Source organism: Roseibium sp. HPY-6, from assembly GCF_040530035.1.
In the GTDB taxonomy this organism is placed as follows: Bacteria; Pseudomonadota; Alphaproteobacteria; order Rhizobiales; family Stappiaceae; genus Roseibium.
On the sequence record NZ_JBEWCD010000001.1, the window covers coordinates 1,479,361 to 1,594,703 of the forward strand.

General features: G+C 55.1%; 104 protein-coding genes, 1 tRNA gene and 2 pseudogenes (2 of these 107 only partly in view). 56 read left to right on the plus strand and 51 right to left on the minus strand.

Annotated elements, in window-relative coordinates; translation table 11 throughout:
- The 5 genes from fliG to ABVF61_RS07055 all read right to left on the minus strand — a co-directional run.
- Positions 1-106 carry the 5' end (the start) of a flagellar motor switch protein FliG gene (fliG, locus tag ABVF61_RS07035; protein ID WP_353992804.1) on the minus strand. Its footprint begins 944 nt before the window's first position, so the window shows 106 of its 1,050 coding nt (coding positions 1-106); its start codon is at positions 104-106; its stop codon lies off the left edge, out of view.
- Positions 106-1,719 carry a flagellar basal-body MS-ring/collar protein FliF gene (gene fliF / locus ABVF61_RS07040; RefSeq protein WP_353992805.1) on the minus strand — a complete coding sequence of 538 codons (1,614 nt, stop codon included), beginning with the start codon at positions 1,717-1,719 and terminating at the stop codon, positions 106-108. The genes fliG and fliF overlap by 1 nt, the downstream gene beginning before the upstream one ends.
- A 306-nt stretch (positions 1,720-2,025) precedes the next feature.
- A complete protein-coding gene (gene sciP / locus ABVF61_RS07045) occupies positions 2,026-2,301 on the minus strand; it encodes a CtrA inhibitor SciP (RefSeq protein ID WP_029065927.1) in 276 nt (91 codons plus the stop codon).
- Between the two features lie 369 nt (positions 2,302-2,670).
- Positions 2,671-3,330, minus strand: a complete 660-nt coding sequence (locus ABVF61_RS07050) for a flagellar hook assembly protein FlgD (protein ID WP_353992806.1) — start codon at positions 3,328-3,330, stop codon at positions 2,671-2,673.
- Between the two features lie 34 nt (positions 3,331-3,364).
- Positions 3,365-5,410, minus strand: a complete 2,046-nt coding sequence (locus tag ABVF61_RS07055) for a flagellar hook-length control protein FliK (RefSeq protein WP_353992807.1) — start codon at positions 5,408-5,410, stop codon at positions 3,365-3,367.
- A 303-nt stretch (positions 5,411-5,713) separates the two neighbouring features.
- On the opposite strand from ABVF61_RS07055, the gene mnmA reads away from it, so the two are divergent.
- Both mnmA and ABVF61_RS07065 read left to right on the plus strand, forming a co-directional pair.
- Complete coding sequence (gene mnmA, locus ABVF61_RS07060; RefSeq protein ID WP_353992808.1) at positions 5,714-6,892, plus strand: tRNA 2-thiouridine(34) synthase MnmA; 1,179 nt, start codon at positions 5,714-5,716, stop codon at positions 6,890-6,892.
- A gap of 113 nt (positions 6,893-7,005) precedes the next feature.
- Positions 7,006-7,082: transfer RNA gene (locus ABVF61_RS07065), tRNA-Met, on the plus strand.
- A 350-nt stretch (positions 7,083-7,432) separates the two neighbouring features.
- Here the strand turns inward: ABVF61_RS07065 and ABVF61_RS07070 are convergent.
- On the minus strand, positions 7,433-8,146 hold the full coding sequence (locus ABVF61_RS07070; protein WP_353992809.1) for a response regulator: 714 nt from the start codon (positions 8,144-8,146) through the stop codon (positions 7,433-7,435).
- A 117-nt stretch (positions 8,147-8,263) separates the two neighbouring features.
- Here ABVF61_RS07070 and torC point away from each other — a divergent pair, with 117 nt between their 5' ends.
- The 5 genes from torC to ABVF61_RS07095 all read left to right on the plus strand — a co-directional run bounded on the left by torC (position 8,264) and on the right by ABVF61_RS07095 (position 15,794).
- Positions 8,264-9,445, plus strand: coding sequence for a pentaheme c-type cytochrome TorC (torC, locus tag ABVF61_RS07075; protein WP_353992810.1), 1,182 nt, complete (start codon positions 8,264-8,266; stop codon positions 9,443-9,445).
- A complete protein-coding gene (locus tag ABVF61_RS07080; RefSeq protein WP_353992811.1) occupies positions 9,438-10,067 on the plus strand; it encodes a TorD/DmsD family molecular chaperone in 630 nt (209 codons plus the stop codon). The genes torC and ABVF61_RS07080 overlap by 8 nt, the downstream gene beginning before the upstream one ends.
- A 140-nt stretch (positions 10,068-10,207) precedes the next feature.
- Entirely contained in the window at positions 10,208-12,667 is a 2,460-nt protein-coding gene (gene torA, locus ABVF61_RS07085) for a trimethylamine-N-oxide reductase TorA (protein ID WP_353992812.1), read from the plus strand.
- Between the two features lie 215 nt (positions 12,668-12,882).
- Positions 12,883-13,437, plus strand: a complete 555-nt coding sequence (locus ABVF61_RS07090; RefSeq protein ID WP_353992813.1) for a DUF2478 domain-containing protein — start codon at positions 12,883-12,885, stop codon at positions 13,435-13,437.
- 17 nt (positions 13,438-13,454) lie between these two features.
- A complete protein-coding gene (locus ABVF61_RS07095; RefSeq protein ID WP_353992814.1) occupies positions 13,455-15,794 on the plus strand; it encodes a hybrid sensor histidine kinase/response regulator in 2,340 nt (779 codons plus the stop codon).
- Between the two features lie 85 nt (positions 15,795-15,879).
- Here the strand turns inward: ABVF61_RS07095 and ABVF61_RS07100 are convergent, their stop codons facing one another.
- The 10 genes from ABVF61_RS07100 to ABVF61_RS07145 form a co-directional block, all read right to left on the minus strand.
- A complete protein-coding gene (locus ABVF61_RS07100; protein ID WP_353992815.1) occupies positions 15,880-15,984 on the minus strand; it encodes a winged helix-turn-helix transcriptional regulator in 105 nt (34 codons plus the stop codon).
- A 96-nt stretch (positions 15,985-16,080) separates the two neighbouring features.
- Positions 16,081-17,451: a M20/M25/M40 family metallo-hydrolase gene (locus tag ABVF61_RS07105; protein ID WP_353992816.1), complete on the minus strand. Its 1,371-nt coding sequence runs from the start codon at positions 17,449-17,451 to the stop codon at positions 16,081-16,083.
- On the minus strand, positions 17,448-19,493 hold the full coding sequence (locus tag ABVF61_RS07110) for a hydantoinase/oxoprolinase family protein (protein ID WP_353992817.1): 2,046 nt from the start codon (positions 19,491-19,493) through the stop codon (positions 17,448-17,450). Before ABVF61_RS07110 ends, ABVF61_RS07105 begins: the two co-directional genes overlap by 4 nt.
- Positions 19,480-21,291, minus strand: a complete 1,812-nt coding sequence (locus ABVF61_RS07115) for a hydantoinase B/oxoprolinase family protein (RefSeq protein WP_353992818.1) — start codon at positions 21,289-21,291, stop codon at positions 19,480-19,482. The genes ABVF61_RS07110 and ABVF61_RS07115 overlap by 14 nt, the downstream gene beginning before the upstream one ends.
- On the minus strand, positions 21,284-22,309 hold the full coding sequence (locus ABVF61_RS07120; RefSeq protein ID WP_502949933.1) for an NADPH:quinone reductase: 1,026 nt from the start codon (positions 22,307-22,309) through the stop codon (positions 21,284-21,286). Before ABVF61_RS07120 ends, ABVF61_RS07115 begins: the two co-directional genes overlap by 8 nt.
- Positions 22,306-23,283, minus strand: coding sequence for an ABC transporter ATP-binding protein (locus ABVF61_RS07125; RefSeq protein WP_353992820.1), 978 nt, complete (start codon positions 23,281-23,283; stop codon positions 22,306-22,308). Before ABVF61_RS07125 ends, ABVF61_RS07120 begins: the two co-directional genes overlap by 4 nt.
- A complete protein-coding gene (locus ABVF61_RS07130) occupies positions 23,280-24,299 on the minus strand; it encodes an ABC transporter ATP-binding protein (protein WP_353992821.1) in 1,020 nt (339 codons plus the stop codon). Before ABVF61_RS07130 ends, ABVF61_RS07125 begins: the two co-directional genes overlap by 4 nt.
- A gap of 1 nt (position 24,300) precedes the next feature.
- Positions 24,301-25,200 (minus strand): ABC transporter permease, encoded by a 900-nt coding sequence (locus tag ABVF61_RS07135; RefSeq protein WP_353992822.1) that lies wholly within the window; start codon positions 25,198-25,200, stop codon positions 24,301-24,303.
- Positions 25,193-26,170 carry an ABC transporter permease gene (locus ABVF61_RS07140; protein WP_299472004.1) on the minus strand — a complete coding sequence of 326 codons (978 nt, stop codon included), beginning with the start codon at positions 26,168-26,170 and terminating at the stop codon, positions 25,193-25,195. The genes ABVF61_RS07135 and ABVF61_RS07140 overlap by 8 nt, the downstream gene beginning before the upstream one ends.
- Positions 26,171-26,275: 105 nt before the next feature.
- Positions 26,276-27,931 carry an ABC transporter substrate-binding protein gene (locus ABVF61_RS07145; RefSeq protein ID WP_353992823.1) on the minus strand — a complete coding sequence of 552 codons (1,656 nt, stop codon included), beginning with the start codon at positions 27,929-27,931 and terminating at the stop codon, positions 26,276-26,278.
- A 243-nt stretch (positions 27,932-28,174) separates the two neighbouring features.
- Here ABVF61_RS07145 and ABVF61_RS07150 point away from each other — a divergent pair, with 243 nt between their 5' ends.
- The 5 genes from ABVF61_RS07150 (at position 28,175) to ABVF61_RS07170 (ending at position 33,295) form a co-directional block, all read left to right on the plus strand.
- The gene (locus tag ABVF61_RS07150; RefSeq protein WP_353992824.1) at positions 28,175-28,963 is read left to right on the plus strand and encodes an IclR family transcriptional regulator; all 789 of its coding nucleotides are present in this window, start codon (positions 28,175-28,177) and stop codon (positions 28,961-28,963) included.
- 145 nt (positions 28,964-29,108) lie between these two features.
- Positions 29,109-30,830, plus strand: a complete 1,722-nt coding sequence (locus ABVF61_RS07155) for a M28 family peptidase (RefSeq protein ID WP_353992825.1) — start codon at positions 29,109-29,111, stop codon at positions 30,828-30,830.
- Between the two features lie 123 nt (positions 30,831-30,953).
- Positions 30,954-31,886 (plus strand): LysR family transcriptional regulator, encoded by a 933-nt coding sequence (locus tag ABVF61_RS07160; RefSeq protein ID WP_353992826.1) that lies wholly within the window; start codon positions 30,954-30,956, stop codon positions 31,884-31,886.
- A gap of 141 nt (positions 31,887-32,027) precedes the next feature.
- Entirely contained in the window at positions 32,028-32,330 is a 303-nt protein-coding gene (locus ABVF61_RS07165) for a VOC family protein (protein ID WP_353992827.1), read from the plus strand.
- Between the two features lie 86 nt (positions 32,331-32,416).
- Complete coding sequence (locus tag ABVF61_RS07170; RefSeq protein ID WP_353992828.1) at positions 32,417-33,295, plus strand: DMT family transporter; 879 nt, start codon at positions 32,417-32,419, stop codon at positions 33,293-33,295.
- A gap of 50 nt (positions 33,296-33,345) precedes the next feature.
- Here ABVF61_RS07170 and ABVF61_RS07175 read toward each other — a convergent pair whose 3' ends face one another.
- The 5 genes from ABVF61_RS07175 to ABVF61_RS07195 form a co-directional block, all read right to left on the minus strand.
- Positions 33,346-33,999: a LysE family translocator gene (locus ABVF61_RS07175; RefSeq protein ID WP_353992829.1), complete on the minus strand. Its 654-nt coding sequence runs from the start codon at positions 33,997-33,999 to the stop codon at positions 33,346-33,348.
- Positions 34,000-34,002: 3 nt separating this feature from the next.
- Positions 34,003-34,893 (minus strand): DMT family transporter, encoded by an 891-nt coding sequence (locus ABVF61_RS07180; RefSeq protein WP_353992830.1) that lies wholly within the window; start codon positions 34,891-34,893, stop codon positions 34,003-34,005.
- A 95-nt stretch (positions 34,894-34,988) separates the two neighbouring features.
- Positions 34,989-35,345: an antibiotic biosynthesis monooxygenase family protein gene (locus ABVF61_RS07185; protein ID WP_353992831.1), complete on the minus strand. Its 357-nt coding sequence runs from the start codon at positions 35,343-35,345 to the stop codon at positions 34,989-34,991.
- Between the two features lie 98 nt (positions 35,346-35,443).
- A complete protein-coding gene (locus ABVF61_RS07190; protein WP_353992832.1) occupies positions 35,444-35,863 on the minus strand; it encodes a DUF1330 domain-containing protein in 420 nt (139 codons plus the stop codon).
- A gap of 2 nt (positions 35,864-35,865) precedes the next feature.
- Positions 35,866-36,657, minus strand: coding sequence for a crotonase/enoyl-CoA hydratase family protein (locus ABVF61_RS07195; protein ID WP_353993683.1), 792 nt, complete (start codon positions 36,655-36,657; stop codon positions 35,866-35,868).
- Between the two features lie 78 nt (positions 36,658-36,735).
- On the opposite strand from ABVF61_RS07195, the gene ABVF61_RS07200 reads away from it, so the two are divergent.
- Complete coding sequence (locus ABVF61_RS07200) at positions 36,736-37,335, plus strand: TetR/AcrR family transcriptional regulator (RefSeq protein WP_353992833.1); 600 nt, start codon at positions 36,736-36,738, stop codon at positions 37,333-37,335.
- A gap of 89 nt (positions 37,336-37,424) precedes the next feature.
- Positions 37,425-37,937 carry a DinB family protein gene (locus ABVF61_RS07205; RefSeq protein ID WP_353992834.1) on the plus strand — a complete coding sequence of 171 codons (513 nt, stop codon included), beginning with the start codon at positions 37,425-37,427 and terminating at the stop codon, positions 37,935-37,937.
- A gap of 125 nt (positions 37,938-38,062) precedes the next feature.
- On the opposite strand, the gene ABVF61_RS07210 is transcribed toward ABVF61_RS07205, so the two are convergent.
- Positions 38,063-38,974 (minus strand): DMT family transporter, encoded by a 912-nt coding sequence (locus ABVF61_RS07210; RefSeq protein WP_353992835.1) that lies wholly within the window; start codon positions 38,972-38,974, stop codon positions 38,063-38,065.
- A gap of 89 nt (positions 38,975-39,063) precedes the next feature.
- Here ABVF61_RS07210 and ABVF61_RS07215 point away from each other — a divergent pair, with 89 nt between their 5' ends.
- The 3 genes from ABVF61_RS07215 (at position 39,064) to ABVF61_RS07225 (ending at position 40,552) form a co-directional block, all read left to right on the plus strand.
- A complete protein-coding gene (locus ABVF61_RS07215; protein WP_353992836.1) occupies positions 39,064-39,966 on the plus strand; it encodes a LysR substrate-binding domain-containing protein in 903 nt (300 codons plus the stop codon).
- A gap of 7 nt (positions 39,967-39,973) precedes the next feature.
- A complete protein-coding gene (locus tag ABVF61_RS07220; protein WP_353992837.1) occupies positions 39,974-40,147 on the plus strand; it encodes a hypothetical protein in 174 nt (57 codons plus the stop codon).
- Positions 40,148-40,234: 87 nt separating this feature from the next.
- Positions 40,235-40,552 (plus strand): hypothetical protein, encoded by a 318-nt coding sequence (locus ABVF61_RS07225; RefSeq protein WP_353992838.1) that lies wholly within the window; start codon positions 40,235-40,237, stop codon positions 40,550-40,552.
- Between the two features lie 8 nt (positions 40,553-40,560).
- On the opposite strand, the gene ABVF61_RS07230 is transcribed toward ABVF61_RS07225, so the two are convergent.
- Genes ABVF61_RS07230 through ABVF61_RS07270 form a run of 9 tightly spaced genes read right to left on the minus strand, consistent with a single transcriptional unit; the run spans position 40,561 to position 49,708 of the window.
- Positions 40,561-41,529 (minus strand): ABC transporter ATP-binding protein, encoded by a 969-nt coding sequence (locus ABVF61_RS07230; RefSeq protein WP_353992839.1) that lies wholly within the window; start codon positions 41,527-41,529, stop codon positions 40,561-40,563.
- Positions 41,529-42,479 carry an ABC transporter ATP-binding protein gene (locus tag ABVF61_RS07235; RefSeq protein ID WP_353992840.1) on the minus strand — a complete coding sequence of 317 codons (951 nt, stop codon included), beginning with the start codon at positions 42,477-42,479 and terminating at the stop codon, positions 41,529-41,531. The genes ABVF61_RS07230 and ABVF61_RS07235 overlap by 1 nt, the downstream gene beginning before the upstream one ends.
- Positions 42,476-44,071, minus strand: a complete 1,596-nt coding sequence (locus ABVF61_RS07240; protein WP_353992841.1) for a gamma-glutamyltransferase — start codon at positions 44,069-44,071, stop codon at positions 42,476-42,478. Before ABVF61_RS07240 ends, ABVF61_RS07235 begins: the two co-directional genes overlap by 4 nt.
- A complete protein-coding gene (locus ABVF61_RS07245; RefSeq protein WP_353992842.1) occupies positions 44,068-44,931 on the minus strand; it encodes a polysaccharide deacetylase family protein in 864 nt (287 codons plus the stop codon). Before ABVF61_RS07245 ends, ABVF61_RS07240 begins: the two co-directional genes overlap by 4 nt.
- Positions 44,928-45,686, minus strand: coding sequence for an SDR family NAD(P)-dependent oxidoreductase (locus ABVF61_RS07250; protein ID WP_353992843.1), 759 nt, complete (start codon positions 45,684-45,686; stop codon positions 44,928-44,930). Before ABVF61_RS07250 ends, ABVF61_RS07245 begins: the two co-directional genes overlap by 4 nt.
- Positions 45,687-46,520, minus strand: a complete 834-nt coding sequence (locus ABVF61_RS07255; RefSeq protein ID WP_353992844.1) for an ABC transporter permease — start codon at positions 46,518-46,520, stop codon at positions 45,687-45,689. It abuts the gene before it with no gap.
- On the minus strand, positions 46,517-47,443 hold the full coding sequence (locus ABVF61_RS07260; RefSeq protein ID WP_353992845.1) for an ABC transporter permease: 927 nt from the start codon (positions 47,441-47,443) through the stop codon (positions 46,517-46,519). The genes ABVF61_RS07255 and ABVF61_RS07260 overlap by 4 nt, the downstream gene beginning before the upstream one ends.
- Before the next feature lies 1 nt (position 47,444).
- The gene (locus ABVF61_RS07265; protein ID WP_353992846.1) at positions 47,445-48,935 is read right to left on the minus strand and encodes an ABC transporter substrate-binding protein; all 1,491 of its coding nucleotides are present in this window, start codon (positions 48,933-48,935) and stop codon (positions 47,445-47,447) included.
- Positions 48,932-49,708, minus strand: a complete 777-nt coding sequence (locus ABVF61_RS07270) for a GntR family transcriptional regulator (protein ID WP_353992847.1) — start codon at positions 49,706-49,708, stop codon at positions 48,932-48,934. Before ABVF61_RS07270 ends, ABVF61_RS07265 begins: the two co-directional genes overlap by 4 nt.
- An 85-nt stretch (positions 49,709-49,793) precedes the next feature.
- Here ABVF61_RS07270 and ABVF61_RS07275 point away from each other — a divergent pair, with 85 nt between their 5' ends.
- The 5 genes and pseudogenes from ABVF61_RS07275 to ABVF61_RS32125 all read left to right on the plus strand — a co-directional run bounded on the left by ABVF61_RS07275 (position 49,794) and on the right by ABVF61_RS32125 (position 53,174).
- Positions 49,794-50,708, plus strand: coding sequence for a hypothetical protein (locus ABVF61_RS07275; RefSeq protein ID WP_353992848.1), 915 nt, complete (start codon positions 49,794-49,796; stop codon positions 50,706-50,708).
- Positions 50,709-51,166: 458 nt separating this feature from the next.
- Positions 51,167-51,532, plus strand: coding sequence for a hypothetical protein (locus ABVF61_RS07280; protein WP_353992849.1), 366 nt, complete (start codon positions 51,167-51,169; stop codon positions 51,530-51,532).
- Positions 51,533-51,623: 91 nt separating this feature from the next.
- Positions 51,624-52,340, plus strand: a complete 717-nt coding sequence (locus tag ABVF61_RS07285) for a metallophosphoesterase family protein (protein ID WP_353992850.1) — start codon at positions 51,624-51,626, stop codon at positions 52,338-52,340.
- Positions 52,341-52,618: 278 nt separating this feature from the next.
- Positions 52,619-52,711, plus strand: a pseudogene (locus ABVF61_RS32120) (IS66 family transposase); the annotation flags it as partial.
- A gap of 4 nt (positions 52,712-52,715) precedes the next feature.
- Positions 52,716-53,174 (plus strand): transposase domain-containing protein, encoded by a 459-nt coding sequence (locus tag ABVF61_RS32125; protein WP_502949950.1) that lies wholly within the window; start codon positions 52,716-52,718, stop codon positions 53,172-53,174.
- 106 nt (positions 53,175-53,280) lie between these two features.
- Here the strand turns inward: ABVF61_RS32125 and ABVF61_RS07305 are convergent, their stop codons facing one another.
- Positions 53,281-54,291, minus strand: a complete 1,011-nt coding sequence (locus tag ABVF61_RS07305; protein WP_353992851.1) for a hypothetical protein — start codon at positions 54,289-54,291, stop codon at positions 53,281-53,283.
- Positions 54,292-55,214: 923 nt separating this feature from the next.
- Between ABVF61_RS07305 and ABVF61_RS07310 the strand changes: the two genes are divergently transcribed.
- From ABVF61_RS07310 to ABVF61_RS07325, 4 genes are all read left to right on the plus strand, one after another.
- Positions 55,215-55,748: a hypothetical protein gene (locus tag ABVF61_RS07310; RefSeq protein WP_353992852.1), complete on the plus strand. Its 534-nt coding sequence runs from the start codon at positions 55,215-55,217 to the stop codon at positions 55,746-55,748.
- 217 nt (positions 55,749-55,965) lie between these two features.
- Entirely contained in the window at positions 55,966-57,795 is a 1,830-nt protein-coding gene (locus ABVF61_RS07315; RefSeq protein ID WP_353992853.1) for a PLP-dependent aminotransferase family protein, read from the plus strand.
- A gap of 407 nt (positions 57,796-58,202) precedes the next feature.
- Positions 58,203-58,928: an NAD(P)H-dependent oxidoreductase gene (locus ABVF61_RS07320; protein WP_353992854.1), complete on the plus strand. Its 726-nt coding sequence runs from the start codon at positions 58,203-58,205 to the stop codon at positions 58,926-58,928.
- Between the two features lie 81 nt (positions 58,929-59,009).
- Positions 59,010-59,300, plus strand: coding sequence for a hypothetical protein (locus tag ABVF61_RS07325; protein WP_353992855.1), 291 nt, complete (start codon positions 59,010-59,012; stop codon positions 59,298-59,300).
- A gap of 740 nt (positions 59,301-60,040) precedes the next feature.
- On the opposite strand, the gene ABVF61_RS07330 is transcribed toward ABVF61_RS07325, so the two are convergent.
- From ABVF61_RS07330 to ABVF61_RS07340, 3 genes are all read right to left on the minus strand, one after another.
- On the minus strand, positions 60,041-61,108 hold the full coding sequence (locus tag ABVF61_RS07330) for a metal-dependent hydrolase (RefSeq protein WP_353992856.1): 1,068 nt from the start codon (positions 61,106-61,108) through the stop codon (positions 60,041-60,043).
- Positions 61,109-61,351: 243 nt separating this feature from the next.
- Positions 61,352-62,689 carry an adenylate/guanylate cyclase domain-containing protein gene (locus ABVF61_RS07335; protein ID WP_353992857.1) on the minus strand — a complete coding sequence of 446 codons (1,338 nt, stop codon included), beginning with the start codon at positions 62,687-62,689 and terminating at the stop codon, positions 61,352-61,354.
- 138 nt (positions 62,690-62,827) lie between these two features.
- On the minus strand, positions 62,828-63,703 hold the full coding sequence (locus tag ABVF61_RS07340) for a DUF4437 domain-containing protein (protein WP_353992858.1): 876 nt from the start codon (positions 63,701-63,703) through the stop codon (positions 62,828-62,830).
- 120 nt (positions 63,704-63,823) lie between these two features.
- On the opposite strand from ABVF61_RS07340, the gene ABVF61_RS07345 reads away from it, so the two are divergent.
- The gene (locus ABVF61_RS07345) at positions 63,824-64,729 is read left to right on the plus strand and encodes a LysR family transcriptional regulator (protein WP_353992859.1); all 906 of its coding nucleotides are present in this window, start codon (positions 63,824-63,826) and stop codon (positions 64,727-64,729) included.
- Between the two features lie 641 nt (positions 64,730-65,370).
- Entirely contained in the window at positions 65,371-66,102 is a 732-nt protein-coding gene (locus tag ABVF61_RS07350) for a glycine betaine ABC transporter substrate-binding protein (RefSeq protein ID WP_353992860.1), read from the plus strand.
- Between the two features lie 145 nt (positions 66,103-66,247).
- Here ABVF61_RS07350 and ABVF61_RS07355 read toward each other — a convergent pair whose 3' ends face one another.
- On the minus strand, positions 66,248-67,204 hold the full coding sequence (locus ABVF61_RS07355; protein WP_353992861.1) for a helix-turn-helix transcriptional regulator: 957 nt from the start codon (positions 67,202-67,204) through the stop codon (positions 66,248-66,250).
- A gap of 447 nt (positions 67,205-67,651) precedes the next feature.
- Between ABVF61_RS07355 and ABVF61_RS07360 the strand changes: the two genes are divergently transcribed.
- From ABVF61_RS07360 to ABVF61_RS07375, 4 genes are all read left to right on the plus strand, one after another.
- Positions 67,652-67,942 carry a putative quinol monooxygenase gene (locus ABVF61_RS07360; protein ID WP_353992862.1) on the plus strand — a complete coding sequence of 97 codons (291 nt, stop codon included), beginning with the start codon at positions 67,652-67,654 and terminating at the stop codon, positions 67,940-67,942.
- 183 nt (positions 67,943-68,125) lie between these two features.
- The gene (locus tag ABVF61_RS07365; protein ID WP_353992863.1) at positions 68,126-68,995 is read left to right on the plus strand and encodes an SMP-30/gluconolactonase/LRE family protein; all 870 of its coding nucleotides are present in this window, start codon (positions 68,126-68,128) and stop codon (positions 68,993-68,995) included.
- A gap of 566 nt (positions 68,996-69,561) precedes the next feature.
- Positions 69,562-73,428 (plus strand): calcium-binding protein, encoded by a 3,867-nt coding sequence (locus ABVF61_RS07370; RefSeq protein ID WP_353992864.1) that lies wholly within the window; start codon positions 69,562-69,564, stop codon positions 73,426-73,428.
- A 51-nt stretch (positions 73,429-73,479) separates the two neighbouring features.
- Positions 73,480-77,154, plus strand: coding sequence for a G8 domain-containing protein (locus tag ABVF61_RS07375; RefSeq protein ID WP_353992865.1), 3,675 nt, complete (start codon positions 73,480-73,482; stop codon positions 77,152-77,154).
- Between the two features lie 145 nt (positions 77,155-77,299).
- Here ABVF61_RS07375 and ABVF61_RS07380 read toward each other — a convergent pair whose 3' ends face one another.
- Genes ABVF61_RS07380 through ABVF61_RS07390 form a run of 3 tightly spaced genes read right to left on the minus strand, consistent with a single transcriptional unit; the run spans position 77,300 to position 79,870 of the window.
- On the minus strand, positions 77,300-78,094 hold the full coding sequence (locus ABVF61_RS07380) for an SDR family NAD(P)-dependent oxidoreductase (protein ID WP_353992866.1): 795 nt from the start codon (positions 78,092-78,094) through the stop codon (positions 77,300-77,302).
- On the minus strand, positions 78,091-79,074 hold the full coding sequence (locus tag ABVF61_RS07385) for an LLM class oxidoreductase (protein ID WP_353992867.1): 984 nt from the start codon (positions 79,072-79,074) through the stop codon (positions 78,091-78,093). Before ABVF61_RS07385 ends, ABVF61_RS07380 begins: the two co-directional genes overlap by 4 nt.
- Positions 79,075-79,090: 16 nt before the next feature.
- Positions 79,091-79,870 carry a CmcJ/NvfI family oxidoreductase gene (locus tag ABVF61_RS07390; RefSeq protein WP_353992868.1) on the minus strand — a complete coding sequence of 260 codons (780 nt, stop codon included), beginning with the start codon at positions 79,868-79,870 and terminating at the stop codon, positions 79,091-79,093.
- A gap of 118 nt (positions 79,871-79,988) precedes the next feature.
- Between ABVF61_RS07390 and ABVF61_RS07395 the strand changes: the two genes are divergently transcribed.
- The gene (locus tag ABVF61_RS07395; RefSeq protein WP_353992869.1) at positions 79,989-80,909 is read left to right on the plus strand and encodes a LysR family transcriptional regulator; all 921 of its coding nucleotides are present in this window, start codon (positions 79,989-79,991) and stop codon (positions 80,907-80,909) included.
- 59 nt (positions 80,910-80,968) lie between these two features.
- Here ABVF61_RS07395 and ABVF61_RS07400 read toward each other — a convergent pair whose 3' ends face one another.
- Positions 80,969-81,130, minus strand: a complete 162-nt coding sequence (locus ABVF61_RS07400) for a hypothetical protein (RefSeq protein WP_353992870.1) — start codon at positions 81,128-81,130, stop codon at positions 80,969-80,971.
- A 235-nt stretch (positions 81,131-81,365) separates the two neighbouring features.
- Between ABVF61_RS07400 and ABVF61_RS07405 the strand changes: the two genes are divergently transcribed.
- On the plus strand, positions 81,366-81,710 hold the full coding sequence (locus ABVF61_RS07405) for a hypothetical protein (RefSeq protein WP_353992871.1): 345 nt from the start codon (positions 81,366-81,368) through the stop codon (positions 81,708-81,710).
- A 159-nt stretch (positions 81,711-81,869) separates the two neighbouring features.
- Positions 81,870-82,451 (plus strand): alpha-ketoglutarate-dependent dioxygenase AlkB family protein, encoded by a 582-nt coding sequence (locus ABVF61_RS07410; RefSeq protein ID WP_353992872.1) that lies wholly within the window; start codon positions 81,870-81,872, stop codon positions 82,449-82,451.
- Positions 82,452-82,466: 15 nt separating this feature from the next.
- On the opposite strand, the gene ABVF61_RS07415 is transcribed toward ABVF61_RS07410, so the two are convergent.
- Positions 82,467-83,309 (minus strand): CE1 family esterase, encoded by an 843-nt coding sequence (locus tag ABVF61_RS07415; protein WP_353992873.1) that lies wholly within the window; start codon positions 83,307-83,309, stop codon positions 82,467-82,469.
- Positions 83,310-83,456: 147 nt separating this feature from the next.
- Positions 83,457-84,302 (minus strand): enoyl-CoA hydratase/isomerase family protein, encoded by an 846-nt coding sequence (locus ABVF61_RS07420; protein ID WP_353992874.1) that lies wholly within the window; start codon positions 84,300-84,302, stop codon positions 83,457-83,459.
- Between the two features lie 164 nt (positions 84,303-84,466).
- Between ABVF61_RS07420 and ABVF61_RS07425 the strand changes: the two genes are divergently transcribed.
- Positions 84,467-85,414 (plus strand): LysR family transcriptional regulator, encoded by a 948-nt coding sequence (locus tag ABVF61_RS07425; RefSeq protein WP_353992875.1) that lies wholly within the window; start codon positions 84,467-84,469, stop codon positions 85,412-85,414.
- 153 nt (positions 85,415-85,567) lie between these two features.
- On the opposite strand, the gene ABVF61_RS07430 is transcribed toward ABVF61_RS07425, so the two are convergent.
- The 4 genes from ABVF61_RS07430 to ABVF61_RS07445 all read right to left on the minus strand — a co-directional run bounded on the left by ABVF61_RS07430 (position 85,568) and on the right by ABVF61_RS07445 (position 90,394).
- Complete coding sequence (locus ABVF61_RS07430) at positions 85,568-86,479, minus strand: 2OG-Fe(II) oxygenase family protein (RefSeq protein WP_353992876.1); 912 nt, start codon at positions 86,477-86,479, stop codon at positions 85,568-85,570.
- 200 nt (positions 86,480-86,679) lie between these two features.
- On the minus strand, positions 86,680-88,665 hold the full coding sequence (locus tag ABVF61_RS07435) for a cation:proton antiporter domain-containing protein (RefSeq protein WP_353992877.1): 1,986 nt from the start codon (positions 88,663-88,665) through the stop codon (positions 86,680-86,682).
- 3 nt (positions 88,666-88,668) lie between these two features.
- Positions 88,669-89,277 carry an NAD(P)H-dependent oxidoreductase gene (locus ABVF61_RS07440; RefSeq protein WP_353992878.1) on the minus strand — a complete coding sequence of 203 codons (609 nt, stop codon included), beginning with the start codon at positions 89,275-89,277 and terminating at the stop codon, positions 88,669-88,671.
- A gap of 130 nt (positions 89,278-89,407) precedes the next feature.
- Positions 89,408-90,394 carry a zinc-dependent alcohol dehydrogenase family protein gene (locus ABVF61_RS07445; RefSeq protein WP_353992879.1) on the minus strand — a complete coding sequence of 329 codons (987 nt, stop codon included), beginning with the start codon at positions 90,392-90,394 and terminating at the stop codon, positions 89,408-89,410.
- A 515-nt stretch (positions 90,395-90,909) separates the two neighbouring features.
- Here ABVF61_RS07445 and ABVF61_RS07450 point away from each other — a divergent pair.
- The 12 genes from ABVF61_RS07450 (at position 90,910) to lpdA (ending at position 101,860) form a co-directional block, all read left to right on the plus strand.
- Positions 90,910-91,896, plus strand: a complete 987-nt coding sequence (locus tag ABVF61_RS07450; RefSeq protein WP_353992880.1) for a thiamine pyrophosphate-dependent dehydrogenase E1 component subunit alpha — start codon at positions 90,910-90,912, stop codon at positions 91,894-91,896.
- Between the two features lie 16 nt (positions 91,897-91,912).
- The gene (locus tag ABVF61_RS07455; RefSeq protein ID WP_353992881.1) at positions 91,913-92,932 is read left to right on the plus strand and encodes an alpha-ketoacid dehydrogenase subunit beta; all 1,020 of its coding nucleotides are present in this window, start codon (positions 91,913-91,915) and stop codon (positions 92,930-92,932) included.
- A gap of 57 nt (positions 92,933-92,989) precedes the next feature.
- Positions 92,990-93,220 (plus strand): lipoyl domain-containing protein, encoded by a 231-nt coding sequence (locus ABVF61_RS07460; RefSeq protein WP_353992882.1) that lies wholly within the window; start codon positions 92,990-92,992, stop codon positions 93,218-93,220.
- Positions 93,217-93,897: a 2-oxo acid dehydrogenase subunit E2 gene (locus tag ABVF61_RS07465; protein WP_353992883.1), complete on the plus strand. Its 681-nt coding sequence runs from the start codon at positions 93,217-93,219 to the stop codon at positions 93,895-93,897. The genes ABVF61_RS07460 and ABVF61_RS07465 overlap by 4 nt, the downstream gene beginning before the upstream one ends.
- Entirely contained in the window at positions 93,894-94,586 is a 693-nt protein-coding gene (locus ABVF61_RS07470) for a lipoyl protein ligase domain-containing protein (RefSeq protein WP_353992884.1), read from the plus strand. Before ABVF61_RS07465 ends, ABVF61_RS07470 begins: the two co-directional genes overlap by 4 nt.
- 31 nt (positions 94,587-94,617) lie before the next feature.
- Complete coding sequence (locus ABVF61_RS07475; protein WP_353992885.1) at positions 94,618-94,980, plus strand: putative quinol monooxygenase; 363 nt, start codon at positions 94,618-94,620, stop codon at positions 94,978-94,980.
- 188 nt (positions 94,981-95,168) lie between these two features.
- Positions 95,169-95,762 carry a hypothetical protein gene (locus ABVF61_RS07480; RefSeq protein WP_353992886.1) on the plus strand — a complete coding sequence of 198 codons (594 nt, stop codon included), beginning with the start codon at positions 95,169-95,171 and terminating at the stop codon, positions 95,760-95,762.
- A gap of 12 nt (positions 95,763-95,774) precedes the next feature.
- A complete protein-coding gene (locus tag ABVF61_RS07485; protein WP_353992887.1) occupies positions 95,775-97,352 on the plus strand; it encodes a GMC family oxidoreductase in 1,578 nt (525 codons plus the stop codon).
- 85 nt (positions 97,353-97,437) lie between these two features.
- Positions 97,438-98,490, plus strand: a complete 1,053-nt coding sequence (locus tag ABVF61_RS07490) for a 2,3-butanediol dehydrogenase (protein ID WP_353992888.1) — start codon at positions 97,438-97,440, stop codon at positions 98,488-98,490.
- Positions 98,491-98,552: 62 nt separating this feature from the next.
- Complete coding sequence (locus ABVF61_RS07495; protein WP_353992889.1) at positions 98,553-99,143, plus strand: VOC family protein; 591 nt, start codon at positions 98,553-98,555, stop codon at positions 99,141-99,143.
- 115 nt (positions 99,144-99,258) lie between these two features.
- Positions 99,259-100,446, plus strand: coding sequence for a HupE/UreJ family protein (locus tag ABVF61_RS07500; RefSeq protein ID WP_353992890.1), 1,188 nt, complete (start codon positions 99,259-99,261; stop codon positions 100,444-100,446).
- A gap of 19 nt (positions 100,447-100,465) precedes the next feature.
- Positions 100,466-101,860 (plus strand): dihydrolipoyl dehydrogenase, encoded by a 1,395-nt coding sequence (gene lpdA, locus ABVF61_RS07505; RefSeq protein ID WP_353992891.1) that lies wholly within the window; start codon positions 100,466-100,468, stop codon positions 101,858-101,860.
- Positions 101,861-101,901: 41 nt separating this feature from the next.
- On the opposite strand, the gene ABVF61_RS07510 is transcribed toward lpdA, so the two are convergent.
- Together ABVF61_RS07510 and ABVF61_RS07515 are read right to left on the minus strand one after the other, a co-directional pair.
- Entirely contained in the window at positions 101,902-103,776 is a 1,875-nt protein-coding gene (locus ABVF61_RS07510; protein ID WP_353992892.1) for a sigma-54-dependent Fis family transcriptional regulator, read from the minus strand.
- 578 nt (positions 103,777-104,354) lie between these two features.
- Positions 104,355-105,035, minus strand: a complete 681-nt coding sequence (locus ABVF61_RS07515; protein ID WP_353992893.1) for a GntR family transcriptional regulator — start codon at positions 105,033-105,035, stop codon at positions 104,355-104,357.
- Positions 105,036-105,173: 138 nt separating this feature from the next.
- Between ABVF61_RS07515 and ABVF61_RS07520 the strand changes: the two genes are divergently transcribed.
- From ABVF61_RS07520 to ABVF61_RS07545, 6 genes are all read left to right on the plus strand, one after another.
- Positions 105,174-106,184 carry an ABC transporter substrate-binding protein gene (locus tag ABVF61_RS07520; RefSeq protein WP_353992894.1) on the plus strand — a complete coding sequence of 337 codons (1,011 nt, stop codon included), beginning with the start codon at positions 105,174-105,176 and terminating at the stop codon, positions 106,182-106,184.
- Positions 106,185-106,259: 75 nt separating this feature from the next.
- Complete coding sequence (locus tag ABVF61_RS07525) at positions 106,260-107,366, plus strand: quaternary amine ABC transporter ATP-binding protein (protein ID WP_353992895.1); 1,107 nt, start codon at positions 106,260-106,262, stop codon at positions 107,364-107,366.
- On the plus strand, positions 107,363-108,880 hold the full coding sequence (locus ABVF61_RS07530) for an ABC transporter permease (protein ID WP_353992896.1): 1,518 nt from the start codon (positions 107,363-107,365) through the stop codon (positions 108,878-108,880). The genes ABVF61_RS07525 and ABVF61_RS07530 overlap by 4 nt, the downstream gene beginning before the upstream one ends.
- Before the next feature lie 4 nt (positions 108,881-108,884).
- Positions 108,885-109,223, plus strand: coding sequence for a GYD domain-containing protein (locus ABVF61_RS07535; protein ID WP_353992897.1), 339 nt, complete (start codon positions 108,885-108,887; stop codon positions 109,221-109,223).
- Positions 109,220-110,839, plus strand: coding sequence for an amidohydrolase (locus ABVF61_RS07540; protein ID WP_353992898.1), 1,620 nt, complete (start codon positions 109,220-109,222; stop codon positions 110,837-110,839). Before ABVF61_RS07535 ends, ABVF61_RS07540 begins: the two co-directional genes overlap by 4 nt.
- Positions 110,829-111,779 (plus strand): CobW family GTP-binding protein, encoded by a 951-nt coding sequence (locus tag ABVF61_RS07545; protein ID WP_353992899.1) that lies wholly within the window; start codon positions 110,829-110,831, stop codon positions 111,777-111,779. The genes ABVF61_RS07540 and ABVF61_RS07545 overlap by 11 nt, the downstream gene beginning before the upstream one ends.
- A 66-nt stretch (positions 111,780-111,845) precedes the next feature.
- On the opposite strand, the pseudogene ABVF61_RS07550 reads toward ABVF61_RS07545, so the two are convergent.
- Positions 111,846-112,007, minus strand: a pseudogene (locus tag ABVF61_RS07550) (integrase core domain-containing protein); the annotation flags it as partial.
- Positions 112,008-112,343: 336 nt separating this feature from the next.
- Here ABVF61_RS07550 and ABVF61_RS07555 point away from each other — a divergent pair.
- Both ABVF61_RS07555 and ABVF61_RS07560 read left to right on the plus strand, forming a co-directional pair.
- Entirely contained in the window at positions 112,344-113,258 is a 915-nt protein-coding gene (locus tag ABVF61_RS07555) for an MBL fold metallo-hydrolase (protein WP_353992900.1), read from the plus strand.
- Entirely contained in the window at positions 113,258-114,205 is a 948-nt protein-coding gene (locus tag ABVF61_RS07560; protein WP_353992901.1) for an MBL fold metallo-hydrolase, read from the plus strand. The genes ABVF61_RS07555 and ABVF61_RS07560 overlap by 1 nt, the downstream gene beginning before the upstream one ends.
- Positions 114,206-114,296: 91 nt before the next feature.
- Here the strand turns inward: ABVF61_RS07560 and ABVF61_RS07565 are convergent, their stop codons facing one another.
- Both ABVF61_RS07565 and ABVF61_RS07570 read right to left on the minus strand, forming a co-directional pair.
- Entirely contained in the window at positions 114,297-114,731 is a 435-nt protein-coding gene (locus ABVF61_RS07565) for a DUF302 domain-containing protein (protein WP_353992902.1), read from the minus strand.
- Positions 114,732-114,821: 90 nt separating this feature from the next.
- On the minus strand, positions 114,822-115,343 hold the end of the coding sequence (locus ABVF61_RS07570; protein ID WP_353992903.1) for an FCSD flavin-binding domain-containing protein. The gene runs 738 nt beyond the window's last position; the window shows 522 of its 1,260 coding nt (coding positions 739-1,260); the start codon falls outside the window, past its right edge — the gene reads right to left on this strand; its stop codon occupies positions 114,822-114,824.

Sequence of the window (115,343 nt, forward strand, 5' to 3'; positions counted from 1 at the left end):
CTCCCAGTGCCAGCAACAGAACCGCTGCCCGTTCCGCGCCCTTTAGCTCACGGTCTTCCTCGTCTGCACTGATCGTGAGGTGCTGTTGAAGTTGGTCGCTCGCCATCAGGCCGCCTGCTCATCCAGCCAACCGCGAACGATTGTCACGGCTTCGGTCGGATGATCCTTGATCATGTCACCCACTTTTGCGATCGAACTTGCCTGCATGGCTCCTTCCTGACGTGCCTGCTCCAGCCATTCGATCACGAATTCATCTTCCTCTTTCTCGTCATTGGGGACGTCCGTGTCCGCCACAAGCGTGCCGTCAGGCCCGATCATGAGTTCCTGAGGCTGTTTTTCTTCCGGCGTAACGATCCGGCGGAGCAGCGGGCGAACCACGAAGAGCAAGAGGAGGATCGTGATCAGGAACAGGACACCGAGCTCTGCAAAGCGAATAATGTCGTCGCGCGTGAATTCGAACAGACCGTCCCCTTCGGCGAGAAGGTCGTCTGGCGGCGGCAGCGCAAATTGAAGATTGACGACTTCGACGAGATCGCCTCGGTTCTGGTCGAACCCGACGGCTGAGCGCACCAAAACCGCAATTCTGTCGAGCGTTTCCTGAGCACGCGGCGTGTAGACGGTGTTTCCGTTTCCGTCAGGTTCGTAGGTTCCATCCACGAGAACGGCAACGGAAAGGCGACGGACCTGCCCGGCCTCCACGACCTCGGTCCGCGTGGAGCGGGAGATTTCGTAGTTGACCACTTCTTCCGTCAGCGAGGCCGTGTCGCGTCCGTCCTGATCCTGCTGCGCCTGGGCGTTCGGAAGCTCGTTCGCGGCTGTAACCTGACCGTTCCGGCTTACAGAAGAAGTTGCCTCTTCCTTGGTCTGGGTTGAACGGACGACCTGCCCTTCCGGATCGAACGTTTCGGTCGTTTCCGTCAGTCGGTTGAAATCGACCTCCGCATTGACGCGCACACGGGCCCGGCCCGGCCCGACGATCGAATTGAGAATTTCCTCAATCTGATTGCGCAAGCGGCTTTCAATGGCGACTGTGCGCTCCTGAAGCGACGTTGAAACCATGTCCTCATCGCTGGCACCCGCGCCCGAAGCAAGAAGCCGACCGCTTTCATCGACGATTGACACGCGATCGGGCTCCAGCCCCTCCACGGCTGTTGCCACGAGGTGCTGAACCGCACGAATTTCGCCCGGGCCGAGCGCGCCCCTGACATTCAGGACAATTGATGCCGAAGGGGGACGCCGATCGCGCTGAAAAAGTTGCCGCTCGGGGATCACAAGGTGGACACGCGCAGCCCGGATACGATCAAGAGAGCCGATCGTGCGCGACAACTCGCCTTCCATGGCACGCAGATGATTTATGTTCTGGACAAAACTGGTCGCGCCAAGTGTATCGCTGCGATCAAATATCTCGTAACCGATCGATCCGCCGGTCGGCAGGCCTTCGGCGGCAAGCTGCATACGCAGGCGGGCAACCTGCTCTTTGGGCACCAGAATGGTCGCCCCCTGGCGCGAGAGCTGGAACTGGACCCCCTGGCTCTCGAGCTGGGTGACGATTGCTGCAGAGTCTTCAAGCGTAAGTTCGTTATAGAGCGTTGTCAGTTGCGGGGCGGTGACGCGCAGAATAATGAACGCAAACACGCCGACAAGGATCGCCGCAACAGCGCCCATGGCGGCAATTCGTGCCGCTCCAAGTGTCTTTATGAATTCAATTATGCCGCTCACGAATGCCCGCCCGCATCTGAAACATGTCTAAGCCGTTATTGTTGGAGTCGGCCTGACACGCCACACCCTCGATGGGCAAAATTTGCCGCCCGGACGGTTAACAACTGGTTAACACACCCGTTTAGATTTAGAGAGAATGGCCAGTTTCCGGGCTTTTTACGATTGCAAATCGCAACTGAAGTGGGGAAAAACTGCCTAGTTCATTAATTTTTGGATAAACCCGAATGGCAAATCATAAAATAAAAAGGCCGGCATAGCCGACCTTGTAGAGTGCGTTTCGCATTTATAAAGCGATGGCGTAAACGCTCAGCCTCTATATTGCTGAATGCGCGTGGCCCTGAGGCCGGCAAGCCCATGTTTTTCGATAGAACTCTGCCAGGAGAGAAACTCCTCCACTGTCAGGGTGTATCTCTGGCAGGCCTCTTCCAGCGACAATAGACCACCACGAACTGCGGCGACCACTTCTGCCTTGCGGCGGATCACCCACCGCTTCGTCGATGTCGGTGGCAGGTCTGCAATAGTAAGCGGACTACCATCCGGGCCGATGACATATTTTACACGCGAACGAATCTGTTCGGTCATTGTACTCTCACACTAACCATGACCAAGGTGAGTTGAGACTACAGGACGACGCTTAACAAACGCCTAAAGCAAAATTGTGTTTTTATTAACTATAAAATCCAAATTTAATGAATGATAATTAGGAAGTATCAAAGAATAACCATAAGAGTATTAACATTAATATATGGTCTTGTTAACCATAGTTACTCTCTCGCGCATTTTGCAACGCAATTCGGCGCAACAGCGGACAACACCGCTCGCGGCCGTAAGACATTTCGGAAGAAAATTTGCCTGCGAAGAAAGAGACACTGCCGCACACCATGCGGCAATTGCGGTCCGGCACGGTCAAGTGTTGCGCAGATGGCGGATGTAGCGAGGTTCTGGCTGCGCTCAGGCTGGAGCGGAAACAGATGTGACGCTGGACACCGGAAATTTCTGGCCGCCTACGTTCAGGATAACCTCGCTGCCCGACAGATCGACGCTGTCCACGAGGCCTTTCGTCTCTGTTCTGACAGTCTCACGGCTGCTCGACGCATCTTTCACGTCAAACGAAATCGTATAGAGACCGTCCGGCGCTTCCCCGCCGGCGGTCAGTTGGCCATTCCACGTGATCGTTCCGCTGCCGGCTTTCAGGTTGGCCTCGCCGGTATAAACAAGCGCGCCGCTGGAATTCCTGATTTCGTAGGTCCCTGTCGCGCTATCGCTCAATTCGTAGTTCCAGCTCGCCTGGCTACCGGAAAGCGTTGTCGTCGATGCGTCCGCGGTCACTTCATTGCCAATATAGCCGACATAGCTCATGCTCATGTTGCTGTTGAGCGACGCAATGATTTGTTCAAGGTTCTGGTTTTGCTGAATTGACTGCTCAACGTTGGAGTATTGAACCAGCTGATTGGTATATTCGGCAGAATCCATCGGATCGAGCGGATCCTGGTTCTGTATCTGGGTGGTCAAAATACTCAGAAACAGCTCGTAGTTCGCGATAAGCCCGGACTGGCTGGCCGAACTGCTGCTCTGTGCCGTCGCGCTCGTGCTCGAAGAAACAGTGTTCACGTCATACTCCCCGGATGGCTTTCCATCCCGCTTGTCATATCTTCAGATCCAAACCGCCGGCACGACCGGCAAGCGTCATCTGGACGGTGTTTTCCAAATCTGCAACGCTTTCATCCGGCTCTTCGCCATCCTGCGGCTGCCCCGCGTCGGCGGATTGCTCGGACTGGCCATCACCGGAGGCGAACTCACGACCGCCATCCTGCTTCAGCGAGAATTGCAGGTTCTCAGAATCCGCGCTCAGACCGGCCGCCTCAAGCGCACGCTCGAGCCCGCGCTGGTCACGCAGGAACATGTCCAGCGTTTCAGGTCTTTCCACGATCAGGTGGGCGTGAACGCCGCCGTCGGCACCAACGCGCATGTTTACGTCGACACGTCCGAGTTCAGGCGGATCGAAGCGCATCTGGAAGCGCGTCTGGCCGTTCTTGAGGTTGCGCACTATTTCGGCTGCGACCTGCATGGAGACCTGGCCGGATTGTGCCTGGCCGGGCACCTGAAGGCTCTCGGTTCTCATCGCACCCGAGATTTCACCGCCACGTATGGTCGCTGCAAATTCTCCCGACGCACCGCCGTCCAACGGTTGCTGAATCAGGGCGAGCTCTTCGGCACTGATTTGTGCGGCCAGGAATGCGTTCGCAGCGGGTGCGGGCTCAACCCCGGCCGCGGGCCTGATTTCCGGCGCAGCTGCAGCGCCAACACGTGCTGCGGCGTCGAGCTGTTTGGTTCCTGGTGCGCTGTCAGAGGTCTTTTCGCCCGCTCCGGCGGAAGGGGACGTCTTGACTGCCAGATCCTTCGTGCTCTGTGTCAAGGGCTCAGGACTGAAGGCATCCCCTTCGCTTGACACAACAGCTTCCGGTGCCAGCGGGGATGAGCCTCCCTCAAGCGGCAAACTGTTAGAAGACTGGGCTGCAGCCCGGACAACAACAGTTCCCGGGACTGTCTTGGCAGCCGCCTCGGCAACTTCCGGCTCAGCACCGACAGGCGCACTGGCCGGACCGCGCCCGGACACCAGATCACCTTGAGGCGGAACAGATGCCGCGACCGGCTTCGGCGCAGCTACACCTTGCTCATTTGCTTGTGGCGCTGCCTGCGGAACGGAAAGTGAAGCGTCAACTTGTGGCCCGGCAGGTAAAACTCCTGCCCCCTCAGGTGCGCCCTTGACGGACAATGCCACCGGGTCCGGTGATGGCAAAACCTGCCGGCTCACGTTTTGTACCGGCGCCCGCAAGGCCTCAGGCAATTCATTTTGCCATCTGCGCCCTGTACGCACCTCACTTTCCACGCCCGCTTCATTTTGGAACGGCGCTTTAGCTACTGGCTGCTCTTCCACACCTGCTGCGTCAGCCGACGGGGAAACCTCAGGTGTCGGCACTACATCAGGAGAAAGCGCTTTGGGCGCATCGGCCGCTATCGGTTGAACGACACCGGTCGCCGCCCGAGGCTGTAATGCGGTCGTATCCGGATTACCACCTTTCGCTGGCACCGGCTGGGATGAAGTCACCTCAACCGGACCCTTGGCTTGGTTACTCTGCTGGATGCCGGCGCCTGGCACAGTTCCGCTGGAGACTGAGGCTATGGGTACGTCAGGCGAATTCACATCCGCCGTACCCGATGCCGGCACAGACCCGCCGGCAAGAGGATCATTCGCTGCCTTTGGCTGGCTGGCAGTCGGAGCGACCGGCAAGGGCACACCCTCCGGTGCACTTCCTTGGCCGCCCGGAATGCCGGGCTGCGGCTCAATACCCTCTGCGGGCTCGGCCACTTGCGCTTCACCATTGCCGGCAAGAACCAACCCCGAAGCCATGGGGGATGCTACAATATCCGATGGGATCGAAAAGAGGCCCGCAGCTTCGTCCCCGCCCGGAGGATCAACCGTTTCGGCGCCCGAAAGCGTTTGCATAAGTTCGGTCAGTTCAGCCTCAAAACCGGCTGACGCACCTGAACCATTCGCAGGCCCACCTGCAGGCGCAGCCAGACCTTTCAGGCCACCAGTCCCGGCAGCCAGAGCACCAGCCGATACATCCGTCAAAAATCCAAATGGCAGCAAAATCGCCCCCGAGATCAAAGCCTGGTCATCAGGCACATTTCGTCGCGATGAGGAAAGCAAGCATCAGGCCAGTTTCAAAAACCAGAATAAGCATCTGTTTTTTATTCACTTTTGAAAGATATCACCGTCCAGGTCGGCACCTTGGGGCGGCAAGGATTGCCGGTCCGGCAAAGCATGCCTGCCACCCATGGATAGCAATTGGCATTAAGGGGACATATCTGTATAGTGCCGCAACTTTGAAAAGGCAGGGGATTGGCGCGCCGCGCTGAAAGCGGCGCAACCGGTTGATCGCATATGAGATCCGGCGCCGCCCTGCAGTGATTTCTGGAAGTGTTGAGAATGCGAAACAGTCTTGATCTGCCCGGTCGCCCGGAGGACACGCGCGTCGTCGTTGCCATGTCGGGTGGCGTCGACAGTTCTGTCGTCGCGGCCCTGATGAAGGCGGAAGGTTATGATGTCATCGGCGTAACGCTGCAGCTCTATGACCACGGTGCAGCTGTTGCGAAGGCGAAGTCCTGCTGCGCCGGCGTCGACATTCACGATGCCCGCCGCGCGGCCGAGAAAATCGGCATACCGCATTACGTACTGGACTACGAGAGCCGGTTCAAGGAACAGGTCATGGACCGGTTCGCGGACAGTTACATTGCAGGCGAAACGCCAATACCCTGCGTCTCCTGCAACCAGACAGTCAAGTTTACCGATCTTTTGAAGACCGCAAGGGATCTCGGCGCAGATGCGCTCGCCACCGGCCACTATGTGCGCTCCGCCCCAAGCGGCAACAAGCGGGCACTCTACCGCCCCGCGGACCTTGATCGGGATCAGAGCTATTTTCTCTTCGCCACCACGCAGGAACAGCTCGATTTCGTCCGCTTTCCCCTCGGTGGCATGCCCAAGGCGCAGGTCCGGGAACTTGCAGCCGAATTCGGCCTGTCCGTTGCAAACAAGCCGGACAGCCAGGACATCTGCTTTGTGCCCGACGGCGACTATGCGGCGGTGATCCGCAAACTGCGTCCGAACGCTGCGGAGTCTGGTGAGATCGTGCATATGGATGGCCGCGTCCTTGGCGAGCATGAAGGCATTATTCACTTTACGATCGGACAGCGCCGCGGCATCGGGGTTGCAACGGGAGAGCCGCTTTATGTCGTGCGCCTTGACGCCAACGAACGCCGCGTGATTGTCGGACCGCGCGAAGCTCTCGCGACGAGGACAATTCTGCTCCGTGAGATGAATTGGATCGGTGATCAGCCCCTCGATGAGGGCGATGAGGTCGAACTCTTTGCGAAGGTACGCTCGACGCGCCCGCCAGCGCCTGCGATGCTGCGCATCCTGAACGGCAAAGGCTTTGTGGATCTCGCAAGCGGTGAAACCGGTGTTGCACCGGGTCAGGCCTGCGTGTTCTTCGACAGTGACGACGAAAATGCGCGCGTACTGGGCGGCGGCTGGATCGACAAAACGGAAAGATCCGGAACGTGGCAGGTCGATTTTCCACACGTCCAGGTACCGGTTTCCGCGGCCTGATGGCCGGAAAAAGATATTGCGGGCAACAGGCAAAATCTGCGCTTGACGCCTGTCCACCGCCTCACTATAAGCAGCCCACGTCGCGCGGGCGTCCTAACGTTCTGCGCCTGGATGGCGGAGTAGCTCAGCTGGTTAGAGCAGCGGAATCATAATCCGCGTGTCGGGGGTTCAAGTCCCTCCTCCGCTACCAATTTTTCCGGCATGAATTCAAAAGTCTAGCAGAAAGCTTCGGTCGCTTTTGCGTAGTGTCTTGTTGCATGGCTTTGCGACAGAGCTCTGCTGAATTCCGCCAATTTCAAAATGAGCACGGCTACTCCATGCAACATGCATGTGACATGAAGCTCACAAAGTATGAACTCGCTTGTCGGGAGAAAGCTTGCAAAATCGATAGGTTCGTTTCCCTTGAATAACCAAGGCGGGCGGCAAGCGGACTGGTTGGTTATGTACTCTGATGTGCTCCCGCTAAATGCCCCCGATTTGGGTTAGAGTTTTCCGCGACGATTTTCCTGGCTGGGAAGGAGCGGAATTGATGAACGCAACTCAAGTGTCGGCATGTCCTGCAAACACATAGCCTACGCCATGCACAGTTATGATTTGTGTTGGCGATTTCGGATCTGCTTCTATCTTGCCGCGCAACCGTCCAATCAAGACATCAACCGTACGGTCATAGGGCTGCCAGTCTCGATCAGCGAGACAATCCAACAGTTGATCGCGCTGAAGAACGCGGCCAGGGCGATGGGCCAAAAAGCTCAGTAGTTCAAACTCGCCCCGCGTTAAGTGTACTTTTTCTCCCTTTGGAGAAACAAGACTGCGAGCCCCGCGATCCAATACCCAGCCGTTGAACTCCTGGATCTCCGATTTCTCGGCCAAGGGTGCTTGTTGTCTCGATGCCCGGCGCAGAATGTTTTTCGCGCGAACAAGCAACTCCCTTAGATTCACAGGCTTGTCCAGATAATCATCTGCACCAAATTCCAATGCGACAATGTGATCTACGTCTTCAGTGCGTGCGCTCACAACAATTACCGGGAGATCGGAACTGATCCTCAGTTCGCGCAAGAGGGTCAGACCATCTTTGCCTGGCAATCTGATGTCGAGCACAACAAGGTCGATAAGATGGCTCTTGAGTTCGCGCTCCATCCCAACGCTGTCTGTGGCGCGTAAGACGCGATAACCCTCAACTTCAAAATAGCCCGCCATTGCTTCGAGGCTGGTTGGATCATCTTCCACGACCAGGATTTTCTGTACACGTTTCATTGAATCGCTCGGCTTCGTTTACAAGCTGTTTACAAACTTTTACCAACGGTTCAAACACTAAGGGAACCCCATTTACAGCCGCCGTCTAACTTTTTCATAGCGACGGAGGCTTTCACGATGATCAAACGTGTTTGGAAACGGTTCTGGGGACCTGCCGGAGCTGTGTCCCTGGGTGCTCTTACAATAGGCAGCTTTACAGCCGGCATTATTTTCTGGGGCGGTTTCAACACCGCAATGGAATACACAAATGAGATGGAATTCTGCATCTCCTGCCACGAGATGCGCGTCAACGTTTATGAAGAATATAAACAGTCGCCTCACTTTGTGAATGCATCAGGTGTCGGTGCGACATGTGCTGACTGTCATGTACCGAAGGAATGGGTTCCTAAGGTTATCCGAAAGGTAAAGGCGACAAAGGAGCTCTACGGGCACTTTGTAACTCGCGTAATAGACACGCCGGAAAAATTCGAAGCGCACCGCGCCGAAATGGCTCAGCGGGTCTGGGCAACCATGGAAGCAAACGACTCGCTTGAGTGCCGCAATTGCCATGACGAATCACATATGGATTTTGCCTTGCAAAAACCAGAAGCGGCCAAACAAATGCAAGCGGGCTTTGAGCGCGGTGATACCTGCATCGATTGCCACAAAGGTATCGCACACAAGATGCCGGATCTGTCACAAGGTTACCGCAAAAAGTTCGAAGATCTTCAAGCATTTGCGTCTAAGCTCGATCAAGACGGTGATGCTCTTTATCCTTTGAAGACCGTCCCGCTCTATGCAGAAGCAGCGGACGCAACTTCCGGTGAGAATGCAATCGGTCAGGTGCTGGCTGCGACGCATATGAAAGTACTTGATCGGGACAACGGCGCTGCCAAAGTCTCAATCGAAGGTTGGCAACAGGATGGAGTTGCCCAGGTCGTCTACGCTTTGCGCGGACAGCGCATCTTTGAAGCCACCCTGAAAAAGTCTGAAGTCGGCCGAGTAGAAACGCATACGACCGAAACTGATCCTGACACCGAACTGGTCTGGCACAAAGTTAGCGTCGATGGATGGGTTGCACCTGAGTCTCTCGTTCCGGATGTGGATCAGATTTGGGAATACACATCCGAAATGTATTCCGCCAGCTGTGCCACCTGCCATTCGAAACCTGATCCCGGTCATACCTTGGCCAACCAATGGATCGGTGTCCTGAAATCCATGAAGCGCTTCACGACGCTGGACAAGGAAGAATACCGCATCCTTCAAAAATACCTGCAGCTCAATGCCAAAGACACAGGCGGAGCAAAGCATCATGACTGAACATCTGGAAACACTATCGCGCGGGATTGCATATCGCTGGCTGGCACAGTTCTTTCTGTGCCCCCCCGCCCTGGAGACCTACTGCAATCCGGAAGGACAAGCCTTCCTGTCCTCCTGCAAGACACTTCCTGAGCTCGCACCTTGTGCCCGGCTATTGGAAGACATGACAGCGCCCACAACCGATCTGGAAGCGGCACAAGCCCGCCTGACCCGCGCTCATAACAAAGCTTTTGCTGTTGGCAGCTCCTTGTCCGCCCCGCTCTACGCGTCGGTTTATCTCAGCGAACGAGGCCTGCTTTTCCAGCAGCCCGCCAGGGACATGAACAGGCTTCTCGCCAAGCTTGGTCTTTCGGTACCTGGAACGCTGAACGAGCCACCAGATCATCTGGGCATTCAGTTGCAAGTTGCGGCGGAGCTCTGTGACCGGGCCTTATCAGGTAATCCTTGCCCGGTCACAGCTGCCCACTTTCTCGGCGATTACGTGCTCACCTGGCTGCCGCATCTGCTGGAACGCTGCGCAACACAGAAGGAGGCGACGCTGATTGTTCCCTTTGTCCGGGCGGCACTTTCGCTCGCGCAATCGGATGCCGCATTGGCAAGCGACCGCAAACAAGCCGTTTGACGTCAACGCCAAGGCCTTTCCGGTATCCCGAAACTCCAAACTGCTGGTCAGTCTCGAAACAACCCGCATAACACATACCGAAATCGAAACTGACGTCCGTTTGGCCCATGCATCTCGTTCACACGAAATTGGAGACTGTGATGTCCATTGACAAAACGAAGACAATCTCAAGGCGTTCGTTGCTTAAAGGCGCGACCGCACTGGGTGCTTTCAGTGCCTTTGCACCAGCATTACTTCGCGCTGGCGCTGCTCAGGCGGCCGAGTCAGGCGAAGTTTTGACGGGGTCGCACTGGGGCGCTTTCAACGCCAGCGTCGAAGAAGGTATCTGGACGAAAATCACCCCATGGGACCAAGACCCTCATCCATCGGCCATGCTGGAAGGGGTCATGGACAGCGTCTATTCGCCTTCCCGCATAAAATATCCAATGGTTCGCAAAGCCTATCTAGACGGTGGTCCTGGTGCCAATCCTGAAGACCGCGGCAGCGAAGACTTCGTGCGCGTCAGCTGGGATCAAGCACTTGAGCTTGTTACCAATGAATTGAAACGGGTCAGCGAAACCTATGGTCCGACCGGTGTCTTTGCCGGCTCATACGGCTGGAAAAGCTCCGGCAAACTGCACAACTGCCAGAACCTGCTACGCCGTGCACTGAACGTCGGGCTGGAAGGCAAGTTCGTGAACAGTTCCGGAGACTACTCGACCGGTGCGAGCCAGATCATCATGCCGCATGTTATGGGCACGCTTGAGGTTTACGAACAACAAACCGTTTGGCCCGTGGTGGTTGAAAGCACAGATGTCCTGGTATTCTGGGCAGCCGACCCCATCAAGACCAACCAGATCGGCTGGACCGTCGCCGACCACGACAGCTATCCATATCTGGAAGAGTTCAAGAAGACAGGCAAGAAGGTCATCGTCATTGACCCGGTTCGGACAGAAACTGCGAAGTTCTTCGACGCTGAAGTGATTCAGATCCGCCCGCATACCGACGTTGCGATGATGCTGGGTATCGCCCATGCACTTTACAGCGACAACCTGCATGACCAGGACTTCCTGGACGAGTACACGGCCGGTTTTGAAAAATTCCTGCCTTACTTGACCGGCGAAAGCGACGGCGTCCCCAAAACACCCGAATGGGCGGCGGAGATCTGCGAAGTTCCGGCTGAAAAGATTGTGGAACTGGCAAAACTATTTGCTGAAAACCGCACAATGCTGAGCTCCGGTTGGTCCATTCAGCGGCAGCATCATGGTGAGCAATCTCACTGGATGCTTGTCACATTGGCTTCGATGCTTGGTCAAATCGGCCTGCCCGGTGGCGGTTTTGGTCTCAGCTATCACTATGCCAATGGAGGCTCTCCCTCGGCCGACTCGGTCGTCCTGCCCGGCATCTCCGATGGCGGTGCGGCGGTTGAAGGCGCTGCATGGTTGACTGAAGCAGGTGCAGCTTCCATTCCGGTCAGCCGGATTGTGGAAATGCTGGAACGGCCCGGTGAAGACTTCGACTTCAACGGTACGCGCACAAAACTGCCAGAAGTCAAAATGGTGTACTGGACAGGCGGCAACCCGTTTGCTCACCACCAGGACCGCAACCGCATGATCAAAGCCTGGCAGACTTTGGAAACTGTAGTGGTTCAGGATTTCCAATGGACAGCGACAGCCCGGTTTGCAGACATCGTGTTGCCGGCCACCACGTCTTACGAACGCAACGACATCGAGCACATCGGGGACTATTCCCTAAAGGCAATCCTTGCGATGAAGAAGGTTGTTGATCCGGTCTTCGAAGCCCGGAGCGACTTCGACATCTTCGCCGAAATTGCCGACCGGCTCGGCGCCGGTGACGCTTTCACTGAAGGCAAGGACGAAATGTCGTGGATCAAGGGCTTTTATGAAGAGGCCCGTAAGCAGGGTCCCGGAAAAGGCATCGAAGTGCCGACGTTCGACGAGTTCTGGGATGCTGGTGTGGTTGTCTTCGATGTGCCTGACAGCGCGAAGCAGTTCGTCCGCTATGCCGACTATCGGGAGGACCCGCTGCTTGAGCCGCTGGGGACCCCAACGGGCAAGATCGAGATCTTCTCGCGCAACATCGAGAAGATGGGATATGACGACTGCGGACCGCACCCGATGTGGATGGAGCCCGTCGAAAGACTTGGTGGGGAAGGTCAGTTTCCGCTTCACATAAATTCAGCGCATCCTCAAGATCGTCTCCACTCACAGCTTTGCGGCACGAAAATACGTGACGGCTATACCGTCGCTGGACGTGAACCATGTGTGATCAACACCGAGGACGCGGCTGAGCGTGGGATCGTGGACGGCGACGTAGTCCGCGTCTTCAATGATCGCGGTCAGCTTCTGGCCGGGGCCATCGTCTCTGATGACATTCGTCCAGGCGTGCTGCGCATTTATGAAGGTGGCTGGTACGACCCGGTTCCCGGTGGTGAAGTCGGTGCACTTGACGCCTATGGCGATGTCAACTGCCTGACCGTCGGCAATGGTACCTCCAAGCTTGCGCAAGGCAATTGCGGTCACACCGGTCTGGCCGATGTCGAGAAATTTACAGGCGACCTGCCGGCCGTGAATGTGTTCGAGGCACCAAACGAAAGCTGAGCTAAATGAACGTGAGACGTGCCCACTTGGGCGCGTCTCATTCAAGCCGATAACGCTCGCGCCTCGTGTGTCGAAGGTTTTGAGTTCGAGACAGTGGATGTTCACGAACCCCATAAACTGGTTCCTAAAGAACAACCTTCGCAACAAACAACTGCCTGCGGCCTCCTGACAAAGCATTCGGAACGACCTGACTAAAAGGACTGAAAGGAAGCTAGATGTTCAACGTTCGTATCCAGGTTCCCCCACTAACCGCGTTGATCCGCAAAAAGGGTGATCAGGCTGACCCTCTGCTTCTAGACGCTGCACACAGACTTGTGTCTTCAGGTCGGAACGTGGTCGGAGTCATTCAAGAACGCGTAGCCTGTGCCGATTCATGCTGCGATGACTTTTACTTACGAGATCTGCGCACCGGAGAAAGCATACATATTTCTCAACAGCTTGGGAGCGGATCACGGGGATGCCGCTTGAACTACGAACGGCTCGCTGATGCTTTGGTCAATGTAAAACAACAGCTTAATGAACCCGCTGACGCACTAATCCTGAATAGATTTGGATACAGTGAGAGCCAGGGCGGTGGCTTAAGACCCCTGATTGAAGCTGCATTCGAATTTGAAGTGCCCGTTTTGTTGGCGGTGAACCCGACCTATCAACAAGCTTGGCGAGACTATGCGGGTATGTATTCATCCGACTTGCCGGCAAACAGGCATTCCGTAGAACACTGGTTGGAATTGGTCTTGCAAACCGCGTCTTCAAGACGGGCAACCGCGTAATAGCGGAGGCAGGTGAGATGCTGAACCTCAAAGCCTTGATAGAGACGCATGAAGAATGGCTAACCGATCGCGTCGTCCACTATGCTCAGTTGAAGGGCTACACCCAAAACACCTCAACCCTGCGCGAAGCGTGGCGAATTTCAATATGCGGGCTGAGTGCTCCATTGGTCCAACTGATCGATATCGCTCAGTCATCTCCGCACACTCGTGAAACAGCTATCAAAGGGGCAACCAGTTTTGGCGTGTCTCAAGGACTAAAGCATCGATCTCTCGGCATCGAGTTAATTGATTTCATTGGCTTACTTAAGCTCTACCGCAAGGCTTATGTTGAACTTGTTACGGAAAATGAGTGTGCTGGCGCAGAGCGTGAGAGCCTTGAAAATACAATTCTCGAGCTTTTCGATTCCATGGAACTGGGAATTTTAACCGCATGGATGACTTCCGAGGTTACAGCTCAAATCGCCGAGTTGCAACAAAGCAACCGTGCTCTTAGCAATGAGAAAAACAAATATCTGACAGTTTTTGAAAGTATTGATGAGCCTTCAATTGTTCTCGACGAAGAGAACAGACCGACTCACGTAAACGCCGCGGCGAACCGATTGCTTTTGGGAGAAATCAAACCCGGGGCCGGATACTACGGCGAATTGAATAATCCATTGTTGTACAACGTTGTCAAACAGATTTTGGCCGCCGGAAGTGATAAAGCGGAGTCCGTTACTCTAGAAACTCCAAACGGACAACGGAAGTTCAATATTGCAATTCAAAGGATGCTCGATGTTAGCGAGAAATTCGTCGGGCAAGTGATTGTTTTGCAGGATGTTACTGACTACCTAAAGGCCATTGAAGCTGCACAATCTGCCGACAGGGCGAAATCAGTTTTCCTGACAACCATCAGCCACGAAATACGAACCCCTATTAACAGCATCCTGGGACTAACCGGTCTACTGGAAGACCAAAGTCTACCCGAAGAGAAACGCAAACAGATACGCAGCATCCGTGCTTCTGGAGAAATGCTCTCTGCGCTCATCGAAAATGTGCTTGGGCTCTCCAGAGCACAAACCAACGCACTACAACTGGTGGAGCAGGACTTCAATCTTGACGAACTATGCGTATCTCTTTTCCAGGTACTGCAACTGAACGACCTTGATCAGCAAGTAAAGCTCGAAAGACAACTTGATCCTGATGTACCTCTCCAACTCTATGGAGATGGACCTAAATTACGTCACATCCTACTGAACTTACTCTCAAATGCGCTTAAATACACTAAGGAAGGTACGGTCTCACTTCATGTCTCCCGACTCACGCCGAAGTCGGAAATGAGGCCAACACTCCATTTCGAAGTCATCGACACTGGCATTGGAATACACCAGGATGAGGTTGAAGAACTTTTCAAACCTTTTTCACAAGGTTTGCGTGGCCTGAAATCCAATGCTGAGCCGGGAAGCGGCCTAGGTCTTGCGATCAGTAAGCACCTTGTGGAGTTTCTTGGCGGCGAGATCAGATATCAGCCGAACCGATTGGGAGGAAGTGTCTTCAGCTTCAGTTTGAAGATGGATACAGCCACAAATCCCAAGGTCCAGACTGAATACGCTAACGGTTTGACGGTTCTTGTGGTGGAAGATGACCCTGTAAACGCCATGGTCATTGAAGGCTATCTAACCGAATTGGGACACGAAGCGATCACGGTTGATACGTTTCATAAGGCCGTGAATGCGCTCGAAACCAGCCAAATCGACGTAGTTGTTACCGACTTCAGATTGGGAGAGAAAACCGGTCTGGACGTCGCTCAAGCTGTTTGGAAAACAAACCAATCCAAGGGAAGTGGCATTCATGTAATCGTTGTCACAGCAGCCATTCCCCACGAGGCATTAATTAAATTAAAGCATTACGAAACAAGCTTTTTTCTGGAAAAGCCGTTTTCACGCTACCAGTTTGCGAACGCGCTCTCATCAGTATTATCTTCTAAAAAAACAATCAATTTCAAACAGTCAGAAAACAGTGTTGCTTATATTTCAAAAACAGACCTTAACCGCCTCTTATCCGATCTCGGGTTCGAGCGTTTTGAGGCGGTCGTACAAAGCTATCTTACAAACATGCCGCAGTTGGTAATTGGTATGAAAGAAGCAATTCAAACTAAGGATTATCCGGCTGCTTGTGATTTCGGGCACAGGCTCATTAGCGCTTCGGGCTTTGTGGGAGCAAATAGGATCGTTCAATTGACAAAAGAATTCAAAGCTTTGTGCAGCATTCCCGACGAACCTGCTGCACATGAGAAGTTCTCGGAGTTGGAAAATGTGAGCGAACTTACCACTCAAGCACTTGATGCTTCCTGGAAATACTTACTGCAAGAGATGTGAAGGATTTTTTAGTAAATCATGCTAAAAATATTCTCTAATATTTATTTATTGGATAGCAATATTTAAAAAATATATCAAAACTACTTTATTGACGACGAGTTCCTCGCCTACTCGTCTCGACCAAGATTGGATAAAGTGTCTTACCGTCCTGCGTTAGCGAATATTCCATTTCTGCGGGCACCTCGACCATCTCCCCGGAGATTGATCCGTGGTCGAGTTGGTGTCTTTCTTTTTAAACGGTCACTGATCCTTCTTGATTGCTTTCAAAGACCAGGTTGCCGCTGTTTCAGTCTTTAAAATCGGTTTTGCTCAGTTTTCCAAGCTCGCTCAAAAGGGCAGAACCCGTTTTGATGCCATCGACAAACCGCACCACTTCAAGGTTTTCATTCGGGGCATGGTTGGCTTCGTCGGCATTGGCGTAAGGGATCACAAAGGCAGGAAGACGCAGGATCTTTGTGAATACATAGTCAGGCAAGGACCCACCGACGGTTGGGTATAACAAGGGGTCGACGCCGCGCGCAGCCTTTACGGCAGCGATCAACGGTGCGGCGAACGGGCTGGTCAGCGGCGTCTTTGAAGGCAGCATTCCATTGTGGCGGATAACCTCGACCTCCGGGGCAAACCGCGCCACATGCGCCTCCACCCGTTCGAACACATGGTCGGGTGTCAGCGGCTCAACGAGCCGGATATCGCATTTGGCGATCGCCTGGTTGGGGAGAACCGTTTTGCTGCCGAGACCGTTATACCCGCCGCTGATCCCGTTGATCGTCAATGTGGGGTGGAACATCAACCTGTCCCAGTAAGGCCGCTCCCTCGGCCCGTCCAGTTCGTCGATGGCTAGGTCCGCCTTCACGGCGGTTTCATCGTCCGGAAGCCGGGAAATGACCTCCCGTTCCAGATTGGTCGCCGGGATGACCGGCTCGTTTATTCCTTCAATGGTGATGTTTCCATCAGCGTCTTTCATGGTCGCAAGAAGCTGCACCAGCGTCCAGATCGGGTTGGGCACCACCCCGCCGAAATTGCCTGAGTGCACATCCCGCGAAGCCCCCTTCGCCAGAAGATCGAAGGACGCCACCCCACGAACGCCAAACGTAATGACCGGCTGACCGCTTTCATGCAGCGGGCCGTCAGACGTGACCACAAGATCCGCCTGAAGCTTGTCCGCATTTTGCTTGACGAAATCCGCAATCTGCGGCGAACCGATTTCCTCCTCCCCCTCTAGCAGGAAAATTACGTTGCACGGCAATGTGCCGTGGACTTTCAAATGCGTTTCGATCGCGAGCAACTGGGCGAAGTGCTGCCCTTTGTTGTCGCCAATGCCCCGCGCCCAGATCCGCCCGTCGCGCAGCTCCGGCTCGAACGGAGGGCTTATCCAGGCCTCCAGCGGATCGGGCGGCTGCACATCGTAATGGCCATAAAGCAGAACCGTCGGTTTCGCCGGATCCACATCGAAGCGCCCCAGAACGAAGGGATGCCCGGGTGTCTCCACAAGACCGGCCTCGAAACCCAGCTCTTCCAGATGCGCCACCAGCATCCCGGCGACCTTTCGGATGCCGATGTCATGGGCAGAGATGGAAGGATGACGGACATAGTCCATCACGCGCGCGACAAAGTCGTCCGCATTTGCGTCGATGTGATCAAAGAGCGCCTCGTTCATGCGGCATTCCTTGTCAGCAGAAGAGCACCGGAACCATGGACCCGCGCGATCCAGCCCGGGGCGATGATCGATGTTGTATCCAGTTGAGTGAGGATCGCGGGGCCAGGAATTTCAACGCCGCTTCCAAGGGCAGCCCGGTCATAAATCGGCGTTTCCAGCGCCCCGGCAGGCCAATGGACCATCTGCGTTTGAAGCGGTGCCGGTTTGGCTGCTGCATCGAGCGCGGGCACTCGAATGGGTTCGGTGCGGCCCAGTGCTTCCACCCGGATTGTCACGAGCTCAATAGGAGCGTCGAGCACAAAGCCATATAGCGCTTCATGCGCGGCCCGGAAATTCTCTTCCGTTTCCATGGCGGAAAAGCCCCAGTCGACGGCAATTTCGCCGCCCTGTCCGTGAAATCGCAAAAGCGCCCGGGCCTTCAACACCCTTTGCTCAACTGAAACACCCTCGGTATCCAGCCACTCCTCGGCCTTGGATGTCAGCTCGCTCACAATCGCATCGCCGGCACCCTGATCTACCGGTCCGGGCATGGGCAGGGCCTGCGTAAACTCCGCTTTCATATCCGCCGCCAGCAACCCGGCTGCACAAAGCAGACCGGGCGCGGGAGGAACCATCACATTCGAAATACCCAACAGCTCGGCAAGAGCGCAGCCATGCAAGGGCCCGGCACCACCAAAGGGAACCAACGTAAATTCACGCGGATCATGACCGCGTTCAACCGACACGGTCCGCACCGCGCCGATCATGTTGTTGTTCATGATCGCAAGAATGCCTTGTGCGGCGTCTTCTTCGCCAAGTCCCAAGGGCTTGGCGACGCTTTCGCTGACAACACGCCGGGCCGCCTCCACATCGAGAGACATCGAGCCGCCAAGCAGAGCATGAGGAAGATTGCCAAGCGTGACATGTGCGTCGGTGACAGTTGCTTGCCCGCCGCCATGTCCATAGGCGGCCGGGCCTGGACGCGCACCAGCAGAATGCGGCCCGACGGCAAGTGTATCGTTGTTGACTTCGGCAATGGAACCGCCGCCTGCACCGATCGTGACCATATCCACCATGGGCAATGACAACGGCCATTCGCCGACCTTGCCCTGCTGGGTCAATGCAACGGTGCCGTTCCGTATGAGACAGATATCGGCGGACGTACCGCCGATATCGACAGTGATTATGTCGCGGATTCCGCAGACGGCAGCGGCATCGACGGCACCGACAACACCGGCGGCAGGACCGGACAGGGCGGTCAACGCCGGTGCAACCCGGATGGCTTCGGTTCCCGCTACGCCGCCATTGGATTGCATCAACAACAAAGGAGAAGCCGCTTCGGCCTCATCCAAACGCTCCTGCAAGCGGGAGATGTAGCTGGAGACACCCGGCATGACGCTGGCATTCAAAACGGTCGCCAGGGACCGTTCGAACTCGCGGACAACAGGCAGCACGTCCGTGGAACAGGTCACGGCAACGCCCGGAAGCGCCTTTCTAAGTATTTCAGCGACGCGGATTTCGTGGTCCGGGTTGGCGTAGGCATGAAGCAGACAGACGGCAACCGCTTCCACAGTCTGGGTTTTCAGGGCGTCAACGACCTGCTTCACGCTATCTTCATCGAGCGGTTCAAGAACCTTTCCGCCGGTTCCGATCCGCTCCACAATCTCATGAATTCTATCTGCCGGAACCGGGCGTGCAGGTTTGACCCAGGTGAAGAGATTTGCATGGCGCGGGATATCCTGGCGCCCGATCTCAAGCACATGCCGGAAACCGCGTGTCGTCACGAGCGCGGTTCTGGCCCCCTTGTCTTCAAGGATCATATTGGTGGCTACGGTCGTGCCATGGAGTACGCGGGACAAATCCTTCGCGCTGATGCCCGCATCCTCCATCACACTCCGGATCCCGACCATGAAAGCCTGGGAAGGATCGGAAGGGACCGAAGGCGTTTTCGCACGCCACATGGAGCCGGAATTGCGATCCAGCAACGAGATATCGGTAAACGTGCCACCAATATCGACCGCAACGGCGTAGGATGGATCCAGTGTCGCGTCAAACGAAGGCATCGACATACTCCTGACGGTGAAAACGCCGAACTTCCGGGCGATCAGTGCGTAGCGCCTGCGTCGCCAAATGGTCGAGTTCACCTTCCTCGATCACAACGCCATATTCGCTTCTTGCTGCTTCCCGGGTGACGAAACCTCCAAGGACGTCGCGCAGCACCTCTTCTGCCGGGCGGTCATACGGGTGGCCGTAACCGCCACCTCCCCCGGTCTCTATGCGCAAGATATCTCCCCTTTTCAGCATGTTGCCGTCGGAGAGCGGATCGAGGCGGATTTCCGCATCGGTTCCCGGGTTTACAACCGCAACACCGTGCCGCCCCGATTTACCGCCATGGATGCCCCAAGGCGGATTTTTGACGCTGTCGATACGGATCGCCACCATGGTTTCCTCTGCGAGGATTTCATATTCCCGAACGATGCCGCAGCCACCCCGATAACGTCCTGCGCCGCCGGAATCCGTTGCGATCCCGTATGCCCGCATCGTGACCGGGTAACCGGCTTCCAGAAATTCGACCGGATAATTCTCCTGGGCGACAAAGTAGACGGCATCGATCCCATCGGCTGTCGAGCGCGCGCCGTAGCCAACGCCGATCCCGTCCGCCAGAAGATAGGGTTCGAGCCTGCCTTCCACTGTCCGGTACTTGCCGCGCATGATGTTGACCACATAGGCAGAGTTCGCGGCCGGAGCCTCGCCTTCCCCGGCATTCAACAGCCCGCACATGGCCGAGATCATCCGCATGGCCGTCAACCCGCGCAGCCCAAGTGGTGCGGGATACTCCGGTTGCAGAAAACTGCCCTTGCGAAACAGCACCTCGTCCAGCGCATTCGGCCCGCCCGCATTGCAAACCTGGCTGGGGTCTCCACCAAGATAGAATAGCCCGAGCGCCATACCCGGGACGCCGGTGTTCATCAGATAGTTGATCGGCCCCGGCGCTTGATCATCGCTCTCGCGGGCATCGAAGCTGTAGACGTCTTCTCCGTTCTCGCCCTGAGATCGGGTGAGCGAAAACCGCATATGAAACGGTCCGTTTCCGTGCCCGTCCGTATCGATCGCGTCAGTGAAAGTGTGCGTGCCGTAGTCGAAACTTTCAGCCAGCTTTCCGCGCACCAGTTTCCGGGTGCGCTGCAAAAGTTGTGCGAGCGCGTCTTCCATGATGGCCGGTCCAAACCGGTCCAGAATTTCACCCACCCTGCGCACGCCAAGGTCAACGGAAGCCATCAGGGCACGCATATCGCCAATGCTTTGATCCGGATATCTGGAATTGCGGTGGAAGATATCGAGAACGGCCTGATTGACCTGGCCCGCTTCGATCATCTTGGTCACCGGGATCATGATCCCTTCCTGAAAAATATCCGTCGCATCCGGGCTTATGGACCCGGGGCGCAGTCCGCCGATATCGGCGAAATGCGCCCAACTCATCACGAAGGCCTGCACCTTGCCGTCGCGAAAAACCGGGGCGAGCAAAACCTGATCATTGGAATGGGAAATTGCACCGTAAGAGCCGTAGCAATCATTGTACCAGTAGACATCGCCTTCCCGCATCGTTTCCACGGGAAACTTTTCGAGGACAGGACGTGTCATGTCCCCAAAAATCGGAACCATCGACCCCACCGCCATGGTGCCGTTACCGTCGAACAATGCCGTATAAAAATCCTTCTTTTCCCGAATAAACGCTGAGATGGCGGTCCGTTCGATAAGCGCTTCCATTTCAGATTGGGCGGCGGCGATCGCGCCACGAATGATCTCAAGCGAAACAGGATCGCAGAGCGCCTGTTCAATCACGCGCGTTTGCTTATTCATGATCAACTCCAGTCAGAGCGGGAAGTGTGAGCACCGTTTGCCCCAGTCCGCCTGCTTCAACACGGGCGTGCGCGGCAGCAATTTCAGACAGTGGGTGAATTGCGCCGATGCTGGGCGACAAGGTGCCCTCACGCAGCATTCTTGTGATTGTTGCCTCGGCTTCGGTCCGCTGATCGGCCGTGAGCCGGAAGCCCTGAATGAAACGGATCTGCGCGCCAAGGTCAGCGAAAGCGTAGTATGGCAGGACCGGTGCCGGGTTCGAACTGCACGAGTAACTGGCGATTGTTCCGTGCAGCGCGAGGCAGACAATATCAATGTCAAGATTGGCGGCCAGATCGACTTCCACGATGAGATCAGCGCCTGCACCGGCCGTTTCACGGGCCACCTCGCTCGGGACGTCCTGCCGATGCCTGTTGACGACATTGACATCACCGAATTCCGCCACGGCCTGAGCCCCTTCTTCGGAGCCGACCGTAGCGATGACCTTCGCGCCATGCGCTACAGCAATCTGGACACAGATCTGGCCAACGGCTCCGGCAGCGCCCTGTATCAGAACTGTTTTGCCGGACAAGCTTCCAGCGCTCTGCAGCGCCAACCAGGCCGTTAGTGCCGGAACACCCAGGCACGCTCCGCTCTCAAAACCCGTGTCATCAGGCAACCGGACAGCCTGCGAAGAAGGCAGAGCCACGAATTCGGCGGCCGTCCCGAAGGCACGCCCGGCTTCGCCGTAGCCGCCTTGCGCATTCCAGAGCCAGACCCGCTCTCCGATCCTTTTGGAAGAGACCCCTTCCCCAACGGCGTCAATCACACCCGAACCGTCTGAATGCGGAATGATGAGGGGATGAGCCATGGAAGAGGCGTTCCATCCCCCACGCCTCTTGGTGTCGGCAGGGTTTATTCCCGACGCCATGATACGCACGCGCACCTCCCCCTCGCCGGGCGAGGGCGTGGGCCGGCTTCCATGCTGAAGAACCTCCGAAGCGCATCCTGTCTGTGTGTAATAGGCCGCTTGCATCATAAGCTCACAAAGTGACAGGCGACCAGCCGCGTATCGATGCGCCGAGGCGCGGGCACTTCGCTGGCGCACCGCGATTGCGCTTTCGGGCAGCGGTCACGAAAGACACAGCCTGAAGGCGGGTTGCGCGGATCGGGGGCTCCGCTGCCGATGGGCAGGGGATCGTGGCTTTGGTCCACATGCGGTGTCGGCACCGCCGCCACCAAAGCCTGGGTATAGGGATGCAAAGGATTGTGGACGATATCCTCCGTCGGCCCGTCCTCCATGATCTTTCCCAGATACATGACGATGGTGCGCTCACACACATAGCGCACCAGGGCAAGGTCGTGGCTGATGTAGATGGCCGTCAGACCCAAGCGGTCGCGCACATCGCGAAAGACGTTCAGGACACCTGCGCGGACCGAAACATCAAGCATGGAAACCGGTTCGTCGGCGACGACAAAATCAGGCTCCAGGATCAGAGCCCGCGCCATGACAACTCGCTGAAGCTGACCTCCCGAAAGCTGATGCGGAAACCGCTCCAGAAATTGCTCGGGATCGCCAAGGCCGACAAGAGCCAGAGCATCGACGACACGCCTGTGCCAGGTGTCACGTTCGATCCTGGCATTTGCAAGAGGCTCTTCCAGCGTTTTGCGTATGGAATAACGCGGGTTCACCGCGTCAAAGGGGTTTTGAAAAATCATTTGCGAACGGCTGCGGAACCGTTGCAGGTCGGTACCTTTCAGGTCTCTGATTTCATCTCCTTCAAACCGCGCGGACCCACCGGTTATTTCTTCAAGCCGCACCAGGATCCGGCCCATGGAGGTCTTGCCGCATCCGGACTCACCCAACAGGCCGACACTTTCTCCTTTCTTGAGGGAAAAGGTCACACCGTCGACCGCCTTGACCGTCGTCGACAGGCCCATCATGGCGGAAACCGCATTGCCGATCTTGTAGTGTAGCTGGGCGTTGGTCAGTTCGATGATGGTTTCGCTCATGCCGCCGTTCCCCAGGTCGCAGGCACTTTGGCGTCTTCCCGCAAAGCCGGAGCTTCAGAGGCCCTGTGACAGGCGACGAAGTGGCCTGGAGCACCCTCGATCAGCGGCGGCTCGTCCGTCCGGCACTGATCGAGGGCAAAGGGGCACCTTGCTGCAAATCGGCACCCCGATGGCGGGTTGGCAAGATCCGGCGGGCTGCCAGCAATGGGGGTCAGCACGCCGGTTCCCGCCGATTGAAGATCGGGAAAGGCGTTTTTAAGACCCATCGTGTAGGGATGAAGCGGTTCGCTCAAAAGGGTCGCAGTATCACAGTCCTCGACCACTTTTCCGGCATACATTACAACCGTGCGGTCACATGTGTACGCAACGACAGATATGTCGTGCGTTACCATGATGACGGAAAGACCAAGCTCCCGCTGCAGATTGCGCAACTGATCCAGGATCTGGCGCTGGATAATGACGTCGAGCGCGGTGACCGGCTCATCGGCAACCACCAGTTTGGGCTGCAAGGCCAAAGCAAGCGCGATTGCCGCACGCTGGCGCATACCGCCGGAAAACTGGTGGGGAAAATCGCGCAAGCGCCCCGGATCGATCCCGACCATTTCGAAGAGTTCGACCGCACGCTTACGCGCTGCGGATTTGCTCATGCCGCCGCGGTCCCGAAGAACCTCCATGATCTGATATTCGACCCGGTAAACAGGATCGAGAGAGTTCATCGCCGATTGGGGGATAAACGCAATATCGCGCCAGCGGAGCGCATTCATTTTGCGCTCCGACAGGGAGACGATGTCCTGACCATCGAAGTGCATCTGACCGTCCGCGATCCGGGCGTTGTCCGCAATCACCCGTGTCAATGCCCGTGCCATCGTGGTTTTGCCGCAGCCGGACTCACCAACCAGCCCGACAATCGACCCCTGAGGCACATCGAAGCGAGCCTTGCTGACGGCAACGATGTCGAGCGTTCCGACTTCATAGGCAATGGTCACATCTCTGACCGACAGGAGTGGTCCGATCATCTCAGCGCCCCAGCTTTGGAAAGAGCAGATTTTCATATCCGCGCGAAATGAAGAAACCGGCGCTCACCACCAGAATGATGGCAAGGCCCGGAGGAATGAACCAGTAGTAGGCCTGACGGGCGAGCGCCTGGCTCGCAAAGGCGTCCTGCAGCATGAAGCCCCAACTGATAGCGTCCGGATCCCCGAAACCCAGAAAACTGATGGAGGCCTCAGTCAGGATCGCCCAGCCGATCGCAATTGAGCCGTAAAGGAAGGAAAGAGGCAGGATGTTGGGCGTGATATGACGCAAAATGATTTTCAGATCGGACGATCCGACCACCCGCGCCGCCTCCACATACCCACGCGAGCGGAGTGACAGAACCTGCGAGCGGATCACCCTGCCCGTGTCGCGCCAGAGCACAAGCCCCATGGCGATGACGGTGTTCCAGATGGATGGTTCGGAGAATGCTGAAATCACGATGACGAACGGGAGGAACGGAATGCCGAATGCCACATCCGCAAGGCGCATCAGAACGGCATCGACCCATCCACCGAAATAACCGGCAAGCAAACCGACAATGGAACCTATAAAGGCCACCATAAAGGCAGCGGTAAACCCGACCAGCAGAGCAGAACGTGCGCCCCAAACAATCTGGGAAAAGATGTCACGGCCAAGCGACGTCGTTCCCAAAATATGGTCCTCGGTACCGGGAAGCAGATCGGATGCGAGATCATAATCGGCGGTGTAGAGGATTTCGGAAGGATCATAGGGCGCGATATAGGGTGCGCATATTGCTGTCACCACGAAGACTGCATAGATAACCAGTCCTGCCAAAGCAAATGGATCGCCGACCGGCAAACGGATTGCAGCAAAGACACGGGCGATGCCGCTTTCGCGTTTTTGTATCGCGGCCTCAGGCATGAGAAATCCTTGGATCGAGGAATGTGTAAAGCAGATCCGCAATCAGGTTCATGGCGATGACGACGATGGCGATCATCAGGAAAGCCCCCTGCGCCAGCGGGTAGTCGGATGCCAGAACAGCAGCAACCAGCTCGCGGCCCAGACCCGGCCAGGAAAACACGCTTTCCACGACCACATTGCCTTGAAGCTGGTATCCCACAGCGATGGCAAAGGACGTGATCACGGGCAGCAGAGCGTTGCGGGCACCATGGCGGATGACCACGGCGGAGGGTGACAGCCCCTTGACCTTGGCCATGGTAACGAAATCCTCCTTCATCACATCCAGCATATTGGAACGCATCAGAAGCAGCGGCAGCCCTTGGGAGTAAATTGCCAGGGTCAACATGGGCAAAACCAGGTGAGACAGAAAATCCGCCGATGTGTAAAGCGCCCAGAGGCTGCTGTAGTCGGCACCGGCCGATCTTGTTCCGCCCGCAGGAAACCATCCAAGCGAGAACGAGAAAATCGCCAGCAGAACCATACCGAGCCAGAATTCGGGCATGGCCCGGGTTGCCAGCACGACCGGCAGGGCGGCAACCTCCACACGGGACCCCCTCCGCCAGGCGAGCCAGGCCCCTGCCAGTATACCGAACGCATAGGCCACGATCAGCGAAGAGAAGGTCAGCACAAGCGTGTTGGGAAGTAACAACCAAATTCGCTCCGCGACCGGAGCGCGATACCGGAAGGAATACCCGAGTTCACCCTGAAGAAGGTTGCCCAGATAGGTAAAATACTGCTGCCATAAAGGCTTATCGAGGCCAAACTGACGGATGAGCGCCTGCTGCTGCTCCTCCGTGAATGTCGGGTCGATATAGGCAGCCAAAGGACTGCCCGGCATCAGCCGGAACATCAGGAACAGGATGGTCACCACAGCCCAAAGGACCAGCGCCAATTGCAGCGTTCTGATGAGCAGGGGCTTAAGTGAATTCATCGCACGTCCCGAGAGGCCGCCGGCAAAAGCGGCATGAAATTACCCAAGACTTTGGGTGTGAACGCGCGGCGCTTCAGGCAACCGCGCGTTGTTTGGTCTACGGCGTTATTTTGCAAGTGTTTCCGAGACGCCTTCCGGATAGGTCAGACGGTCTCCGACGCCGCCATACCCGGCCTCTTCAAGAATGCCCTTGGCAACATCCGCACCCGCCTTGAAGCCATCCACCACATCAGCGGCATGCCAGTATTCAAGCGCTGGGGAAACCACCGAATTGGACGGTACCGCGAACTTCTTGAAGGCAGCATTGACGATCAGGCGGCGGTCCACGGCGCTGGACAGGGCCCGGCGGAACGCGGGATCGTCAAAAGGTGGACGGCGCAGATTGAAGGCCACATACCGGAAGCCGATATCCACGGTGGAAACCACCTCCAGATCGCCGTCTTCATCAGCCGCCGTGATGAGCACCTGCGGGTCTCCCTGAAAATCGGTAAGGAAGTTCAGTTCGCCGGAGCGAAGCATGCCGAGCGCCGCTTCCGCATTCGGCACGATCCGCAAGATAAAGCGTTCGGCCTTGGGGCCGTTGAAGTGATCAGTATTGGCCTCAAGCACGATCTCTTCATTCGGCAGCCAGCGCACGAACTTGAAAGCGCCTGACCCAATCGGCGTGTCTTCCTGATAGGATTCCGCGTTCTCTTCCTTGGAAGACAAGTCTGTGAGGATTGGTTCCCAGACATGCTTTGGGATGATGTTGATCTTGGCAAGGCTGGAAGTCAGGAATGACGCCGACGGCGTCGCCAGGGAGAAAACAACAACGTTGTCACCCTCGACCTCGATGTTGGTCACATTCTGGCCGAAAGGAGCGTACATGGGCGCTTCACCGCCAGTGGTCGCCAGGTAAGAGAACACCACATCTTCAGCCGTGACCGGCTGGCCGTCATGGAATTTCAAACCATCGCGCAACGTGACTGCAATCGTTGTGTCGTCGCGCCATTCATGACTTTCCGCTGCCCACGGCGTCGGCAATCCATCCGGTCCGACGCGGAACAGCCGGTCATAGATGAGTTCGGTCAGCCAGTTGTCGGTGACGCCCGAGATATAAAGCGGGTTCACGGCAATCACGTTGTCCGAACTGTTGACGATGATATCTTTCTGCTCGCCCGTCGGAGCCAAAGACAACCAGGTCCAGTAGCTGCGGATGCCAATTCCGGATTGGTCGACGACGGATGCCGGGTCAAATACGGTCTTGTCAAAGGCGAAAGCCTGCTGCGGATGCACGAGCATCATATTCGGCTGATCGGCGTCGAGCATCTTCTGTGCCTCGAAAACAAGCGCCTTGCGCTTCTCCGGGTCGACCGTGATGCGCTGCTCTTCTACCAGCTTGTCGTATTCGGGGTTGTTGTAGCCGATGAAGTTGTACCCCTTCTCGGCAGTCGACGAATGAAAGAGATTGTAGATGATCTCATCCGGGTCGGAACGCTCGGGCCGCCCCGTCATCTGCCAGGCCGTCACATCCCAGTCATTCCGGTTATACCAGACCGTGTCGGCCATCTGCGACCAGGGCATCACGTCGACTTCCACATCAAGACCCAGCTTGCGCCATTCCTGTGCGATGAGCTGGATCGCCTGGAACTCTGCCGGTTGCGCAGCCTGGGGCCGTGACAGCAGGTGAATCGTGCGGATTGGATCTTGCGCAGCGACGGACGTTGCATAAAGCGACGCTCCCAGCACACTCCCGACAGCAATTTTGAGAAATGTCTTCAAGTCACTCTCCTCTTACTGGGCCCGCACGCAAGCGTGTTGAGGCCATTTCATTCAGGGCGAAACCACCGCCAGCTCTCCCGGTGCACGTGACTGACTGCCTGCCCATACCGTCCATCTGCATAAAAAATGATCACCACTGGTCTTTTTGCATGCATATTTTGTTTTATTCAGTGAAACATTTTTGATATACTTCAATCAGTAAAACACATCGAAAATTAAAATCAATAGAGTGCAGAGAAGAAAATGGCAGGACCGACAGCAACAGATGCAGCCGGACGCAAGTCTTACCGGATCGATGCGGTGGCCCGCGCGCTGCGGGTTCTGGAGGCTTTGGGAGACACGCCCGGCATTGGCACGACCGCTCTTGCGGAAAAGCTTGGCGTGACGAAATCCATCGCCTTCCGGTTATTGCAGACGCTGGAAGAGGACGGCTACGTGCAGCGGGATGAAGAGCGGGCAATCTATTCGCTTGGCTACCGTGTCGCACTGCTCGGCGAGCGCGTTGGACGCAAGGGTGCCTTGTTGCAGGTGGCACGCCCGGTCATGGACACCCTAAGGGACGAGACCGGCGAAAATGTGAATCTGGTCGCACGCGAAGGCACATCATCTGTCGCAATCGCGACCCGCGAAGGCCTTCATAGCATTCGTCTTTTTGCGCAAACCGGAAGGCGAGGCCCGCTGCATGCCGGAGGCGCATCCATGGTGCTTTTGGCTTATGCCGAGCCCAGCATTCGCGATCGCGTGCTAGAAGGGCCGCTCGAGCGTTTCAGCCCTCATACGATTACAGATCCCGAACGGTTGCGCGAAGCGCTCCTGCTTATTCGCTCAAACCGTTACAATGTCGCAATCAACGATCTCGACGACGGCGCCTTTTCCGTCGCCGCGCCGATCCAGAACACTGCAGGGGAAATTATTGCCGGCATCTCGGTCGCCGGCGCATCGGCCCGCTTGGATGAAGTGCGGCGGGCGAATTACATCGAAAAAGTTGTCGAGGCCGCGGACGAGATCTCGAAACGCCTGACCCTTAGCTGACACTTTTTACTCTTCTCACAACGGTGGCCTTGGCGCACGCCAGCCGCACTCCTTTGAACGCATGGGTTGCGGCTCATGACAAATTACTGCTAGTGTTTTATTCTGCATCACATTGTTTCATTCAGTAAAACACTGGAACTTACCCATGAATGCCACAGAGTCCAAACTTCTTGATCAAGTCACCATCGATGAACCCTGGGCACTGGTTGAAAGTTTTTCGACTTTCAAACGTGAACATCCAGATGATGTTAATCGCGGCATGGACGAAGTGGTCACCCGCCTGAAGGCGCATGGAGTTGAGGTTAAGGTTCACGAACCGGAGCTCTTTTTAAGCCTGCCAGGACAGGCTCGGGTCGAAGCGGACGGCCAGACGTTCCGCGCCAAACCGCCTGCCTTTAGCGCCGACGCCCGGGAAGGTTTCACGGGCGCACTCGTCTATATTCCCGGCACCACAAACATGGACGAGGAAGACGCCTTCGAGAGCCAGCTTGAAGCGGGCCCTGAAATGGAAGCGAAAGTGCGCGGCAAAATTGTCCTCACTGAAGGTTTCGCAAGTCCGGCTATCATTTCCCTGATGGAAACCTGCGGCGCCGTTGGTGTGATCGCCATCAACCCGGGCGTCGATATCCACTGGGGGATCTGCACCACCATCTGGGGGATTCCCGGCGCGGCCGATCTGGATCGGAAGCCGCGCATTCCGGCAGCCGCTGTCAATCTGGAGAGCGGCAAGGCACTGATCGAAATGGCACGTGCCGGCGAGAGCGCGACAATCTTTACCGAAATGGAGGAAGGCTGGTTCCGCTCCAAACTCCCTGAAATCACCATCCGAGGCAGTGAAGAGCCCGAAAAATATGTCCTGCTGCATGGCCATCTCGACAGCTGGGATGTCGGTGTTGGAGACAATGCGACGGGCGATGCAACCATGCTCGAGGTTGCCCGCGTCCTTTGGGCAAATCGGGACAAGTTGCGGCGTTCGGTGAAAATCTGCTGGTGGCCCGGCCATTCAACTGGAAGATATGCCGGATCGACCTGGTATTCAGATACATTCGCCCTCGACCTGGATGAAAACTGCGTTGCGCAGGTGAACTGCGACAGCCCCGGCTGCCGATGGGCGACGGAATTCATCCATGTGTCCGTCATGTCCGAAGCGCATGATTTTCTGGCTGATGTCATCAGGGAAGTCGCCGGAAAAGAGCTCCAATCCGAACGTCCGCACCGGGCAGGCGATTATTCGTTCAACGACATCGGCCTTTCAAGTTACCTCATGTTGTCGTCCGCAATGACCGACGCCCACCGCGAAGAGCTTGGATACTATGCTGTCGGCGGCTGCGGCATGAATATAGCCTGGCATACGGAAAACGATACGCTGGAAATTGCCGATAAGGATATTCTCTTGCGGGACATCAAGGTGTATCTCCTCGCGATCTTCCGGAATGCAAACGCTTCCATACTGCCCATGGACTGGCGGGCAACGGCCCGTGAATTCCAGACGACTATTGCAGACTATCAACAACAGGCCGGGGACGCTTTTGATCTTTCAGCTTGCAGCGTTGCTGCTGCCGCTCTTGCTGGGGATTTGGACAGCTTTTACAAAGACATAGATCAGGGTGTGGTTTCCGAAAAAGCAGCAAATTCAGTTATCCAGGACTTGGCGCGAATCCTGGTGCCGCTTAATTTCAACAGGAGCGCGCGTTTCCGGCATGATCCTGCCCTCACAATTCCACCCCTGCCAGCGCTGGAAGAAGCAACGAAAATTGCGAAGCGACCTGCTGGCATGCAAGGCTTTTCACGCACGGAACTTGTGCGCGGCCAAAACCACGTGATTGCGGGCATGCGTTCGGCCCAAAAACTGATCGCCGGTGCATGAGCCACGCTTAAGGAACTAGTCAAGCATGACCAATGCTTGCTCGAAGCCGTCTGCAAAGCAGTCACATGACGGCAACTTCCACAAATTGTTTGTATTATTTTTGGGAAAATATAAACTTTTGGAATGAACATAAACGACCTTCGCGCTCTTGTGGCCTTGGCTGACGCCGGGTCTGTTGGGCGTGCGGCGTTGATGCTGGGATTGACGCAACCTGCACTCTCCAGGCGTATCCAAAATCTCGAAACGCACCTTGAAGTGACCCTTGTTGATCGCACGAGCAAGCCGCTAACCCTAACGTCCACCGGACGCCGGGTTCTCGATCAGGGTCGCCACCTGTTGCGGTCCTTAAGTGAACTGGAGGCGTCGTGTCGGGAAGCAGACCAAGCCACTGGCCCTTTGCGACTTGGTGTAGCGTATGGCCTTGCAGAGGATGTGCTGGCTGGTCCACTCACCGAGCTACGGCAACAATTTCCGCATGTAGAGCTTGTCGTCAAAACGGGTTGGACGAAGCAACTCCTTGAGGAACTTGATCATGCTGTTTTGGACGGCGTGATTGGATATTTTCCGATTGAGGGTGCAGACGTAACGCGCCAAAAACGTACTTTGGGTCAGGAGTCTGTGGCGGTGGTTGCGCCTCGCGATTGGCACATCTCAACAAAACTTGACGGATTTCTGAGAGACAATGTCAGCTGGGTTTTGAATCCGAGCGCATGCAGCTTTCGCAGCGCGCTCGAAGCGATGCTGGAAAAAAGGGATTTGCCTTTGCGCGTCAGCATGGAGGTCATAGGACGCGAACTCCAGCTTTCGCTCATTGCCCGCGGTGTAGGTATGGGCCTTTGTCCTGTTTGCAGCCTGGAGAAAAGTGCTCACGCATCAGGGGTGCAGGTTTTGAACCTCGACGATGTCAACATACGAACTGACATTGCCTTGGTTTTGGGCAAGGGCACCTCGGACCTGTCCGATCCATTTGAAACCCTTTGTGCCGCCGTAGAGGGTGTACTGGATCGGAAAGTTGGGAGCAAAGCTATTCATGACAAGCAATTGAACGCGAACTAAATTCGCATGATTATTATGAATATTATGCATTGGAATTATATTATTTATTCAGGCATCTTTTAGAATGAGAGGCAAACCAGCTTCTTTGTACAGTTGCCACGCATGCTCGCGTTCCAGACATTTCTGAAAAGGTCATGCTGCATGATTGATCATGTCTCAGTGCCAACACCCAATCTTGCTGCAAACACTGCGTTCTATACCGAGGAGTTCACCCTGCCTGGTCTGGTCTCATTGACAGAGCGCGAAAAAACCATCGGGTTTGGAATAAAAAATCCTGAGTACTGGTTAGACGCGCGACCTATTATGCCGGCCATTTCTGAAGGTACAGGCCATGACTTTGCCCGCGTGCGCTCGAAAGGGAAGCTGTTGAGACGTTTCATCAAACAGCAGTGGACCATGGCAGCGACAGTGACGATGCCCCCAGAGACAGGAAAGCCGCTTTGACCATGTGTTTTGGAGCCTTCATGCGTCATCTGTATGGCAACAAGATCGAAGCGGTAATGTTCTCCTATGAATGACGGATCGTGACCATGTTGCCAAAGTCAGACCGGTCTTTGGGCGTGATCCTGGGCGTACTGGGGATGCTGTGTTTCAGCGGAACCCTGGTTGCCACACGTGTCGCCGTAACTGATTTCACTCCAATCGACATCACTCTGGTGCGGATCGTCATCGCCGGACTGCTTGGCACAGCTTTTCTATTGCTCTCAAAAGGGTGTATTCGGCCTCAGAGCGAACACATGTTGTCGCTGCTTATCATGGGCCTTGGAACCGCGGTCGGTTACCCGTTCTTTCTAGCGCTCGCTCTTGAAACAGTACCCGCTGTTCATGGTGCTGTCGTGACAGGGCTCGCTCCAGCAGCGACCGCGATTGTTGCCGTTCTCAGAGCTGGCGAAAGGCCTACCTGGGTCTTCTGGATTGCCTGCCTCACCGGGTTTTGCGCCGTTCTTTATTTTGCCTACGACGAGGGTGGCGGACATCTGAGCCTCGCCGATGGTTGGCTTGTTTTGGGCATGCTCTGTCTTGGCATTTCATATGTGGAAGGCGGCCTGGTGTCTCGTAAACTTGGAGGATTACGGGCTTTTTGTTGGGCCATGGTTCCGCTGATGCCCATCGCGATCGTGCTTCTGGCGTGGAGAATTAATTGGTCCGATTTGCAAGCAACGACGCTTCAAAGCTGGGTATCTCTGTCTTATCTGGGTATCTTCAGCATGTTTTTGGGCTCAGTCTTCTGGTACCGCGGGCTGGCTATTGGCGGGATTGCACGGGTCGGCCAGATTAATCTGTTGCTGCCGCTTATGGCCTTGTTGTGGGCGGTCCTGTTCCTCTCAGAAAAGGTTTCATGGACAGCAGCAGGTTGCGCTGTCGTCGTTCTCATCTCGATGCTGGTATGCCTGAAGAGCCGCGGCTGAGGTTCACAATAATGATTTCAACGGGTTCAGCTTCTGGGATCTGACAACGGTTATGCCGGCGTCCTGGTTGTCACCACACGAAGTGCGAGACCAACGAAAACCACGGAAACAATCTTTCGCTGCAACGCGATGACACGAGGGTTTCCGACAAGCCATTCTCTGGTCCGACCAGCCGCAATGCACAGACCAGCGATGACGCAAAAGTTGATCATGTTGATGATGCTGATCAGCACCAGACTTTGCGCCAATATGCTTCCTTGTTCCGGGTTTAGAAACTGCGGGAACAGGACCAGGTAGAAGAACACGGCCTTGGGGCTGAGCAGCGCATTGAGTGCGCCTTGAGCAATGAAAACAAAGGACCGGTGTCGGTAGGCAGATGGATCGGCGGATTGAAAGTCGAACTCATCAGCAAGACCGTCCGAGCTCCGGTAAGTTTGCCATGCCAGCCATAGCAGATAGAAAGCCCCGCCGACTTTGAGAATATCGTAACCAATGGGAAAGTACGTGAAGAGTTTGGACAAACCCAAACCAGCAGCTGTGGCGTGAACGGCCAGTCCGATGCAGACGCCAACAAGGCTGAGAATTCCAGCCTTTGGTCCGGCTGCAATCGATCTGGCCACGCAGAAGATCATGTTTGGCCCGGGCGTCACAATGAAAACGGTCACGGTTGCCAGGAAGAGAAGAAGGGTCGTTTGTTCAATCATCGGTCAGCCCTCCTCCTTCTTTGTGTGAGCAACAAACCACAATGCGATCAGGATCATGAAAAGGCTCATCAGCAACCACCAGCTGATGTCTTCGTCGAAGAAGATCGCCCCCCAAAAGATACCGGCTATCACGGCAATATATCCGGACTGAGACACATAAACTGCCCCACCTACACGCATGATCCGAAAATACAGCCAGACCTCCAAGGCGGAGAACGCAAGCAAGGCGCCAACGATCCAATATGAAGACCAGGAAATGTTTTCCGGGATGTCACCGGACGTGGTTGATTGCAGATAGATGGGTATCATCAAAAGCGTCGCTGCCGCTGTCTCCCCAAGCGCAACTTCAAAATCATGTAAGTCCGGTGGCCAGAACCGGGCGATCACGGTGTGATAGATCGCGTAGACGAGAGGAACACCCAGGCCAATCAGCAGGCCAGCATCGAGTGCGGTGTTCAGAGTGCTCGGGTCACGCAAGACAATTGGCAGGATCGCCAGAAATCCGAGGAGAATACCCATCGTCCTTCGTAGGGTGATGCGTTCCGTTCGTGATACGCCTGCGATTAGCAACGTCATGATTGGCGTCAAAGCGACCAGGAGTGCAAGGGTGCTTGCCCAGATCCGTGGTGCAGCAAAAAGCTCCATGAAAAATGGAAGGAGATAACCCAGGATCCCACAAGCCAGGAAAAACGCGACCGCTGTCCTTGCAAGGCGGAGACGGCCGGTGAACAGAAGGCAGAAGCCGGTGAAGATCACCAGGTTTCCGAATATTGTCATCGTCGCCAGAAGTGCAAATGGTATGCCTGAGAGGGCTGCGAACTTCATGAGAGAGAAGTTCAGTCCCCAAACCAATCCAAGAATTAACACGGAAACAGGCAAGTTTTGCGTGGTCAATAAAGTCTCCAAGTGAGATTCAAAACCAGCATAAGACCTCGAGTATGGTTTAGATCAAGGAACCAAATTCAATCAGTTCGAATGGATATCGGGCACTATCTGCTGACAGCGTCGTGAGCCTCCAGACTGTCTTTCGGAGCGTCGGCCCTCTCACGCATACCGTAGTCACGGATGACCTTTGCAACGCGCAGACAATAGTTGTCGAAAACGGTCCTGCGGCTGCCATCCTGAACTTTCCGGTGTTCTGCGACGTTGCGCCATGAAGCCACCGCTTGTTCATCTCGCCAGTAGGAGATGGCAACGAATTTGCCTGGTTCTACGACGCTTTCGAAACGCTCAATCGAGACGAATCCATCGAACCCTTCTACCAATAAGTTCATCTTCCGGCCCATGTCGAGATAGGTCTCGCCACGACCGTCTTTAGGCCAGGATTCAAAGATTACAGCGATCAAACTTGCCACCTTTTGTTATTCGTTGGTTTCGTACAGTCGGCTCCTGCCGATGACCTGATGATCCTTCTCCTGTCGGACACCTCGAGGCCACGGGCGTATCATTCGTAGAATTGTTCGCCAGAGTCCTGCGCAGCCAACCGGACCAGTCTGCTGTCCGCGACAGCGGCTGTCCTGTGGTCCGAAGCTTCTTGGTAGGCTGGGTCGCGTATCATCTCGATGAAGGCGAAGACAGAAGGATATTCGGCAACAAAGCAGATGTCCCAGCTCTCCGATTGCGGGCCAATCATCATGAGTTCAAAGGCGCCCCGCCAGACAATGCGGCCGCCGACACGTTTCAAAACCGGTGCGCTCAGTCGGCTGTATTCCGCATAGGCCCTTTCTCCGGAGGTATCGAATCCAGCGGAATACTCGGCCTTGTCCCGCAGTTTTATCAAGTTCAGCATTTGAATTGGTCCCTCGCGATCGAAGGATTTGAACGCTTGCCAGGTTGCCTTGTCGAAACTGGTATAAACTTCCATCGTCAGGCCCCTTGATAGATCGGCGCCCTGCGGGCAATCCAGGCATCGAGGCCTTCCAGGACGTCCTGTGTCGCAGCCATGCGCGCGAACTGTTCCCGTTCAATCAGGAGGCCTTCTTCAATCGTCGTATTGATCCCTCTGGTGACGGCCGAGATAATTCTCGACGCGGCGAGAGGTGAATGCCGGAGAATACGTTCTGCCAGTTCAAATGCAGCAGGAAGCAGCTTGTCGTGCGGAACAACCTGGTTCACCAATCCGAGCTCGTATGCGCGCTGAGCCGAGAACCTGTCGCCGGTCAGGAGCAACTCCAAAGCCCGTTTCCGACCCGCCAAACGCGGCAACCTCTGGGTACCGCCGAATGTTGGTGGAATGCCGATGTTGATTTCCGGTTTGGCAAATTCTGCCTGATCCGAGGCGACAGCCAGGTGGACGGCCTCGGTGATTTCGCAGCCGCCTCCAAAGGCAATTCCGTTGACGGCCGCCAGTATGGGTTTTGGATAGGATTCCAGTCTCGCCGTCATGGTTTGACCGCGCTTGCAGAACTCCTTCACCGCAACATCGACACCTTCTTTTATGCTTGCCGTAAACTCGTGAATATCGCCCCCAGCAGAGAAGGCCCGATCCCCTGCCCCGGTTAGAATAACAGCGCCGATGTCATCGTTGTCTTCGATCTTATCCAGAAGTTCCAAGAGGCGGTCATTGGTTTGATAATTCAGTGCGTTCAGCTTCTCCGGCCTGTTTAAGGTCAGAAGAGCCACGCGATTCCTGATCTCGATTAGGACACTGTTTTGCATCATTTTTTTCTCCAGTCACTTAAGCTTGACTAAAGCTACGGGGAATGCGCTCATAGGTACACTCACTAAGGAGTATACATGAGCGTGCAACCCGGAAAGCCGACGAGAGATCGCATTTTGGATGCGGCCAACAAGCTCTTCTACAAGGAGGGTATTCGTGCCGTCAGTGTCGATGCCGTGGCCGAGCAGGCAGGCATCACCAAAAAAACGCTCTACTATCATTTCAAGAGCAAGGACGATCTCATAACCGGATATCTGGAGTCACGTGATCACCCCAACCTGATAGCGTTTGCCAGCTGGTTTGATGAGTGCGAGGGCAGCTTGGCTGACAAAACCGCCGAGATCTTCCTGCGTGTGGCAGAGAGTGCCCGTCATCCCAAGTGGAGGGGGTGTGGCTTTATCAGAACCGCTGCGGAACTTGCCAGCATGCCGGGTCACCCGGCAGTCGTCGTTGGTGCTGGCCACAAAAAGAAATTTGAAGGCTGGCTGGCAGAAAAATACGAGGATGCGGGTCTCCAGCACCCCGAGCAAACTGCCCGCAGCATTGTGCTGCTGATGGAGGGGGCGTTTTCGACAATGCTGATCCACAGAGATCCAGACTACGCATTGGCTGCAGCCAAGACAGCAAAGAGCCTAATCGCTCTGAAGATGGCCGATAGCGACACCCCGACAGATTAATCCAGTCTTCGGTTGAATTCATGAGATGGCGAGTTGCCAACGCGTGTCTTCACCATTGGCGACAATTAAACGATTGAAAGAAAAGCATCATGATCACAAATGACTACATTAAAGAGATGGCCACCTATACCCGCTGGCAAAACGACGTCGTCTTTCAGCTTTGTGACGATATTGGCCATGACGAACGTAACCGGGATCGGGGGCTATTTTTTGGGTCGATCCATAAGACACTGGACCATATTTGTGTGGTCAATCACAGGATCCTGACATTCCTCCATGGGACCTTGCCGGAACGCAATCCGAAGGGTCATGTGGCTTGGCCTGATTGGGAAGATCTGAAGCTCGCTCGTCTGGAGCAGGACGATCAACTCGCGGCGGGCGCACGCGATTGGACCGAGGCATGGTTGGCAGGAAAAACCACCAAACAGGATTCGCAAGGGGACGACATACCCGCCATACCGCGCTGGGTGATGATTGCACAGATCTTCAATCACCAAACCCATCATCGAAGCCAGGTCACGACAGCTTTGCACAGCATGGGCGTTGACTATGGCTCGACGGATATCCCGTGGCGTCCCGGCGCGGGCTTCTTCGCTGGTTAAAAGCACACGTGATTTTTGCGGGTATGGCTGCGCGATTAGAACAAGACCGGATTGGAAGCTTTTTTGGATCGGCGGCGCAGCCGCGACAATCGGGCTGGCCTCCTGTGTTCGCGCGGCCGCAGAGCTTATGCCTCTTGCCGATCAACCCAGAGAACCAGAATGCCGGCAACGGCAATCAGCGCCATTCCCCCGATGGTCGTTTTGTCCGGGATTTCTTCAAAGAACACAAATCCCCAAAATGCTGCAAAGATCAGGTAGGCGTAATCGAAGGCTGCAATAACCTGCGGGCGCGGAGATTGATACGCCCGCGCGAGCCCAATCGTGACCCCGATGATCAACACAGCCATGACTATAAGAACCCAGAGGGTACTTGCATCAAATGGCGACCACACTCCCAATAGAAAGGGGTAGTTGCCGGAACCCGGCACCGGAAACAGCCAAAGAGTGCAGGACATGAGGCCTCCGCACGTCACGAGTGCGACGTTGAGGTTGATCGCGAGTATTGGTGGCGCCTCGTCGGAACATTTAGCCCGGGTGAGCACAGCCGCTGAGGCATAAAGGACCGCTGCGATCACCGGGATGAGCGACAAAGCTGTAAAGTCGCGCCCATTCGGCTGAACGACAAACAGGACGCCGACAAATCCGAGACCGATAGCACTCCAGTGTCCCGGTTTGATCCGCTCTTTCAAGATGATCCAGGAGAGCAAAACGATGAACAGTGGGCCGGTATAAAGCGTTGCCGCTATGACCGAGAGGTCAAGAACAGGAATGGCGGCATAGATCGCAAGATACATTGCGACCAACAACAGGCTGCGCAAACTGACCCATTGAACCGACAAAGGGCGCACGCGTCCTTTTGCCAAGATTACCAGGACTGGCAGTGCAAGACAGGACCTGCACACGTATATCTGCCACAAGGACATGTCTGAACTGGCGTATTTGACGAAGGCATCAGTCAGGGCCATGGCAAATACGGTCAAGACAATTGTGACAATGCCCGTGACCATTCTGCGGTCTGGTGCGCTTGAACTCGGCATGAAAACTCGCTTTTCCAGCCAGTCTACGCACCTTTCGATTGTTTAAAAATAATGTATATTCTTCATACTGTAGTTAGCAGGAAAACATAATGAATCGAGCGCGGCTTCTGGGATTACGGACGTTTCATGCCATCGCAGAGCAAGGAACACTTCGCGCCGCAGCGGGTGTTCTTGGCGTGCAGGCGTCTGCTGTATCCCAGCAGCTCAAACAGTTTGAAGATCACATTGGCACGGCATTGTTTGTGCGAAACACCCGTTCGGTCGTTCTCACCGATGCGGGTCAAAAGCTTCTTGCTCAAACACACCATGTTCTTTCGGAGGCTGATGCCGCCATTGAAGCCGTGCGATCTGATGCAGGCGAATTGTCCGGTTCCCTCCGCATCACCCTGCCCTTTCGTGCATGGGAGGTGGTGCTCGCTCCTCGCCTGGCCGAATTCCGAGATCAGTACCCGGAGATAGAACTTGATCTGTCCATTGACGAGAACCTGGTCGATATCGCCAAAGGCGGTTTTCATGCTGGAATCAGGCTCGGTGATTTCTTGGAGGATCAGATGATCGCAAAGGCAATCAGCGAGCCAATGTCCGGCGCATATGTGGCTTCACCGGCATATCTTGAGCAACACGGCACACCACGCGAACCTCTTGATCTCCTCAAACACAATTGCATCCGCTATCGGCAGAGAAGTTCGGGAGACTTTGCTCCCTGGGAGTTTCTGGATAATGGAGAGCTGAAGACTGTTCAGGTTGCAGGACACCTTGTTCTGAACGACCTACGCTCTGTAATAGATGCTGCTCAACGCGGACTGGGTATTGGATGGTCGCTGAAAGCAGGTGTTGAGCAAGAACTGAGAAGCGGTCATTTATTGCAGGTATTGGCCAGTTTCACACCGGACAGACCGAGGTTCTTTCTGTATTTCAATCGGGAGCTTCAGAAGCTGTCACGCCTGCGGGCGTTCATAGACTTTTTCAAGCACGCTCAAGGACAAAAGTGACCTCCTCTTGAAGGCAGGTGCCGGTCTTTACGTCGCTGACAGCCTTCGGGACATGTTCGACAATGTCCTGATCTTCCGTGTCTTTGCGGACCAGAACCCGCACATCCTCATTTGGCGTTGCAACAACGCTGTCATCTCCGGTGCGTGCGTCAACAGATTCCTGAAGTGGATCGGCAAGTGAGACCTACTGGGTCTTGGCGATGTTAGGTTCCCCGAATGGGCGCAGTGCGCTGACTTGGCCCGTGAGCCAAGTCTAATGAGACTTTCGATGCACCAAGATGTTACCGTTGTCCGCCCCGATCTGACCAAGTGGAAGTCTCAGGTTCATGCCATCGTGGCCGACGCAAAAATCATCATGAAACGCAAGCAACACCGAAACGAAGCCGTTTCCTTCTTTTCTGCGCTGGCACCATGTCTCATCAGCGGGGAAGTCAGTGCCTCTGCACTCTGTGGAGCTTGTCAACGCAATGCACAGTTCAAACGGGATTTGTTCATCGAGCGGCCACAATCCGGTTACACACCTGCGTGGCTGGGCGGAAAGACACACGGACGCCCTGCTGCTCTGAGCAGGAGCAATGCCAGCTAGCGCTATGGTCACTTCGAACCCTGTTGCAAATGGCAGCGAACGCGATGCAGGTTTCCCGCGCTTGCAAGATCGGGTCTTTTCTTTTCGCACATACCAACGGCGATCGGACAACGGGTAACGAAAGGACATCCGATGGGTGGGTTTAGCGGACTGGGAAGTTCACCCTGCAAAACAATCCTCTTGCGTCGCCGATTGGGGTCCGGAACAGGGATCGCAGACAGCAAGGCTTGCGTATAGGGATGCTGAGGGTTTGAAAAGACTTGTTCGGTCGCGCCTTCTTCGACAACAAGGCCAAGATACATCACTGCGACCCGATCAGCGATATGGCGGACGACCGAAAGGTCATGGGCAATGAAAAGATAACTCAGATTCAGCTCACGCTGCAGTCGAATGAGCAAGTTCAAGATCTGGCTTTGAATTGACACATCCAGCGCGGAAACCGGTTCGTCGCAAATCACCAGCTTGGGACTGAGCGCCAAGGCGCGTGCAATGACGACACGTTGCCTCTGTCCGCCCGAAAGCTCTTTCGGCCGCCGCGAACGTTGGTCTTCATTCAACCCGACAAGGGACATCAGTTCATCGACGCGCTCGGCAATCTCCGCTTTGGGATATCCGTGTATCACCAGAGGCTCGGCAATTGATTGCGCAATCGTGCGGCGCGGATTGAGCGCAGACACCGGGTCTTGAAAGATTACCTGCATATCCCGCCAGACACTGCGACGCTGCCTCGGGTCGAGTGTCGACAGGTCGCGTTGTTCAAAGGAAATCTTGCCGCCAGTCGTTGGCGCCAGGCCCAACACAGCGTTTCCCATCGTGGACTTTCCGCAACCACTCTCCCCCACGATTGCAAGTGTCTCGTTGACATCAATCTCCAGGCTCACGCCGTCTACTGCTTTGACCACACCTTTGTGGGTGCCCAGCTGACCTGTGCGAACCGGGTAGTGGACCTTCAGGTCTTCGATTGAAAGCAACGCCATCAATGCCCCCCTTCAGGATGAAAACAAGCAGTCCGATGATCGGTACCTTCCAGCATAGGACGGGAGGTGCAAGCTTGCGACGACCGATCGCATCTTGTTCTGAACCGGCAACCAGTCGGCCAGTTCAGGGGGCTCGGTACGCTGCCGGGAATGGCAAACAGTTCTCCCTTCGGAGGTTGATCGAGGCGGGGCAGCGTTTTTAGCAACATGGAGGTGTACGGGTGGCGCGGCCGTGCGAAAATTTCCTGAACTGATCCCTGTTCCACTATCCGGCCACCATACATGACACAGACGCGGTCGGCCATTTCGGCAACAACTCCCATGTCATGGGTAATGAGAAGTATCGCGGTCCCCACATCCGCAGACAGCACGCTCATAAGGTCGAGGATCTGCGCCTGGATAGTCACGTCCAGAGCCGTGGTGGGTTCGTCGGCGATCAGCAGCCTTGGTTTGGAAATCAACGCTGCTGCGATCATGACGCGCTGGCACATACCGCCGGAAAGCTCAGTCGGCAATTGAGACGCCCGTCGGGCGGGTTCAGGAATACCAACACGGCGCAGCATGTCGACTGCCTGTTCCGCAGCTTGTGGTGCGCTCGCACGCTTATGGACGATCAGGCTTTCGGCAACTTGATCACCAACTGGAACGAGCGGGTTCAAGGACGAGATCGGTTCTTGAAAAATCATCGCCAGATCCGCGCCACGGAGCTCTGCCAAATCCGCGCCCGATAAATCCGCAAGATTGGTGCCGGCCATTTCTATCCGGCCGCGTTCGATGGACAAGCCTTCGCCCAGCAACCCCATAATCGACAATGCAGTGAGCGATTTCCCGGACCCGCTTTCCCCGACCAAGGCAACGACTTCACCTTCACCAACATCAAGCGTCACACCGTCGACGAGCGACAAAGCCCCCGCATTTACCGCCAGGTCTTCGATTGAAAGCAAGGTCATTTGGTGTTCTCCGCGCGCACCGCTGCCCAGGGATTGTTCGGATGCACAGCTCCCACATTTGGGGCACCGTGATGCCCTGCGCGCACCAGCGTCGGAATAGCGAATTGAACCGGATAAAGGCTGTCTTCCGTAATTTGGACTGCGTGTTTCGCAGCGATTGTGGTCGCAGTGTCCGGAGCCGCTTTTCGATTCACCAAAATGGTTGGTGTGCTCGCATCAATACGCGGCGCATGGACCGCAGTCTCAAGTGTTTCATTCTTGTCGATGATCCGCGACAGCAGTTGGGCAATCGCCGGAAAAATCTGCCTGCCTCCCGCCGCACCAATCGCGATATCCGGTTTGCCATCAAGCGTGGTGATGACCGGGGCCATGTTCGCAAGGGGCGCAGCGCCCGCCGCAATGGAATTGGGCTGCCCCGGACGTGGATCGAACCACATTGTTCCGTTGTTCATGACCAGATCAAGGGATGGCGCCACGACTTTGGAACCGAAACGCGACAAGAGAGTATTGGTCAGGGAGACCATATTGCCCGCCTTGTCGACAACCGAAAGGTGGCTTGTGCAATCCTTCGCCGCAGCAGCATGACCAAGAGATTTGAGCCTGATTTCATAGACTTGACGAATTGCATCCGCATGATGCGCTGCAAAGGTTGCCTCAGTTGCGGACCGCAGCTCGTGGTCTGACAGATGCTCCAGTGTCGACAGTAGACTTGGACCACCCGACAAGCCTCCAATCGTATGTACTGTCCTGTCGCGATAGACACACGACGCCGGCGCAGACCAGTCGGCTCGGTAGTCAGCCAGGTCCTGCGGCGATATCTTTGATCCTGCGGCGCGTAGGTCCGCAATGAGTTTGGCGGCCGTTTCGCCTTGGTAAAAGTCATCTGCACCGCGTTTGGCAAGCGTTCTCAGCATCGCAGCTTTGCGAGGCATTGGCAGAAACTTCGTAGTCGCATCCACCGGATTTGAAACACGCGAATCCGGGTTCACGAAAAGCTGGCGCGCATATGGATCTTGCGAAAGGTCATGGGCATCAATCGCAAATGCCAGTTCCGCGAACCAGTCCACACGCATTCCGCGCTCGGCAAGTTCGATGGTCGGAGCCAACGCCTCGGCCCAGCTAATGGACCCATGCCGCTCAAGGGCTTTCGCAAGGCCGCACACAGCACCGGGAACACAAATGGACATCGGTCCGATCAGATTGCGATCGCTTACGACACTTGGCCAATTGAACCAGTCGCCACCGTTTCCGCCCGCTAACGGGTAATCCGCAGGATCGGTGGCTCCCGGCGCGCGCATGTTGAAGTCAAGTGTCTCGATCGTGCCGGCAGCATCCGCGTGAAGCAGAAATCCACCGCCACCCAGGCCGGATAGCCACGGCTCGACCACAGAAAGCGCAACAGCCGCCGCAATGGCAGCATCCATGGCGTTTCCACCGGAAGACAACACGTCGGCACCAATTTGCGCGGCTTCAAAATGCTGAGTTGCAACGATCCCGCCGCTGCTTTCCAATTGCGGCTTGGTCACTGCCCAGGTCTGTTGAGAAACCGGTGCGGCAGACAGGTAAGCGGAGCGCCTGCGAGCATCCATCATGTGTTGCCTTTATCTATGGGAGACAGGACTGGGAGCGGATAGTTCGGCTGGTTTCCCTGAGACTGATGGTGTTTTGCCAGCTCTCCGCAAGTCGTTACCCAGACGCTTTGCTCTTCAACGAGCGAGCGGAACAAATGTTCCAATGCCTGTACACGGGCCGGTCGTCCCGAGATCCAGTCGTGAATGGTCAAATGAAACAGGCCACCGTCTCTGATCTGCGCATGAGCATCATCACGCCATTGGCCGACAACCTCAGCGTCCGGACGCGGCGACTTGTCTCCTGCTTGCAAAAACTTGAAGAAAATCGCGTCGTCGTTGTCCCATCGCACTGGTATTTCCGTCACGCCGTCGATTGTGTAAGGGACATCATCTCCCATGAGGCTGCTGTCCCACAATTCATGGCGGGACAATTCGGAGAGCATATGGGGTGTCATTTCCCAAGCCGGCGAACGGAACCCCGAAGGCTTTTGGCCAGTCTGTTTGCGAAACAGCTCGATTGAGGCTTCAAGCGCTTCGGTGAACTGCTGATCAGAGATTTCAGATACCAATTCGTGAAAGTATCCGTGAAGCGCCACTTCATGGTCACGCGCGCACAATCCCGGCAACAGATCCGGGTTTTCTTCAGCTACGATGCCGGGTACGAAAAAGCTGCCCTTGACACCGATCCCGTCCAGCATTGAAACGATCCGCGCCAATCCCCTGCGCAGACCGTATCTGCGATGCTCGAGAGCCGCCAGTGTATCCGGCAAGCCGGTCCTGTGCTGCCAGAGATAGGGCGCGACGGCATCGACATCGACGCTGAAGCAGGCAGCAGCCCGGATTCGCTCCGGCCAGTCGTATTTTGGGGGTGACCAGATCAAAGTGCACTCTTCTTGGTTTGATAGACGTCCATGGTTCCAGCCGAATTGCCGCCATCGACTGCCAGTGAAGTTCCGGTGATATTTTTGGCAGCCGTTGAGGCAAGAAAGAGGGCCGCGTTGCCGATATCGTCGGCTGCGGTCTCCGTACCAAGCGGAATGGCCGCCATGACCCGGTCAATATGCTCCTGCGAGAGTTCTGAAACCGTACTGCCGGAGGCAAATCCCGGTTCCAGACAGTTCACCCGAATGCCGTACTCTGCAAGCTCCAGCGCAAATCCCTTTGTCATTCGGTCAAGAGCGGTTTTCGACATGCAATAGGTGACTGCAGTGCGGCGCATTTTCCGCGCGGCACCGGAAGAGATATTGATGAATGTTCCGGCGACACCCTTTTCGATCATCTGCAGCGCAAATCCGCGCATCAGTACAAAGGGCGCGCGAACATTCACCGACATGATCCGGTCCCAGTCGGCCACTTCCAAATCCAGCAGAAAAGAGGACGGGTATATCGCCGCATTGTTGACGACTATGTCTGGCGCCCCCCACTCCTCACTCACGGCATCCAGCAGTGCTTGCAGGCCTTGATCTTTGGTCAGGTCTGCAGCCACACAGAAACCGCTCAGATTTTGAGTATCACGGTCCGTTGCACACACATCGGCCCCCGCTCCTGCAAAATGAGACACGAGAGCCCGTCCCATGATACCGGCTGCCCCGGTCACGACCACACGCTTGCCTTTGAATTCCTTTCCGAAATCCATCTATCGTCCCTTTCCAATTCGGTCCCCAAGCCGGTCGCCGATAAGGTTGGCGCTCAACACGAGCAAGAACAGAGCCAGCCCCGGGAACGTCGCGATCCACCAAGCAGAAGCCACATAATTGCGGCCCGTTGACAGCATCGATCCCCAGCTGGACGTTGGCGGCTGAACACCGAGGCCCAGGAAAGACAACCCCGCTTCGAAGAGCACCATCAAGCCAAATTCCAGTGTCGCCACGACCAGCAACGGTCCGACGATGTTGGGTAGAATATGCAAGATGAGAACCCTGGGAGTGCTTGCGCCCATGGATTTTGCGAGCGTAACGTAAGGCTGTCCCGCAATGGCTAATGTCTGACCGTAGGCAACCCGCGCGTATCGCGGCCAACGAGTCAAAGCGAGAACCAAGACCACATTTGTGAATCCCGGCCCCAATACAGCGACCGTGATGATCGCGAGGAGTATCGCGGGAATTGAAAGAAAAATGTCCACGAGCCGCATCAAGAGGATTTCGACCCACCCGCGCAAGTACCCTGCAGCCATGCCAACCGCAACGCCGACGACACCGGACAGGGCCACCGAAAGAACGGCAACTGAAATCGAGACCTGCGCTCCGTAGATAAGCCGAGACAAGACGTCCCGGCCCAGTTCGTCCGAGCCAAGATGATACACTGCACCCCGGGCGTCGAAACCGGGTGCTTTCAGGCGCGCAAGCAGATTCTGGCGGTCTGGGTCGAACGGAGCCAGCCAAGGTGCAAAAACCGCGCAGACAACCAGTGCAAGCAGCAGCCAGGCCGGCCACCATGCGAGAACGGTCGACAGTTTTGGAAATCGGTTCACGAATTATCTGCCAGTCGCACGCGAGGATCTATGACAGAATAGAGGATGTCCGCTGCCAGGTTGGTTGAGATAGTCACAAACGCACCCAGCAAAACCACGGCCTGCACGACGAGAAAGTCGCGTGCAGCAATACTTTGAACCATGAGCAGACCCAGCCCGGGCCATGCAAACACGGTTTCAACGATGACCGCCCCGGCAAGCAGTTGCGATACTTCCAGTGCGGTAATCGAGACAACCGGGATGAGCGAATTCCGCATAAGGTGCTTGTGCACAAGACGGCCTGTCCCCACGCCCCGCGCGCGTGCCGAACGCACATAGTCTTTGCCCAGTTCATCGACAATGGCTGCCCGTGCGATCCTGGCATAGGTCGCAAGCGACAACAGACCCAAGGCAATCGATGGCATGATCAGGTGAGCAAATGACCCCGTTCCTGATGGTGGCAACCATCGCAGCCAGACACCGAAAAAGAGGATCATCATGATCCCGGACCAGAATGTCGGCATGGATTGAAAAGCAAGTACAAGACCCATAATCAGCCGGGAGACGAACCGGCCGCGTGTCAGAGCCATGATCAGTCCGAGCGGCAATCCGATCACAAGCGCGACCGTCAGCGCACCGCCGGCCAACTGGAGAGTTTGCGGCATGCGACTGAGAATTATCTCCCAGACGCTGGTGTTCTGGACAAAGCTGCGACCGAGATCGAAGCGTGCCATGTCGCTGAGAAAGTCGAAATATTGAACCCACAACGGACGGTCGAGGCCAAGCGTGGCACGCATGGCCTCAATGTCCGCTTGCGTCGCGGTTTCGGGCAGCAGCAGGGTCGTGGGATCTCCGGAGAGACGCTGAATGAAAAACACCAGCGTCACAACTCCGAAGGCTGCAATCAGGGCCTGACCACCGCGAAGCAGAAGGAAACGAAGCATGTCAGTTGGCGATGCTCATGCGATTGAGGAACATGCTTTCATTGGCGGTCGGTTCAAACTCCAGATCAGCGGACGCACCATACAGGACAGCAGCCTGATAAAGCGGCAGCAGATAATGGTTCTCACGAACCATCTGATGCACTTTGCTATAGGCGGCCCTGCGTACTTCCGGATCCAGAGAGGTACGCGCCTCTTCCAGCAGGACGTCGATTTCGGGCACATTCACACGAGACCAGGCACTGTCCGAATGAAGTGTCGGATAGGTAATCCCGTCTGCATCCTGGCAGGCGCATGACCAGCGCCCAAAGCTCAACTCCGAGTTCTCTGAAGGGTCGGAGCGCACAATGTTCAGGTAAGTCGGCATGTCAGTCATGCTGATCGAGACATTGAAACCGGCATCATTGAGCATTTGCTGAATAGCCTGAACGATCCGCTGGTCGAACACGGGAGCGGTGGCCAGAACTGCGGGAGTGGAAGCCAAGTCCGGGTTGGCCGCTGTGATCTCTTTCGCTTTTTCGAGATCATATTCAAACAGCGCGATGCCCGGGTCGTAACCGAAATGCGCCGGGCTTGCCATCTGCGCCATGGGCACTTCCCCCGCCTGGAGCAGGCCTTCGGTGATACCGAGCCGGTCGATTGCAAGGCTTGCCGCTTCACGCATTGCCGGATCGTTGAACGGCGGCTTGTCGAGATTTAAGCCGACATAACCGACGCGTTCGGTCGGAGCCGACAGAACCTTGACACTCGGGTTGGAACTCAGTTGCGCCCCGGCGTCAGCATCGATGCTGACAACAAGGTCGGCTGTTCCGGCCTGCAGATCGGCGACACGGGTTGCGGCATCGGGGACAGCCCGGAAAATAGCCGTATCGAACGGCCCTGCAGCGCCCCAATAGTCCTCGTTCTGTTTGAGCGTTACTGAAACACCGCGTTTCCAGTTATCGAAGCTGTATGGCCCGGAACCGATTGGTTTGGTGTTGAATGCCTCGTCGCCAACCTCTTCAACGACCTTCTGCGGAACGATGGACAATTTGACCAACTGGGCCATCAAAGCTGGGTAAGCGCCTGCGGTGGTGAGGGAAACCTGGTTATCACCAACAACTTTCGCGTCGGTAATCTGGTTGAACTGACCTAGTTGCGGAGAACCGAAATCCGGGTTGGTAATCCGCTTGACCGAGTAGACAACGTCTTCGGGCGTCAAAGCAGAACCGTCGTGGAAAGTCACACCTTCACGGATGGTCAGCAGCAGTTCGGTGTCCGATTTCTGCTCCCAATCCGTTGCGATTTGCGGCACGATTTCACCCGCGTTGTTCCTTGTCACGAGGTTGTCGAAAATATTCCGGTAGACATAGTAGCTATCCGGATTCCATTGCATGTGCGGATCAAGTGAAGACGGTTCACCGGCAAGATCGATCGTAATGTCCCGAGCGAACGCGGGTGACACGAACACGGCCAGCGCAATCCCCCCCAAGAGGCTTTTTGACAGGTACTTCATAACTCTCTCCTACTGGTGGTGGTTTTTTGTGTTTTGATTGCGCCGCTGGAGACAACTTTGCCGATCGCCAACGGTGTTTCATCGTGCAAAAGTCGACGCAAGAAGAACGCTTCCTGGTCATTAATGAGTGCTGCCCGCGCTGATGCGATGCCATCAGCGTCATTGGACAAAACGGCCCGCATCAATGCGTCGGTATCTGTTCGGTGGAACAACTGACCGCTAGCAGGGTCTTCAAGAAAGTGCGTGATGCGGGCAGAGTGATGCCAGAGCTTGCGCAAATGGCGAGCTGTGAACGAGTTGACGGCCTGGAGGAGCAGACCGTCAACCCGGTCGACATAGTGGCGGAAGGATACCAAAGCAGCCTGTTCGGTCCGGGTCTTCAGGACATCGAGGATATTCGCGATTTCCTGCAATTCAGAACGAACTTCGTTGCTGATTGCCGCAGTCGCCAGAGCTGGTTCTGCAATTCGTCTTGCGTCCAGGACCTGGCCGATCAACGAGCCTGTTACCGGAAGAACCAACCAGCCGGTGCGCGGTTGCGGCGTCGCCCAACCGTCATAGCCCAACCTGGTGAGTCCGGATCGTGCTGCCGCACGCGTCAGGCCAAAGCGCTCCATCATATCCGCTTCAGTGACAATTTCACCAGGAGCGATTTCGCACCAGATCACCGCATCGAGCAGGCGGTCCTCAGCGAATCTTGCCTTGGCTTCAGGGGCTGGCGGACCGTCGCCGGTGACCGCAGGGCGCAACATGGGGGAACTGGGATCGTACATAAAACCTCAACTGACGTTAGTTGACATGTTAAAATGCTTCTGAAAACATTTTCAATAGCGAGTTTGGATTTTTTGAGATTGGAAAATGGAAACAAAAACCGTCTCCGTTGCCGGCGCCACAAGCCTGCTTGGACAACATCTCCTGGCCCGGCTTGCTCAAGACCCGGCGTTGCATGTAGCGAGTTTGCACGATGCATTGGCGACCGGCTCAAGCCGCAGGCACCTGACCGACGCGACCTGGTTGGTTGGTCCCGAGATTGCCGATTTCTTTCACGACACCCCGCTGCTGCCGCCACAAGCGCCGGCACTCGCACCTGTTTTGCTATCTTTCTTGCCTGATGGTGAGGAAAGTGCTGCGATAGAGGCACAGCATCTCGAACGGGGTACGCGTGTTGTCACGCATGGTGAACATGCCCGCCTGCAAGTCTCAATGGGACTGCCCGGTGTCACAGAGCCCGATATGGCCACACGTCACCTGGCGACGCCTAATTGTACGACCGCCATGTGCGCTGTGCCCTTGTATCACTTGCACGCGAGGTATGGCGTCACAGGCGTCACCATCACGGCTTTGCAGGCAATAAGCGGCGCCGATGTTCCCGGCCTTCCGGCGCACCTCATTCATGATCAGGTCATCGGTCATCTACCGGGCGAGGCCAAAGCTCTTTCCAGAGAGCTGTCTGTCATTTTCGAAGGTGCTTTCCCGATCGATGCATTCGCTGCTCGCGTGCCTGTGTGGCGCGGGCATACTTTCACCATGTCGGTGCGCTTGGCTCAAACAGCAAACGCCGATGCGATCGCAGATACACTCTCTCGCGCTCCCGACCTCCTGATAGCGACCTTGCCGATTTATCGCGAGAGCTTTGCATCCAAAGCTCCAATCGCAACCATTCTCGACATCCGGGAGAGCGCCGAGGGGGCGTTGATTGTGCTCAAGGGCGACAACCTGGAAGCGGCCACGACCGGCATCATGCAGTCAATCGCACATTCCTTGAGCTATTGACCGAGCTCCCTCAGTCGACCGAAAAAGCCGTTAATATTCAGCGTGTTCAGTCATACTAACGACAGCAAGCGGAGCTGCTGCGTTTTGAAAGGATTTGGGCATCAAAAGTTTCATGATCGCGCCATCTGTCTGATCATCCGACGCTTTCCAATTTAGAGAACCGGGTCGCCGGATATTTGAGTTTTCAGGGACCAGAGCACGCGCACCGTGTTGCAGGCATCGAACCTCTTCCCTGCTTTTCCAAAGCGCCCAAAGGCAAATAGCCCCGGCAAAGCAACCTCTTCGTACCGGAAGAAATTTTTCAGAACCGGTCAACCTGAACCCACTAGGCGATTTTCTAGTGCTGGACGAGGCAACGCATCAGGCTTGTGCGGAAATGCCGGTTCTTTAATGCTTGCCTTCACATTAATTCAGGCAAGAAAGCTTGTCTGAAGACAAGTCGTGAGGGCCTTGGCTGCGTGGACTGTTTCGTCGAGGCTAAGAGCTTTGCGAGTGTCTGCGAATTTTCAAGCGGAACTTTATTCTTCCCGGCAGTTCATGACATCAGAGGTTCCCTTTCCAAAAAGAGGCCAAGAGATCCCCTTATGTTGCAAAGGATTCAGATTGGACGATCTGTGATTGAGATGGCCCGCAACAACATGGCCGATGTCCGTAAAGCAAAGGAGCAAGTGAACGAACTGCTCGACACAAATCGACCTCAGCTGGCACCAGACGGGATCAACGACATCGCTTTGAGGGAAAAATGGAAGCATAACCTTGACGGTCCGGACGCTTTCGCGGCGGCGCTTCGATTGAGGAACAAGATGGCTGAAAAATTCAAATGAAAGTCAAACGGATACACACCCGTAGCGCTCAATCCAATCCTGTTAAGCATTAGGCCCAAATGAATCCATACGTAGAGAGGCGGTTCGTTACATGGAGAAGTACGCGGTTATTGCCGATTGTCACGGTAATTCTTGGGCGCTTCGTGCCGTATTGGCAGACATTGAGCGGCGGAAAGTAAAGCAGATCATCAATCTTGGTGATAGCGCTGATGCTGCGATGGATGCAGGTGGAGTCGTCGCCATTTTGTTGCAACGCCAAATCCCGTCTTTAGCAGGCAATTACGAGACCTATGAGCCAGGTCAGTTGACGTTTGAGCAAGAAACCTGGCTCTCAAGCCTCCCAAAAACGATGGAGATTGGCGAGCTCTATTGTTGTCATGGCTCGCCTGCTTCAGATCATGAAGAGTTGCTCGAAGATATTGCCTTGCCTCATGTCGGTCTTGCTACTCCCGAGCAGATTTTGCAGCGTCTTTGTGGCATCACCAATCCTGTTATCCTGTGCGCGCACAAACACGTTCCGCGGTTGGTGTTAATGCCGACTGGCCAGATCATAGTGAACCCGGGTAGCGTGGGGTGGCCAGCATATTGGAACGATGAGCCTGCGCTTCATGTTATGGAAACCGGCAGCCCGCACGCACGGTATGCGCTGTTGGAACAAACTGCGGACGGTTGGTTGGTAGATCATATTGCCGTTCCGTATGACTGGGAAACCGCGGCCGAATTTGCGGCGCAACGCGGCCACGCGTTGAGAGCGACCGCTTTGAGAACAGGGCGCATGACAGCTCCAGACGGTGCGGGAAAGGAATGATCGATGGCCCTTGGCCCGCGTGAGAGGACGCCAAGCGACTTTCACACCGGCCGAAGTTTCATATGGAGAACTCATGACGAACAGAGCCCTGTTTCCTTCAGGATCGAGAGAACTGACAGAAGCTCGTTACCGAAGGTCAAGTCGCGTTGCGGACTTGAGCAGCTGCGCTTTGAAACGCTGCGCGATGGTCTGATCGCCAAGCTCGCGGCAAGTCACGCCCATCTGGAACAAGATGTACCGCACGAAGACGAGATGAAGGTTGGCACAACAGCGGTCTTCTGGCGCATGTCCTTGTGTCAAAACACGCCGACCACCTTCTGCTCCTCCGCCAATCTCAGATCTTCGGCCGGGAAGGCATTGACCTGGACCGCCGAGATGTACGAAATCGAAAAGAAGGCACGCGGGAAACCTGCGCCAGAGCGCACCGCCTTACGGCAAACACACGCCAAACCTATCTTCGACGATCTGGAAGACTGGCTCGGCACCCGATTGACGCGGATCTCCTGCAAGTCGCCGCTCGCCTCCGCGATCTGGTATGCGCTAGCCGACGGCCGAAAGCCCGGTAGTATCTCGAAACGGGCATCTGGAGCTGGACAACAATTTCGCGGAGCGGGCGATGAAGCCGATAGCTCTTGGCCGAAAAAACCACCTCTTCATGGGCTCACAAGGCGGCGGGAAATCAGCGGCTATCGCCATACCCTAGTCGAAACCGCCAAACTCAACTGCATTGGCTCGCAAGCCTGGCTCACATGGGTTCTGGCCCAAATCGACGGCCAGAAGATCAATCGCATCAACGAACTCGTGCCTTGGTGTTACGCTGCAAAAGCAGCGTAACAGAGCGCGTCACCACCAGGAAGATCGGATTCACCGGACGGACACTGTAAAAAACAGTTCCGAACTGCAGGGGTGTGGGCGGGAGATTTTCTCCCGCCCAGTCGGCTTAGCCGCTGGTGAGGCCGCGTTTGCAAGTGACACCGTAGGTCGCAGCGCGTGACTTAACCGTTCTTTTTTTCCCGTTCGCATCGCGATAGCGCAACACAAGTTTGGACCGCAGCCGTCCGTTGGCGTCATCGGCGCGAACTAGGCGCGTGAGTGTCGAAGAGGCAGAGCCGGCACGCGCCATCGACCAGGACGTTTTTTTGCTCGTTGAGCCGTCTTCGTGTTCCAGCCACACCTTGCCCGAGAGTTTTCCGGTGGTCTCCACCTTTGCCTTGAATGCCACCTTGGCCGGGCAAGAGCCGGAATAGCGCCGCTTATGGCTCCGGAAGGAGACGACTTCGATCTTGGGGTTGATCACGGCCCGGCAGGTGTCGAGAAGCTTGCAGCGTTCCGGATCGGTAAGGTTCAAAGGCATTTCCACGAAGATTTCACGTGTGGTCTTCTTGGATTTCCAGCCATTGAAATTCGCCACTTTCTCATTGAAGGTTTCGCACTTTGCTTCGACCCGAATGACGAAAGTAAGTGACTTTGCATTGCCTTTCACGGCTTCGGTCAAGTCGTCGATGTCAAGAAAATCGCGAAGCGTTACGGCGTAGGTGAGTTGCCGCGCGGCGCCGACTTTACTCTGCACATCGTTTTCGTGGATGATCTTGTTGTTCGACCAGACATTCAGGCGGCGAAAACGCATCCGGCCCTTCTTGCTGTCCTTGTGAAAACCGCATTTCACAGTCGTGAACAGTTTGGCTGCATTGTTGTTCAATGGCGTAAACTTGAGTTGCGTGATCTTCGTCTGTTTCTTTTTCTTACGGTTGTCGATCGCGCCTTTGATCGCCGGCAGAATGCGCGGGAAGCGCTCGGCGATTTCTTCTGCGATCGGCCCCGCAATGGCGGCAATCGCGGACGACTCAATGGACCCTTCAGCCTTGGCCGTAAGCGAAGTGCCAGTAATGAGAGCGAGCGCAAGCATGCTGCTGCCGAAAAATCGGCGAGCGTTAAATAAACGCATAGTCATCTTGATATTCCTTTAAGTTAAATTAAATTTAAATTCGAATTATTTTTTCTATTCGGCAGATCAATATCAATAAAATTCATAACTACCGTAAGGTAAGGGTACATGTAATCGGCGTTTAAAGTGTGATGGAGCGCACAGTTTGGGCCAATATCGAGTTGAACAGTCAGCTTTGTGCTCTCGGATGGCCGGCAGGCTGGTGCAATCCTAATCGATGAAGGACTGGCCTAGAAATGGACTCCCGACTACGAGACAGATTGGTGCACGTGGGAACCGATGGGTCTCTCTGAAGGATTTGGGTAGTTACTTTGGCTGATCCAGCTGCGTGCATTGCTCAAGACGCTTCCGGTCCTCTCCGCATTGCGGACTTTCGAGTGCGTTTGCGCACAGGTTGCACGCTTGGAACCCTGAGCCAATTGGCCGGGTTAGCGGATCGGTTCAATCCTTCAGGAGCAGGCCGACCGCCCCTTTCCAGGTTCATTCAACGGGCGAATGCGGGAAGGCGCGGGCTTTACATCCAACCTGCTCCAAGCTTTCATCTCCTGTCCCGGTCACTCCATGCAGAACAAACACATGATTGAAGGACTTGGCAGGCTCGGCGGGGGTCTTGGAAGCACAGTCTCCCGTGGCGATAGTCACTAAGACCGGCAAATAACTTGAAAGACGAACGGCAGAGAAATCGGGCTTTAAAGCCGGCCAATTCGAGCGCATTTGTATAGATGCATCGAGGTCCTGCACATACGCGGGTTCTTTCTTCGCGCTCCAATTCCTAATTCTCCCCCGAAACGTAACGGCACGAAGTGCGTGCCTTGGTGATTGGAAAAAACGGGCAGTGAGCACGTGGAATCCAATCACACATGCAACCAATGAGGCCCATTTTCAAAAGAACAAATCGACCGGATAACTGTGAGAAGAAAGACAGTTCCATGAATCACGATTTCAATAAAATGAGTTTAGACGCAGACCAAATCTCGAGAGAACACACTGGTTCTCGTTCAGACGACAAACCGAACCTGAGCATGGCTTCTGCCGATATCGACCGATCTGCGAATTCGGCTGCTGTAAATGTGCCACTATCGTTTGACCTTGAAGACAATGTGGAGATTGCAATACTGGTCGGCTTGCTTTTGCCCGCGGTTCAAGCTGCTCGTGAGGCCCCTTCCACGAACGCCGCAGATCGCTCCACTTTCAACTCTGAAGGCTTTACTTTCCTGCCCGACACCGAAGGCACCCACGAAAATGATCCAACCGAGGATTTTGGTAACGCAGTAGACCCGGCCATCATGGCTCCCGATGCGTTCCTTTTCCGCGCATTGGCAACCGGAGAAACAACAGGGCCGTTCCTGCGTCTTGAGTGGGCAAACGAAGTCCCGGAACACTCTGATCAAGGGATTTTTCACAACGAAGCAACGTCCGGTCTGGCGATGGCCAGCCTTGCGGACAGCTTCATTTTTGCTTGAGAAGACTGCGGGAATGCCGCCCGACTAGGTTTACCGCCGACTTTGCGACGGGCCCGGGCCATCTGTCGCGCTCCTTTTCACTCGGCAATCGTTTCAACGCGACCCGGCTGACGCAAGAACACGCGGGCCTGCAGCAACAGTCGAACGTGTTGCGGAGAAAGTCGCATGCTTTGGCGGAGCGTCTCCCTTGTCACCGCAAAAAGGGTTGGAAATGAAATTGAAGGTTTACACAGCGGCCATGGCGCTGGCGATGCTTGTCAGTTCTGCCGCCATTCCGTCGGAGACGCAGCTCACGCTTGACGACTGCATTGCGACGCCACAAGCGCCTTGTGTGGATATCATTGTAAATCAGCTTCTGGCGGGCAGTGACAGCCATCCAGGGGCTCCTGCCGACGGTGAACACGCAAACCGGATCGCGAATATGCTCGCGCTAACACCGCGCCTCGAACAAGCCGAGCAAGTGGCAGATTTAGCGCCCGATCAATTGCGCGAGAGCGTACTTGGGACAATTGCGACCCACTATGCCGAACTGGGGCAGCTTGACGAAGCCCGCAGGCTTATGCGGTTGGTTCAGGATATCAAAACCCGAGATCACATGCGGCATACAATTGCCAGGACCGAGATCGCGCTTGGAAACGAGGATGTTGCCGGGGTTTTGGTGGGTGCAATCGAGACCCCCTCGATCCGCGACGAGGCTCTGACTACCCTGGCTGCCAGCCTTCTTGATGCAGGCGACTTTGATGGTACGTTTGAACTCAGCAGGTCGGTGAGCAACCCGATTGTCCAGTCTTTTGTTCTTGGTCTTATCATTGCGTCCGCGACGGAGCCGGAACACATAAAACGCGCCATCGGCCAGGCAGATGAGATCAAGGACCCGTCGGACCGGATCACAGGGCTGGTGCAACTCGCTGCGTTTCTTGCTTCCCATGGCTGGCAATCTGATTCCCTTGAGCTTTTCGGCAAGATCGAAAAAGATCTTGAGCAGCTTCAGATCAGCAATGATGAAAAACAAAAACTGCAAGAAAGACTAAACGGGCGGCTGATCGAGCTGGGCTTCCTCGACACGGCTATTCCTGCAATAGCTCGCGTGCAGAATTTGGACACCCGCATCAACTTGCTGACTTATGTTGCGGAACACCACACAATATACGGTGAAACGGAAAAGGCTGAGGCGTTTTATCGGCAAAGCCTTTCCCTTGCGCGCACAACCTCGGACCCACACGCGCGCGATGAGCAACTTGCCCACATACTTACCCGCCTGTCGCTTGCCGACATCCCCCTTCGTGAGCAGGTCCACACATTCGTAGATCTGATCGAAGACCCGAAGCGCCGCGGCGAGATGCTTCGCTTTCTCGCTCTGGAGTTGGCAGCGCTCGGCCAGCTCGAACTTGCCGAGAAACGTCTCCGTTCAATCGATGATCCGGCGATACGCATTGAAGGGCTTATGACGCTGTCCAGGGAGCTCGCCCAGAGCTCCCTGACAGAACGAGCTCAAGCCCTTTTCCGGGAAGTCGTTGAAGAAAACGAAATCAGCGGCAGTTTTGCGACGCTACACATTGGAACGCAGCAGGAACTCATAAAGACAGCAAACCGGCTGGGCGCCTTTAAGCGTGCCAGGGATTTCGTTTTGCAGATCAATGAACGGAACACCAGAATCGTCGCCTTGTCGGAAATTGCCCTTTCCGCTCTTGAGGCGGGCAATGAGCGAAATGGCAGAGCCTGGCTGCACGACGCAGTACGCGAAATTGAACAGGTTGTTGATGACACGCAGCGCATCGACCTGGCTTACAGACTGGTAGTGTGGTCCGAACGCATCGGAGGTCTGCGCGAAAACAGCGTAATCGCTCAGATGATCAAAGACGATGAGTTGCGCCAGCTTTACCTTTATGAAGTTGCCGGACATTGGCTGACCATCGAAGGCCGCCAACAAGATGCGCGTGAACTTGTGGACCGGTTCGGTTCGGACGACGTGAAAAAATCCATTCGCGACCGCGAGATAGAAAACGCTTTGATGAAAGCACTGAGGCTTGAAAGCGGCCAGAAATAAGAGGCAGCTTTCCCAAAATCACGCAGCCTTTGCAGCGCTGCCGGCTTTTGAAAGACGAGCGCTCATTCTTCACATGAAGGTCCTTAGGGTATGGACCCCTAAATGAAGTTGATTTGGTTTGAATTGTTTTGGCCAGATGAAAGGAGCTAAAGCGCAGGAAATGTGGTTCATTTTCAAGCCTTTCGCGACGCGTCAGGTGGCCAAAACAGCCAAATCCGAAGGACGGCAAAATGGCTTCACCTCGCAGCGTCATCGTGCTTGACCGGGCACAAAGCCCGCTCTTCGCACGTTTCCTCGCGAGAATTCGCCATTTCTGCCGCCAAATCAGCTTCATTTAGGGGTCCGTACCCTAGCCTCCCACAGACATGCGCTTCTGGAGACCAGTCGCCTCATCGGAGTTAAGCGCCATGCATATCCATATCGTACACGCCCATCCGGAAAAGTCGTCCTATAACGCTGCACTTACCGAAGCAGCTTTCGAACATCTTGCGAATGCCGGTCACAGCGTCTCGAAAAGCGATCTCTACCTGGAGCAATTTGATCCGGTTGAGCGAGGAGCCAACTACAAGAATCGTGCTGATCGAGACGTCTTCGCGGCCCTCAACGAACAACGTCATGCGTCCGGAAACGATACGTTTCCGATCGATGTGCAGCGTGAAATCGAAAGCCTGCGAAGCGCCGATTTTCTGGTCCTGCAATTTCCGCTATGGTGGCATGGCCCTCCGGCAATCCTCAAGGGGTGGATGGACCGTGTGTTTGTAAATGGCGGCCTTTACTCCAGCCGGATGCGTTACGACACCGGCTACTTCAGCGGCAAGCGGGCACTGGTATCCGTTACGACGGGCGCACCACAAAAGGCATTCGGACCTGGCTGCCGTGGAGGCGATTTTGAGGTCATGCTTTGGCCGGTACACTATTCCCTGCACTACGTGGGATATGAAGTTTTACCACCCTTTGTTTCCTATGGAGTTCAGGGTCACGGATACAGCTATGAGCGCGAGGAAACGCTGCGCGAAAGACTGAAACAGAACCTGTCGAACTGGCGTGGTTACCTTTCCAAAATCGACGAAATCCAGCCGCTCAAGTTTCCGGGATGGTCGGACTGGGATGAAGACGGACGCGCCTTAACCTGACCGCAAATTCGAAAACAGCGCTTTGAATTTTCTGAGTTTTTCAAACCTTAGTTAGCCGACCAAATAAATGGAGTCCGTATTTTGGCACCTGATCTGATTAGAAAAATTATTCTTGCATCCTTGTTTTTGATCTTCGCTGCAAACAGCGCAAATGCGCAAAGCAGATGCCCCAAGGTTGTTTCCGGTTGCTCAAACCACAAAACCTGCAATCAGCTTCTGCGCGATAGACTTGAAAAAAGCAAAAGCGAATTGAAGACTTCAAACCAAGTGCGTGAAGCCAACAAGGAGATTGATCGAGCGCCAAGTGGTTGCGCAGGACGCACGAAACAACCGCAAGAAGACCGACTCCGCATGCTCATGGGTGAAAAGTAATCGGCAAATTATCTGTTGCTATCCAACAAGCTAACAGACGCTCATACATCTCGCAGTACCTGTCAACTTGGGCTTCAAGTCGCCTTTCTCGGAATTTGGTCCCAACAGCCGCTATGTCAATTGAGCGTTTTCATACCCAGCGGTCAGCTCGCTTCCCAAGTCTGGGTGCATGGTGAAATCGCACGACTGGCTTCAAAACTGGAGTAGACGAAGCTCGGCATGGGGTATTTCAATTGACCTCCCGGAGCCAGGATCAAAAGAATTGCTTGTTTTCTATTGAAAATTAATAGCTTGCGAGAAAGCAAAACCAAAACAAAGGACATTTCGCTTGAGCGGAAATGATGGCGACAACGATCCTCCGCTATCAATTAATCCTCTAATTTTCAATTATTTAACTCTCGCGCAGGGTGAGTTTTGCTGCGCATGGGACGCCCGGATTGCGTTTCAGGTTTCAAATGTATGGGCTCGAATGCGACGGGACGGGGCAATGCGGACTTGTCAGGTTAGTGGTTCACTCGTTACCTGCCGAGGTGTCGTCGAGCCCAGATGAAAAGTTCTGCTGAAAGATGACATCGAAGGATTCATTGCCTCCGGTATCCGCTTTGATTCACTTACCCGGTTACTTGCACGTTGCATGGAGGATGGCTCTCCAGAAGTGACCTGCCCCTGATTTCCCGCACCCATAAATTAGCTCTGTTCGCGTTAAATCCGGTGCAAAACCTTAGCGTTCCAGGGATGTTTCAGCATTCGGCGATATCCTTTGCTTCATGGCTTTCCAAAAGACTTTGCTCAGATGCTCTGATCGACGGCTGACCTGTCATTCGCTTCCCCAACCAGTCAAATTCGGTGCCTGCATTCGATATGCTTGGCAAGATGGGTTCAGGCGGTATCCTCTTGAATTGGCCATCCTCGTATTCGGCAATCGCAAACCGGAAGATGTAGCTTGGTGTCAGGCCCAGGCGATAGTCTGACGCAACAATTCTGCCGTCGATCAGATCGGTCCTGACAAAGCCATCACTGAACCAGACCATCTTCTGATACTCGGGATCATCGAGAACACACGAAACGAGCGCAGACTCAAATTCATGCTTATAGACGAAGGCTTTTTCATCATCATCGAAGAGCGACACATATAGATTGTGGTATTCGCCGTCCGCCTGCCCAATCACACGCCAGAGAAATGTGTTGAAGGGTGTGACCACCGTCTTCACATTGGTCACGTCGATACCCTGCTTGGCGAAAATGGACTTTCCCCGCGCGTGGATATGTTGTTGTACAATCAAGCCCCAAACCAGATACGCGGTGCTGAAAAAGAGTGACGCGACTAGTATCTTTTTCAAGCCAGCTGACCATTTTGCACTTGCGATCGCCCACGCGACGGCAACAAGCAATGGCACAGTGAAAACAGGATCAATAATAAAGATAGAACCCGTCCCGACAGGATCCGGATAGAACGGCCAGAATACCCGGGCACCATAGGCATTCATTGAATCGAGAAGCGCATGGGTCGTCAGACACAGAAAAACGGTTGTCCAAACAAGCGCACGGTTGCCCTTGAGAGATTTGAACAAACGCAGGATCAGTTCACCGATCACCGGAGCTGCAACAGCGTGAATGAAGAACGAATGCGACCAGCCGCGATGATAGACGAATTGATCAATCTTGGTCTCAAATGGGATCAAGACATCAAGGTCGGGCAAGGTTCCCAGTAGTCCGCCAATCAAAACGGCTTTTCTGGGTCCCAGTTTCGATCCAAGGCAAGCGGCGGATATTGCCGCGCCGAACGTAAATTGTGTCAGTGAGTCCATAATCTACGCTCTCTCCAGAGATATGCTCAGTCTGCGGTCCAATTCAAAATGCAGGCAATGCGGCTTCTGCACCGGGGCTGTCTTCCGCCTGTCTCGTCCGGCGCGGCACTCGTTCATCTTGTTGGCATCGTCCGGGGTAGACTTGGCGGTGCAATAGTTTTTCATTTCTCACAACCACGCACTTTTTTGCCCAGACGTTCCATGTGTGGTGAGTTGCAGCTCATTTGCCGATCTGCAAACAATTCAATTCACGGCTCGCGACGTCCAAACGTCTACCGTCCCTTCACGTCCTCGTATCTCGTATTGCCCCGCCCTATGAAGACCGGGGGCAATCTCAAACGGATCCGCTGCGCTTGCCTTGACGGCCGAAATCAACTCGTTGCTGACAACGAATTCAGTGCCGGGCTTGCGGGTCAATTCTTCCATCCGGCTGGCAACATTCACGGTGTCGCCGAGAACCGTGTATTCCAGCTTGTGTTCATCACCGATATTGCCGACAACGGCGGGGCCGTAATGCACGCCGATACCGACGCCCACCGGTGGGTGGCCGTCCCCTGCCCTTTCCGCGTTCCAGTCCCTGATCGTCTCGGCCATCTGCACGGCGCATCGCAGGGCCCGCGCGGCATCGTCCGGACGGGAGCGCGGAGTGCCGAAATGAACCATCACGGCATCACCGATAAACTTGTCGATCGTTCCGTCTTGCTCAAAGGCTGCCTTGGCAAGGCGTCCGTGAAAGCTTCGCAAAAGTGCGATAAGGTCCTGCGGCGGCAGTTTTTCCGATATCGACGTAAAATCGACCATGTCCGCAAACAGAACTGCAACAGGCCGGTTGCCGGGTTCGTCAGGCTCCCACCGGCCCTCTGCGAATTCGCGTACGATATTCGGCGAAAAGTAACGCGACAGCATCGCTCGCTGCGCTTCTGCCGCCACCTGGCGGCGAACAAGTGCTCGCGAGCGGACCACCACGATCGTAAGGATGACTGAAATCAGTATCAGAAACACCACCTGGTTCGACAGCCGTGCGAGACCGACGGCATTCGGATCGAGAATTTTGGCGAGTGCTATCTCAGCTCCCATACCCTCGTCGAGCACATCTGCCGACGTGAAGGGGATGGCGTCTGGACGCGTTGCGACCCAGACATATCCGAGCGTCCACGAACCGACAGCGGCTAACCCGGTCCAGATCACCAGCTCTGGTTTGTAGCTGAGTGCCATGCTGACGACAAAAACACCGAGGTAGAGGAACGCAGGTGTCCTCAGGTTCATCTGCTGCGTCCAACCTTCGAAATCAAAAGGAGTGGGAACGATCAGAACAAAACTCAGGGCCGCGGCATCAAGGAAAACGAACCCCAATACCAGGAGTTTGTTTTCCGCGTATCGATGCCTTAGCGCAAACGGCACGATCCCGAGGAGGGCAAAGGTCGCAATCGCGCTCACATAAAGCAATGAGCGCTCAACAGGAAGCGTCAGCGATACCCAGACGGCCAGAATGAAGAGAACCGCATTACGCCCCCAGAAGACATAGGCAAGGCCGGATGCCTCCTCGCGCGCGATGGCTTCGCTCACGGACCGGGAGGTCATCGGTCGACGTGCGGGTTCAGAAAATTGCAAGTGTATCCCTTCGCCCTGCCCGGGTATGATGGAATTCCAAATGAAATGAGATGCTTCAACCGAAACACGCATCTTGTCTCAGCGGTACCGGCGTGTGCTCAGCATTCTTCAGGAGCGCGAAACAAAGTACTTGCCCGTGACGCTCAAATAGAAGATGCACGCGTCGTTTCCCGCACACGTCACGTCATGAACCGCAGCTGCCGATTGGGAACCAAAATAACTGCCCGGTTCCAGTCGTGTTGCCTCAGTCGCACCGGACACCTGATGTGCAGCGGATCCCTCAATAACGACGGCGCGCAGCCAAGCATCCTCACCGGTGATTGTTCCTTCAAACCCGGCCGGCAGCTTTAGGAAAGTTCCGTTCTTACCGCCTTCCGCGAGATCTCCCCACAGAAACGCGATCTTGGGTTCATCCGATCCCGCTGACGCCCCAGGAGCGTCGACCCAAGACACATCCGCTGCATCAATCCACACTATATTATCTGCTTCAACGTTGACCGGGAATTCGCCATTGGCAAACGCTCGATCCTTTGGCTGAACGAGGTAAGGTCCTTGCTGGATTTCCAGAAAGGCAGTGGAGGGTCCCGCGTCTTCGCGCGCTGCGGTGATGTGCGTTGCTCCAGCGGGCTGGGTCCAGAACGACCCCGGCCCCATCCACATGAGTTCTGCAGCGGGGTCATCATTGTGAACCGCGCCGCTGATGACGACGGCTCTATAGGTGATGTTGTGAATGTGCGGTGGAGAACTGAAGCCCGGTTGGAATCGGATGATGGTTCCCGTTGGAACGTCTTCTTTTATGTCACCCCACAAGACACCAGCTTGCGGGCTGGCGTCGCCGCGAGCAGGGTTCAAGGGTTGGAAAGCGACTGCTTCGCGTGGCACCACCTCGACCGTCCCAGTCGATTGAAGGTCTTGTGCAGCGGTTAGAGGTGCGGCGAGCGCAACGAATACGGCCAAGGCGACAGACAGGATGGAGAGGCGCATCGTGAAAATCCCGAATTTGCACGGCGCAGGGGCCGTCTTTATGTCTCCTCCTTTAAATAAGCTCCAGAATACATTAATAATCCGCCGAAAATAAAAAATACTATTTGGAAAAAACAAATAATGTCCATCGATCTCAAATCGCTTGAATTGTTCGTTCGCGTGGCGGCGCTGGGGGCAATCGGCAAGGCAGGGACAGAATTCGGCCTGTCTGCGACGGCCGCGACACAGCGTCTGCAAGCGCTTGAGGCAACGGTTGGAACACAGCTGTTTCACCGGACCACCCGTGCAGTGTCCCTGTCGACCGATGGTGAAATTTTCCTGGCGCATGCAAAGCGCATTTTGGGAGACGTTGAAGAAGCTCTTGCGGACATTCAGCCTGATCCGCGAGATATCAAGGGAGAAATCCGGATCGCTTGTTCCGCTTCTTTTGGGCGCTTGCACATCGCGCCACACGTGACCGAGTTCCTCGACAGGCATCCTGGCGTTTCGCTGCAGCTCGCCATGAGCGACTCTGTCATAGACATTGTCGAACAGGGATTTGATATCGCGATCCGCATCGGTGCGCTAGCTCCCTCTACACTCAAGGCGCGCAAGTTGGCGGTCAGCCCGAGATGCCTCGTTGCAGCGCCGAGCTATCTTGAAAAGTATGGCACTCCCTCTACGCTGGACGAACTCAAAACCCACAACTGTCTTACAAGGGAAGACATGCGAACCTGGTCGCTTGCAGCGCCTGACGGAACGGTTCACGACGTAAAAACCACTGGAAATTTCTCAAGCACAAGCGCAGAAGCAATTACCGAAGCCGCGTTGTCCGGCCTTGGTATTGCTCGCAAATGCACTTGGGAAATTGCCGACCAGCTGTCTTCCGGAGCGTTGAAGCCGGTGCTCGGCAGCTATTCCGTCTCACCCTTTTGGAAAGTCTTTGCTGTCCGCCCACCTTCCAGGTTGCCTTCTGCGCGCGTGCGCGCCTTCACAGATTTTCTAGAATCAAAACTCAACAAGATCCCCGAGCTTTGCGGTGATTGAACTCCTTTCAATGGCACCTACACGCCGCACGTTGCCCAAGCAAAGGATCAGAGGGGCAAATAGCCCAGATCGAACGGCTCTCGGTCTTCGGAGACCACTCGGGTATTGTCAGACGCAGAGCGGCTTTGCACCTCACAGAATCGAAACTTGAAAGGTGGTGCAAAAGCCTGAACTGACATGTCAGGGTCCTCTGCACTGCAAGCTGCAGGTACATGAAAAAAGTATATTTTTCAGATATTTATGAAAGAAAATTACGTAAGATCAGATTCAATTCAGCCGGCTAATCAGACCACAACAAACCTGCCTGTTTGACTCAGGCAAAGAGTGAAAACTCTTTTCAGTTTCAAGCCGATTTTCTAAATTTGCAGTCTGAAGCAAACGTTTGACTTTTCGCGCCAAACACGAAGGCATGTCCATTGTCATAACAGGCTGAAGCTGTAACCTGCAGTGAGTAAGCATCGACACGGGTTTCCTTGGGGCTGGTTCCTTGTTTCGCTTCCTCCCAAGACGCAAACCGGTCCGCCGATGGCAGTCCGCCTCATCAAACATCTAAGTCCTTGTAACTGCCGGTGTCACGACTAATCGATACAAGGTTTAGCTGACGTCGACATAACTCATTCTTCCAAATTTGGAGGTATTGAATGACATTACCCGTCCGGCTGGGCCACATAAGCCTGTCATTTCACAAGGCTAGCGCTCTTGTGGTCGCACGCATTCTCGAGGCTCACGGATACGCTGTGGAGTTATTCTCAGCACCGCACGAAGCCGCATTCGAAATGTTGGCGGCAGGAGAAGTGGATCTGTTGTCGGCGGCCTGGTTGCCATCAAGTCACCAAGTCTATCTCGATCCGCTATTGGACCAGGTTGAGAAAGTGACCGTTCTTTATGAGCCCTACTGTATTTGGGGAGTGCCCGACTACGTTCCAGAAAGCGCGGTCGCCTCAGTATCTGACCTGCTAAGCGAGCCCGCATTGGATAGAATGGACCGCATCATCCAAGGTATAAATCCAGGCGCTGGCATAAGTCGGTTTTCCGCAAAAATGATAACTGACTACGGTTTGGATTCCGCTGGTTATGTTTTCAAACCCGGTGATGAAAAAGCCTGTTTCGATCATTTTGAAAGTGCGGTCGCCGACAAAAAGTGGGTCTTGATACCTCTTTGGCATCCGCAGTTTTTGCATAACCGCTACAATATCCGGGCACTTTTGGAACCCAAAGGGCTACTGGGCTCGAAAGATGCGGCGACCTTAATCATGCGAAAAGATGCCCGGAAGCTCGTTTCGCCAGAAGCAATCGAGGACCTACGGAAACTCTATATTGGCAACAAAGAACTGAGCGCCCTTGAGGACAATTTAAGAAGATCTGCCTCTTAGAGAATTTGGCTGCTTCAGTTACCGTCTCCCTCTCTGACTGATTTTGTTAGCCGTCGTGGCGTCCGCGGCATGCTCAAGTCTTGCCAATTTGCTCTCAGGTTTAACTGAGAGCAAATTGACGATAGAGATGCGTTTGGGGCCGGAGCTATCGTCCTTTTTTTTCCAGATAATTCTGTCTGAACAGCACCGGAGAGAGCCCGTATCTGGCCGTAAAGGCCCGCGTAAACTGCGCCTGGCTGAGGAAACCGAGTGCCTCGCTTATCTCAACACACGTGTCGCCAGTGAGTGTAAGAAGGCGTTCTGCTTCTTTTAGGGTGCGATCCCTTATGAGTTCAGCTGGTGAACGATTGAGATTTTCACAGGTACAGCGCAGCAAGGTACTGCGGCTCACGCCGAGCGAATGGGCATAGTCCTGCACTCCCCAACGAAGCCGAAATTTTCGCTCCAACAAGGCCAAGAATGAACCGCAAAGGCCTGAATTATCGTCCTGCCTGCAGACATCGAACTCAGCTTCCATCTTCTGCCCGACTGACTGCAGAAACAAGCTCCACTGATGCCTTGCCATGAGGCTGCTCGCCATTTCGGCATCGTCCAGGATCCAATCCAAAAGCGACATAAGGTGTCGATGCGAAGACAGGTTTTGCAGCAGGTAGCATCGTGACTGGAAACTGCTGCCGAGGTGCTCAAAACCATCGTTCATGGGTACCCGAGCAACAAATCCATCCACCTCACCAAAGTGCTGCCACTCGTGCACAACGCCCGGGGGGATCACGTATACCGAGACCGGGCCTATTGTTTGATCAACTCCATCAGACCTTATTTGCCCGCGGCCGCTCGCCGTTACAAACATCTCGAAATAGTCGTGCCGATGAGGCTGGTGAGCTGCGTAACCAACGTCCCTAAAAGCAGGTTTGGAGCGTTCTAGTATCGGCCAGTTCGCTTTGACCTGCATTGCGTGTTTTTCGAGCGTGTGAACAGGTATCTCGACTTTCTTGTCCATAAAAGAGCGACTCCAGATCACTAAGTCTTTTAACGCATCGACGGTCAGCTGCCTGATGCTGTTGGTGTCACTAAAACAGATCGACTGCCATATCTCCAACACGCCGGTTTCCCTCTGACTAGCCAGTCAGAGTTGCTTCAACGATAGAACAAACCACTCAAAACTGAACATGCAACTCGGTAGAGGAAACAGGCAACCGGCAAAAATCGTTTGCCCGTGCATCGAAACGCAAAATTGGAGCATCAAAACGGCAAAGACCAAACGATTCTTGTATGTAAATTTATCAGCGTGGGGCACATTGGTTCGAGAGGATGGTGCAAGACCAGAAGTAACCTCAAATACCGGCGACAAGAATCGTCGACCGTAAACGTAACGCAACAGTTTCACTACAGAAGATCAAAAGACTTTAGTCGAGTTTTTGGCTTGGCTATTCGACTTGTTGTGCGACAAGTCGAGTGAGCCGGCCTGAACACCGATGCCGTATTGTCAGGATTCGTGCTTGAGGCGCGTTCAGACAAAGACGGTAAGCTGAAATCAGGGAAAGTTTCGATGGGTAAACTAACGATCACAGGGAACGTGCTGATAAAGGAAGGGCATATCGACTTTGTGAAGGCGGAATTGGAAAAACTGATACCGATCACACGCGCTGAAAAAGGGTGCCTCCAGTACGACCTGCATCAGGACAATGAAAATCCGCACTACTTTATGTTTTACGAAAACTGGGAAAGCCGCGAGCTCTGGCAAACCCACATGAACAACGACCATCTCAAGGCTTACATGACCGCTACCGATGGCATGATTGAGAAATTTTGGCTCCACGAGCTGACCCACATCGCTTAACTCTCAGATATAGGTAAGATCATGAAAATTCTGGTCAAAGTCGCGTTGGCATCGGCTTTATCTTTTAGTGTTATCGGTAACACAACATCAATAGCAGCAGAGGTCGAACCCGAAGTCTTCGCTACGTTGGACAAACGCTGGGGGGATCCCTTTTTCTCAGCTGACGGTCGAATGCTGGTAAGCATGTCCCCACTCGGCGCCTCAACGACCAAGCTTTTTGAGCATATGCCCGATGGGTCCATCAAACCTTACCCGAATGAGCAAATGGCGGCTGGACCGAATTCCAAAATCAAGTCGCTGATCGCCGCAAGAATTTCGGACGACGGCATAGCCTGGATCCTCGATATGACGGACCACAGGTTTTATGGTTGGGACATCAGCAAAGATGAGCTGGTCAAGGAAATCCAGCTTCCGAAAGAAGTCCTGGTCGACCATAGTTTTCTGCAAGACTACGCGCTCGACCAGAAGCGCAATCGTGCAATCATTGCAGATATGTCCCAGAATGATTTGACGAGTGCGCCACAGCCAGCGTTCATCGTGGTGGACCTGGAGTCCGGCGAAGCGAAGCGCGTTGCGCAAGGGCACAAGGCACTCATGCCGGAAATAGAGGGAGGACTGGCGCTAAACCCAATCACAATCGATAAGGACTACGAATGGGTATACTTCGGCGCTCTGAATGGCCGTACCATATATCGTGTTCCCGCTTCGAGCTTTGACGGCGATGCCTCGACAGTTACTCAAACCATCGAAGAACACAGCAAAAAGTCGTTTTCGGATGGTATGACAATCGACGATGCCGGCAATATTTATGTCGCGGATATTGAAGCAAATGCGATCGGATTGTCGACGCCGGAAGGCTTCAGAACCATCGGAAATCTACCGGACGGTCAGTCTTGGCCTGACGGCTTTGCCTTCAGTCCTGATGGCTATCTTTACGTCACAGTCAATCAGCTAAATCGCGCTCCGGCGTTGAACAAGGGCGTCGAAAAAGGAACGGGAGAATATCTGATCTTGCGTTTCAAGCCGCTGGCTCCCGGTTCAGTCGGGAGATGAAACATGCTTGATTGAAAGGCGGACAGCGCTCGCTTAAGAGCGCTTTTCCATTTGATGAAACTGTTTTGCCGAACTTGGGCAAACTTGCCCGTTTTCAGTGCGCGTAATCGAAACGAACAAATCCGGTTACCCCCTGCCTTTTTTCAGGCAATGCAGCCGCACAACACCATTTTCCAAGTTCTGGATACCACTCAGAAATGGACACCACACCCGACGGGTTATCGTTTTCACAACAGCCGGTATGCACAAGTATTCCCAAAAATTTAGCCGTCTAACTTACCAAAAAACCTCCAACTCACTTTTCAAATATTCTGGGAACGATTCACGAGAGTTTTCGCCACGAAATACCGGTAATTTCTATTTAAAGTTGCCTTCCTGAACTGCACAATATGAACAAGAAAAGTTCGAAAAATCCCCTCATTTATAGAGCGTTATCGCAGAGATGCAGGCTGGGTCAGAGCTTTTGTTCTGATCGGTTAAGGACTTACGCAAGCACCAAAGAGCGGCGTATCGGCTGAGTGTTCCCGAGTTTCTTTGGTGCCGCCTTCCGTGGGGATTGCCAGAAAATGATGCCGACAATCAAGGACAACAACGCCTTTCTCATGGCCATGGGTCAGGGCAGCCGGATAGAAATCCACGCTCAGGATGCAGAGAAGGAGAGTTGGGTCCAGCTTGCGAAAACGGCGGAGGCCGGGTCTTCGGTTCTCACGCTTGACGGCAAGACCAAGTGGCAGGCCGGTGACAGGATCGCGCTGGCATCAACGAGCCAGGATGCGCATGAAGCCGAAGAGGCGGTCATCAAGAAAGTTACCGTCAATGCGAACGGCACGACAACACTAACGCTTGAGGCACCGCTCACATTCACCCACTTCGGCGAAAAACAGACATACGACAACGGCAAGTCGGGCAGCGAATATAGGGCGTGGACGGTCGATACGCGGGCGGAAGTCGGTCTTCTGAGCCGGAATGTCAAAATTCAGGGTGACGAGGACAGTCCGTCTGACGGCTATGGCGGCCACACCATGGTGATGGACGGTGCGGAGATGCATATCTCAGGCGCTGAATTCTTCCATATGGGCCAGAAGGGCGTGATGGGGCGCTACCCGCTCCACTGGCATATGAACGGCAATGTCGAAGGCGAATATGTCCAGAACAGTTCGGTGCACCACTCCTTCAACAAGGGCATAACCCTGCACGGTATCCAGAACGCCTGGATCGAAGACAATGTCGTCTTTGACACCATCGGGCATGGTTATTTTCTGGAGGATGGGTCCGAATTCGGAAACGTCCTGAAGGATAATCTGGGCTTTGTGACACGGCAGACCGCGAGTGCAGCTGAAGCGTCGCACAAGTCTGACTTCACAGGTGTTTCCACATTCTGGCTGACAAACCCGCAGAACCACATGGCGGGCAATCATGCTGCCGGGTCGGACAATTCCGGGATCTGGTTCACCCACCAAGATGAGGTGATGGGCACGTCCGCAACCGTTGACGACTATAAGGGATATGCGCCCAAGCACAGGATGCATGGCGTCTTTGATGACAACGCCTCCCACAGCAACCGCGTGAACGGTCTTGCCCACGCACAATCGATCAACGAGGCGAACGGTGTCTTCTCCGATTCCCACTACAAGGGCGATTTTCTGATCGAGAATTTCACGACCTATAAGTCGGGCGATCAGGGTATCTGGACGCGATCTACGAGTGGCGTGATCATCGACAATTCCATGTTTGCCGACAACAAGTCCGGATCCTTCCTGGCGGGCCGGCACCTGGTAAAGGACAGTCTGTTCGTTGGCCGCTCCAAAAATGTCACGAATGACGGGGACGCGGACGATCCGGGCTCAAGTCAGTTTGGCGCTGCTTCAGGCGAAGGAGTGCGCGGGCACCAGTTTTACGATTCACCGGTTGCTCTCGAAAGCGTGCACTTTGCCGGTTTCACCGAGGATAAGGACAGCGCGCTGCTGGCAGGGAGCGGGTTCCACAGACGAACAAACAATTCCACCAAAGACCTGACCTTCGATGACGACATGCCAGTGCATAATCGAATGGACCGGTATCTTGGCCCCGGAAACAGGTCGCCGGAAGACACAAATGCGGCAACTTTCGCGCTGGTTGATCTCGACGGAAGCCTATCCGGAACCTGGGGTGCGTCAATCACCCAGAAAATCATCGATCGTTTTCCAGGTGACAGGATCGACATTCTGGAACAGGGCACAACCGGATTCAATGCACTGGGAAGTGCCCGTTTCGACAGCCGGCAGAACCTTTGGGTCAACAGCGGCAACGTTGATTTTGGCATCCAGCGGTTCGATACCAGTGCCGGAAAACGCGTCAAGTTGGAAATCGAACGCTCAGACAACGGTGCGAAGCTTCTTCTGAACGAAGATACCGGTGGCAACAATGTCTACCTCGATCTTGTCGCCATAGAAGACCGCGGACAGACCACCGGCACGGGGTTCGACTTCTATACCGTGCGCTATCCTGACGGTTTGCCGAATGTGATCGACGTAGAACTGCGCGACATGAAAAAGGGCAGCGCAGTTTATTACAAGTTTGTCGACCTGCCCGCCGGATTGACGGTCCGGGGCGCGGATCAGGTTGGTGGTCTGGGCGCACTGAAATCCGCCGACGGAACGGCCTATTTCAAAAAGGGCAGTGTTTTATATGTCAAAGCGGTCGCCGACGTTGGCGCATCTGTTCCGAACGCTCAGGATGCACGGGTCGCAAAGGACAATTACGGCGACGAATTCCAGCTGCATATCAAGAACTACGGGGCTTACAAGGCGAGCGGTAACAACGCGCCGCACGACGCTGAAACAACAGACTTCGACCCTTACATCCTCCCAATTCCGGAAAAGCCGAAATCAACCTCTGTCACGTCGGAGATCACCAGCGCAGATGACCGGTGGTCCAGCAGCGCCAGTTGGCAGGGTGGCAAACCGGGCACGGATGACATCGCCGTCATCGGCAAGGATGACCGGCTGGTTCTGAATGAGAATGCGCAGGTGAAAGGCATTATCGTCGATGGAGGCGAGTTGCTTGTCGAAGACATCAAGGACCTATCACTGACCGCGGATTGGATTCTCGTCATCAATGGCGGTCTGTTTCAGGTGGGCACCGAGGACAAGCCTCACAAACATGATTTCACACTGACACTGACGGGCGACGACCCAAAGAACGACGTGCATGTCGCTAATCTGCTCAAGCCCGGCGCGGCCGGTGTCGTGCATTCCGTCGACAACAATGACGGTGAAGCTTTCGCGGGCACTGAGCGCGATCAGGATCTGAACGGACTGAAGATCACGGGCGACCGCCAATTCGGCGGCGACCGCGATGATGTGTTCCAGGGCACCGATTACAACGACCTGCTCCGCGGAGGTCGAGGGAATGATCAACTCTACGGAAAAGACGGAGACGATCTCCTGAGGGGAGATGCCGGTGAGAACTACCTCAACGGCGGTGATGGGCAGGACAGGCTCTATGGCGGGGCCGATGCCGACCGTTTGCAGGGAGGTAAGGGGGACGACATCCTTCGCGGTGGGGATGGCGACGACACCCTGCAAGGCGACGACGGGGACGACAAGCTCTATGGCGGAAAGGACAACGATCAGGTCTACGGCGGGAATGACGCCGATACCATTTACGGCGCGGGAGGAGCCGACCAGCTTTACGGCCAGGATGGCAACGACACCCTGCGCGGTGGATGGGATGACGATACGCTCAATGGCGGGGACGGAGCCGATGTCCTCTATGGCGGGAAAGGCAAGAACGAGCTTTTCGGCGGGAACGGCAATGACAAGATTTATGGCGGCGGAAGCGATGACCGGGCTTCAGGTGGCGACGGTAACGATACGATCCGCGGTTCGTGGGGTGATGACTGGCTGAACGGCGGCAAGGGAAACGATCAGGTCTACGGCGGCACGGGCAACGACGAACTCTTCGGCGGCGAACAGAATGACAGCCTTTTCGGCGGTTCCAACAAGGACCAACTGCAAGGCCAGGACGGCAATGACCTGATTGATGGCGGCAGTCACGACGACACCTTGAATGGTGGCAGGGGTGATGACGTACTCGTGGGCGGCAGCGGCAACGATACGCTTCAAGGGGGCACCGGCGCCGACACAAATATCGATGGAGCCGGCACGGATACGATCATCGACTGGGATCCATCAGCGGATCGTTTTGTCTTTGTATCAGACGGCAAGCTTGACGAATTACAGGGCCTCAGAGGCGGCGGAAAACTCTACTTCGAAGACATCAGCAAGCTGTCGGCGGAGCGCTCCGGCATCGATCTCACGATCAAGATTGACGGGGTTGCTGAAGTGGTGCTGACAAACTTTCATGGCGCGAACACCAGGCAGGATCTCCTGGACATGGGTTTGCTCTTCGAGCATTCGGCTCTGCCGCCAAGCATCCAGGATCTGTTCTGAACTCCCCAAAAATCAATTCCGGGTTTTGAGCCCAATTCAAGGAGTAAAGCTATGCAGGCTGTTCTCAAGGATGTCGTGTCGAATGGTCATAATTCTCCGGCGACGACAAGTGATCGGGACGGCGATGGCGTCGCCATGAAAGTGGAAGCGGTCGACAGCAGGACCGGTGAAACACTCGGCACAGTAACGGATTATTCCATCATCGATACATCGTCTTTCGACTGGAAGGGGTTCCGCTTACGGGTCAACGCTGATGGGGAAAAGAAAGATGAGGTCGAGCGCTTCATCTATACGCTGGACCGCGTGAACAAAAATGGAATTGTCACGGAATCGAAAGACTACCTCTTCAACAAGAGCATCACGTTTGATCGCTTCAAAGACGGTGACGATCTGGATGAAGGCATCTACAGGCTCACGCTAAAGGCAAACGCCGACCATAAAGAGTTTGGACAAGAGTCGTTTTATTTTGGTGTTGTCAAATCCGCCGAGGATGCATCGGGAAGTATCGCCCGGGTGCGGGCCGATCTGAAGCAAATTCATGAAAAGTCAATGTTGAAACCGGACGCTGAAGGAGACGGCGGCGGCAATCCCATGCTGGTGAAGAACAACGATGCTTTCCTGATGGCTATGGGCGCGAACAGCAGAATTGAGGTTCATGCAGCGGATGCCGCCAAGGACAGCTGGACTGTGCTGGATGGTACGGCGGAAAAGGGGTCTGGCTCAATTACGGTAGCCGAGAAAACCGGTTGGGAAGTCGGCGACAAAATCGCCATCACCTCAACAGACTATGAAGCAGGCCAGGCTGAGACATTTACAATTTCAGCGGTATCAGCCGACGGACTTAGCTTTACGCTCGATAAGCCTCTCAAATACATGCATTACGGCGAAACACAGACTGTTGAAAATGGTCTGGAGGGTGCAGAACGGCAAGCCTGGACAATTGACGAGCGGGCACAGGTCGCCCTGCTGTCGCGGAACGTCAAAATCACCGGTGACAGCGATGCCGAGGCTGATCGTTTTGGTGGCCACACGATGGTTATGAACGGTGCCGAAATGCATGTCTCGGGCGCGGAATTCACCAAGATGGGCCAGGAAGGAATTGTCGGTCGTTATCCCGCACACTGGCACATGCTCGGAGATGCAGGGGCCGGTCAATACATCCAAAACAGCTCGTTTCACAACACCTACAACAAGGGCATTACGATCCACGGGACAAACCAGACCGTTCTGAAGGACAATGTTGTCTACGACACGGTTGGGCACAGTTTCTTCATCGAGGACGGTTCGGAAACCGGCAATCTGTTTCAAGGCAACATCGGGTTCGGCACCAGGGCCGCCGACGAGGATGAGGCGATCTTGCGGTCCGACATTATGGAGGTGGCAACCTATTGGATCACCAATCCTCATAACGATTTTGTCGGAAACATCGCAGGTGGCAGTGAAAACGGAGGATTTTGGTACGCAATCGGTAGAGATTTCACAGGTCTTTCAAAAGGCAATCCGCTGTTCGAGGGAGATGTGTCACCCGCCCGTCAAAAGGCCGGTTTGTTTGATGACAATGCCGCACACTCCAATGAAGCCGGACTATTCAAGACCTTCAATCCGGATGAGGGCGGCAAATCCTGGGCTAAAAACGACCTGGAAATTCACGATTTCAATACGTTCCGCAACAGGGAGTGGAGCGCCAATTTCAAGACCGCCGTCGGTGGCGCGGATTTCTACAATTCAGTGATCGGCGCAGCGCCCGATGGCTTGAATTTCAATGACAACACCTCGATCCAAAATTCATTGTCGTACGGTGTGTCCGGAAATACCGGCAATCCCAATTCCGAGGCCGAAACAGAAGCTGGCCATTCCTTTGCAGATGATGCTTCGCCAAGCGACCGGCTTGAGGGGCTTGCCTTTTACTCCGGTGAGTTCTTCTTCGAAGACAGCCACTTTGCTTTTTTCGACAACGAGCAGCATTACGCGCTTTCCAGCAAACACGGCGCCGGTCAAGCGAACTATGTTCGTGACATCACATTTGAAGAAGGTTTCGATCCGGCTGAAAGCTTCTCTTTTCCAACCGGCGGCAATGCCGGCCGAGCGGGACGTGCCATCTACGACGAGGACGGCGCGCTTTCCGGTGTTCCGGGTGCCTGGCTTACACAGGCCGCGAACGCTGCGAACAGCAGTGCCGGATCCTATGTTCATCCGGACTTTGACGTATTCGTTATCACTGATGCGCGCATAGCGGAAATTTTTGAAAGCGGCGGGACTGGCAACGTCGGTCCAAAACGGATGACCCGCCACGATGCCGTCGACGGTTCGAGAACCGATGGAGACGTTGGCGTTGCCGGAAGGACGCAGCTTGCCGTCATTGGTGATGGGAACGACTACGTTTATGTCTATGATTTCGGCGAGCGCCCGCTGGAGGACAACCAGAACCGCATCCGCCTGTCGGCTGCCACGAGCGAAGAATATGTCTTCATCGAGTCGCCCAATGCGACTTCTAGGCACTCTGTTGAAGGCGCGATACGTGTAGGCTCATTTGACCAGCTCAAGGCCGCGCCCCAAAAGGCCTACTACTACGAAGACGGCAGTATCTACGTGAAGCTCTTCGGTGGCGGCAGTTCAAAAGACGTCGCCGGACCAAGTGTCATCAACTATGAGCTCAACAATGCCCCTCAGCCCGTTGTTGAGGTGCCGGACGTTCCTTACAAACCGATCAAGTATACGCCTGCGCAGCTTGCAGAATTTGCCCCGTCCAAAGCAGCACCGACCCCGACGCCGGATACGGAAAGGGCAACTCATGATCCGGAGGCCTTCAATCCGAAAAATGCCCAAACCGCTGACTATGAACCAGGCGATGCGCGCTGGTCTCAAAGCGGTATTTGGAGCAACGGCCGTGAACCTGGATCCGACGACATCGTCGTTGTGGGCCAGGGCGAACGCGTCGTTCTTGATCGCAGCACCCAGGTAAAAGCCATCTTCGTTGACGGCGGCGAGTTGATTGCCGAGGATGAGCAGGATCTGGAACTTGCCGCTGACTGGATACTTGTCGTCAATGGCGGCCTGTTTCAGGTCGGGACCGAGGACAAACCCTTCCAACACGAATTCACGTTGACTCTGGAAGGTGATGACCCGGGAAATGATGTGGATATAGCGGCTCTTCGCGCATCCAGGGATCCAAACATTGTTCATGCGGTTGATACGCTGAAGTCATATGAAAAGACGGATGAATTGCCCGCTTCAATCGATGCTGTAACGCTCGGCGATACAGAGTCCCTCGTATCGGGCGGCAAACCGGAAGCCGATGACGCTGTCACCGGAGCAAAGGCAACCGAAACCAAACCGGCAGAGCCCGGGGCGGATTATACCCTTTTGAACTTCGCCTTGGTCGACACGGACACGGACCAGGTCATCGCGCAGATTACCGACAATGAAGCGATAGACTTTGCGCTGATTGAAGGACGGAACCTGTCTATTTCAGCCAGGGCTGCCAGCGATGCCCTTGAAGAAGAAATTGCGAGCGTTCTGCTTGAGCTGAACGGGCATAGTCGTATCGAAAATGTGACGCCTTATGCCTTGTTCGGCGACAAGAACGGCGACTATCTGAAAGGTGAGATTATGGTCAAAGACGAATATGACCTCGCCTATACGGTGTACGCAGACAAAAACGGCAAAGGCGACATCTTGGATAGCGGAAGTCTGGCCTTCAGCTTCGACGATATTGCAATGGCATAAGTCGCGCTTGTGCGACCAAATCCGCTGCATGGATCAGCCGTCGCGACCGCTGAGTAGTCGCGACGGCTGATGATCATTCTGGCAATTTGACCGTTCCGTTGATTTTCGGAAATAACAGTTATTTCGCTGAAAAGTCGGAATCTTGTTACTTGAGAGACCTGTTGAGCATCGCTTCAATGGCGGCTGCGACGCGCTCGTTCTTGCGGGCATCCAGTGCATCGTGATGCGGATTGGCAAACCGGCCTTGATCGTTGTCGAAATAACGGCCGGAAGCATCAGCGAACTCTTCGCTCAATGCAGCACTGACCAGGATATCTGCACCGACGTTCAGGTCATTGCCTTTCACCCCATAAGCCTCCTTTACCATTTTGCTGGCCAGAAAAGAGGAAGGGTTCACCGCGATAATGGCGGGTCCGTTGTTGCTGAGCGCTCCCGCCAGATGCATGGACCACATGGTCAGGCCCAGTTTGCTTTGTGCATAGGCTTCGCTGTCGCTCAAAAATGCGCTGCCTGTAAAAACATCCGGATCGACGGAGGCCTGCGCAGCGGAGGACAGATTAACAACGCGGCCTTCACCCGGAATGATCGGCAACAGCAACTTGGTCAGGAGATAGGGCGCAACGGTATTGACGATGATCCTGAGATCGAACCCGTAATCCGTCACGGGATTTGGAACTTTGAAGACACCCGCATTGTTGATCAACACATCGAGTGTTTCGTTGCTCGCAATGACGGCTTTGGCGAGCGCCTCGACATCTTCCAATTTGGACAGGTCGGCGACGAAAGCTTCCGCAGTCCCGCCAATATCGGCCAGAGCAGCTTCCAGTTTTTGCTTGCTGCGGCCATGCAAGAGAACCTTGTGGCCCATCGCCGCGAGTTTTTTGGCTGTGAGAAGCCCAATACCGTCCGTCGAGCCGGTGATGAGGATGGTTTTACTCATGGAAGATTTCCTCTGTGTCCAAAGTCGGGCAGAAGCTCATCTGCCAAAAGTTTGAGTGTTGTTTCTGTGTCTTGCGCATTCAAACGAAGGTTCAGCGCGACATGATTGACGCCAATATCCTGAAGATCCGACAGGTAGTTTTTCAGGAATTCCGTGCCGGACTGAAAACCCAGATGAATGGGACGCGGTTTGGCATCAGGGTCGTCCAAAAGATCCACATAAAGTGACTGCATCACGGGTCTGTTTTCCGCCTCACCTTTCGCAAGACGGTTTCGATACTCACTGATGACACGGTGTTGAGAGGCGACGTCACGCGGATAGGTCACCCATCCATCTCCGTGCTCAGCAACCCAGTCGGGTGATTGCTGGCTGCCTCCCGTGATCAGCATGGGAATGCGCGCTCCGACAGGTTTGGGCAACATGTCCATGGTTCCGCTCAAGACACCCTGGTGACCCTCATGGCGCGGGCGATCATTTGCAAGCGCACGAATGTAACGGAAGCTATCGCGGAACCGGGCTCCGCGATCAGGAAAGCTCATATTGAGCGCCGGATACTCTTCTGGTCGATCTCCCGAGGCGACACCCAGGATCAAACGACCATCGGACAACACATCTGCTGTTGCTGCTGCTTTCGCAACATGGGCCGGATGACGAAGCGGCAAGATGATGCTGGCAGTCCCGAGAGCGATATCATTTGTAAGCGCCGCAAGCGTGCCGAGATAGACAAACGGATCAAATATCTGCCCTACATCTCCAAACGAGGGCACATCGAACGGGACATCGCGCAGCCAAAGCGCAGAGAACCCGAGCGTCTCCGCCAGTTGTGCCATCTCGATATGCTTCGCCATGGTCGGCCTGGCGCCGATCGAATAGCTTTCGAGTGGCACAACAAGCCCGATACTCAGCCGGTTTGGCAAAAATACCGCGTTGTATCCCCGATTGATAATCGGAAAATCTGAGAGATCATTTCCGTCCGACATGTCTCGTGTCCCGCACTCAGTATCGAATGAGCGTTCGGCTTTCGATGCTCTTCCTGATTGTGTGAATGCTCTCGTCTTCAATCATATCGAGAGCGCTATGGGCAATCGAAGGCAAACCATCATTGTCGTAGATGTTGAAGATCGCGACCTCATCCGGTGTCATCTTGGATTGATAAACCCACTCATGATCCGGATTGGCTACAAGTCCGAGTATCTGGCCTTTCCTGTCCGGGTAAATGAGATCAAGCAGCACCCAGTCGGTTTCACTGAGGCTGGAAGGACGGACAAAGCCAAGGGGTGCGCTGTTGATCGGATTATCGACCGGGCGCCAGACATTGATAAAGGCGTAGTGGCCTTTGTTCCATTCGGCAGCCTGATCTTCACCCAGGATATCGATCAGACGTTGTTTTGCACCGTCTTCGCTGTAATCGCTGTGAACATTGCGCGCTGGGGGACGGACGGCATTTGGGTCGTCAACTCGTATCGTGTGGTCAAATATGATGACTTCTTTCGCACTAAGTTTCTTTTTGAGAAGTTCGGTCAACTCGGTGTCATAGTTTTTTTCCCAGTCGGCTCTTTCTGCGGAGAAATTCACCTTGGTCGGCGCGTCGGTGAAGGTCACCGAATCCACATCAAATGACACCGAAATGCCGTCTCCCCGGGCATCCAGGACTGTAATGTCCGTAGACCGCAGCTCAGGGGAGATCAGATTTCCCTTGATGCCATCCGCGTCCAGATGAAAGGCTTGCTGTTCCGGTTTATGTACATGGTAATTCACTGTGGCTGTCTGGGTCATCGCCATCTCGCTCTGTTTGCTGCGCTCTTGCTTCCTTTTTCACTACGGGGAACATAACCATTGTCATTTGCAAAATTAATTGCGAAGATCCCATTTCAGAATTCGGGATTTGAATATAATGGGTTTGGAAACAGACGGCCTGCGTCTTTTCATTCTGGCTGCCGAAAAACTGAATATCAGCGCGGCCGGGCGTGATCTTGGGTTCGCTCCAGCTGTCTCAAGTGCAAAACTTGCCAAGTTGGAACAGTCTATCGGAGCAGATCTCCTTCACCGATCGACACGGAAAGTTTCTCTCTCGCTCGAGGGGTCTGAGTTTCTTCCCTACGCGCGCGAGATTGTTGCCCAGGAAGATGCAGCTCGAGCCGCTCTGGGTCAGCGAGATGCCGAAGCAACAGGAACGCTTCGCTTTACGGCGCCCAGCACCTTCTCCCAGCTCTACATAGCGCCAATCCTACCGGAGTTTTTCAAAGCTCATCCGAACGTCAAACTCGATCTGAGACTGTCTGATATCCGGCTCAATCTGATTGAGGGCAGTTTCGATCTCGCACTTCGCAACGCGGTTCTGTGTGACAGCAGCATGAAAGGCCGCAAGTTGGCGGATGACACACGGATACTGTGTGCATCGCCGGCTTATCTTGAGGTCTTTGGGACACCAGAAACACCTGATGATTTAACGAAACATCATCTGATAGGCTTCCAGGACGCATCGCCTCGTGAGCTTGTGTCGCAATCCGGCGAAAAAGGTATTTTTGACCCGCAAAGCTCGTCCAACCGCCTCGTTGTCGACGATGGCATGGCTCTGAAGCTCACCACGCTGGCTGGAAGCGGTATTTCTTCAAACTCTCTTTGGAGCGTGGCCCGCGACCTCGCCGAAGGCAACCTCGTCAGAGTGTTGCCGGACTATCGCATGGCTGAGGAAACCGTCCTCTGGCTCATGTATCCTCACACCAACGTCCTTTCCGCGAAGGTGAAGGTCTTTATGGACTTCCTTCTAAAGCACATCGGCCGCAACCCGCCCTGGCAAGCAACGAGCAGTTAGTCAGGTAGGATCGTGTTGTGAAGCACACTTGTCGAGTGATGCAGTTCGTTGGCACCTTGTCACCCGTGACCTCCCCCTGAAGAACCCTCAATCTGCACAATCAGGTGAACGGTCGGGACCTTGCGCACATCGTCGATCCCAACTGGTTCCTCATCTGCAAAGACACGTGTTTTCGCATTGGTTTTTTGTAGTGAAAAACTGAGGTTCCATCTGTTTGTCATGAGGCTGGTAGCTCCTTAAGCACAGGAGGCTTTTGCCAACGACAGGAACGTCACAGAGATATCGTGCGAATATGTGGTATGTGGTATGCGCTCCGTGCAATGGTACTCGGTCAACAGCGATCCCATCTAAGGTGAAACCGTGGAGACAGCACAAGGATCTGTCACCACACTCAGCCCTAAATCGGAGGTTTAGTTGATGACTATTAAGGTATCAAAACCAACCGGGCTGGACCACGTGTCGAAAGCCCTGCAAGCGGTGCACAAGCATCTCTTGACGTTTCAAACGGAACAAACCGGCTTCAATGGTAGCCCGCTACAATTGTTCGAGCGCGTCACCAAGGATGGCGCTTTTGCCTGGCTGAAACCACTGCGGGAGACCATCGTTGCGATTGACCAGCGTCTTACGGACGAGCAGCCGATATCAGAAGAAGAAACGAAAGCCTTCGCCAACCAGTGTCGCAATTTGCTGGACGCGAAGTCCGGTTCGTTTCGCGATGGTCTGAACGCCGCGTATCAGTCTCACCCCGAGGCGATTTTGGCGGTGGCCACAGCCCGAAAGTCTATTGAAGCAATAAAATAGGCGCGCCGGGCCGGTTGCCTTGACGCAGACCAAGTCGAACTTGGCGCATGCAAACCAAAGCATGACGTTCGAAAAACTTCAGCAGGATAGCGCGGCAGTCCTTTGATCCGCCCAGCGCTATCCTGTCTCCCGACTACACCGCTTGAAGACATTTGAAAGATGATGGATCTGTTCGCGCACGAAGACTTTGGACCACGGAATATTCTGCCTCATAGCGGCACCGCAAATTTCTTTGGTGCTATTCTCCCGCGCGAAGGTGCCGACAGGGCTCTGGCCAGTCTCATGTCTGATATTGAGTGGCGCAATGACGAATATCACTTTGCCGGCAAACATATTGTCACTGCGCGAAAAATTGCCTGGTATGGCGATGTACCCAGTCAATCAAGCAAACGACGCGTTTTGCCTTGGCCGCCCCTATTGCTCGATCTGAAAGAACTTGTGGAACGGACCTGCGGCCATCAATTCCAAAGCTGCCTGTTGAACCTTTATCATTCAGGCGAAGAAGGCCTGGGCTGGCACAGCGATGGGGAGAAAACACCCGTCGCATCCTTGTCGCTTGGTGCGACGCGTCGATTTGTGTTCAAAAACAAGACCGACAAAGAAACTCTGGAGATCCGCCTCTCGCATGGCGACCTTCTGGTCATGGAAGGTGAAACCCAGGATGATTGGCTTCATCGTGTACCGCCGATGAAAAGCGTCAAAAATCCGAGGATCAATTTGACATTCCGTCAAACGGCCTGAGCTTGTCAGGAAACGTCAGCGAAGCTCGAGTGCCTCAAACCAGTTCATCACGCGTGGTCCCCACCCCTCAGGTGCGCTATGCCCCCCTTTGTGCAACATCAAGTCGATGCGTCCGGCATCGCAATCGGTCCAGTGTCTCAGCCAGAGTTCGCCATTAAAGGTACTGGTTTCCGGTTGGCGTTTGCCGCAGCCGTTGGTTTCGCGCAGAACTTTCAGAGATGCCCATACGTCTCCCTGAACAACCGTGTCGTCGAAGAATGATCGGCCTTCCAGGGGAACAACCCTGTCTGTCCAGCCATGTGTGTGAAAGAGATACACCGGCTGCGCACAACGCGTTGGCAGCCGCTCCCAAAAAGCACCTGCCAGGGGTGCATAAGCATCGGCGAAATCCGGTTGCCAGCATGCCATATTCCAAACCATGGATCCCCCACGGGAAAATCCTGACAGCAGAACCGGTGCTTCGGCGAGATCTGTGTTGGATCGGACATCGGCCAGGACCCTATCTAGAAACTCTGCGTCGTCGCGCTCAAATTCCATATTGTCTGCACGGACCGACCAGTCCTTCGTCCACCGCGCTTCCGGATGCTCACCATTTGGAGCAACGAAGACATAGCCGCGCGAATGCGCCTCTCCCGCAAGACCAGACTTGAGTGCGCTGGCACCATTGCCACCACCACCATGCAAATGCATCACAATTCCCAGGGGCTCGGACGCCTCGGGATAGATCACATGGTAGGTTCCCCCTTCGATGCTACAGGGTGTCTGAAGATCTCCGCATGCCTGGGCGTGCAAGCTGGCCGGGTTCAAATAGGCCGCAACCGCAACACACGAAATCTGGAATAAAACCCTGTCCAACATCTCGGTCTCCAATTGTTTCGTGCCTGTTCAGCTCAAAGCACTAACAATTCAATCAGGTTTGGGTTTTGTTCGCCAAAGGTATTTCCAAGGCAGCGATCAAGCACTGGCCACCACGATACGTGGTGGCCAGCACACTTCCGTTCCAGCTCAGTTAATTTCCTGGACTTTCATGACAAGTTCACCCCATTTGCGTTGGTTTTCGATGTCATGTTCCAGACCCTGTTCATCAGCAATGCCGAAGCGCTTGACCGCAGGTGTTTTGCTGGTCGCCTGATAGAGCCAATAGGCCTCGGCCTTCAGCGCGTCCTGGATCGGCCGGTCGATGGATTCATACACCATCTGTTTGCAGGCATTGATCGACTCCGCCGGGAATTGCGCAATGCGCTTTGCCAAGGCATCCACATAAGGACCGATCTCATCGGGATCGAGTGCCTTGTTGATCGTGCCCAAACGTTCCGCGTCGTCCGCATCATAGTCCTGCGCACTGAGGATGATCTCAAGTGCCTTCCCCAACCCGGTCTGGCGGGCCATGCGTGACGCGCCCCCGCCGCAAGGCAGGATGCCCATCCCGACTTCCATCTGCATGAATTTGTATTTGCCGCGCGCAACGAAGCGCATATCGAGAGCAAGCGCCAGCTCATGGCCGCCGCCGCGCGCAAATCCCTCGATCTTCGCTATCGTGGCCTGTGGGACTTTGCTGATGCGCTCACACACGGCTTGTAGATCCAAGAGCTGAGCCTCATCGCGAGACACCGCTTCAGTCGACATGTCCTTCAACAGTTCGGTGTCATAGTGACATACCCAGACTTCGGGATTGGCCGACTGAAAGATCACGACCTTAACCGACCTGTCGCGCTCCAGGCGCATGGCAAGGCTGTTGAGATCCGCCAGCATCTCCTGCCCCTGCACATTTACGGTACCGAAGTCGAATGTCACGGTCGCTATCGCGTCCTGAACGTCAACTGTGAACGTCTGGAAATTCTCGTACTTCATGGGGAAGTCCTTCTTTAGCTGTCCTGCACCAGGGATGCAGGGACGGTTGAAACGATTTGGGGCTGTCGGTGCCGAGCGTGACGCGGCTTTGTTTCTGTTATGACTTCTGGTATTTAACAAATAAAGTGGCTATAAAAGTATTCAGAATTCGGAATTCGAACATAATGGGCATAGACACAGATGAGCTGCGATTGTTTATCCTCGCAGCCGAGTTACTGAACATCAGCGCTGCAGGTCGAAAGCTGGGAATGGCACCTGCAGTCTCCAGTGCGAAGCTTTCCAAACTTGAACACAGAGTGGGTTCAGAACTGCTCCACCGAACAACGCGCAAGGTAACTTTGTCCGTCGAGGGAGCGGATTTCCTTCCATTTGCAAAGGAAATGGTTGCCCAGGAAGAAGCGGGCCTGGCGGCCCTGGGTCATGGGTCGGCAAATGCAACCGGCACGCTGCGTTTTACGGCACCGAGCACCTTCGCCCAGATGTATATCGCCCCCATCTTGCACGAGTTCCTGGACCAGTACCCTGAGGTTTCGCTTGATTTACGCCTCTCGGACCTTCCGTTCAATCTTACCGAAGGCAGCTTCGACCTTGCACTTCGCTTTGCGCCATTGTCTGAAACGAGCCTCAAAAGACGCAAGCTTGCGGACGGCAAGCGCATTCTCTGTGCGTCTCCATCTTATCTTGAGGCCTATGGGACACCCGCGACCCCATCCGATCTGGCGCACCACAAACTCATTGCCTTCGGCCATCTCGATCCCAGACCGCTCAAATCCACTCAGGGCGATATTGCAATGTTCGAATATGGTGACAAAAAGAACCAGCTGATTATGGATGACGGGCTCAGCCAAAAGCAGGCAACAATATCAGGAGCCGGTATTTCGATGAACGCGGTCTGGAGCGTTCACGAGGAACTGTCTTCGGGACAACTCAAGCGCGTTTTGCCAGATTATGAAGCCGCGGAAGAAAACGTATTGTGGATGATCTATCCGAAATCCAACGTGCTTTCCCCGAAGGTGCGGGTGTTCATGGACTTCCTCATCGCCAAGATCGGCAAAAACCCACCCTGGGAAAGTCAATTACCCGAAGTCTCCAGTGACCATGGCAGAGGCTGACAGTAGCGCTGATAGAAAAATCTAACCTAAACCGCGCTTTACAGGCCAAGCGTGACGAGATGCCCTGGGCCGTCTAGACGGGAACACCGAAAGCCTCAGGCGTAAAATCGCAAAGCAACTTGGGCTGCTTCGCGATTTTCCGAGCTTCAAAAATTAGAACGGCGCAAAACCATCGTTTTTGGCCTCTGGCAGGCTCCAACGTTCTGCAGGTTCAATCTTGGGCACAGGCGCGCCTTCGATCGGCAACTGCCCATGATCTCCGTAAAGCCAAAGAACAAAGTTGAAGCGTTCACCGCTGGTAATAGGCTCCGATGCATGGGGCACACTGCCGTGGTGGATCAACGCTGTTCCAGGCTCAAAGGTGAGTTTTTCAATACGGCGGGTGGCGGGATCAATGAAACTGACGGCAGAACCGGAATAGTCCTCACCGGGCAGGTTCAGGTTGATGTTCAACGTTACCGCCGAAGCATCCGAGTGCGGCCGCAGAGACGTGTCCTTGTTCTCCTGCCATTGGATCGAAAACCCGAATGTCTGTGTGTCGAAACCTGCGACATCTGGAAACAACAGACGAGATACGGGACGCATGTAGCGGTTCATCAGCTCCTGATAGAACGCTTGGAATGTTGGTGCCGCAAGATAGCCCTCCGAGCGCGGATCGAGCATCGCTCCACCACGATTGAGGACGATGCCATAGGGTGGACGCAAGGGTATTTCGGCCTCCGAGACTGCATCCATATAAGCGCGCAGCGCGTGGAGTTGATCCACATTGAAAAACTGCGTGCGATAGACGCCGGGGAAGACTTCTTTCCAAAGCTCTTTGACATTGCTTTCCTTGGTCGGATCGACCCATGCAGCCTCAATCGCATCGCGCAGACGCGGGTCGAAGATCGAACTGTCCAGCGCAGAAGAACCGCCGCTGCGGCCGCTGTCCCACTCTGACCAGGCTTCGGCGAACAGTTCTTTGTTCTCGGTCCAGAAACGCTGGACGGCGGGCGCGCGCTGCAACATCGCCTCGCGCGAAGGCCGTTCGATGGTGCGGGCGTGGTGTAGGGAAGTCTGTGACATGGCAGATAGTCCTTATCAGTATGCGGTTATTGTGCCTGGTCACATATCTATTTTATCGAAATCAGAATTAAACGATCCAAAACTGATTTCATAATTCTGGTTTTTGTTATAATCAGCCAATCATCCCAGCCAACGCGGATCTGCCGGCCTGTTCTGGAATACTCACGGAACGCGCCTTTGCGCAGCTTGCGAAGAGCACCTTACGGTGCCTTCGCCTCGTGGTCCGCGAGTATCGCATCCAGATCCTCTTCGCTCGGCGGGTGCCAGCCACGGTCTGTACTGAGATCAAATACATCGCGTTTCCCGAAAATCTGCTCCTCGCGCTCCTTCATGAGAGTTTTGGATTTTTCGATGTAAGCGGTGTTCTGACTGATCGGAATCTTGGGATCATGGACAAGCGCCATCTCCTTGAGGATATGCCGGTCGTCCTCTGCAAACTTCCGCGCCGCCAGTTCGGCATCGAAGGGGTGCATGCCGAGCCGCTCCAACGCGGAGCGCCCTGTGCGCACACTGGAATCAAACGTTTCGCGAATGATTTCGACACATCCCATGGCAAAAAGATCATAAACATGCTGCCGATCAACCGCCCGCGCGATGACTGGCACGTGGGGATAGTTTTCGCGAACGTAATGGACCAGTGCGTTAATCTGCTCCTTGCCGTCGATGGCAACGATCAGAAGCTTTGCCTTCTCAATACCTGCTGCGTGGATCAAATCGGGGCGCGTTGCATCACCGAAAAACACTTTGAAACCAAAGCTGCGCAACATGTCCAGATGACTGGCATTGTAGTCGACAACAGTGGTGGCGTAACCCGTTGCGCGCAGCATCCGGTTGACGATCCCTCCGAAACGGCCGTGACCTGCAATGATCACCTCTCCCACTTCATCGATCTCATCCGCATCGCGTTCCTGCGTTTTCACAAAACGTGGTGCGATGACCTTTTCATAGAGAATGAACAGTCCCGGCGTCAGCAGCATGGACAGGGCCACAATCAACAACAGCTGATCCGCCAGGTTCTGAGGGATAACATCATTGGCAACCGTGAAGGACAGGAGCACGAAACCGAATTCACCGGCTTGAGCAAGCCCCAGACCAAAGAGCCATTTGTCCGCCCCTTGTAGCTGAAACACCCACGCTAGCGCCAAAAGAACAAGAGACTTGAGTGCAATAAGCCCAAAAGTCATGCAGAGGATCGAGGCTAAATTCCCAAGGAGTAGCTCGAAATCAATCGCTGCACCTACCGTGATGAAGAACAGGCCGAGAAGCAGTCCACGGAACGGATCGATATCGGATTCCAGTTCATGGCGATATTCGCTGTTGGCCAACACTACACCTGCAAGAAAGGTCCCCAGGGCTGGCGAAAGGCCTACAAGTGTCATCAGAAGCGCGATGCCGATAACGAACATCAGGGCTGCGGCGACAAACAATTCCCGCAAACCCGCCATGGCGATAAAGCGGAACAGCGGACGCGTCAGATAAACGCCCCCAAGGATTACGGCTCCGATCGCGCCAATGGTTATCAGAGCGGCCTGCCAACCCGGCAAACCGTCCACCAGACTTAAGGACGCACCGTGGTCCCCTGTCCCATGGTCGCTCGCGTGACTGCCACCGTGCGCATCGGCTCCATGCACGCTGGTTCCATGCCCCGCATCAGTCGCCAAATCCATCAGCTCAGGCATGGCGAGCAGCGGGATAAACGCCAACATGGGAATGACCGCGATATCCTGAAACAGCAGAACCGAAAAGCTTGATTGCCCACCGTTGGAACGCATCAAACCCTTTTCGTTCAAAGTCTGCAGCACAATTGCCGTCGAGGAGAGCGCAAGCACAAGGCCAATCGCAAGCGAGATGGTCCAGGGCTGCCCCAGCATCATGGCCACCCCCATGACCAAAACTGTTGTGCCCCCAACCTGCAGCCCGCCAAGGCCAAGCAGCTTGGCACGCATGTTCCAGAGCATTCGGGGCTCCAGTTCCAGACCCACCAGAAACAGCATCATAACGACGCCGAATTCAGCGAAGTGCTGGATGGAGATCACGTCAACGCCGAGAGTGGCCAACAGCGGGCTGATGACAATACCCGCAATCAGGTAACCGAGAACGGATCCCAGACCCAGCCGAGAAGCGATCGGCACAGCAACCACACCGGCGACCAGAAAAACAAAGGCCAGAAGCAGAAAATCGGTCATGAATCAGTCCTTGCTGAGGCTAAGAATGTCGCTGGCGCTTGTGAGCTGGTCAGCGGTTGCATCCTTCAGCTCGAATTTGCCATCCCGGATACGGGTCAGGAGCTCGACATACCCATCGATGTGATGTGCCAGTTCGGTGGCCTCGTCTGCCTTCAGCGCACCGAACAGCACGTAAGGCGGCGGAAACCGCATCTGGCACAGCCCGGCGGTCTGTTCGAGCGGGGTCAGGAACGTGCGCATGGTATGCTGCTGATAACCGTCTTGCGTATAGGCCTCATCAGACCCACCGGCCGTGATAGCAAGAAGCAAGGCCTTACCCGCAAGCTTGTCACCGCTATGTCCATAGGCAAAACCGTGCTGTAGCACGAGATCCTGCCATTCCTTCAAGAGACTTGGGGTGGAATACCAATAAAGCGGAAACTGGAACACGATCACATCGTGCTCCAAAAGGCGCGCCTGTTCCTTGTGCACATCGATATCATGACGAGGATATTCCGCGTAAAGATCTACGAAGGTTATGCCTTCGATGTCGCTGGCCCGCCTGGCCATAGCGCGGTTCGCCCGGCTGAACGTCTGGCCGGGATGCGCGTAATAGACGATGAGTTTTGCCATCGAAAGCACCTTCCTGTGTTGTCGCTGATAGGCAGCAGTCCTGAGATGCCTGTATTTTTTTGAAATTTATCAAGATATTTCGGAAGTCGTTCAGCAGACATGCCCCGTGCCATGATGCCTCGTAAGGATCCTAAAAATCGATGACAACTTTGCCGATTGCCTGTCCGCTCGCGAGACGTGCATAGGCCTCATTGACATCGGTAAACCCGAACTTCTTTTCGTCGAGCACGGGTTTCAACGCGCCGGCATCCACGGTTTCAGCGAGGGATTTGAGGATGTTGCCATGAACTTCGCGGCCAACATCGTGGATCATCGGCAACAGCATGAAAATCACATGCAGCGAAAGCCCCTTAAAATGCGCCGGAGTCAGGTCGATCTCCAAAAGCGCAACGGTTGAAGATACGTGACCGTTGAGTTTCGCTGCTTCGAAGGAATTGGCCATGTTGGCACCGCCCACGGTGTCAAAGACCACATCGAATCCAACCCCGCCGGTATTGTCTGCCACGACATCAGCGGTTTTCGCGGTCATGAAGTCAACCGGCCGCGCTCCCAAATCGGAGATCAGCGCCATTTGTGCAGTACCGGTCCCCGTCGCAGTCACGTCTGCACCCAGGTGATTGGCCAGTTGCACAGCAATATGACCGACACCGCCTGCACCGCCCTGGACCAGAACCTTCTGACCCTTCGACACATTGGACCGTGTCAAACCCTCATAGGCGGTGATCCCGACAAGAGGCAGCGCCGCCGCCTCACGCATCGACAGCGTCTTTGGCTTATGTGCAATGAGTCGCGCGTCGGCGCAGATGTACTCCGCAAGAGTTCCCTGAAGCTCCATCAGACCACCGGCGCATCCATTGACCTCATCGCCCGCCTGAAATCCCGTAACGCCCTCGCCCACAGCTTCAACCGTACCGGCAAAATCCATACCCAGGACGGCCGGCAGGGCTGGCGAAAGGGGAAGGTCTGCGCCCATGTTACGGATCATGGTGTCAATCGTATTGACGCTGGTGGCGGCAATTCTGACAAGGACATGGCCCGGTTTCGCTACAGGTTTTTCGATCTCCGCCAGTTTGAAAACCGAGTCCGCACCATAGCTGTCCAGAGACATTGAATTCATGGAGTTACTCCTGCGTTTTGTATTCGCAGGAGTGGTACAATCTCTTCTATTTGGAATAAACGGACGAAATACAGAATCAGAATTTAGATTTTCTATATAATAAGACTAGCGATATCGTACACGAAACCGTGCGATGTCCTGCTTGTGCCGATCAGCTGTTTTCCCAGACTTTCAAGACAGGCGCGATGGCGATTGCAAGTTCCCAGACTTCAGGGGCAGTCCGCATTCACGAAACTGATGGACGAGCGGTTCCTGCTCTCATGTTTACCCGACTTCTAGTGAGAAAAATTCGAGCCACCAGCAAGCTGCCCATTGATATCTGAGGTGCACATCCAGGCGCATTTCCGTCTCAGAAAATCCAAATCTGTCTCAAACTGTCTCAAACCGTCTCACGAAGAGACAGGTCAAGACGCACTTCTCCGTCCTCCCGAATCTGCTCTTGCCGAAAATCACAGTGTCATCCCACCTTTTGAAGCGTCGGAGCGATGTGAGCCGGCCCAAGGGAGGACAAGAAATTGGCACCAACGCGTGAACAACAGCATTGGATGTATCGCAACATGGTCACGAGCCGGAAGTTCGAAGAGGCCATTGCGGGCATCTATTTCGAGGGCAAGACGCCGGTCTTCAGCATGGCGGACGGCCCGATCCCAGGCGAGATGCACCTGAGCGACGGGCAAGAACCTGTCGCGGTTGGCGTCTGTGCTCATCTGAATGCCGGCGATGTGGTTACAGCCACGCACCGCCCTCACCACCAGGCAATCGCAAAGGGTGTTGACCTGGACAAGATGGCGGCCGAGATTTTTGGCAAGAAAACAGGTCTGTCTGGCGGACGCGGCGGGCACATGCATCTTTTCGATGCGGATGTGAATTTTGCCTGTTCGGGCATTATCGCACAGGGCATGGGTCCCGCAGTTGGCGCCGCGCTTAGCCGCAAGATGCAGAACAAACCCGGAGTCGCGGTGGCCTTTGTAGGCGAAGGCGCCGTCAATCAGGGCGGATGGCACGAGGCGATGAACCTTGCGGCCACCTGGAACCTGCCTTTCGTCTGTGTGATCGAAGACAATGCCTGGGGCATTTCGGTCTCCAAAGAAGACTCGACCGCTATTTCCAACAATGCCGAGCGTGCCTCTGCCTATGGAATGCCGGGTATTCGCATCGCCGACAATGACCCCTACGCCATTTTTGAAGCCGCCGGCGAGGCCATTTCACAGGCCCGCGAAGGCAACGGCCCATCACTCATCGAAGTCGAAACCTATCGCCTTGCCGGGCACTTTATGGGGGACGCTGAAGGCTACCGGCCTGAGGGCGAGAAAGACGCGCTTTTTGAAAAAGACCCGATCCCGAAGATGCGGGCAAAGATGCTGGCCGACGGAATGGCTGGCGAGGCCGAGCTCGAAACCATCGAGGCAGAAGCCGCAGCACGTGTTGAAGCCGCGATTAAATTTGCCCGCGACAGTGCGGACCCTGCGCCGGAAGACGCGCTGACATCGGTCTTCGCATAGGGCCAGGGAGGACATCATGAACAAACCAAACGAAAGAAAACTCACCATCGCACGCGCAATGGCGGAAGCCGTTGCCCAGGAAATGCGCGTCGACCCGTCGGTCTTTGTGATGGGTGAGGATATTGGCAAACTTGGCGGCGTCTACGGCAACACGCGCGGTCTCCTCGAAGAGTTCGGAGCTGAACGCATCCGGGATACGCCAATCTCCGAGACGGCCTTTATCGGCGCAGCCGTGGGTGCGGCCCAGGACGGAATGCGTCCTGTTGTGGAGTTGATGTTTGTCGATTTCTTCGGCGTCTGTTTCGACGCGATTTACAACCTGATGGCCAAAAACATCTATTTCTCGGGCGGAAACTTCAAAGTGCCGATGGTTTTGATGACCTCCACGGGGGGCGGCTATTCCGATGCGGGGCAACACTCGCAATGTCTTTATGGAACTTTTGCTCACCTGCCGGGAATGAAGGTGGTTTGTCCTTCGAATGCCTATGATGCCAAGGGCCTCATGACGGCTGCCATGCGTGACGACAGCCCCGTGGTCTACATGTACCACAAGAGCCTGCAGGGCATGGGTTGGCTGGCAACCGAGCCGGGGGCAACTGTGCATACCCCCGAAGAAAGCTACACGCTGGAGATCGGCAAGGCCAAAGTTGTGCGCGAAGGCACCGATGTGACCATCGTCAGTGTCGGTATGGGCGTTCATCACGCACTCAAGGCGGCCGCGCAACTGGAAGAAAAAGGGACCAGTGCAGAGGTCGTCGACCTTGTCAGCCTTGTGCCGCTCGACCGGGACACGATCCGCAAATCAGTCGCCAAGACGGGACGGCTGATCGTCGTGGACGAGGATTACATGTCCTACGGCGTGTCCGGTGAGGTGATTGCCTCCGTTACTGAGCATGACATATCCGTCCTGAAAGCTGCGCCCAAACGCGTTGCCTATCCCGATGTGCCGATCCCGTTTGCGCGCGTCATGGAGCAGTACTGCCTGCCCAATCCCGACAAGATTGTTGCTGCATTTGACGGCATGAACGCCGCCTGACGCAAAAGGATGCAGGCGGCCACCACCGGTGGCCTCACCAAACACAGGAAAATCACAATGACAGACATCATCATCCCGACCGATCTGTGGGAGGAAGACGAAGACACCGTCATCACGTCATGGCTCGTGAACGATGGGGCATCCGTCGAAGAGGGTGCCCTGATCGCGGAAATCATGACCGCAAAGGTTCAGTACGAGATCCATGCGCCCGCCTCGGGCACGATCAGTATCGCGAAAGAGGCAGATGCTGTTGTGCCGAAGGGCGGTGTCATCGGTACGATCTCATGAGTGAGGAGGTTCGCATCGTTCCACTGAAGGGCGTGCGTGGCATGATCGCCGACGCAATGGTGAAAAGCCTTGCTACCGCAGCGCAGTTGACCCACCACGGCAACGCGGATGCCACTGCCCTTATGGCGGAAAAAGCGCGCCTGGCGGAGGCTGGAACCAAGGCTTCCGTCGAGGACTTGCTGATGCTTGCCGTGGTCCGGGCGTTAAAGAAAAACCCGGACGGCAACGGACGCGTTGAAGGCAAGGAAGTTCACTTGTCTGAGGCGATCGATCTTTCAGTTGCCATTGCCCTGCCGGGCAATCTTCTGGTCGCCCCCGCGATTTTTGGTGCGGGAGACATGAACGTCGCCGAATTGAGGGCAGCCCGCCAGGATCTGGCGACGCGAGCAAGGGCCAACAAGCTCTCCGTCACCGAAATGACCGGAGGGACCTTCACGGTATCCAATCTTGGGCTGACCAGGGTGGAGCACTTCACCCCGATCATCAATGCTCCTCAGATTTGCATTCTGGGCATAGGCAAGTTGACCGACCGCGCCGTGCGTTCACCGGATGGCGGCATCGACCTGCGCCCACACGTGGGTTTATCGCTCACCTTCGACCACCGTGCGATAGACGGCGCTCCTGCCGGAGAATTGCTGACCTCGATTTGCGAAGAAATCGAAGGGATGAGCGCATGACGGCAGAGTTGCGTCAGGTACGGGATGCTGCAGAAGGTCTGGCCCTCGAAGCTGCCCTGTTTTCGGGGACCGGTCCGGGTGTTCTGGTCTGGAGCCCTCAATCCCGCGGGATCGTTTACCCGGCGGCTTTGATCCGCAAGCACGGACTTGAGAGTTCCACCGCCTTTGAAGGCTGGCCTATCACCATGCGCCCGACAGGCGGCGGGCCTGTGCCGCAAGGCCCTGGCATGCTGAACCTCGCGCTCGCCTACACAGTTGAGAATGGGGCAACGATCGAAGAGACATATGCGGATCTTACAGAGATCTTACGCGATGCCCTATCCGGTCTGAAGCTGGATCTCGAATGCAAAGACATACCGGCGAGCTTTTGCGACGGCAGCTGGAACCTCGGCGTCAATGGCAAGAAATTGGTCGGTACGGCGCAACGTTGGAAACCCTTGCCAGGCGGCGGATGCCGGGTCCTGGCACATGCCCTGATTTTTGTGGAGGGCAACGTGCAGTCGGACGCTGAGATGATTGCAGATCTCCACCGCCACCTCGGTTTGCCACCTGTCGATCCGAAGAAACACGTGACCTTGCGTGCCTTGAAAGGAGCAGAAATGCCCGACAGGGCGGAGATTGCGCATCAGCTTTATCACGCCAGTTGGAGGCGTCTTCGAACAAGGAGGCCGGCACTCGCTGCAGCTTGAGGCAAGCGGACAAGTAAACGTGGGAGGAAACATGTCTGAAGCAACAATACACATACATCTTCAAGTCGATGTGCCAGCTCACAAAGCGGCCCGCTTCAAAGATCTCATGAGCGAGCTTGTAGAGCGAGCCCAAAAGGAACCAGGCACCCTGACCTATGAATGGTCAGAGATCGGGGACACCGGCAAGTGGCACATTCACGAGGTCTATGCTGATGGGGAAAACGGCGACCTGCATGTGAAGGGTTTTGCCGAAAACTACGCCGGCCGTTTTTTCGAACTGGTGAGCAGTTGCACCGGCACCGTAAGCGACAACGCAACCCAGTATATCCGGGAGGTGCTAGCGGGAATCTCACCCACTTATATGACGCGCAAGGGAGGGTTCAACCGGTTCTAGCAACCACCTGTTCCCTGCCCCACGGACAAGCCATTGCGGCTGCTGAAAAGCCGGACTGACTGACATTCGGGCACCGGTAAGACACGCACTTCGCTGATGTCATCTGCGAAGCAGAGTTTCTTTTGCCCGCACGAGCGACTGCGACGCTGAAAAAAACCAAGCCAAGAGATCGTAGCTAGGAGGAGAAAATGACAATCAACTTCCACAAGTATGTGGTACCGAAAGAGGACTATGCCGGCGTGAGCCGCCGTCTGTTCCTGATGACATCGGCCGTGGCGGGGGTCACAACAAGCGCGATGCTGGCCGGGGCGCGACCGGCGTTTGCGTCCGCTTTGGACGCCGATCAATCGGCCATGGTGCTGCGCATGACGCAGGACATCTACCCGCACCCCGATCTTCTGGATATCGAAGTCTACCAGGCCATTGCCGACGGCGTGATTGCGACGGCGGATGGAGACGAGACAAACGCCAAGGCGCTCAAGGCCGGACTGGCGCAGATCGAAGAACAGGCCCAAGTGCTCTTTGGCGTGAGTTATGTCGACATTGAGGATGCTGACGCACGCGAGGGCCTTCTGCGCAAGTTCCAGAACGAGGGCTTCTTCCAGGGGGTTCGGTGGGCGGCTTATTTCGGCATCTACAACAACCCCGATGTCTGGCCGAAATTCGGCTACCAGGGCTCTTCAGTGGAGCATGGCGGATACATCGAGCGCGGGTTTTCCGACATCACCTTCGTTCCCCAGGGGCCAAGTCTCGAAGAGCGCATGGCCAAGGTTGCAAAATAGGGGGACGAAAAAATGGCTACATTCGAACTGAATGATGAAGGTGTTGTTGTCATTATTGGCTCTGGTGCAGGGGGCGGCACCGTTGCCAATGAACTGGCCAAAAAGGGCATCAAGTCGGTCGTACTCGAAGCCGGGCCGCGGTTTGATTCCAGCGATATGGTCAATGACGAATGGGGAGCCTTCCAGAAGCTCTCCTGGCTCGACAAACGCTACTCCGCTGGCGGCTGGCATGGCTCAGTCAACCACGCAAACCTGCCGGCCTGGATCGTGAAGGGCTATGGAGGCTCAACGGTACACTGGGCCGGCGTCGCACTGCGTTTCAAGGACTACGAGTTCAAGACCCGCTCGACCTATGGCGAGATCGAAAACGCCAATATCGAGGACTGGCCGATCTCCCTTGAAGAACTGACGCCTTATTACGAACAAGCAGAGCTCAAGATGGGGGTCACTGGCAAGACCACCGGCATGCCGCACCTGCCCTGGAACAATGGCTTTCGGGTGTTGGCGGAAGGATGCAGGCGGACCGGGCGCACGGATTACGATTCCGGGCCTATGGCGATCAATTCGCTCGATCGCGACGGACGGCCAGCCTGTCAGCAAATCGGCTTTTGCATGCAAGGCTGCGCGGTCGGCGCAAAATGGTCCACCATGGTCACTGAGCTGCCGCAAGCCGAAGACACCGAGTATTGCGAAATCCGCACAGGCGCCATGGCCCTGAAGATCGAACACGATGCCAGTGGCAAGGTGACCGGCGTGCTCTACGCCGATGCGGATGGCAATCAGCAACTTCAAAAAGCCCGTATTGTCTGCGTCGCAGGCAACTCCATTGAAAGTCCCCGGCTCCTGCTGAACTCCGCTTCCAATATGTTCCCGGACGGACTGGCAAACTCCTCGGGCCAGGTTGGCAAGAACTACATGGTGCATACCACTGGTGGCGTTTATGCCGCGATGCCCGAGCCTGTTCACATGTTCCGGGGGACGTCAGTCGCAGGGATCGTCGGCGATGATGTCTATCACGATCCTTCACGCGGATTTTCTGGCGGATTCTATCTGGAATTCCTGTCCCTCGGGCTCCCCTTTATGGCCGCCTTCATGGAGCCTGGCAACACAGGCTGGGGCAAGAGCGTCGCGCAGGGTCTGGAGAAATACGACCACATGTCGGGTGTCTGGGTGCTGGGTGAAGACCTCGCGCAGGAGCAAAACGGCGTGACGCTGCATGACAGCGAGGTCGATCAATACGGTCTGCCCGTGCCTATCGTCGCCAAGACGCCGCATATCAACGACGTCAACATGACCAACTACATGTTCGAGACCTCGGCCCAGATCTATGAAGCGGTCGGGGCCACGGATGTCTATGAGCTTCCCGCGTACCCGGCATCGCACAACATGGGCACCAACCGAATGCACGCCGATCCCTCCAAAGGCGTCGTCAATGCCTATGGTCAATCACATGATATCTCGAACCTTTTCGTCTCAGATGGCAGCCAGTTCACCTCATCGGCAGCCTGCAATCCGACCTTAACGATTGTGGCCCTGGCGATCCGTCAGGCGGAGTACATCGCCCAGGAGATGAGCGCGAAGAATATCTGATCACCCTGCACCTCCCCAGGCGCGGTCAGGTTTTCGGACTTGGCCGTGCTTGGGGGCGACACCCAACTCAACTGAGGAGCACATCATGAAAGCCGCGCGCTGGTATGGAGCGAAAGATATCCGTGTTGAAGACCTGGATGAACCTGAGCCCGGAAAGGGAGAGGTCAAGGTGAAAGTGGCCTGGGCCGGCATTTGCGGCAGCGACCTCCACGAGTACCTCGCCGGACCAATCTTTGTGCCGGTCGATGCGGAGCACCCTCTCAGCCACGACAAGGCTCCGGTTGTGATGGGCCATGAATACTGTGGTGAAGTCGTTTCGCTTGGCGAAGGTGTCGACAGCATTTCTATAGGTGATCGGGTGGCCATCGAGCCGATCTATGCCTGCGGCAAATGCGCTGCCTGTTTGGATGGCAAATACAATCTCTGCGAAAAGCTCGGCTTTATGGGGCTGTCCGGTGGCATCGCCGGGTTCTCGTCTTTTTCCATTGTTCCCGAGCGCATGGCTCACAAGATGCCTGACAGCCTGTCAGTGGAACAAGGCGCTCTGGTTGAACCGGCCGCCGTGGCATTGCACGCCGTACGCCAAAGTTCAATTCAGGCCGGCGACAAGGCCGCGGTATTTGGCACGGGACCCATCGGGCTGTTGGTGGTTGAGGCTCTGCGCATTGCGGGCGCGTCCGAGATCTATGTCGTCGAGCCTTCTGAAGCACGGCGGCAAAAGGCTTTGGACCTCGGTGCGAAGGAGGGATTTGATCCGGGTTCAGTGGATCCGGCCGCCGAGATTATTGCACGGACCGGCGGCGGCGTTGACGTTGCCTTCGAAGTAACCGGCGTCCCCGCCGTTCTGCCGCAAGCGATCGACTCGACAAAATATGCTGGTCAGACACTCGTTGTTTCGATCTGGGAAACGGAGGCGAGTTTCCATCCCAACACCGTTGTCATCAGGGAACGCGATATCAAGGGCACGATCGCTTATCGCAACGTTTACCCGGCGGTCATGGCCCTGATGGAACAAGGCCATTTCGCTGCGGACCGGTTGGTGACCAAACGTATCGCCCTGAAAGACATTGTCTCCGAGGGGTTCGAGACACTCGTCTCAGACAAATCCCAAATCAAGATCCTCGTTGAATCGCCTTGAGCAAGCAGCTCGCCTGCAAGGACACGGCTCTTTCCAAAACCAAACCAGGAGGAAGCAGACCCATGAAACCGAGAGCACTGATAATCGCCGCCGCGCTGGCATTGAGCACGCCATTCGCGGCAAATGCTGAAATGCCGGGAATGCGTGGCACCCAGCATATTGGAATCACGGTTCCGAATGTGGATGAAGCGGTTGAATTCCTGGTCGATGTGATGGGTTGTGAATCCTTCTTCTCCTTCGGACCGTTCGGCCCGTTTGACGATGACTGGATGACGAAAAACCTCAACGTCAACCCGCGCGCGGTCATCAACGTCATCACCATGGTGAAATGCGGGAATGGACCTGCCCTGGAGGTCTTCCAGTATTCATCGCCGGATCAGGATCCCAACCCGCCCAAGAACAGCGATATCGGCGGCTATCACATCGCTTTTTATGTCGACGACATCCACGCCGCGACACAGTACCTGAAAGACAACGGTGTTCGCGTCTTGGAAGAGCCGCATCCACTGACCGGCACCGGACTTGAGGGCATGGAATGGGTCTATTTCCTGTCGCCCTGGGGCATGCAGATGGAAATTGTCAGCGCGCCGAATGGCATCATCGACGAAGAACAGAACAACAGAACCTTCTGGAGCCCGAAATCGGATTCCTGAAGACCGAGCCTTTGCCCGGCCAGGCATTGGCCGGGCATCTTCATTTGGGAGCAGGCAGATGGCACGTTGCAGGTCTTTTTGGAGAAAATTACTAGCGGCATGCGCCCTGTGCTTCATGTTGTTACCACTTCGGGCAGAAGCACATTTCAGCTACTCAGATCCCCGCATTGTTCATATTGCCGAGAACGAGGCCGGCCAGATCGCAATTCTCATTCGGATGCCTGCGCCACTCGCGCTTTTGCCGGCAGATTGGCAAGGCGTGGAAGAGACCCGCACGCCCCCATTCGGCACGTACGCCGCAGACGACATCCTGCTCGATCCGAAGACACTGCGCGATGAAGAACAAGCGTTACATCTACGCCTGTCGGAGGGCCTGACAATCTGGATCGATGGTTCGCAACAAAGCTTCACCATCGGGAGAACAAGGCTTTGGCCCGATGCGGACCGGCCAACCTTCGGCACGGTGAAGTCAGCCTCAAAGACGTTGGACAAGCAGGCATCGCAAGCACCGCTTCCCTATTTTGATGCCACGCTCGATGTCGAATTCCTACTTCCGCAAGGCAGCCTGGACGCACCCATTCGCATCACATCTGACCTTGGAGCGACGTTCCAGGTGATGGACAAATTCGGCACCGTCGTAAAGCTCCATCGCGATACCGGCACCGAAACCCGCGCCACAATTGGAATTCTGGACGCCCGGTTTGATGGCCTTGTCTCTCCCTTTCAACGGTTCGTAACCATCGCGTGGATTGGGGCGGAGCATATCTATTTGGGCTTTGACCACCTTGCAATGATCCTGTTGATCGCAATTGCTGCAAAGAGTTGGCGGCAAGCGCTGCTATGGGCCTCAGCATTCACGGTGGGCCATGTGTTGACGCTTGCAGCAGGTCTTTACGGATATGCGCCGCACGCGGCCTGGTTCATTCCATCCGTGGAATTGCTGATCGTCTTATCCATTGTCGCGGCCGGTGCAGCGATCGCGTTGAAGCTGCCTCATGTGATGAACTGGCCAACGTTGTTCATCATCGGCCTGATCCATGGCTATGGCTTTGCGGCTGCTGCCTCGGTGGCATTGTTTGCCGGTGAAGTGGATGCCCTTGCCCTTTTGGCCTTCGCGCTTGGTTTGGAGCTTTGCCAGTTGGCCGTCTACGTCGCACTCCTGCCAATCATCTACGTGCTGGACCAGACGCTCAAATCCAATGATTTGCGCTGGCGCATGCCAGTTGCTCTCGTGCTGGCTGCAGCTGCCGGCGTCTCGGTCATTCAACAACTCATGCAAGTCACCGGCTTTTCTGTCGTGTGACGCAAAAAGGAAGCAGCTCATGTCTGATCAGGCTTTTGATATGGTTGTCATCGGTGCGGGACCCGGCGGTTACGTTGCTGCGATCCGGGGTGCGCAGCTCGGCTTGAATGTCGCCTGCATCGAACGCGAACATCTTGGCGGCATCTGTCTCAACTGGGGATGCATTCCAACCAAAGCGATGCTGCGCTCCGTAGATGTCTTGCATCTGGCACAGCGTGCCAAGGAATTCGGACTGAATATCGATACCGCGACCCATGATCTTGGAGCCATCGTCAAACGCTCTCGATCGGTTGCAAAGAGACTGTCGAACGGCGTGGGTTACCTTTTCCGCAAAAACAAGGTGACAAGCATCATGGGCGAGGCTCGTCTGGCCGCGAAAGGCGAGGTTGTCGTCACCAATGATGACGGGGAACAGACACTTCACTCGGACAACATCGTTGTGGCCACCGGTGCGCGGGCGCGGCAGTTGCCCAGGCTGGAAGCTGACGGCAAGAGGGTCTGGGCCTACAAGCACGCCTTGCAGCCTCCCCACGAGCCAAAGAAACTCCTTGTTATCGGATCAGGTGCCATCGGGATTGAGTTCGCCAGCTTTTACAATGGGATTGGCGCGCGGGTGACTGTTGTCGAGGTGTTGGAGCGCGTCTTGCCCGCTGAAGATGCCGAGATAGCTGCTTTGGCCAGCAAGGCCTTTGTCAAACAAGGCATGAGAATTCTAGAAGGCAGCAAGGTCACCGATCTTGATCGCCGCGACGACAGGGTCGTGGCCCGTATCCAGACACCGGACGGTATCGTCGAAGAAGAGTTCGACACCGTAATTTCCGCCGTCGGCATCACAGGCAACGTCGAAGGGCTGGGTCTTGAGGAAGCGGGGGTCAAGGTGGACCGCGGGCATATCGTCACCGACCCTTATTGCCGCACCGGCGTCGACGGTCTTTATGCGATTGGGGATGTGGTAGCCGGTCCCTGGCTTGCGCACAAAGCCAGTCATGAGGGCGTTATGGTGTCGGAGATGATCGCAGGTCTGACCGGACATCCGGTCAAACCCGAAACTATTGCAGGCTGTACCTATTGCAACCCGCAGGTTGCCAGCGTCGGTCTCACCGAGGATCAGGCGAGAGAGGCCGGATACGAAGTGAAAGTCGGCCGCTTTCCGTTTCAGGGCAACGGCAAGGCCATCGCTCTTGGCGAAACGCAGGGCATGATCAAGACCGTATTTGACGCCAAGACCGATGAACTGCTGGGAGCACATATGGTGGGTTCAGAGGTAACGGAACTCATCCAGGGCTACGTGGTTGGTCAGAAACTGGAATCCACCGGACAAGACCTGATGGAAACCGTCTTCCCGCATCCGACTTTGAGCGAAATGATGCATGAGAGCGTGCTCGACGCTTATGGACGCGTCATCCACATCTGATCAAGTAACCTGCGTAATCCTGGAAACTGGCGAAGGTCTTCTCAGCACGGACGCAAGAGCCCGTGCTGCTTGATCTTCCGATTGATCGTGGCCCGCCCAATTCCCAGGGCGCGGGCAGCTTTCGATACGTTCCAATTTGTGCCTGTCAGGGCATCCAACAACATCTGTCTTTCATCATAGACCGGCAACCGTATCGCTTGACGAGAGCTGTTTGTCCGTTGCTGCCTAACAGTCTGACGCGAAATCCGCCTCAATGACGGCTGCAGGTCCAACAACGAAATGCGCGTTCCGTTCCCCTCAAACAGCGCTTGTTGCAATACGTTGCGCAGCTCCCGGACATTGCCCGGCCAGTCAGATGCCGCGAGCATCTCATGCGCCTCTTCTGTGATCTCAACGTCAGTGCCGGCAAGTTGTGATCCCACCCGCTGACACAATTCCCTTAGACCTTCCCGCTCACGCAAGGGTGGGAGTTCAACAACGGCCCCGGCCAGCAAGTAATAAAGATCTTCTCGAAACCGTCCCTCTTCTACTGCTGCAAATAGGCTCTCACGGCTGATAGCCACGATCCTCAATCCGGGCTTCGCGTGTTGCATATCCAAAGGCGAAGCATCGCGTTCGAACTCTTCCACCAGCTTGCGCAGGCCCGATTGAGCAAATGCAGGCAGTTCGCCGACATTGTCCAAGACCAGTACGGTGATGCCCTGCCCTTCAGGACCAAATGCGTCGACAACGCGGGCCTGGCTATAGAGGTTTTGAACATAATCCCGATCGGCCTGCGAGTCCCAGATTGAGGCACAGTCCACAGTTACGATCTGCTCACGCCCAAGCCCAAGCCCACTGCTGATTGCGCTAACAAGAGCAGACTTTCCGGTTCCCGACTCGCCTTCAATCACTATGGGCGTGGCGCGCTTTATATACGCCTCCACCCTGGCGCAAGCCTTCGCCATTTCATGGCTATCGCTAAACAAGTCTGGCGACAATTGTCCGTTCTCGCGGCGATTTTCAGCCGGATTGGGACTTTGCCAGCCGGGTGTGTATCTGGCATCGGCAACTGGTTTACGGACCGCATAACTCAACCCTGAACGCTGGTCTGAACCGACGCTCGCCATCCGGGTTGGAACAGATTTGAACGTGTCGGACGCAGTACCAAAAACACCATCGAATTGCTGTCCGCACAGGTTGGTTTCCTTTGGAAGCCCTGCGAGCTCATTTGCCCAGATTGTACTGCTGAGGATTGTGCCTTGGCCATCAATCGCGACAAGACCCTCGCGCCGCAAAAGATCGGCAGGCCCTGCTGAGGTGACGGTCACAATTGTGTAGTCTGCATACTTCGCTTCAAAGAGTTTGCTCTGGATCCTGCCAACGGCAGACAGCAACAGTTTCTTTGCGATCAAATAGTCGGTTGGACTGCCGCGATCGAACGCCGAAAGGCTTACCGCCCCGATGGTTTCGTTGTCCGCATCAAGCATCGGCACGGCCGTGCAGGCAAAAGCCGTCAGGCTGGTGTGATAATGCTGCGTACCACGCACGGTGACGGCATCGCCAGCTCCCATGGCCACGCTAACACCATTGGTCCCGGCAATCCGCTCATCCCAGCAAGATCCTAGTCCAATACCGTTGGCCTCGAATGCTTCACGAGTAGCGGACGGGCTTTCAAACCGTACGACAATGCCATCAGAGTCGGTGACCACCAGGCAATGTCCCGCATCAATGCCCAGTTTGGACAGTTCGCTGAAGACCCCGTGTCTTCCACCGCTTCGATCGACCAGTTCGTCAAGGCGTGGCGCGATTTCGGACGCCTGCAGCCGTAACACCGGCTTCGCGGTGGTCCTTACGAGACCGTGTCGCCGCTCACATCTCTCCCAGGATGCCTTGATCGTTTCGTCAAAGGGTTGCCTATGCGCAAGCTCGCCCATGATCTCGTCCTCCAAGGACACGGTATCGCAAATTGAAACGCGCGTCATCCTCAGGGCAGCTGCGAGTTTTCCGTGACAATCCCGGCCTGACGGATCCGGTTTGTATCTTCATGGAAAATGGCGCATGCGACACGCGTGTGGATCCTAAGACTGAACGCCCACCGATAAGCGCGCTGGATCGTTGCCAAGGTGAAGAGGGAGAGAAAAAGCAAAAACAACCTTTTCAAGCTGGCAGGGTGCTTTAGGGAGTTTTGCTGGCCGCAGGCAACGAGGACTACCTGCAATCCAATCTAAACAATTGCTTGCGTGAAGGCAAAGCCAACAAGGGGCAGCTTGCGCTCGCACGGGGTAGTGGCGGTAGAGGGTCCACGTTACCAAATCCAGCCTCCAGCGCGTGTCATCCTGATCCGGCAATGGGGGAATTCCTCGTTGGCTGGCTCGATGTCTTTATCAATTTCTAAGGCTGCAAAAACAGTGTTCCTCGACCCATGTCAGAAAAAACATCTCGTCTTGCGAAAATCAGCCTGGCACTCCAGACACTCAGGAAACGGGTTGCTTCACGTGCGGTTTTGAGTGCATCAACCGGTCTTCGACTTGCCAATGTCAAACCCAACAACAGCGAGCGTAAATTCCTCGACATAGTCAATGAGCTCCGAAACGGCGATCTCTGCAGCTTTCTCATCAGCCCTGGAAACGGCATCCGCGACGGCGGCATGAGCTGTCGCCATCTTCTTTACGTCACCATATTGTTCCTGATTGAATACCCAAAACCTCCTTGAAAGTCCCTTGACGGAGGTAAGCGCCCTGGCGGCAAATCTGTTGTCGGAAGCGCTTATCAGCAATGCAAAACACTGAGCATCCAATTCGGTCATGATGGACTGTTCAGTCGAAATTGCAGTTTCTCTAAAACCGTTTGCAATCTCCGCAAACTTTTTTCGTTGGGCAGGAGTTGCCCGTTTGGAAGCAGATCTTGCAACCAGCATCTCAACGACGCGTCGCAACTCAAGTGCGCGAAACTGTTCGGTGTGATCAATCGGGACGATTTGCGCGCCGCGTCTTGGCACAATGACAAGAAGACCTTCGTCGGCAAGGCGTTGAATGGCAGATCTGACGGGCGCACGTGTGTGACCTGAAACCTCAACAAGATCGGTCTCGGAAACCCATCGGCCGGGTTCCAGGTCACCGTTTACAATCATGCGTTCGATGTCCCGGAAGGCTTCATCTTTGCGATGGACCGCGCCATTTGCACCTTCTGCCAAGCCCATGTCTCCTGCCCAACAATTACTAGTCAACTGCCCAAATCGGCGGCAACTCCGAACAATCTTGTTTCACAAGTTTGACATGTTAGCAATATGAGTTAACATTTCAGAATTGAAATGTCACAAGATAACTCTGACATGTCAACCGAAGTTGAACTCACCAACCTGTGGGAGGTCTTCATGGGTAAATTCAAGTCGCTGGCCCTGTCAGCAACAGTTGTTATGAGTACTGCAGTGGGCGCAATGGCCCAGGAAGTGGTGAAAGTCGCTGAACCGAATTGGGCTAGTGGACGTGCCATGGCAGGTCTCATCAAAGTCGTGATTGAGGATAAGCTCGGCGGCAAAGCTGAGTTGGTACCAGGAACGAATGCCGTTATTTTCAAAGCGATGGATCGCGGTAAGGGCGAAATTGACGTCCATCCAGACGTCTGGCTGCCAAACCAGTCAAACTTTACAGATGAATATGTAGATCAGAACAAATCCGTTGCACTGAGCAACGGCAGCTATGAAGGCTTTTCAGCTTTCTGCGCTCCAAAAAAGTTCGCAGAAGAGAACAACATCAAGAGCGTGTTCGATCTTGCGACTCCCGAAGTCGCCCAGCTGATGGATAGAGACGGCGACGGAATGGGCGACATTTGGGTTGGAGCTCCTGGTTGGGCATCTACCAAGATCAACTCCGTTAAGGTGCGCGACTACGGCATCACCAACTTCTTCAAACCGATCGAAGCCGAAGAAGAAGTTGCGACGGCATCAATTTCAGACGCTCTGAACAAGGGTGAAGGCTACGCATTCTATTGCTATGCACCCCACTACAACTGGTTTGTGTTCGATATGGTCCGTCTGGACGAGCCGGCATATGACCCGGCAAAATACAACATGAAGCAGCCCGCAGAAGATCCGAAGTGGTTTGAGAACTCCAAGGTCGAAACCGGCGACAAGCCGAAAACGATACATGTCGGCTATTCCAAGTCTCTGGAAACGCGCACACCAAGCGTGGCTGCATTCCTCGCAAACATCGATATGGACACCGACAGCGTGAATAATTTCACGCACGAAATAGTCGTGAAAAAACGGTCAAGTGAAGACGTCGCTCGCGAGTGGATCGCGGCGAATTCCGACCGTGTCGATGCTTGGCTGGGACTGAATTAGGTCTCACCTCCCAAGGTCCGCCGGCGCGGCTCCTGTCGCGCCGGCAGGCACACGCAGAAAAAAAATCAGCAAAAGATGCGCACTCAAGCGCGGCAAGGGGGTCGTTTGACCAACCAACCACGGCAAAACCTGCAATCCGTGATCGATCTCGAAGGGGTCTGGAAAATCTTCGGCTCACGGCAGCACGACGCGATGGCTGCAATTCAAAAAGACGGCCTGACAAAGGCGGAGGTGCTTGAACAGTTTGATTGCGTGGTTGGAGTAGCTGATGCGACGTTCAAGGTCAATCAGGGCGAAATCTTCTGCATCATGGGCTTGTCAGGTTCCGGGAAGTCCACGCTGGTTCGACATGTAAACCGCCTCCTGGCACCGACGGCGGGCAAAGTAAAAGTCAGTGGTGTCGACATCATGTCACTTGATGAAGAACAACTCCTCAAGGTGCGCAATGAGAACATTGCGATGGTCTTTCAGAACTTTGGCTTACTGCCGCATCGTTCCGTACGCGACAACGTGGCAATGCCGCTTGAAATACGTGGGTATTCACAAAACGCACGCTGGAAAGCAGCAGAGGAGGCGCTTGCGCTTGTTGAATTGGCTGAATGGAAAGACAAGTTCGCACACGAGTTATCAGGCGGAATGCAGCAGCGTGTGGGACTTGCCCGGGCCATCGCGGCCGACGCCGACGTTCTTCTGATGGATGAACCGTTCAGTGCACTTGACCCGCTGATCAGGCGGCAGTTGCAGGATGAGTTCATGAAGCTCGCCGACAAGATGCACAAAACAACACTCTTTATCACTCACGACCTGGAAGAGGCCGTTCGGATCGGAGATCGCATCGCAATCATGAAAGATGGTGTGATCGTCCAAACTGGCACACCAGAAGAGATCATCATGAATCCTGCCGACGACTACGTCATGGATTTCGTCGCCGGGATTTCGAGAATAAATCTTATTCGCGGCCACAGCTTGGCCAAACCTCTGGCCGAGTTCGAAAAACTGAACGGCAAACTGCCAGAGGATGCCTTGACCGTCTCGGGCAACGACACGCTGCGCCAGATCATTGTCAAATCAGCAAACACTGAAGGCGCGATCCTCGTCAAAGATGAGGACATCGGCACGATGGGCGTCATCACAAAGAACGACATCCTCAACGGCGTAATAAAGGGGACGGAGGACCAATGACAGCTGTAACAGATCACATAGCCGTTCCCGCCGATACTTCCGCGGACAGCACCGTTAAGCAGTTTGTTTCGGTCAATGACGCTTATTATGAGGAACAGTTTAAGTCGATAGGTGACAAGCGCGGGTTCACCTTCACCTGGAACTGGGCGGCCTTCCTGCTCGGTTCCATTTGGTATGGCATGCGCAGCCTCTGGTCGTATTTCTTACCCTTTGTGGCACTGGAAACCTTAGCTGTTGTTCAACTCGCCCGAGGGATCTGGGGCGATCTAGGCGCGCCAATTTTGGCTCGGCTACCGGGCATCGAGGCAACACTCGAACAGCGTTACACTCAATTGGCCGAGGCGAAAGAAAATGCGCCCGACAAGGTTGCCGGTTTCGAGAACGCGATTGCGTCGCTTGAACGGGCCGTGGAAGGCCTCAAGGCGGATGCCGCTGCCGCAAACGCAACCGCAATGCAGCTTATTGTTTTTGGTTTGATCGGTCTTTTCGTCGTCAAAGCAATTCAGGCAGGTCTCGCAAACTCAGCCCTTCAATCACGCTATTCCAAATGGCTATCAGATCGGTCCATTGGCTCTGGATTGACCCCGCAAAAGTTTGCTTTGGCAGCCGCACTTGCCGCCCTCACCTATCTGACTTGCTCTTTGAAGTTCGGGTTCCCCGATCAGGTGCCGAGCCTGCAAACCTTTCCCTCAGACCCGCAAGTGCAGTCATCGGTCGCGGAAGCCATCAAGGCATGGATGGCAAGCGCGGCGATTTCTTCGGAGTGGTTTTTTGACAGTCTGGTCTTTGGTATTCGGACAGTCCTGGACGCCCTTGAGACTATCTTCGTTGAGACCCCATGGCCCGTCATGGGCGGGTTCATAATCCTGCTTACCGGTCTGTCAGCCGGTTGGAGGGCCGCGATATTCACCGGGGCGGGCCTTGCGTATCTCGGATATCTGGGCTTTTGGGACAAGAGCATGAAAACGCTGGCATTGCTCGGAACAGCTGCCTGCATTTCGATCACACTTGGTATTCCGCTCGGCATCGCCTGTGCACGCAATCCTCGCCTCTATGCCTTTGTGCGACCGGTCCTGGATTTCATGCAGACAATGCCGGCGTTTGTCTATCTTATCCCGGTTATCGCTTTCTTCGGCACCGGAAAGCCGGCCGCTATCATCGCAACAATGATCTTTGGCGGGTCTCCGGTGGTGCGCCTCACTGTTCTTGGCTTGCGGGGCGTGCCGGAACACGTTCGCGAAGCGGCAATGGCCTTTGGTGCGAACAAAAGGTACCTGCTTTGGAAGGTCGACATACCGCTCGCCATGCCGTCAATCATGGCAGGCATTAATCAGACGATTCTGCTGTCGCTCGCGATGGTTGTCATCGCTTCTCTGATTGGCGCAAAGGGGCTCGGAGAAGACGTGCTCGAAGCCTTGCAATATGCCTCGGAAGGACAAGGGATCCTTGCCGGCCTTGCGATCCTCGTCTGCGCCATGATCCTCGACCGCATCATTCAAGGAAAGAGAAGGTAAGACGATGTCGATCACAGTGTTGATGATGATCAAATACGAAAATGACAAGAAAGCCGAGATGCTCAAATCCGTGAGCGACCGTGCGGAAGTTTCGAAAAACGCGGTCGCTGCCATGGGCGGAAAACTTCTCCACGCATATGGCACCGCCGGTGAATTCGACATGATTTTCATTTACGAGATGCCCGATATGACATCAGTTGCGGCCAACATGATGCTTGCGGACGCCAGCGGAATGTCAAAGCATCACAAGATCATCCCTCTGTTTTCCAATGATGAATTTCTGGCAGCACAGAAAAAGGCCGGGGAGATGACACATACCTACTCCGCGGCAGGTGATAAGTGACCCGGGCGATTTTCTTCGGCGGCAAGATCACGACAGTGGATGAGGCGTTTCAATCGCCAGAAGCTGTCGCGATTGCAGATGGCAAAATCGTCAAGGTTGGGACCATGGCAGATTGTGAAACCCAGGCGGGCGAGGTAGCGGAGCGCGTCGATCTTGAGGGAAAGTTTCTCCTGCCCGGCTTCATCGATGCGCATTCGCATCCACTTTGGTCAGCCAAGACACGCGGCGCTCCTGTCGTAGATATCCGGGCAGAAACCGTTCCCTCGTTTGAAGCTGTTATGGGTAAGATCAAGCGCCGGGTCGCGGCAAGCCTACCGGGCGAGCATCTCCTTTTCTTCGGGTTGGACGCGCAGCTTCATGATGGGTTCGAAGCGCCGACGCGGGAGCAGTTGGATGACGTCGCGCCAAACAACCCTCTGGGTATTCAGACGTCCAATTGCCATGCGCTTTTTATGAACTCTGCCGGCTTTGACGCGTGCGGGATTGATGAAAACACCCCAACGCCGACCGGCTCGATTATTGAGCGCCATCCATGCGGCAAGCCAAGTGGTAAGATCGCCGAAGCAATTACGTGGCAAGCGATAGAGACATTTTATGAGGCCTGGGGCGATGATCGCCTGAATGACGAGTTCAAAGCCTCAATTGAGGATTTTATCCAAAACGGCATCACGACAACAACGGAACATCTCTATCTGCCGTTTTACAAAGCCTATTACCTCAGCGCGTTAAAGAAGGGCTGGCCAATGCCGCGCATTGCCGCCTACCAGCAAGCAGTCACGCCAGACATGAACGTTGATGACATGAAGGTTGGCGAGGACCGTCTTTGGATGGCTGGCGTAAAAATTCATGCGGACGGATCACCCTTCATTGGCAATATCTGGCTGACAGAGCCTTATCTTGAAAATGAGGTGACACTGGATCGCATGGACCTGCGTCCGGGCCATACTGGAGGATTGAATTACCCGCAGGAATTCTTCGAGAAGATGGTGCGAAACTACGTCAGCCAAGGCTGGCAAATGACCATCCATACGCAAGGCGACAGAACCATCGACATGGTTCTTGATCTACTGGAGAGCGTTCTTGACGAGACCCCCAAACCGGACCATCGGTTCAGGCTCGAACATTGCGCGTTGATGCGTGAGGATCAGGTTGAACGCGCCGTAAAGATGGGTGTTCTTTCAAGCTTCTTCATAAATCATATCACTCATTGGGGCGCACCCATCGAAGACGTTTTGTTCGGACCGCAACGCGCTGCTCATTACGTCCCGGCCGGCAGTGCCGTTAAGCATGGAATGCGCATTTCCTTACACGCTGATACGCCGATGACAGATCCATCATGTCTTGAGCTGATGAAAGCCGCAATGACCCGGCGCGCTGGGGATGGACGCTGTCTTGGTCCGGAGCAGTGTCTTGATGTCGAAGCCGCGTTGAAAGCGGTGACCATCGATGCCGCGTACCAGATTTGCAAGGACGATGTGCTTGGATCGATCACGCCTGGAAAACATGCCGACTTTGTTGTCCTGGAAAGTGATCCGCTTGTGACAAAGCCGGAGGAATTATCGGACATAAAAGTGCTCCAGACCTGGCTGGCTGGCGAGAGGGTTTATGATGCATGACCCGTCGATAGATAGAGTACCGGTCGTAACCGTAGGGGGCTTTCTGGGCGCGGGAAAGACGACGTTGATCAACCGGATTTTGAAGGAGGTTGACGATGAACGTGTCGTTGTCTTCGTCAACGATTTCGGGGCGATCAATATCGATTATGATCTTATTGAAACGGCCGATGAACGCCGAATTTCACTAAAAAATGGCTGCGTTTGCTGCACGCTCAATGAAGAGTTGATCCAGGGCATCAAAACGTTTCTAGACGAAGATGAAACACCTTCAGCATTTATCATAGAGGCCAGTGGGATCTCGGACCCGCGGGCTTTAGACAGTTCAATTCTCATGCTTGAGCAGACTGGAACAGTGCGCCTCGACAACCGCGTGTATCTGGTCGATGCGGAGCAGTTTCAGACATCTGACTTCGAAGAAACTGAGTTAGTTATCGATCATGCGGCGGCTGCCGACTGCATCATCGTCAACAAGACTGACATTGTCAGTAGCAGCGCCTTGAAGGCGACTGTGTCGACCCTGAAATCCGCCAGTCCATATGCGACAATCATCGAAAGCGCCTACGGACGGTGCCCCACAGGCATGATACTCAACAAGGTTGACCGGGACTTTACATCCAATTTTCAACCCGGCCAATCATCCGTATCGAACCATCATGGCTACGTCAGTTGGTCCCGCCAGACATACAGGATGATCAGCCGCGATCGCTTTATGGAATTTGCAAAACGGCTGCCTGATCTTTGCTTTCGGGCAAAAGGCCAGCTGTTCTTTGATGGTGAAAAGTCAGGTGCGAACATCTTTCACTTGGTCGGCCGCCGTGCCTCCATGGAAAACAAAGGGTTTGGTGACAACCAACGTCAAACGAAGATAGTGGCGATTGGTAAATCCAGTCAGATGCAAACCGGTCGGCTAGACCAGTTGTTCGATGAGCTACTCATGTAAAAGCGCGCGCGACCAGCCCACGTTAAATGGTCCGATGTGATCGTTGGTGCATGCATGGCCGTTGGTTTATTGAGGTGTTGGATGCTGGTGTCGGCGGTCGTTAGCCCAAGCGCTGTGCTGGCGCTTGATAGTGTACTGCTTCCAAAACTGTTCGATGAAGATTTGTGCTTCCTTCCGGCTCTGGAAGATTTCGCTATCCGGAAGCTCGTCTCGGAACCTGGCGTTGACGCTTCCGCAATCTCCGTCTCCCGGAACCTTACGGCGAACCTCTTCAAAGGAAGAGTGTCAGTTCTTGGGAGATGGTCCCCGATATCATTGCCATGGCCTGGGTGGTTTCATCGCCCGCACGCGATCAAAAGGCTCACATCGGAAAGCGATGGCCAGGACGAACTTGGCGCACTTTGTGGAAAGCGCCTTGGGGAGAAAACCGGAGGAGCGGCAGGCTTAGCGCTGGAAAGCCACTCAACGTGCTCGGGGAATGGGCTGGACACTTCCGGCGAGTCTTGCACAGCGACACTTTATAATACATATTCATATATAAGAATTTAAATTGTGAGCCTCGTCATGTCTCTGTCCCGCCGCGCCTTTCTGTCCGGGTGTGCTGCCTTGCCTCTTTCCGCGCAATTAAGCCAGTTTGCGATGGCCGAAATTTCCATCGGCCCTGGGACGCTCACAACCATCCGGGACGGGCATTTGACGATACCTGGTGGATTTGTCTTCGATCCAATGCCGCAGGACCAACTCATACCATTGCTGCAGGAAGCCGGTATTTCAGGGCAGACCCTTCAGCCGGACTGCAATGTCTCGCTTTACAGGGATGAGACCAACACAGTTTTGTTCGATGTCGGCGCCGGGCCCGATTTCCAGTCCTCGGCCGGCAAACTGGTGGAAGGGCTGGAACAGGCAGGCGTTGCCCCGGAAGACATCACCCATGTCGTTTTCACACACGCGCACCCTGATCACATCTGGGGGCTGCTCGATGAATTCGACGACCCTCTCTTTTCTGACGCAACTTACATGATCGGCCGTGCCGAGTGGGATTACTGGTGGAACCCGGAGACCGTCGACACGATCGGCGAAGCGCGTGTTGCCATGGCCGTCGGTGCTAGGCGCCGGCTCGAGGCCATCGAAGACACGGTCGTGTTCTTTTCAGGCGGCGAGGAAATCCTGCCGGGGATACGCGCCGTTTCCACACCCGGGCACACGCCCGGTCACATGAGCTTCGAGGTTCGAAGCGGCTCTGAGGCCGCACTCGTTATCGGCGACGCCATCGGCAACCACCACGTCGCCTTCATGCGGCCAGAGTGGCCGAGCGGGTCGGATCAGGATGCAGAGGTCGCAGCCTCGACACGCATTGCGCTTCTGGACCGGATTGTCGCCGATGATCTCAAGATCGCCGGCTTTCATTTGCCAGGCGGTGGAATTGGCCGGGTTGAGCGCACGGGCAATACATTCCGTTTTCTTCCGGAGGCTTCCTAATGCGTCTTTTCGGCTTGTTCCTCTCCGCTTGCCTTGGCGTTTCTGCGCATGCCAGCGAAGACATTTCCGACCAGTATCCGGGCTCCGCGCTTTATTCAAAACCTGTGGAGGTCATCCCCCATGTCTGGTCAGCCATTGGTGCAACGGCTCCCCCGACTTACGAAAACTCAGGCCACAACAACAACCTCAGTTTCATTGTGACCGGCGACGGTGTCATCGTGATAAACGGAGGCGCAGCCTACGTCCTCGCGAAGGCATTGCACGCGGAAATCAGAGCGGTCACCGATCAGCCGGTCAAGCTTGTCATCGACGAGAATGGCCAGGGACACGCAATGCTTGGCAACTCCTACTGGTCCGAACAAGGCGTGCCGATCTTGGCCCATGTCGACGCAGCGCATGAAATAGATGAACGCGGCAACCAGATTCTGGAAGCCATGAAACGGTACAATCGGGACAAGGCTGAGGGCACTTTCGTCGCGCCGCCAACCCAAACATTTGAAGATAAACATGTCATCGAGATGGGCGATTTCCGCATCGAAGTCCTTCACCTCGGGCCAGCCCACGGGCCCGGCGACACCCAGGTCTGGCTGCCGGAGCAAGGCCTGGTGATCGCGGGCGACATGGCGTTTCACGAGCGCATGCTGCCGATTTTCGAAGACACGATTGTCGCCGACTGGCTGGAGACCTGGGAAACGGGATTTGAAGCGCTGAACGCCACCTATGTCATTCCGGGCCACGGCCATCCGACAAATATGGCGCAGGTGCGCCGCTACACCCGCGACTACCTGCTCTACTTGCGCAAAAAGATCGGTGCCCACCTCGAAGACGGCGGCGAGCTCGCCGATGCTTACTATATCGACCAGTCGCCCTATGCCCATCTGGACACATTCGAAGAACTGGCCACCAGGAATGCCGGCAGGGTCTTCGCGCAAATGGAATTTGAATAGACCAAACGCAGTGACAGCGAACGCGCCTGATCAGGCTTTATTCAGGCGATGCCTGTCAGTCATTAGAGAGACCGTTTGTTGTTGGTAAGCCTTAATTGCCAACCGCTTCGGCGACGATTTGCTGCATCAGGTTTTCGACTGCCTGCATCGATCCGTCGGGATAATCCTTATGCCCGATCGTGACGCCGTCCTCTGTCTCCATGACGAAAATACCGTAAGGACAATGCGTGATGTTCATCGGATCCTTTTCCATCACCTGACGCGAGATCACGGCGGAGCAGAACAGAAAGATGTCGGCGTTTTTGAAAATCTGGGCGTCGCTGCCCACATCGGCCCCGGTCCGATTGAGCATTTCACCGACATGGCTGACAAAGTCTATGACCAGTCCCTGACCCACAATGGCGCTCTCGACAGCAAAGGTCGCATCCTCAAAGGATCCGTCAAATGAATATGTGAAAGGCTTTTCGGCAGTCGCAGGGGAGCTGAGAGCAAGTCCGAGAGCTGCCGCGAGTAGTAGGGGTTTCATAGCCTTATCCTCCATTGTGACGAGCAAGCTTTGCATGCGGCCGCGCCCCGTGCATTGAGCTATGTCCGTGCCGGGACGCGGAAATCAGGATCAGCCGAGCATGTCCGTGGTGATGCCGGTGTACCAGCCCTCGGACTCCTCGTAGGTCGCTTTGCGCAGGTCCGCGCTTTCGCCTGTCTTTGAGATGAAACCGTCGACCTTGGCGATTTTCTCCGGCGTAGCCTCATAGGTGGCACCGACCTTGACACCGTCATCTGGGGCGATCAGCGACCAGCACGTGTTGGAGAACTTCGCCGGGAAGACCTTGGATCCGGTCAGCGCCCCGCGCACGGCATTGGCACAGACCTTGGCCTGCGAGTTGGCGGAGAAACCCGATTTCGGCATGTCGCCCTGGCTCGAGGCATCGCCAAGAACGTAGATATCTGCGTCTGCCTTCGTTGACATGTCCGCGGCATTCACCGGCGCCCAATTGCCATCCGTGACACCGGCGAGATCGGCGATGCGCCCGGCCTTCATGGCCGGGATGACGTTGCAGACGTCTACCTTTGTCTCTTCGCCATCGATGGTGACGGTCATAGCGCCCGGATCGACGGACACATTGCCACCGCCAAA

Excerpts from the sequence above, each read along its gene's own strand:
- ABVF61_RS07390 (WP_353992868.1), bottom strand. The coding sequence starts at position 79,870 with ATGACCCAGACAGCCACAGTGAATTACCATGTACATAAACCGGAACAG.
- ABVF61_RS07100 (WP_353992815.1), bottom strand. The coding sequence starts at position 15,984 with ATGGTCGAGGTGCCCGCAGAAATGGAATATTCGCTAACGCAGGACGGT.
- ABVF61_RS07130 (WP_353992821.1), bottom strand. The coding sequence starts at position 24,299 with ATGATCGGACCACTCCTGTCGGTCAGAGATGTGACCATTGCCTATGAA.
- ABVF61_RS07395 (WP_353992869.1), top strand. The coding sequence starts at position 79,989 with ATGGGTTTGGAAACAGACGGCCTGCGTCTTTTCATTCTGGCTGCCGAA.
- ABVF61_RS07120 (WP_502949933.1), bottom strand. The coding sequence starts at position 22,309 with ATGATGCAAGCGGCCTATTACACACAGACAGGATGCGCTTCGGAGGTT.
- ABVF61_RS07260 (WP_353992845.1), bottom strand. The coding sequence starts at position 47,443 with ATGCTTCGTTTCCTTCTGCTTCGCGGTGGTCAGGCCCTGATTGCAGCC.
- mnmA (WP_353992808.1), top strand. The coding sequence starts at position 5,714 with ATGCGAAACAGTCTTGATCTGCCCGGTCGCCCGGAGGACACGCGCGTC.
- ABVF61_RS07110 (WP_353992817.1), bottom strand. The coding sequence starts at position 19,493 with ATGCCTTCGTTTGACGCGACACTGGATCCATCCTACGCCGTTGCGGTC.
- ABVF61_RS07415 (WP_353992873.1), bottom strand. The coding sequence starts at position 83,309 with ATGTTGGACAGGGTTTTATTCCAGATTTCGTGTGTTGCGGTTGCGGCC.
- ABVF61_RS07480 (WP_353992886.1), top strand. The coding sequence starts at position 95,169 with ATGACAATCAACTTCCACAAGTATGTGGTACCGAAAGAGGACTATGCC.
- ABVF61_RS07445 (WP_353992879.1), bottom strand. The coding sequence starts at position 90,394 with ATGAATTCAATGTCTCTGGACAGCTATGGTGCGGACTCGGTTTTCAAA.
- sciP (WP_029065927.1), bottom strand. The coding sequence starts at position 2,301 with ATGACCGAACAGATTCGTTCGCGTGTAAAATATGTCATCGGCCCGGAT.
- ABVF61_RS07090 (WP_353992813.1), top strand. The coding sequence starts at position 12,883 with ATGTTCAACGTTCGTATCCAGGTTCCCCCACTAACCGCGTTGATCCGC.
- ABVF61_RS07420 (WP_353992874.1), bottom strand. The coding sequence starts at position 84,302 with ATGAAGTACGAGAATTTCCAGACGTTCACAGTTGACGTTCAGGACGCG.
- ABVF61_RS07400 (WP_353992870.1), bottom strand. The coding sequence starts at position 81,130 with ATGACAAACAGATGGAACCTCAGTTTTTCACTACAAAAAACCAATGCG.
- ABVF61_RS07070 (WP_353992809.1), bottom strand. The coding sequence starts at position 8,146 with ATGAAACGTGTACAGAAAATCCTGGTCGTGGAAGATGATCCAACCAGC.
- ABVF61_RS07205 (WP_353992834.1), top strand. The coding sequence starts at position 37,425 with ATGATCACAAATGACTACATTAAAGAGATGGCCACCTATACCCGCTGG.
- ABVF61_RS07310 (WP_353992852.1), top strand. The coding sequence starts at position 55,215 with ATGAATCACGATTTCAATAAAATGAGTTTAGACGCAGACCAAATCTCG.
- ABVF61_RS07215 (WP_353992836.1), top strand. The coding sequence starts at position 39,064 with ATGAATCGAGCGCGGCTTCTGGGATTACGGACGTTTCATGCCATCGCA.
- ABVF61_RS07530 (WP_353992896.1), top strand. The coding sequence starts at position 107,363 with ATGACAGCTGTAACAGATCACATAGCCGTTCCCGCCGATACTTCCGCG.
- ABVF61_RS07460 (WP_353992882.1), top strand. The coding sequence starts at position 92,990 with ATGACAGACATCATCATCCCGACCGATCTGTGGGAGGAAGACGAAGAC.
- ABVF61_RS07360 (WP_353992862.1), top strand. The coding sequence starts at position 67,652 with ATGGGTAAACTAACGATCACAGGGAACGTGCTGATAAAGGAAGGGCAT.
- ABVF61_RS07560 (WP_353992901.1), top strand. The coding sequence starts at position 113,258 with ATGCGTCTTTTCGGCTTGTTCCTCTCCGCTTGCCTTGGCGTTTCTGCG.
- ABVF61_RS07160 (WP_353992826.1), top strand. The coding sequence starts at position 30,954 with ATGAACATAAACGACCTTCGCGCTCTTGTGGCCTTGGCTGACGCCGGG.
- ABVF61_RS07470 (WP_353992884.1), top strand. The coding sequence starts at position 93,894 with ATGACGGCAGAGTTGCGTCAGGTACGGGATGCTGCAGAAGGTCTGGCC.
- ABVF61_RS07195 (WP_353993683.1), bottom strand. The coding sequence starts at position 36,657 with ATGCAAAACAGTGTCCTAATCGAGATCAGGAATCGCGTGGCTCTTCTG.
- ABVF61_RS07345 (WP_353992859.1), top strand. The coding sequence starts at position 63,824 with ATGTCCATCGATCTCAAATCGCTTGAATTGTTCGTTCGCGTGGCGGCG.
- ABVF61_RS07235 (WP_353992840.1), bottom strand. The coding sequence starts at position 42,479 with ATGACCTTGCTTTCAATCGAAGACCTGGCGGTAAATGCGGGGGCTTTG.
- ABVF61_RS07410 (WP_353992872.1), top strand. The coding sequence starts at position 81,870 with ATGATGGATCTGTTCGCGCACGAAGACTTTGGACCACGGAATATTCTG.
- ABVF61_RS07105 (WP_353992816.1), bottom strand. The coding sequence starts at position 17,451 with ATGAACGAGGCGCTCTTTGATCACATCGACGCAAATGCGGACGACTTT.
- ABVF61_RS07170 (WP_353992828.1), top strand. The coding sequence starts at position 32,417 with ATGTTGCCAAAGTCAGACCGGTCTTTGGGCGTGATCCTGGGCGTACTG.
- ABVF61_RS07135 (WP_353992822.1), bottom strand. The coding sequence starts at position 25,200 with ATGCCTGAGGCCGCGATACAAAAACGCGAAAGCGGCATCGCCCGTGTC.
- ABVF61_RS07385 (WP_353992867.1), bottom strand. The coding sequence starts at position 79,074 with ATGTCGGACGGAAATGATCTCTCAGATTTTCCGATTATCAATCGGGGA.
- ABVF61_RS07545 (WP_353992899.1), top strand. The coding sequence starts at position 110,829 with ATGATGCATGACCCGTCGATAGATAGAGTACCGGTCGTAACCGTAGGG.
- ABVF61_RS07500 (WP_353992890.1), top strand. The coding sequence starts at position 99,259 with ATGTTGTTACCACTTCGGGCAGAAGCACATTTCAGCTACTCAGATCCC.
- ABVF61_RS07430 (WP_353992876.1), bottom strand. The coding sequence starts at position 86,479 with ATGTCACAGACTTCCCTACACCACGCCCGCACCATCGAACGGCCTTCG.
- ABVF61_RS07150 (WP_353992824.1), top strand. The coding sequence starts at position 28,175 with ATGGCAGGACCGACAGCAACAGATGCAGCCGGACGCAAGTCTTACCGG.
- ABVF61_RS07535 (WP_353992897.1), top strand. The coding sequence starts at position 108,885 with ATGTCGATCACAGTGTTGATGATGATCAAATACGAAAATGACAAGAAA.
- torA (WP_353992812.1), top strand. The coding sequence starts at position 10,208 with ATGTCCATTGACAAAACGAAGACAATCTCAAGGCGTTCGTTGCTTAAA.
- ABVF61_RS07335 (WP_353992857.1), bottom strand. The coding sequence starts at position 62,689 with ATGACCTCCCGGTCCGTGAGCGAAGCCATCGCGCGCGAGGAGGCATCC.
- ABVF61_RS07240 (WP_353992841.1), bottom strand. The coding sequence starts at position 44,071 with ATGATGGATGCTCGCAGGCGCTCCGCTTACCTGTCTGCCGCACCGGTT.
- ABVF61_RS07095 (WP_353992814.1), top strand. The coding sequence starts at position 13,455 with ATGCTGAACCTCAAAGCCTTGATAGAGACGCATGAAGAATGGCTAACC.
- ABVF61_RS07375 (WP_353992865.1), top strand. The coding sequence starts at position 73,480 with ATGCAGGCTGTTCTCAAGGATGTCGTGTCGAATGGTCATAATTCTCCG.
- ABVF61_RS07200 (WP_353992833.1), top strand. The coding sequence starts at position 36,736 with ATGAGCGTGCAACCCGGAAAGCCGACGAGAGATCGCATTTTGGATGCG.
- ABVF61_RS07305 (WP_353992851.1), bottom strand. The coding sequence starts at position 54,291 with ATGACTATGCGTTTATTTAACGCTCGCCGATTTTTCGGCAGCAGCATG.
- ABVF61_RS07490 (WP_353992888.1), top strand. The coding sequence starts at position 97,438 with ATGAAAGCCGCGCGCTGGTATGGAGCGAAAGATATCCGTGTTGAAGAC.
- ABVF61_RS07565 (WP_353992902.1), bottom strand. The coding sequence starts at position 114,731 with ATGAAACCCCTACTACTCGCGGCAGCTCTCGGACTTGCTCTCAGCTCC.
- ABVF61_RS07435 (WP_353992877.1), bottom strand. The coding sequence starts at position 88,665 with ATGACCGATTTTCTGCTTCTGGCCTTTGTTTTTCTGGTCGCCGGTGTG.
- ABVF61_RS07115 (WP_353992818.1), bottom strand. The coding sequence starts at position 21,291 with ATGAATAAGCAAACGCGCGTGATTGAACAGGCGCTCTGCGATCCTGTT.
- ABVF61_RS07340 (WP_353992858.1), bottom strand. The coding sequence starts at position 63,703 with ATGCGCCTCTCCATCCTGTCTGTCGCCTTGGCCGTATTCGTTGCGCTC.
- ABVF61_RS07190 (WP_353992832.1), bottom strand. The coding sequence starts at position 35,863 with ATGGAAGTTTATACCAGTTTCGACAAGGCAACCTGGCAAGCGTTCAAA.
- ABVF61_RS07525 (WP_353992895.1), top strand. The coding sequence starts at position 106,260 with ATGCGCACTCAAGCGCGGCAAGGGGGTCGTTTGACCAACCAACCACGG.
- ABVF61_RS07270 (WP_353992847.1), bottom strand. The coding sequence starts at position 49,708 with ATGTACGATCCCAGTTCCCCCATGTTGCGCCCTGCGGTCACCGGCGAC.
- ABVF61_RS07080 (WP_353992811.1), top strand. The coding sequence starts at position 9,438 with ATGACTGAACATCTGGAAACACTATCGCGCGGGATTGCATATCGCTGG.
- ABVF61_RS07555 (WP_353992900.1), top strand. The coding sequence starts at position 112,344 with ATGTCTCTGTCCCGCCGCGCCTTTCTGTCCGGGTGTGCTGCCTTGCCT.
- ABVF61_RS07285 (WP_353992850.1), top strand. The coding sequence starts at position 51,624 with ATGGAGAAGTACGCGGTTATTGCCGATTGTCACGGTAATTCTTGGGCG.
- ABVF61_RS32125 (WP_502949950.1), top strand. The coding sequence starts at position 52,716 with ATGTACGAAATCGAAAAGAAGGCACGCGGGAAACCTGCGCCAGAGCGC.
- ABVF61_RS07380 (WP_353992866.1), bottom strand. The coding sequence starts at position 78,094 with ATGAGTAAAACCATCCTCATCACCGGCTCGACGGACGGTATTGGGCTT.
- ABVF61_RS07165 (WP_353992827.1), top strand. The coding sequence starts at position 32,028 with ATGATTGATCATGTCTCAGTGCCAACACCCAATCTTGCTGCAAACACT.
- ABVF61_RS07265 (WP_353992846.1), bottom strand. The coding sequence starts at position 48,935 with ATGAAGTACCTGTCAAAAAGCCTCTTGGGGGGGATTGCGCTGGCCGTG.
- ABVF61_RS07440 (WP_353992878.1), bottom strand. The coding sequence starts at position 89,277 with ATGGCAAAACTCATCGTCTATTACGCGCATCCCGGCCAGACGTTCAGC.
- ABVF61_RS07425 (WP_353992875.1), top strand. The coding sequence starts at position 84,467 with ATGGGCATAGACACAGATGAGCTGCGATTGTTTATCCTCGCAGCCGAG.
- ABVF61_RS07210 (WP_353992835.1), bottom strand. The coding sequence starts at position 38,974 with ATGCCGAGTTCAAGCGCACCAGACCGCAGAATGGTCACGGGCATTGTC.
- ABVF61_RS07475 (WP_353992885.1), top strand. The coding sequence starts at position 94,618 with ATGTCTGAAGCAACAATACACATACATCTTCAAGTCGATGTGCCAGCT.
- ABVF61_RS07250 (WP_353992843.1), bottom strand. The coding sequence starts at position 45,686 with ATGGATTTCGGAAAGGAATTCAAAGGCAAGCGTGTGGTCGTGACCGGG.
- ABVF61_RS07140 (WP_299472004.1), bottom strand. The coding sequence starts at position 26,170 with ATGAATTCACTTAAGCCCCTGCTCATCAGAACGCTGCAATTGGCGCTG.
- ABVF61_RS07330 (WP_353992856.1), bottom strand. The coding sequence starts at position 61,108 with ATGGACTCACTGACACAATTTACGTTCGGCGCGGCAATATCCGCCGCT.
- ABVF61_RS07365 (WP_353992863.1), top strand. The coding sequence starts at position 68,126 with ATGTCCCCACTCGGCGCCTCAACGACCAAGCTTTTTGAGCATATGCCC.
- ABVF61_RS07455 (WP_353992881.1), top strand. The coding sequence starts at position 91,913 with ATGAACAAACCAAACGAAAGAAAACTCACCATCGCACGCGCAATGGCG.
- ABVF61_RS07495 (WP_353992889.1), top strand. The coding sequence starts at position 98,553 with ATGAAACCGAGAGCACTGATAATCGCCGCCGCGCTGGCATTGAGCACG.
- ABVF61_RS07370 (WP_353992864.1), top strand. The coding sequence starts at position 69,562 with ATGATGCCGACAATCAAGGACAACAACGCCTTTCTCATGGCCATGGGT.
- ABVF61_RS07485 (WP_353992887.1), top strand. The coding sequence starts at position 95,775 with ATGGCTACATTCGAACTGAATGATGAAGGTGTTGTTGTCATTATTGGC.
- ABVF61_RS07175 (WP_353992829.1), bottom strand. The coding sequence starts at position 33,999 with ATGATTGAACAAACGACCCTTCTTCTCTTCCTGGCAACCGTGACCGTT.
- ABVF61_RS07320 (WP_353992854.1), top strand. The coding sequence starts at position 58,203 with ATGCATATCCATATCGTACACGCCCATCCGGAAAAGTCGTCCTATAAC.
- ABVF61_RS07465 (WP_353992883.1), top strand. The coding sequence starts at position 93,217 with ATGAGTGAGGAGGTTCGCATCGTTCCACTGAAGGGCGTGCGTGGCATG.
- ABVF61_RS07125 (WP_353992820.1), bottom strand. The coding sequence starts at position 23,283 with ATGAGCGAAACCATCATCGAACTGACCAACGCCCAGCTACACTACAAG.
- torC (WP_353992810.1), top strand. The coding sequence starts at position 8,264 with ATGATCAAACGTGTTTGGAAACGGTTCTGGGGACCTGCCGGAGCTGTG.
- ABVF61_RS07225 (WP_353992838.1), top strand. The coding sequence starts at position 40,235 with ATGCACCAAGATGTTACCGTTGTCCGCCCCGATCTGACCAAGTGGAAG.
- lpdA (WP_353992891.1), top strand. The coding sequence starts at position 100,466 with ATGTCTGATCAGGCTTTTGATATGGTTGTCATCGGTGCGGGACCCGGC.
- ABVF61_RS07230 (WP_353992839.1), bottom strand. The coding sequence starts at position 41,529 with ATGGCGTTGCTTTCAATCGAAGACCTGAAGGTCCACTACCCGGTTCGC.
- ABVF61_RS07275 (WP_353992848.1), top strand. The coding sequence starts at position 49,794 with ATGGAAACAAAAACCGTCTCCGTTGCCGGCGCCACAAGCCTGCTTGGA.
- ABVF61_RS07155 (WP_353992825.1), top strand. The coding sequence starts at position 29,109 with ATGAATGCCACAGAGTCCAAACTTCTTGATCAAGTCACCATCGATGAA.
- ABVF61_RS07510 (WP_353992892.1), bottom strand. The coding sequence starts at position 103,776 with ATGGGCGAGCTTGCGCATAGGCAACCCTTTGACGAAACGATCAAGGCA.
- ABVF61_RS07350 (WP_353992860.1), top strand. The coding sequence starts at position 65,371 with ATGACATTACCCGTCCGGCTGGGCCACATAAGCCTGTCATTTCACAAG.
- ABVF61_RS07520 (WP_353992894.1), top strand. The coding sequence starts at position 105,174 with ATGTCAACCGAAGTTGAACTCACCAACCTGTGGGAGGTCTTCATGGGT.